Annotated in this window: 85 protein-coding genes and 2 tRNA genes (1 of these 87 running past the window's edge); 14 read left to right on the forward strand and 73 right to left on the reverse strand. The window is 49.7% G+C overall.

Features of this window, described 5'->3' with window-relative positions; translation table 11 throughout:
• Positions 1 to 253, forward strand: a 253-nt coding sequence (locus tag I8J30_RS26185; RefSeq protein ID WP_210663189.1) for a hypothetical protein, incomplete at its 5' end; no start/stop codon positions are given.
• A 101-nt stretch (positions 254 to 354) separates the two neighbouring features.
• Here the strand turns inward: I8J30_RS26185 and I8J30_RS26190 are convergent.
• From I8J30_RS26190 to I8J30_RS26205, 4 genes are all read right to left on the reverse strand, one after another.
• Positions 355 to 1,797, reverse strand: coding sequence for a nicotinate phosphoribosyltransferase (locus I8J30_RS26190; protein ID WP_210663191.1), 1,443 nt, complete (start codon positions 1,795 to 1,797; stop codon positions 355 to 357).
• Positions 1,798 to 1,803: 6 nt separating this feature from the next.
• Positions 1,804 to 2,640 (reverse strand): ammonia-dependent NAD(+) synthetase, encoded by an 837-nt coding sequence (gene nadE, locus I8J30_RS26195; protein WP_210663193.1) that lies wholly within the window; start codon positions 2,638 to 2,640, stop codon positions 1,804 to 1,806.
• A gap of 74 nt (positions 2,641 to 2,714) precedes the next feature.
• Entirely contained in the window at positions 2,715 to 3,269 is a 555-nt protein-coding gene (locus I8J30_RS26200; protein WP_210663355.1) for a cysteine hydrolase family protein, read from the reverse strand.
• Positions 3,270 to 3,346: 77 nt separating this feature from the next.
• Positions 3,347 to 4,135 (reverse strand): NUDIX domain-containing protein, encoded by a 789-nt coding sequence (locus I8J30_RS26205; protein WP_240548391.1) that lies wholly within the window; start codon positions 4,133 to 4,135, stop codon positions 3,347 to 3,349.
• A 226-nt stretch (positions 4,136 to 4,361) separates the two neighbouring features.
• On the opposite strand from I8J30_RS26205, the gene uraA reads away from it, so the two are divergent.
• Positions 4,362 to 5,633 (forward strand): uracil permease, encoded by a 1,272-nt coding sequence (gene uraA, locus I8J30_RS26210; RefSeq protein ID WP_240548392.1) that lies wholly within the window; start codon positions 4,362 to 4,364, stop codon positions 5,631 to 5,633.
• 76 nt (positions 5,634 to 5,709) lie between these two features.
• On the opposite strand, the gene I8J30_RS26215 is transcribed toward uraA, so the two are convergent.
• The 12 genes from I8J30_RS26215 to I8J30_RS33805 form a co-directional block, all read right to left on the reverse strand.
• Positions 5,710 to 6,522, reverse strand: coding sequence for an enoyl-CoA hydratase-related protein (locus I8J30_RS26215; RefSeq protein ID WP_210663359.1), 813 nt, complete (start codon positions 6,520 to 6,522; stop codon positions 5,710 to 5,712).
• A 40-nt stretch (positions 6,523 to 6,562) separates the two neighbouring features.
• Complete coding sequence (locus I8J30_RS26220) at positions 6,563 to 8,107, reverse strand: acyl-CoA carboxylase subunit beta (protein ID WP_210663196.1); 1,545 nt, start codon at positions 8,105 to 8,107, stop codon at positions 6,563 to 6,565.
• Positions 8,108 to 8,142: 35 nt separating this feature from the next.
• On the reverse strand, positions 8,143 to 9,285 hold the full coding sequence (locus I8J30_RS26225; protein WP_210663198.1) for an acyl-CoA dehydrogenase: 1,143 nt from the start codon (positions 9,283 to 9,285) through the stop codon (positions 8,143 to 8,145).
• Between the two features lie 21 nt (positions 9,286 to 9,306).
• The gene (locus I8J30_RS26230) at positions 9,307 to 9,687 is read right to left on the reverse strand and encodes an AtuA-related protein (RefSeq protein ID WP_240548393.1); all 381 of its coding nucleotides are present in this window, start codon (positions 9,685 to 9,687) and stop codon (positions 9,307 to 9,309) included.
• Positions 9,688 to 9,692: 5 nt separating this feature from the next.
• Positions 9,693 to 11,060, reverse strand: a complete 1,368-nt coding sequence (locus I8J30_RS26235; protein WP_210663200.1) for an acyclic terpene utilization AtuA family protein — start codon at positions 11,058 to 11,060, stop codon at positions 9,693 to 9,695.
• A 144-nt stretch (positions 11,061 to 11,204) separates the two neighbouring features.
• Entirely contained in the window at positions 11,205 to 15,392 is a 4,188-nt protein-coding gene (locus I8J30_RS26240; protein ID WP_210663201.1) for a choice-of-anchor I family protein, read from the reverse strand.
• 185 nt (positions 15,393 to 15,577) lie between these two features.
• A complete protein-coding gene (locus I8J30_RS26245; protein WP_091223987.1) occupies positions 15,578 to 15,862 on the reverse strand; it encodes a hypothetical protein in 285 nt (94 codons plus the stop codon).
• Between the two features lie 229 nt (positions 15,863 to 16,091).
• Complete coding sequence (locus I8J30_RS26250) at positions 16,092 to 16,523, reverse strand: SRPBCC family protein (protein ID WP_210663203.1); 432 nt, start codon at positions 16,521 to 16,523, stop codon at positions 16,092 to 16,094.
• 84 nt (positions 16,524 to 16,607) lie between these two features.
• Positions 16,608 to 17,597 (reverse strand): LysM peptidoglycan-binding domain-containing protein, encoded by a 990-nt coding sequence (locus tag I8J30_RS26255; protein WP_210663205.1) that lies wholly within the window; start codon positions 17,595 to 17,597, stop codon positions 16,608 to 16,610.
• A gap of 284 nt (positions 17,598 to 17,881) precedes the next feature.
• Positions 17,882 to 19,036 (reverse strand): dienelactone hydrolase family protein, encoded by a 1,155-nt coding sequence (locus I8J30_RS26260; RefSeq protein WP_210663207.1) that lies wholly within the window; start codon positions 19,034 to 19,036, stop codon positions 17,882 to 17,884.
• 20 nt (positions 19,037 to 19,056) lie between these two features.
• Positions 19,057 to 20,229, reverse strand: a complete 1,173-nt coding sequence (locus I8J30_RS26265; protein WP_210663209.1) for an MFS transporter — start codon at positions 20,227 to 20,229, stop codon at positions 19,057 to 19,059.
• Positions 20,230 to 20,746: 517 nt separating this feature from the next.
• The gene (locus I8J30_RS33805) at positions 20,747 to 21,754 is read right to left on the reverse strand and encodes a globin-coupled sensor protein (RefSeq protein WP_338044953.1); all 1,008 of its coding nucleotides are present in this window, start codon (positions 21,752 to 21,754) and stop codon (positions 20,747 to 20,749) included.
• Positions 21,755 to 21,986: 232 nt separating this feature from the next.
• Here I8J30_RS33805 and I8J30_RS26275 point away from each other — a divergent pair, with 232 nt between their 5' ends.
• Together I8J30_RS26275 and I8J30_RS26280 are read left to right on the forward strand one after the other, a co-directional pair.
• A complete protein-coding gene (locus I8J30_RS26275; protein ID WP_210663211.1) occupies positions 21,987 to 22,640 on the forward strand; it encodes a response regulator in 654 nt (217 codons plus the stop codon).
• Positions 22,633 to 23,742, forward strand: coding sequence for a PAS domain-containing sensor histidine kinase (locus I8J30_RS26280; protein ID WP_210663212.1), 1,110 nt, complete (start codon positions 22,633 to 22,635; stop codon positions 23,740 to 23,742). Before I8J30_RS26275 ends, I8J30_RS26280 begins: the two co-directional genes overlap by 8 nt.
• 57 nt (positions 23,743 to 23,799) lie before the next feature.
• Here I8J30_RS26280 and I8J30_RS33320 read toward each other — a convergent pair whose 3' ends face one another.
• The 5 genes from I8J30_RS33320 to I8J30_RS26305 form a co-directional block, all read right to left on the reverse strand.
• Complete coding sequence (locus I8J30_RS33320; RefSeq protein ID WP_240548394.1) at positions 23,800 to 24,339, reverse strand: YkvA family protein; 540 nt, start codon at positions 24,337 to 24,339, stop codon at positions 23,800 to 23,802.
• A gap of 97 nt (positions 24,340 to 24,436) precedes the next feature.
• The gene (locus I8J30_RS26290; protein WP_210663214.1) at positions 24,437 to 25,663 is read right to left on the reverse strand and encodes an RtcB family protein; all 1,227 of its coding nucleotides are present in this window, start codon (positions 25,661 to 25,663) and stop codon (positions 24,437 to 24,439) included.
• Between the two features lie 24 nt (positions 25,664 to 25,687).
• Entirely contained in the window at positions 25,688 to 26,470 is a 783-nt protein-coding gene (locus I8J30_RS26295; RefSeq protein ID WP_210663216.1) for a nucleotidyltransferase domain-containing protein, read from the reverse strand.
• A gap of 19 nt (positions 26,471 to 26,489) precedes the next feature.
• Positions 26,490 to 26,611, reverse strand: a tRNA-OTHER gene (locus tag I8J30_RS26300).
• A 10-nt stretch (positions 26,612 to 26,621) separates the two neighbouring features.
• Positions 26,622 to 26,695 (reverse strand) — tRNA-Gln (locus I8J30_RS26305).
• Between the two features lie 557 nt (positions 26,696 to 27,252).
• On the opposite strand from I8J30_RS26305, the gene I8J30_RS26310 reads away from it, so the two are divergent.
• The gene (locus I8J30_RS26310; protein WP_210663218.1) at positions 27,253 to 28,575 is read left to right on the forward strand and encodes a helix-turn-helix transcriptional regulator; all 1,323 of its coding nucleotides are present in this window, start codon (positions 27,253 to 27,255) and stop codon (positions 28,573 to 28,575) included.
• Positions 28,550 to 29,368 carry a WYL domain-containing protein gene (locus I8J30_RS26315; RefSeq protein ID WP_210663220.1) on the forward strand — a complete coding sequence of 273 codons (819 nt, stop codon included), beginning with the start codon at positions 28,550 to 28,552 and terminating at the stop codon, positions 29,366 to 29,368. The genes I8J30_RS26310 and I8J30_RS26315 overlap by 26 nt, the downstream gene beginning before the upstream one ends.
• Positions 29,369 to 29,409: 41 nt before the next feature.
• On the opposite strand, the gene I8J30_RS26320 is transcribed toward I8J30_RS26315, so the two are convergent.
• Complete coding sequence (locus I8J30_RS26320) at positions 29,410 to 30,186, reverse strand: DODA-type extradiol aromatic ring-opening family dioxygenase (protein ID WP_210663221.1); 777 nt, start codon at positions 30,184 to 30,186, stop codon at positions 29,410 to 29,412.
• A 31-nt stretch (positions 30,187 to 30,217) separates the two neighbouring features.
• Positions 30,218 to 30,862: an alpha/beta hydrolase gene (locus I8J30_RS26325; protein ID WP_210663223.1), complete on the reverse strand. Its 645-nt coding sequence runs from the start codon at positions 30,860 to 30,862 to the stop codon at positions 30,218 to 30,220.
• Positions 30,863 to 31,019: 157 nt separating this feature from the next.
• On the opposite strand from I8J30_RS26325, the gene I8J30_RS26330 reads away from it, so the two are divergent.
• Positions 31,020 to 31,583: a helix-turn-helix domain-containing protein gene (locus tag I8J30_RS26330; protein ID WP_210663225.1), complete on the forward strand. Its 564-nt coding sequence runs from the start codon at positions 31,020 to 31,022 to the stop codon at positions 31,581 to 31,583.
• A gap of 58 nt (positions 31,584 to 31,641) precedes the next feature.
• Here I8J30_RS26330 and I8J30_RS26335 read toward each other — a convergent pair whose 3' ends face one another.
• From I8J30_RS26335 to I8J30_RS26345, 3 genes are read right to left on the reverse strand one after another with little or no spacing between them, the layout of a single operon-like run.
• Positions 31,642 to 32,781 (reverse strand): toxic anion resistance protein, encoded by a 1,140-nt coding sequence (locus tag I8J30_RS26335; RefSeq protein WP_210663227.1) that lies wholly within the window; start codon positions 32,779 to 32,781, stop codon positions 31,642 to 31,644.
• Between the two features lie 23 nt (positions 32,782 to 32,804).
• A complete protein-coding gene (locus I8J30_RS26340) occupies positions 32,805 to 34,493 on the reverse strand; it encodes a VWA domain-containing protein (RefSeq protein ID WP_210663229.1) in 1,689 nt (562 codons plus the stop codon).
• Positions 34,494 to 34,504: 11 nt separating this feature from the next.
• Positions 34,505 to 35,242, reverse strand: coding sequence for a hypothetical protein (locus I8J30_RS26345; RefSeq protein WP_210663231.1), 738 nt, complete (start codon positions 35,240 to 35,242; stop codon positions 34,505 to 34,507).
• 378 nt (positions 35,243 to 35,620) lie between these two features.
• On the opposite strand from I8J30_RS26345, the gene I8J30_RS26350 reads away from it, so the two are divergent.
• From I8J30_RS26350 to I8J30_RS26360, 3 genes are all read left to right on the forward strand, one after another.
• Positions 35,621 to 37,426 carry an ABC transporter ATP-binding protein gene (locus tag I8J30_RS26350; RefSeq protein ID WP_240548395.1) on the forward strand — a complete coding sequence of 602 codons (1,806 nt, stop codon included), beginning with the start codon at positions 35,621 to 35,623 and terminating at the stop codon, positions 37,424 to 37,426.
• On the forward strand, positions 37,413 to 39,188 hold the full coding sequence (locus I8J30_RS26355; protein WP_210663233.1) for an ABC transporter ATP-binding protein: 1,776 nt from the start codon (positions 37,413 to 37,415) through the stop codon (positions 39,186 to 39,188). Before I8J30_RS26350 ends, I8J30_RS26355 begins: the two co-directional genes overlap by 14 nt.
• Positions 39,189 to 39,378: 190 nt before the next feature.
• Positions 39,379 to 40,161: an S-layer homology domain-containing protein gene (locus I8J30_RS26360; protein ID WP_210663235.1), complete on the forward strand. Its 783-nt coding sequence runs from the start codon at positions 39,379 to 39,381 to the stop codon at positions 40,159 to 40,161.
• Positions 40,162 to 40,217: 56 nt separating this feature from the next.
• On the opposite strand, the gene I8J30_RS26365 is transcribed toward I8J30_RS26360, so the two are convergent.
• From I8J30_RS26365 to I8J30_RS26435, 15 genes are all read right to left on the reverse strand, one after another.
• On the reverse strand, positions 40,218 to 47,753 hold the full coding sequence (locus I8J30_RS26365) for an immunoglobulin-like domain-containing protein (protein ID WP_210663237.1): 7,536 nt from the start codon (positions 47,751 to 47,753) through the stop codon (positions 40,218 to 40,220).
• 292 nt (positions 47,754 to 48,045) lie between these two features.
• The gene (locus I8J30_RS26370) at positions 48,046 to 49,443 is read right to left on the reverse strand and encodes an MFS transporter (protein WP_210663239.1); all 1,398 of its coding nucleotides are present in this window, start codon (positions 49,441 to 49,443) and stop codon (positions 48,046 to 48,048) included.
• A 171-nt stretch (positions 49,444 to 49,614) separates the two neighbouring features.
• Complete coding sequence (locus I8J30_RS26375; RefSeq protein WP_210663241.1) at positions 49,615 to 50,355, reverse strand: glycerophosphodiester phosphodiesterase; 741 nt, start codon at positions 50,353 to 50,355, stop codon at positions 49,615 to 49,617.
• Positions 50,356 to 50,385: 30 nt separating this feature from the next.
• Positions 50,386 to 51,216, reverse strand: a complete 831-nt coding sequence (locus tag I8J30_RS26380) for a carbohydrate ABC transporter permease (RefSeq protein WP_338044958.1) — start codon at positions 51,214 to 51,216, stop codon at positions 50,386 to 50,388.
• A gap of 108 nt (positions 51,217 to 51,324) precedes the next feature.
• Positions 51,325 to 52,197 carry a carbohydrate ABC transporter permease gene (locus I8J30_RS26385; RefSeq protein WP_210663243.1) on the reverse strand — a complete coding sequence of 291 codons (873 nt, stop codon included), beginning with the start codon at positions 52,195 to 52,197 and terminating at the stop codon, positions 51,325 to 51,327.
• A 1-nt stretch (position 52,198) separates the two neighbouring features.
• Complete coding sequence (locus tag I8J30_RS26390) at positions 52,199 to 53,275, reverse strand: ABC transporter ATP-binding protein (protein ID WP_210663246.1); 1,077 nt, start codon at positions 53,273 to 53,275, stop codon at positions 52,199 to 52,201.
• Complete coding sequence (locus I8J30_RS26395) at positions 53,229 to 54,146, reverse strand: HAD family hydrolase (protein ID WP_210663248.1); 918 nt, start codon at positions 54,144 to 54,146, stop codon at positions 53,229 to 53,231. The genes I8J30_RS26390 and I8J30_RS26395 overlap by 47 nt, the downstream gene beginning before the upstream one ends.
• 100 nt (positions 54,147 to 54,246) lie before the next feature.
• The gene (locus I8J30_RS26400) at positions 54,247 to 55,608 is read right to left on the reverse strand and encodes an ABC transporter substrate-binding protein (protein WP_210663249.1); all 1,362 of its coding nucleotides are present in this window, start codon (positions 55,606 to 55,608) and stop codon (positions 54,247 to 54,249) included.
• Between the two features lie 209 nt (positions 55,609 to 55,817).
• Positions 55,818 to 56,447 carry a glycerol-3-phosphate responsive antiterminator gene (locus I8J30_RS26405; RefSeq protein ID WP_210663251.1) on the reverse strand — a complete coding sequence of 210 codons (630 nt, stop codon included), beginning with the start codon at positions 56,445 to 56,447 and terminating at the stop codon, positions 55,818 to 55,820.
• Positions 56,447 to 57,295 (reverse strand): metallophosphoesterase family protein, encoded by an 849-nt coding sequence (locus tag I8J30_RS26410; protein WP_210663253.1) that lies wholly within the window; start codon positions 57,293 to 57,295, stop codon positions 56,447 to 56,449. Before I8J30_RS26410 ends, I8J30_RS26405 begins: the two co-directional genes overlap by 1 nt.
• Positions 57,296 to 57,429: 134 nt before the next feature.
• Positions 57,430 to 58,446, reverse strand: a complete 1,017-nt coding sequence (locus I8J30_RS26415) for a glycoside hydrolase family 172 protein (protein WP_210663255.1) — start codon at positions 58,444 to 58,446, stop codon at positions 57,430 to 57,432.
• Between the two features lie 67 nt (positions 58,447 to 58,513).
• Positions 58,514 to 59,077 carry a GNAT family N-acetyltransferase gene (locus tag I8J30_RS26420; RefSeq protein ID WP_210663256.1) on the reverse strand — a complete coding sequence of 188 codons (564 nt, stop codon included), beginning with the start codon at positions 59,075 to 59,077 and terminating at the stop codon, positions 58,514 to 58,516.
• 258 nt (positions 59,078 to 59,335) lie between these two features.
• Positions 59,336 to 66,823, reverse strand: a complete 7,488-nt coding sequence (locus tag I8J30_RS26425; RefSeq protein WP_210663258.1) for an immunoglobulin-like domain-containing protein — start codon at positions 66,821 to 66,823, stop codon at positions 59,336 to 59,338.
• 553 nt (positions 66,824 to 67,376) lie between these two features.
• Entirely contained in the window at positions 67,377 to 67,658 is a 282-nt protein-coding gene (locus I8J30_RS26430) for a hypothetical protein (RefSeq protein ID WP_210663260.1), read from the reverse strand.
• A 295-nt stretch (positions 67,659 to 67,953) separates the two neighbouring features.
• Positions 67,954 to 68,397 (reverse strand): zinc-ribbon domain-containing protein, encoded by a 444-nt coding sequence (locus I8J30_RS26435; protein WP_210663262.1) that lies wholly within the window; start codon positions 68,395 to 68,397, stop codon positions 67,954 to 67,956.
• Positions 68,398 to 68,625: 228 nt separating this feature from the next.
• On the opposite strand from I8J30_RS26435, the gene I8J30_RS26440 reads away from it, so the two are divergent.
• Together I8J30_RS26440 and dcm are read left to right on the forward strand one after the other, a co-directional pair.
• On the forward strand, positions 68,626 to 69,069 hold the full coding sequence (locus I8J30_RS26440) for a very short patch repair endonuclease (protein WP_210663264.1): 444 nt from the start codon (positions 68,626 to 68,628) through the stop codon (positions 69,067 to 69,069).
• Positions 69,066 to 70,244 carry a DNA (cytosine-5-)-methyltransferase gene (dcm, locus tag I8J30_RS26445; protein WP_210663266.1) on the forward strand — a complete coding sequence of 393 codons (1,179 nt, stop codon included), beginning with the start codon at positions 69,066 to 69,068 and terminating at the stop codon, positions 70,242 to 70,244. Before I8J30_RS26440 ends, dcm begins: the two co-directional genes overlap by 4 nt.
• Before the next feature lie 54 nt (positions 70,245 to 70,298).
• Here dcm and I8J30_RS26450 read toward each other — a convergent pair whose 3' ends face one another.
• The 13 genes from I8J30_RS26450 to I8J30_RS26510 all read right to left on the reverse strand — a co-directional run bounded on the left by I8J30_RS26450 (position 70,299) and on the right by I8J30_RS26510 (position 91,523).
• Positions 70,299 to 71,375: an HpaII family restriction endonuclease gene (locus I8J30_RS26450; RefSeq protein ID WP_210663268.1), complete on the reverse strand. Its 1,077-nt coding sequence runs from the start codon at positions 71,373 to 71,375 to the stop codon at positions 70,299 to 70,301.
• 41 nt (positions 71,376 to 71,416) lie between these two features.
• A complete protein-coding gene (locus I8J30_RS26455) occupies positions 71,417 to 72,169 on the reverse strand; it encodes a hypothetical protein (protein WP_210663270.1) in 753 nt (250 codons plus the stop codon).
• 54 nt (positions 72,170 to 72,223) lie between these two features.
• Positions 72,224 to 73,441: an HpaII family restriction endonuclease gene (locus tag I8J30_RS26460; protein WP_210663272.1), complete on the reverse strand. Its 1,218-nt coding sequence runs from the start codon at positions 73,439 to 73,441 to the stop codon at positions 72,224 to 72,226.
• 91 nt (positions 73,442 to 73,532) lie between these two features.
• Positions 73,533 to 74,456: a PD-(D/E)XK motif protein gene (locus I8J30_RS26465; RefSeq protein ID WP_210663273.1), complete on the reverse strand. Its 924-nt coding sequence runs from the start codon at positions 74,454 to 74,456 to the stop codon at positions 73,533 to 73,535.
• 13 nt (positions 74,457 to 74,469) lie between these two features.
• The gene (locus tag I8J30_RS26470) at positions 74,470 to 75,840 is read right to left on the reverse strand and encodes a DNA cytosine methyltransferase (protein ID WP_240548396.1); all 1,371 of its coding nucleotides are present in this window, start codon (positions 75,838 to 75,840) and stop codon (positions 74,470 to 74,472) included.
• Positions 75,833 to 76,516, reverse strand: a complete 684-nt coding sequence (locus I8J30_RS26475; RefSeq protein ID WP_210663277.1) for a DUF6339 family protein — start codon at positions 76,514 to 76,516, stop codon at positions 75,833 to 75,835. Before I8J30_RS26475 ends, I8J30_RS26470 begins: the two co-directional genes overlap by 8 nt.
• 12 nt (positions 76,517 to 76,528) lie before the next feature.
• On the reverse strand, positions 76,529 to 77,473 hold the full coding sequence (locus tag I8J30_RS26480) for a hypothetical protein (protein ID WP_210663280.1): 945 nt from the start codon (positions 77,471 to 77,473) through the stop codon (positions 76,529 to 76,531).
• Entirely contained in the window at positions 77,470 to 79,584 is a 2,115-nt protein-coding gene (locus I8J30_RS26485; protein WP_210663282.1) for a hypothetical protein, read from the reverse strand. Before I8J30_RS26485 ends, I8J30_RS26480 begins: the two co-directional genes overlap by 4 nt.
• The gene (locus I8J30_RS34105) at positions 79,581 to 82,382 is read right to left on the reverse strand and encodes a Z1 domain-containing protein (protein ID WP_210663284.1); all 2,802 of its coding nucleotides are present in this window, start codon (positions 82,380 to 82,382) and stop codon (positions 79,581 to 79,583) included. Before I8J30_RS34105 ends, I8J30_RS26485 begins: the two co-directional genes overlap by 4 nt.
• A gap of 137 nt (positions 82,383 to 82,519) precedes the next feature.
• Entirely contained in the window at positions 82,520 to 85,741 is a 3,222-nt protein-coding gene (locus tag I8J30_RS26495) for a UvrD-helicase domain-containing protein (RefSeq protein ID WP_210663285.1), read from the reverse strand.
• Entirely contained in the window at positions 85,734 to 88,454 is a 2,721-nt protein-coding gene (locus I8J30_RS26500) for a PD-(D/E)XK nuclease family protein (protein ID WP_210663287.1), read from the reverse strand. The genes I8J30_RS26495 and I8J30_RS26500 overlap by 8 nt, the downstream gene beginning before the upstream one ends.
• Before the next feature lie 374 nt (positions 88,455 to 88,828).
• Positions 88,829 to 90,070, reverse strand: coding sequence for a vWA domain-containing protein (locus tag I8J30_RS26505; RefSeq protein WP_210663289.1), 1,242 nt, complete (start codon positions 90,068 to 90,070; stop codon positions 88,829 to 88,831).
• A gap of 499 nt (positions 90,071 to 90,569) precedes the next feature.
• A complete protein-coding gene (locus tag I8J30_RS26510) occupies positions 90,570 to 91,523 on the reverse strand; it encodes a helix-turn-helix transcriptional regulator (protein ID WP_210663291.1) in 954 nt (317 codons plus the stop codon).
• A gap of 271 nt (positions 91,524 to 91,794) precedes the next feature.
• Here I8J30_RS26510 and I8J30_RS26515 point away from each other — a divergent pair, with 271 nt between their 5' ends.
• A complete protein-coding gene (locus tag I8J30_RS26515) occupies positions 91,795 to 92,457 on the forward strand; it encodes a 3'-5' exonuclease (protein WP_210663293.1) in 663 nt (220 codons plus the stop codon).
• Between the two features lie 220 nt (positions 92,458 to 92,677).
• On the opposite strand, the gene I8J30_RS34110 is transcribed toward I8J30_RS26515, so the two are convergent.
• From I8J30_RS34110 to I8J30_RS26545, 5 genes are all read right to left on the reverse strand, one after another.
• The gene (locus I8J30_RS34110) at positions 92,678 to 93,610 is read right to left on the reverse strand and encodes an HD domain-containing protein (RefSeq protein ID WP_210663295.1); all 933 of its coding nucleotides are present in this window, start codon (positions 93,608 to 93,610) and stop codon (positions 92,678 to 92,680) included.
• A gap of 470 nt (positions 93,611 to 94,080) precedes the next feature.
• Positions 94,081 to 95,562 (reverse strand): 23S rRNA (uracil(1939)-C(5))-methyltransferase RlmD, encoded by a 1,482-nt coding sequence (gene rlmD / locus I8J30_RS26525; protein ID WP_210663297.1) that lies wholly within the window; start codon positions 95,560 to 95,562, stop codon positions 94,081 to 94,083.
• 73 nt (positions 95,563 to 95,635) lie between these two features.
• Positions 95,636 to 96,550, reverse strand: a complete 915-nt coding sequence (locus I8J30_RS26530; protein ID WP_091224066.1) for a diacylglycerol kinase — start codon at positions 96,548 to 96,550, stop codon at positions 95,636 to 95,638.
• Positions 96,551 to 96,736: 186 nt separating this feature from the next.
• Positions 96,737 to 97,675: a sirohydrochlorin chelatase gene (locus I8J30_RS26535; RefSeq protein ID WP_240548397.1), complete on the reverse strand. Its 939-nt coding sequence runs from the start codon at positions 97,673 to 97,675 to the stop codon at positions 96,737 to 96,739.
• A 4-nt stretch (positions 97,676 to 97,679) separates the two neighbouring features.
• The gene (locus tag I8J30_RS26545) at positions 97,680 to 97,970 is read right to left on the reverse strand and encodes a YerC/YecD family TrpR-related protein (RefSeq protein WP_090978952.1); all 291 of its coding nucleotides are present in this window, start codon (positions 97,968 to 97,970) and stop codon (positions 97,680 to 97,682) included.
• A 236-nt stretch (positions 97,971 to 98,206) separates the two neighbouring features.
• Between I8J30_RS26545 and I8J30_RS26550 the strand changes: the two genes are divergently transcribed.
• Positions 98,207 to 98,839 (forward strand): hypothetical protein, encoded by a 633-nt coding sequence (locus I8J30_RS26550; RefSeq protein ID WP_210663299.1) that lies wholly within the window; start codon positions 98,207 to 98,209, stop codon positions 98,837 to 98,839.
• Between the two features lie 90 nt (positions 98,840 to 98,929).
• On the opposite strand, the gene I8J30_RS26555 is transcribed toward I8J30_RS26550, so the two are convergent.
• The 14 genes from I8J30_RS26555 to purF all read right to left on the reverse strand — a co-directional run.
• Positions 98,930 to 99,928 (reverse strand): inorganic phosphate transporter, encoded by a 999-nt coding sequence (locus I8J30_RS26555; RefSeq protein WP_091224070.1) that lies wholly within the window; start codon positions 99,926 to 99,928, stop codon positions 98,930 to 98,932.
• A gap of 18 nt (positions 99,929 to 99,946) precedes the next feature.
• The gene (locus I8J30_RS26560) at positions 99,947 to 100,561 is read right to left on the reverse strand and encodes a DUF47 domain-containing protein (protein ID WP_091224071.1); all 615 of its coding nucleotides are present in this window, start codon (positions 100,559 to 100,561) and stop codon (positions 99,947 to 99,949) included.
• A 264-nt stretch (positions 100,562 to 100,825) separates the two neighbouring features.
• A complete protein-coding gene (locus I8J30_RS26565; protein ID WP_210663301.1) occupies positions 100,826 to 101,620 on the reverse strand; it encodes a class I SAM-dependent methyltransferase in 795 nt (264 codons plus the stop codon).
• 37 nt (positions 101,621 to 101,657) lie between these two features.
• Positions 101,658 to 102,764 carry a DUF3048 domain-containing protein gene (locus I8J30_RS26570; protein ID WP_240548398.1) on the reverse strand — a complete coding sequence of 369 codons (1,107 nt, stop codon included), beginning with the start codon at positions 102,762 to 102,764 and terminating at the stop codon, positions 101,658 to 101,660.
• Positions 102,765 to 103,503: 739 nt separating this feature from the next.
• Positions 103,504 to 105,072: a sensor histidine kinase gene (locus I8J30_RS26575; RefSeq protein WP_210663303.1), complete on the reverse strand. Its 1,569-nt coding sequence runs from the start codon at positions 105,070 to 105,072 to the stop codon at positions 103,504 to 103,506.
• Positions 105,069 to 105,881 (reverse strand): response regulator transcription factor, encoded by an 813-nt coding sequence (locus tag I8J30_RS26580; protein ID WP_210663305.1) that lies wholly within the window; start codon positions 105,879 to 105,881, stop codon positions 105,069 to 105,071. The genes I8J30_RS26575 and I8J30_RS26580 overlap by 4 nt, the downstream gene beginning before the upstream one ends.
• A gap of 27 nt (positions 105,882 to 105,908) precedes the next feature.
• Complete coding sequence (locus I8J30_RS26585; protein ID WP_210663307.1) at positions 105,909 to 107,300, reverse strand: hypothetical protein; 1,392 nt, start codon at positions 107,298 to 107,300, stop codon at positions 105,909 to 105,911.
• Positions 107,301 to 107,322: 22 nt separating this feature from the next.
• Complete coding sequence (locus I8J30_RS26590) at positions 107,323 to 108,285, reverse strand: polysaccharide deacetylase family protein (RefSeq protein WP_210663310.1); 963 nt, start codon at positions 108,283 to 108,285, stop codon at positions 107,323 to 107,325.
• Positions 108,286 to 108,712: 427 nt separating this feature from the next.
• The gene (locus I8J30_RS26595; RefSeq protein ID WP_338044955.1) at positions 108,713 to 109,126 is read right to left on the reverse strand and encodes a sugar-binding domain-containing protein; all 414 of its coding nucleotides are present in this window, start codon (positions 109,124 to 109,126) and stop codon (positions 108,713 to 108,715) included.
• A gap of 159 nt (positions 109,127 to 109,285) precedes the next feature.
• On the reverse strand, positions 109,286 to 110,554 hold the full coding sequence (purD, locus tag I8J30_RS26600) for a phosphoribosylamine--glycine ligase (RefSeq protein ID WP_210663312.1): 1,269 nt from the start codon (positions 110,552 to 110,554) through the stop codon (positions 109,286 to 109,288).
• Positions 110,555 to 110,585: 31 nt separating this feature from the next.
• Positions 110,586 to 112,133 carry a bifunctional phosphoribosylaminoimidazolecarboxamide formyltransferase/IMP cyclohydrolase gene (gene purH / locus I8J30_RS26605; protein WP_210663313.1) on the reverse strand — a complete coding sequence of 516 codons (1,548 nt, stop codon included), beginning with the start codon at positions 112,131 to 112,133 and terminating at the stop codon, positions 110,586 to 110,588.
• 526 nt (positions 112,134 to 112,659) lie between these two features.
• The gene (purN, locus tag I8J30_RS26610) at positions 112,660 to 113,271 is read right to left on the reverse strand and encodes a phosphoribosylglycinamide formyltransferase (protein WP_210663315.1); all 612 of its coding nucleotides are present in this window, start codon (positions 113,269 to 113,271) and stop codon (positions 112,660 to 112,662) included.
• Positions 113,271 to 114,314, reverse strand: a complete 1,044-nt coding sequence (gene purM / locus I8J30_RS26615; RefSeq protein ID WP_210663317.1) for a phosphoribosylformylglycinamidine cyclo-ligase — start codon at positions 114,312 to 114,314, stop codon at positions 113,271 to 113,273. The genes purN and purM overlap by 1 nt, the downstream gene beginning before the upstream one ends.
• Before the next feature lie 110 nt (positions 114,315 to 114,424).
• Positions 114,425 to 115,343, reverse strand: the 3' portion of a protein-coding gene (purF, locus tag I8J30_RS26620; protein ID WP_091224083.1) for an amidophosphoribosyltransferase. The gene runs 560 nt beyond the window's last position; only the last 919 of its 1,479 coding nucleotides appear in the window; the start codon falls outside the window, past its right edge; the stop codon is at positions 114,425 to 114,427.

The following is a 115,343-nucleotide window of genomic DNA, read 5'->3' on the forward strand; positions in this document are numbered from 1 at the left end:
CGAAGGCTTGGCCATTTTTAAGAATTCGCTTGGTAGCTCATTCAAAAAACTAGCTTTGCGAAACGTTCGTTTCGCGATTTATGACCATTTGACTGGTCGCTCATTGTTCAGTTTTCAAAGAACAAATTTCATGTTCTGGTTTGTTGACCCAGAATCAGATGATAACATATTTCGAAACATGATTGCAAGCTTTATTTTCAACTTGTTTTCGTTTCGAGCACCGCGTCCCTGTATCTCTCAGCGGCGGAATTAGAATATATCATGGTTCGACATCATATGGCAAGTCTTTTTTCGAAATTATTATAAAAGCCATAATCCGAAGGCGCATGATGCGCCTTCGGGCCTGCTGTAAGACTATCTATAACGCTGGATAAGATCAAGTTTCAGCTGCCAAGCTTCGACACTAATATTCACGCGATACATCTCCGGATTCAGCTTGCGAAGGTACTGCGGCCAGAATAACTTTAGCTGTTCCTCATGATAATTCCGAACTCCCTCTAGGGTCGGCATTGCATACACAAGCTCCCCGGCCTTGAATATCGGCCTCAACAGAGGCACCGCATCGTAATCTTCAATGACTTTATGAATATAAGGATGAAGGGGATCAAACAGCTTAATCGCCTCTCCCCGCTTCACGGCTTCTTCATGCCGAAGTGCGATATAATCGCCGTCAGCCATCCCGGTACCTCGATTAATAATGCGGTAGACCTCTTTGATCCCAGGGGTGCTTACTTTCTCGGGATTCCCTGAGATTTTGATAACGGGCACATACGTACCATCGCAACCCTCACGAGCAACGAGCTTATAAACGCCGCCCAGCGAAGGCTGGTCACCTGCCGTTATCAGCTGCGTGCCAACACCCCAGACATCGATACGCGCCCCTTGCGCCTTAAGGTTGAAAATAATATTCTCGTCCAAATCATTCGATGCGATGATCTGAACATAAGGGAATCCCGCTTCATCGAGCATATGTCTCGCACGCTGCGATAGATATGCGAGGTCGCCGCTGTCGAGGCGAATCGCGTTCATCCGTTTCCCCTGCTGCTCGAGCATGCGGGCGATTTGAATGGCATTCGGTACGCCGCTCTTAAGCGTATCGTAGGTATCTACCAGCAGCGTTACATGATCCGGAAGCACTTCCGCATATTTGCGAAAGGCTTCCTCTTCGGTCTCGTGCCCCTGAACCCAAGCGTGCGCATGCGTACCTTTGGTAGGGATACGAAACAACATCCCCGCTCTTAAGTTCGAGGTAGCATGGAAGCCGGCAACATAAGCAGCCCTCGCTCCCCAGATCGAAGCATCCGCTTCCTGTGCGCGTCTTGTGCCAAACTCCAGCAGGCCGTCCCCACCGGCAACCTGCTTAATCCGCGAAGCTTTGGTAGCGATCAACGTCTGAAAATTAACGAAGTTGAGCATGGCCGTTTCGATTAGCTGCGCCTCGAACACTCTGGCTTCGACGCGAATCAGAGGCTCATTCGGGAAAACGATCGTTCCCTCCGGAACGGCGTCCAAGTCTCCCGTGAACCGAAATGCACGAAGCTCCTGCAGAAACGTTTCCTCGTAGTTCTCTTCCTGCTCCCTCAAATACGCAATCTCATCATCGCCGAATTGCAGACCTTTAATATAATGGATGACCCGCTCGAGCCCGGCAGCAACCGCATAGCCGTTGCCGAACGGAAGCTTGCGGAAAAACAGTTCAAATACCGCCTTATCATTTAAGGTGCCGTTCATCCAGTGCGCGTACATCATATTAATCTGATATTTATCCGTATGGAGCGTCAGATTGTCGTAATTCATAGAACCTCATTCCTTCCACCAGTCATCATAAACCGTCACGGGACCGCGGCGTTTATGCTCCGTTAGTTTGTAACGCGCTTCGATTTTGTCGCTTAACTCGATCGGCAATGTTTTACCCTCTAAATAGTCGTCTAGCTGCTCGTAGGTCATGCCTAATGCAACTTCATCCGGAATTCCCGGCTTCAAATCCTCTAAATCCGCAGTCGGTTTCTTCGTATATAAGTGAACCGGACAGTTCAATGCTTCTAATAATGCTCTTCCTTGACGCTTATTCAAGCCATAGATTGGCGCCATATCGCAGGCTCCGTCACCATGCTTCGTGTAAAAACCCGTTATCGCTTCGGCAGCATGATCCGTACCCAGCACGAGCAGCCCATAATGCGCCGCCAAATCGTATTGCGCCTTCATCCGCTCCCGCGCTTTTACATTCCCTTTATGAAAATCACCCAGCTTATCTCCGGTTGCCGCTTCAAACTGCTCTACGGCCGCATCGACCGCCGGTTTAATATTGACGACACTCGTACGAGTCGGCCCGATAAATCGGAGCGCGTCCTGGCAATCGTCTTCGTCTTTCTGCACACCATACGGCAATCGGACTGCTAGGAAGGTAGCTTGGTTCTTGCTGGTTGGATCTGCATTATATTCGTCCACGGCCAGCTGTGCGAGTTTGCCTGCCAATGTGGAATCTTGACCGCCCGATATGCCAAGAACATATCCTTTAGCCCCTGTATGCTGAAGATAAGCTTTCATAAAACCGACCCTGCGCCGGATTTCTTCCCCCGCATCAATCGTCGGCTTCACCTGCAAGTGTTCGATAATTTCTTGCTGCTGCTTGTTCACCATAATTCAATCTCTCCTTTATAGAGTCGTGTGATTGTGCCAATTTGTGGGTGATGGAGTGATTTATGATTGGGTCATTAGGTGATTGGCTGATCGCCCGCCACTACTTCTGCACCGAGTGAATGCTTGAAATGCCCCAGCGCCCACTCATGCCCCTGCTCATTAAAGGTTGCCACGCCATCGGCATGAACGACAATTTGATAGCCTCTATTGTAAGCATCTACCGCCGTATGCAGCACGCAGATGTCCGTACAGACGCCAACCAGATGAAGCTCCGTAATCCCTCTCGCCCGCAGCTGCAATTCCAGGTCCGTTCCGCAAAAGGCACTGTATCTCGTTTTGTCCATCCAATAGATACGGTCCTTCTCCGTCTCATAAACCTCTCGCAGTTTGCCGTAGAGCTCCCGTCCTGCCGTGCCTCGAATGTTGTGCGGAGGAAACAGCTTGTGCTCGGGATGAAGCGTATCGTGCTCGTCGTGCAAATCTACGGCCATCACAACAAAGTCCCCTTGTTCTGCAAACTGCTTCGTTATCGCTGCGATGCGGCTCTCAATCTCAATTGCGGGCTGACCAACCGGTAGACGACCGTTCACAAAATCAACCGTGAAATCAATGACAACCAATGCTTTCATCATATCCACCTTCCTTATTTGAATTCATGGAATCAAATCATGTCATTGTGACAATATCAACCTTGTAAAAAGAATGCCTAGCTGTATATAGACAACTGAGGCACATAATCAGTGAAGCGATAAAGCTGAGCTGCCCGCTGGGAGTAGCGATTCGACATCTTCAGCTCACCGCGTGAATCCCGGATTTCCTCAATAATGCCTTTGCGGCTTTGCGTCGAAGTAATCTTGCGGATAAAGTTGTGTTCCACGAAGTCCGGCACGACCGCCTCAATAACTTGGTACAGCTCGCCGATCGTAAACTCCTCAGGCAGAAACTCTCTGGCAATGGCCGTTGTGAGCATGCTGCGGCGAATATGACCCAGTGCATCCTGCAAAATCTGCTTATGGTCGAATGCCAGCTCCATCTCCAGTGCCTCCTGCACCGAAAACAACCGGACATCCGCAGCATCATCGGCAGCTCTGCGATGCTCAAGCTCCCCTTCGTGCACGAGCGCGCAGAAGGCGTGCGAGATCATCCATCCACGCGGATCCCGCCCGGGCTCGCTGTAGGCATTGAAATATTCGATATGAACATTGTCGACGCCGGTTTCTTCTTGCAGCTCCCGCTTCGCGCTCTCGAGAATCGTCTCGGTTTCTTTCGAGAAGCCTCCGGGCAGAGCCCACTGCCCTGCGAAAGGCCAGCTCTTGCGTTGAATGAGCAAGACCTCCAATTGGCGGGTCGGGAGAGACTTCTTCGCCGTATTGCGATGTGTCGAAGTAATCGTGAATATCACAATGTCCGCAGGCGCACCGTCCGGTGTGCGATAGTTACGCGGGGAATAAGTCAGCTCTTCGGGCTCATTAGCCTCATCAATAGGTTGGGTCAAGGTGCATCACCTGCTTTTGTTAATCTTTATATTGTCATTATGACATTATTAAAGTATTTGTCAAGCGGTTTGTTGTAAATGTTTCCTTGCGGAAGCCCGTTTATTCGTTACACATGGAGACTGAGCCGCTTCTGACTCTGCATGCAATTCCTCAATTGGGCCAATTATGATACTATTACGTTTGGCAAAAATCATCATATTCGCTAACATCAGGAGGCCATCGCCGTTGTCGAAGATCATTCAAGTCCATGAACGGCCGTCACTCGCGGCCAGCATTCCGCTTAGCTTGCAGCATTTATTCGCCATGTTTGGCTCCACCGTGCTCGTCCCGATTTTATTCAAAGTAGATCCCGCAACGATTCTGCTTATGAACGGTATTGGTACCCTGCTCTATCTCATCCTTACGAAATTCAAAATCCCGGCTTATCTGGGATCAAGCTTCGCTTTCCTCTCGCCGGTATTCGTGGTGCTGCAATCAGAAGGAGGATATTCCGCGGCGCTCGGGGGCTTCATCGCGGTTGGCCTCATCTTCATGCTTGTTTCCTTCATCATTAAACTGGCCGGCACACGCTGGATCGATGTCGTATTCCCGCCGGCAGCGATGGGCGCGATTGTTGCCGTTATCGGCCTCGAGCTTGTGCCGACCGCAGCACAGATGGCCGGCCTCATTGCCAAGCCGGGCTCGCCGGCAGATTGGTCGCCTGATGCGGCTACTATTACGGTATCCCTCGTCACGCTATGTATTGGCGTTGTCGGTTCCGTGCTGTTCCGCGGATTCATGAAGGTTATTCCGATTCTGATCTCCGTTATCGTCGGGTATGCCCTCGCTACAATCCTTGGGCTGGTGAAAGTAAAAGCGACGCTCGACGCCGCCGCTTGGTTCAAAGCTCCAACGTTCTACTCGCCGACGTTCGACTGGGCCAGCATCGCGATCATCGCGCCGGCGGCCCTCGTCGTCATCGCCGAGCATATCGGCCATTTGATCGTAACGGGCAACATTGTCGAGAAGGATTTAACGAAGGATCCCGGCCTCAGCCGATCGCTGCTTGGCAATGGCGTATCAACGGTTCTGTCCGGCTTCGTCGGCTCTACACCGAATACGACCTACGGCGAGAATATCGGCGTAATGGCCATCAGCCGTGTATATTCGGCATGGGTTGTCGGCGGCGCGGCCATTATCGCGATCGTTCTTTCTTTCATCGGCAAGCTGTCCTCCTTGATCCAAACCGTACCCGAGGCCGTCATGGGCGGCGTGTCGCTGCTGCTCTTCGGCGTTATCGCAGCTTCCGGGATTCGCATGCTGGTTGAAACCAAGGTCGATTACTCCAAACCTGCCAACTTAATGTTAACTACCATCGTGCTGGTCATCGGACTTAGCGGTGCTGCGCTGAAATGGGGTAATTTTGAGCTCAAAGGAATGGCGCTCGCAACGGTTTCCTCCATAGTGCTCAGCTTGTTCTTGAAGATCATTGAAGTCTATAAGCTGGCTGAAGAGTAGAAGCCTGCCTAATCAAAGAAGAGGGCGTCCATGCGGACGTCCTCTTCTTCACTCCTGTCCGACGGTAAAGCAGGAGCTATTCGCCCGTGAACTGCGGCGGCCGTTTCGCGCGGAAGGCTTCGAGCGCTTCCAGCCGGTCCCTGGTAGGAATAAGCGCTTCATAGGCGGAGGTTTCGAGGGCAAGGCCTGACGGGAGGTCCAGGTCCAGCCCTTGGTCAATGGCCCGCTTCGCTTGGTACACGGCGAGCGGGGCATTGGCAAGGAGTTCTTCCGCGGTCGCCGCGCATCGCGATTGCAGTTGTTCTTCGTTCTCCGCGACGTCGGTCAGCAGACCGAGCTTGTGCGCTTGTTCGGCTGTGATCCGCCGCGCCGTGAGAATCAGCTCTTTGGCTTTGGCCGGGCCGATCAGCCGCGGCAATCGCTGCGTGCCCCCGGCGCCGGGGATGATGCCGAGGCTAACCTCGGTCAGCCCCAGCCTTGCACTGCTAATGGCGTAGCGGAAATCGCAGCATAACGCCAGCTCCAGTCCGCCGCCGAAGGCGAGGCCGTTGATCTTGGCGATCGTCGGCTGCGGCAATCGTTCCAGCGCGGCGAACACGGCTTTGCTGCGGATGATTCGCTGCCGAATCTGCAGCGGATCTGTCAGCATGCTTCGCTCCTTCAGATCCGCGCCGGCGCAGAAGGCACGCCCCTCGCCTTCGAGGATGACGACGCGGACTGTCCGGGTTTCGGAGGCGATGTGATGCAGCTGCTCCTCAAGAGCGATAAGCATCGCTTCGTTAATCGCATTCAGGCTCTCCGGGCGATTGAGCCGTATCGTGCCGATATGCCCTCGTTGCTCCCATAGAACAGGCGGCTGAGGCTGAGGCTCCGGTGATTCCGTAGTCATGGCGATGCCGTCCTCCCTTCTCCTCCTTCTTCCTCTCCCGCTAGACCGGATAAACCGGATGCTTCCGCTCTGTGAAGGTGACGGTTTTTGAACCGTACACCTCAAAACGTTTGATCAGCTCTCTGCGCAAGGAATGGGCCGGAACGATGCCGTCGATGACCATATCCGATGCCAGCTGGTAGAGATCAATATCCTGGCGGTATTCTTCGCGTTTGGCCGCAATGAATTCGGAGCGCTGCGGCTCTTGCAGCTCCGCAATCTTGTTCGCGTACACGGCGTTGACCGCGGCTTCCGGTCCCATGACCGCGATTTGAGCCGAGGGCAGCGCCAGGCAGCAATCGGGTTCAAAGGCCGGACCGGCCATGGCGTAAAGGCCGGCACCGTAAGCTTTGCGCACGATGACGGATATTTTCGGCACCGTCGCTTCGGACACGGCGGCGATCATTTTGGCACCATGCCGAATGATGCCCGCTTGCTCTACCGCCGTGCCGACCATGAAGCCGGGCACATCGGCGAGAAACAGCAGCGGAATGTGGAACGCGTCACATAAGCTGATGAATTTGGCGGCTTTGTCCGCCGAGTCGTGGAACAGGATGCCGCCCTTGGTCTTCGGCTGATTCGCGATAATGCCAACCGGTTTGCCGGCTATCCGAGCGAAGCCCGTGATGAGCTCCCTCGCGAAGAGGCGTTTGATTTCGAAGAACGAATGCTCATCAATGAGGCCGTCGATGAGCGGATACATATCGAATGGGGTATATTGGTTATCCGGAATAATCGAGTCGAGCGGAACTCTCAGATCGGCAGGGGGACGTGGTTCTTTGGTTGGCGGTTTTTCCGTGAAATTAGGCGGGAAATAGGCTAGGTATTGTCTCGTCAGCGCGATCGCTTCTCCCTCGCTCTTCGCGAGCACATCTCCGCAGCCCGAAACCGAGCAGTGCATGCGGGCTCCGCCGAGCTGCTCTAACGAAGCTTTCTCCCCCGTCACCATCTCCACGATGCGCGGGGAACCGAGGTACATGGAGGCATTGCCCTCGACCATGATGACGATATCGCAGAAGGCCGGGATATAGGCGCCGCCTGCCGCCGATGGCCCAAACAAGAGACATACCTGCGGGATTTTGCCCGACAGCTTCACCTCATTGTAGAAGATGCGCCCTGCGCCTCGCCGCCCCGGATACATGAGCGCTTGATCGGTTATCCGAGCCCCCGCCGAATCGACAAGATAGAGCAGCGGAACTCGCAGCTTATCCGCCGTCTCCTGCATCCGAATGATTTTCTCCACGGTCCGCGCTCCCCAGGACCCTGCCTTCACCGTGGAATCATTGGCGATGACGCATACGGTTGCACCGTGAATCTTGCCAATGGCGGTGACGACGCCGTCAGCCGGCAGCCCTGCTTCGTTGCAGCTGGCGAACAAAGCATCCTCGAGCTCGAAGTCCGGATCAAACAGCAGCTTCAAGCGATCGCGCACGAAGAGTTTGCCTTGCTCCGCATTCTTCGCGTGATATTTGGCGGCGCCGCCCTTCTTGATCTCCTCGATCTGCTCCTGCAGCCGGTCATTCGCCGATTCGTGTTCAGATTCCATAGTTCTCGGTACTCCCCTCTGCTGCTGACTCTGTCCTAATAACAGCCGATTTGGGCTGCAATGACCAGACGCTGAATTTCCGAGGTTCCTTCACCGATTTCAAGCAGCTTGGCATCGCGCATATAACGCTCTACCTCGTATTCTTTCATATAGCCATAGCCGCCGTGAATCTGGACCGCTTGATCGCATACCTTCATGCACATCTCGGTCGCAAAAAGCTTCGCCATCGCCGCTTCTTTCTTGAACGGCCTCCCCTGATCCTTCAACCACGCCGCCTTATAGACCATCGTGCGGGCGAGCTCGATGTTCATCGCCATATCGGCCAGCTTGAACTGAATCGCCTGAAACGCGCTGAGCGTTCGGCCGAATTGCTTGCGCTGCTTCGCATAACGCAGCGATTTGTCGTAGGCGCCTTGGGCGATGCCGACCCCCATGGCGCCAATGCCAATTCGGCCGCCGTCGAGAACGGCGAGAAACTGCTTGAAGCCGTTCCCTTCCTTGCCGAGCAAATTCTCCTGCGGCACCGCTACGTCTTCGAGCACGAGCTCGGTCGTGTTGGAGGCGTGAAGCCCCATTTTCTCGTAGCTGCAGTGGGTGGTGAATCCGGGCGCATCCGTCGGAACGATAAACGCGCTGATGCCGCTCGTTCCCTTGGACTTATCGGTGACCGCGGTAAGGGCGAGATTGCGCGCATAGCTGGCATTGGTGATGAAGCATTTGGAGCCGCTGATGCTCCACTGATCCCCGGTTCGCACTGCAGTCGTGCGGGTTCCGCCCGCATCCGATCCGGCATCCGGTTCGGTCAGTCCAAAGGCGCCGAGATACTCGCCCCTGCAAAGCGGCGTTAAGAAAGCCGCTTTCTGCTCTTCCGTGCCGAACAGTGCGAGCGGCGCTCCCCCGAGCGACACATGCGCAGAGTACGTAATGCCGGTTGACGCGCATACTCGGCTGAGCTCTTCGACTACGATCGCGAAGCTGATCGTATCTGCTCCGCCTCCGCCGTATTGCTCCGGAAAAGGAAGGCCCATCAAGCCGAGTTTGGCAAGCTTCCCGAAGACTTCCGCCGGAAACGTGCCGGTGCGATCCCGATCAACCGCCCCCGGCGCTACCTCCGCATCCGCAAAATCATGAATCAAATCCCGAATCATCGCCTGCTCTTCCGTTACGTCGAAGTTCATCGCAAGCACCCCCTCTTCTGCTTAAGTCGTGGTGGCGGGCGGCACAGGTGTTATGGGTGGTTCACCTTCATCATCATCGTCGTCCATTTCAATTTCCAGCCGCAACAAATTAGCCGCATAACACTTGCCGAGGTTATCCATCCGAAGCGTGGCGGAGCCGCCTCCGCCCAGCGCGGCGCGGCAAACATAATTCATAGCCAGCAGGTTAGGCACTACGTAACGTACGACTTCCCCTTCGATCATGCCGGTAAAATGCGCCTTGATCCGATCCGTCGTCAGCTCCCGCTTCAACAATTCGAACACAGCCGCATCTTGCGCGAAGACGGCAATGTTGATCGTATTTCCCTTGTCGCCGGATCGTGCCTGCACAAGATGACGAAGCTGCTTGCGTATACGCGCCACGATAGCTACACCTCCACAACCGTCACTTGCACGCCCTGCTCGATGAGTGCCCGCTGAACGAGACAAGACCACATGCCGAGCAGCTCTCGCGGCTTCATCACGCCAAGGAATGCGCCCATCGCAGGAGGACCGCTCAGCATAAGCGGCGGAACGAGCCGGCCCAGTTTGGCCGCATCGTCCCGGCTCTTCGTCCGCATCGCTACACGCACATAAACTTCGTTCAGCTCTTCCTGCTGTGGCAGCTTAGCCAGCGGTCCATGCAAAGAGTTGTAGCCGAGGTAATCCGTCCGAATTTCATCATAGCGCAGACCAAGCCGTTCGATATGGCTGCGTACAATTCGATCCCCGGTCTGGGCTTTGGCGAGAGCATCCGGCCACGAATACCCCCAGATGGCCTGCCCGAGCCAGCCGTCGGCGTAGCCCATCACGACTTTAAGCGTATCGGGTCGTTCGGAACCGCGCGCACCCGAAACCTCGACCCTGTTCGGGCCAGCGTCAACCAGCGCAACCCCCATCAGATCCAGCACAACATCGGGCGTGACATACGCCGCCGGATCGTGGATTTCATACAGCAGCTGTTCCTTCACCGTATCGACGGAGACAAGCCCACCGGTCCCCTCGGTCTTGGTTAGCGTGAACGTTAAGTCCTCGCGAACTTCCGCAATAGGAAAACCAATCTGCTCCAGCTCCGTTACCGCCTGCCAGTCCCCGCTGAAATTGCCGCCCGACGCTTGCCCGGAGCATTCCAGAAGATGACCCATCAACACCCCTTGCGCCAGACGATCCCACTCATCCGGCCCGATAGTGAATTCATGAATTAACGGCGCCAGGAATAAAGCCGAGTCGGTCGTTCGGCCTGTAATAATGACGTCCGCCTCTTGCCGAAGCGCATTCACAATCGGTTCGGCGCCTAAGTAGGCGTTGGCGAAGACGATACGTTCTTGGATAGTGCTTATATCCCGGCCATCCTCCATATGGGAGAGCGCCGCTCCTTGCCGCATGAATTCGGGCAGCTGCGAGCGCACGTCGTCCCCGGTCACAACGGCTATCTTTAGCCCTGTCAGGCCCAGTTCACTCGCGATTCGCTCGGTTTCCCGCATCGCCCCAAGCGGATTCATGCCTCCCGCATTCGTGATGATGCGGATGCCTTGCGCTTGCGCTATCGGAAGCAGTTCTTTCATCGTACGGCCAATATCGGCGGCATAACCTCCGGCCGGATCACGCTGCCGGTCTTTCTGAAGGATGGCAAGCGTAAGCTCGGCGAGGCTGTCAAAGCAGATATACTGCACCTTCCCTCGCTTAGCCGTCTCGATAGCGGGCCATACCGAATCGCCATAGAATCCCTGTCCCGCTCCAATCCGTATTGTTTTCATGCGAACCTCCTTTCGATAATCGCAATCGATCGCGAGGTATCTTCCTTCTTCATTCTATGGCGGGCAAAAGGGGGCTAGACATATAAACAAATACCCCGAGCACTGGCAGCAAGCCATCTCGGGGTATTTGTCATGCCGATCGTATTAATGATTCATGAATCCTTGGAACAAAATGCCGATCATCTTCGCCGTCTCTTCGCGCGTAGCAAACTGCTGCGGATCGAAGCTGCTTCCTGCACCGGCGGATGCTCTGCCGTTAATGATACCTGCTTGCTGAACAGCCGCAACGGCTTCTCTCGCATAGCTCGAGATACTCGCCTCGTCTGTGAACGTGACGCTCGGCACTGTTTTCGGAAGCGTGTAATGCAAGGTTGCGGCAAGACGCGCAATTATCGCCACCATTTGCTCCCTTGTAATCGGAGCACTCGGATTAAATACGCCTTCGGCTGCACCGCTTGTAATTCCGGTTGCCGCTGCCCATTGCACGGACTGTGCATAATAAGCATCTGCACTTACATCGCTAAACTTACTTCCTTCATACGTCGTCAGGTCGACCCCTGCAACGCGGGCCAGAATCAGCGTAAAATCAGCTCTTGTCACTTGCTTCTTAGGAGCAAAGCTTCCGCCGCCTACACCTTCCATGATCGCCCTTGCAGACAAGTAAGTGATTTGGTCCTTCGCAAAGCTGGATGCCGTATCGGTATACTTCACATGGTTGCTGGCGATCGCATACGTCGAGAAATGGGCAACGGAGAAGACCAGTTGTCCTGTTGCCTTGTCATACTTGGCATTAGGCAGCAGCTCGAGTTTGCCATTATCCGCGATATAGTAAGCGATGATGGCATTGGCATCTTCGCCTGCGCCTAACACATAGGGAATACGGATATTGACGATGCCGCCCGCAAAATCAGATACCTTCTTCCCATCCGCCACTACATTAAAATCATACACGGGATGCGAGCCAATCGCTTCCGCGATCGCGGCTTGATTATCCTTCGTACGGGCAGCCAGTTCCTCTGCCGAAACCTTCGCAACGGATACCGTTACCTCACCTGCGCTTGCAGCATTCGCTACCGTGGTCATTGCTTTCTTATCCAGCTGCACCTGTCCGATTCCCGATTGAATTACAAGCGCATCTGCGCCGCTGCCGGAAATCTTATCCATCGCCGCTGCCGAGAAGGTCACGGCCGTCTCCTTGGCACTCGCATCCGCTACGGCTTTGATCGCAATGATATCTTTCGCGCCTGCCGAATTGGAAGCCGCCAGCTTGGACAAGACTTCTTCGACTTGTTTATCCGTTACGGCCGCCGTCGCTTTGCCCGTAGCATCAGTGACTGCTTTCACTTCCGTCGTCACTTTAGTTCCATCCACAACAGGTCCAGTGGCAGGCGGCGCGGTTGGGCCCGTAACCGGACTGGTTGGAGGCGCATCCGCACTCGCAACCGTAACTGCCGCTTCCGCTACGCCGTAACCGTCTGCGCTTAGTGCCGTTATGACAGCCGTTCCCGCTTTAAGAGGCGAAACTTTACCGGCTGCATCTACCGCAGCCACGGTTGCATCCGACGATGACCAAGTTACCGTCGCGGCACCATTTTCAGCATGGGGGACTACTGTAGCTGTCAACTGCGAAGTCGAACCGCCAACCTTAAGCGCCAATTCTTTCGCATTCAATGTCACTTTGTCCACATTCAGCTGATACACCGTAATCATACCGCCTACTTCATGAGCGACCAGAAGAAGCGGCATTCCGCTTGGACTTGCCGTTGCGGGGATAAACTCCAGACCTTCCGGACCGATGTCGCCTTGCAGATCCGACGTTCCAAAGTTGCGTGTATTCGTATAATTGACAAAAGCAGGCGTCTGCGGGTTCGTCACATCGTACGTCATGATACCGCCCACGCGCTCAAGGCCGATGAAAGCCAATGCCTTGCTGCCCACTTTGCCGACTTTCACATACTCCGGTTCCGGACCTTTCTTCGTGCTTCGTTTATCAAAAGCAACCTCCTTATGATCGGAGTTGAAATAGGCCGGAAGACGTTGTGCTGTAATTTTCTCAAAATCATTCTTGCTATCAAAGACAGGTTCTAAGCTGTCCGCATTCCAAATCGAGAAGGAACGAGCGCCATATAAGTAAACGCCGTCCGGTCCCATATCGCTTGGTACCTCTACGCTGTCATAGGCTGTTTTGCCGCCTACCGTTTTGCCAGCTAAGAAAGTAGCTGCTTCCGAAGTAGGCGTCAATCCGCCTTTCACAAGGCCGCCGATCGTAGAGATATTGGTTCTGCCCGGCCATTCCGTCGCATCCCCCTCGTTCGCCGTGAACAAATACGTTTCTCCGTCCACGGTGTACGTATCGATGCCATCCGGCATGAACATGCCTTTGAACGGCACGTTCTCGAACTTAATCTTGCTGTCCTTCACCAAATCGAGGGAGTTCTCGGCCAGATTCAAATCCTTATAGCCAAGTCCGGTAACCGCCGTTACCGTTCCGCTGGCAACATCGATCGTCGCAATCGCGTTATTCTCTTGCAAAGATACATAGGCTGTTTTCTCGTCATCAGACAATGCGATGTATTCCGGCTCCAAATCATACTTAGCCGCTTCTTTCGATGCAGCCGGACCGGTAATGAGACCCGCCTCGTTTGCAGTGCCGCGAAGATGAACCAGATCATCGATGACGCTGACATCGTCGAATTTCACGTGTTTCGTCACGTTGTTCACGCGATCGACGATTGTCACGCTGCCTTCCGGATCAGCGCCGGCTAAACGCGGCTCGGCTTCATCCGCTGTTAATACATAACGGCCGTCATGCGTAACTTTGATCATATCCGGTTGTACGCCTGCCTCGTAGGAGGTGACATATTTGCCGTTGTAATCAAATACAAGAATCGCTCCGTTGTTCGTATACGTCTTCTCTTGAATGGCAGCGTAAACCAAATCATTCTTCAGGTCGATATCCACACTCGTAAAATCACCGTATTCGAAGTCGGGCAAGTTCTGTTGAACAACCTCTTCGATATTGATCGAGGTCGCGTCCGCTTCCGGTTTTCCCGTGTTATCCAAGGATACGATATCCAGTGTCGCGGGATCGCTGGATCCGTTGACGGAATAGAACTTATGATTCTCCGGGTTATACTTCACGATCTCCGCAACGCCGCCGTCCCCGTTAGGCGCACCGGCAATAAAGGAGCCCACTCTCGTCATCGTCAGCGAATCCGGAATCGGCTGATTGACAAGAAGCACATAAGTTTTGGTTGTTGTTTGAGGTATCGTGGCACTGTCTGTAACCGTAACTTCCACATTGTTACTTGCAGGCGCATCGGATGCCAGGGTTCCGGAAATGATCCCTGTAGCCGCATCAATCGTGAGACCAGCAGGCAGTCCTGTTGCGCTGAAGTGATGAGGAGCTTTCCCGCCTGTCACACTAATAGTAGCCGTGTATGCTTTCGTTGCTGTTCCATCAGCAAGTTCAGTAGTGGAAACGATAAGAGGTGTCGGAGCGACTCCCCACTCGCCATCATTGCTGCTGCGAGGGCCATACGTAGTTAGCTCTGCTTGTCCCGCAGTCATGGAACCGAAGATAATTTGCACAAAGTCGCTCTTGTTATTGTCGGAGTCCGCAAAATTCACACGTCTTAGCGACATGTTCTTGGAAGTGCCGCCTGTAGTGCCCACGACTCCGGTACCTACTGCTGGCCCTGTAGGGAATTCCGTCTCAAACCCGCTAATCGTACTCCCATTGTCGTTACTGCCTGTACCCAGCATATCCACATAACCTGTTGGTTTATTGACAAACGGATTCACGGAAACATCTTTATCCAGCAAATCTTGATTGCTCATCAAGACGAGCTTCATCCCTTTGTTCTGGAGCGTACGAGAGAAATTCTGATCGAAATCCCCGTCCGCAATTACCACCTTGTTAACAGAAGCGGTGGTTGCATTCGCACGAATCAAATACGAAGAGTGTGCATGGATCGTCCCTGTCAGATCCAGCTTCTCCCAAACACCTGTTGCACCTGTAGTGGTGTTCGTAGTTTCACCGCGATCGGCATATTGTAAGGACCAGCCGCTGAGATCCACATTAGTATTTGTAGGGTTATAAAGCTCGATGAAGCCATGGCTTACCGCTGCTCCGCTTGAAGCTCCTCCGCCATAATACTGATTGATGATTACATGCGGAACCTGGACGCTGTACCCCCCGTTTGCATCGTACGGCGTTCCTTGAATAACAGCTGGATCGGCAGAAGCAGGCAATACTCCGGCCAGCATACTTGCGGCAAGCTCAGTTGAAAGCAGAAGTGCCAATAGCTGTTTATTTCTCTTCTTCAACATGTCTTCACTCCTATTAAGGGATTGTCCTAGAAATTATAGGGGAGAAATGTGAAGCATCTATTAATGCGAAATGGATGTTTTGTAAATGACAGGTAAAAAAAATAACCCCGCCAACTCAGGAACATGCCTGAATTACGCGTGGTTATTCACTTTCTTACGTTTATTCAATTGGAAAAAACGCATCCCTATTTCGCGGATTCTTTGGTCGCCTTATCCAGCATATCGTTCCAATTCGCAAATTGGGTCTCTCTGGCTACATGACGATCAAACAGCTCATCGGGAATATTACGAATGTCCTCGTGGTTTTCCACTTGGAAATTCCCCTTCTCCAGAAACTCCGCGAAGCTCTTCATGCCGGAATACTTCCCCATGAAGGAATCGTTGAACAATCGGTCAAACGACAGATGATCCGGATCTTCCTGAATCGTCTTCTGTCCTTGCAGTTCCTTTAGCAATTCATCAAATGGCATTGGCTTATGCTTTCTCAGACGCTCACCCCTAAAAATATTTTTATCACTAGTATAACCATGACGGCACTGATTTCTTCCTGTTTATTCAAGCTCAGTATATGTGAAAGTCAGACACGGCACACCGCTACTCTACCCAGTATACAAAAGGTACCCCTAGTTTGAACACCTTTTTTCAAAGTGTCCTGTCTACGGGTACCTATTCGAAGCGATTTGACAAGTTCTAAAATGACTATTCTTCGTTAACCGATTCTGCGTATTTCTTAAAGTTATCCATGATCGCCTGCCAGCCGGCTTGCTGCATTTCAGCGGCATTCATGGTTTCCGTCTCGAACGTTTCGATGACTTTCGTCCCGTTATCTTGGCTGATGAAGGCAATCGAAACTTCTCTGCCATCGCCTAATGTATAAGCAATCGCCTCGTTGACCCGCACCTCGTCATAAACGCCGCCAAATTCGAATTCGAAGCTGCCGTCCTTCGCGGCCATCTTGGAAGTGAAGGATCCGCCAACCCGTAAATCATTCTCGGAGAATGGCGTGTGCCAGTCATCGGAGGCGTTGTTCCATTGGGTGATATGCGCCGGCTCGGTCCAGTATTTCCAAACTTTCTCAACGGGTAAATTCACGACTGTTTGCACGGTTAATTTCTCAGCACCTGTTCCCATTTCCAAGACCGCCTCTACTCGTAAAGTAACTGCTAACAAGCACATTTTACCAGAACATTCATTCTTACTCAACGGCTTGCCTAACTACGCGTGAATCTTCACTTTCGTGCCTGTCGGAACGGTTCCGAACAACCATTCTACATCCTTATTCAGCATCCGGATGCAGCCTGCGCTGGCATTCGTTCCGATCGAAGAAGGGGCATTCGTACCATGAATGCCGTATTTCGTTCCTTGCGTATTCGGCACGCTCAGCCCAAGCCAGCGGCTGCCCAGCGGGTTCTTCGGATCGCCGCCCGGGATTTCTTTGGCCATGTACCATGGATTCTTGATCTTCGTAATAATCTCGAAGCTCCCGGTCGGCGTTGACCCCTTCTTCCCGCTTGCGATGTCGAAGGTCTTCTCAACCGCTCCGCCCGCAATCACATATAACTTGTTGCGTGTGATGTCGATCTCAATGGAGACTGGCTTCGTGGAAGCGGAAGCAGAGGCCGGCGGAGTCACCGCCGTCGTCCCCTGCGGTGCTGCGACAGTCGCACATTCCTCGATCGAGTAGAACGGATTCGGAATTTGCACCACTTGTCCTGCCTTGATTGAGGCGGAAGTCGATTCGATGCCGTTCACCTTGGCGATCATTTGCTGATAATCCTGCACTTTGAAATATTTGGCCGATAAGCTATACAACGTATCGCCTTTATGCACCGTGTATTTCAGTTCGCCTGCCGGCAGCGGCACGCGCAGCGCCATCTCTGCCTTCAAATTCGCTTCCGTGATGTGATTGTACGCCATCAACGCGTTTATGTAGTAGACGCGGTTGAAATAATGATTCGTAATCGCATACAGGGTATCGCCTTGTTTGACTGTGTATTGATCCAGCACCAGCGGGTTCGACAGCTTGAGCGCCGTCCCTGCTTTCAAGCTTACCTTTGGATCCAGCCCGTTCGTTCTTGCCACCTGCTCATAATCGCCTGTCAGATAAAACTTCTTGGCAATGCCGTATAACGTATCGCCGGGTTTTATGTTGTACGAAACGCTGCTAAAGGATTCTGTTTCTGTGTAACCCTGCGCGTTCGTCATGACGGGAAAGCTTGTACATAAGACCACCAACAACACTATACTTAAGACCCACTTCGATTGCCTACTCAACGATGATCACACCTTCTGCCGGAATAAATTGCGGCTCAGATGATTCGTCATCATTCGTCAGGAATCCTTTTTATTTCATGTCGATTTTAGAAAAATAATCCAATCGTAGGAGACCGGGGGAAAAGCCCGGCCGAAGCGGGTTCTTGAGGACCAAACCCTTCTTCTATTTGCCCGGGTTTCGAAGAGGGATAAAGTCCCAGCTGTATTGGGATGCTTTAGCGCGCCGTATTGCCGTCATTGAAGAGCCATTGATCCAGCCACCGGAATGCATCCTCTTGCATCTGATTATCGAATTTATGAGGCCCGGGGTAGAACAGACCGCGATACCGATCACCGGCCCCCATTTTCTCATAAATCGCCTTTAGCTTCCGGTCGCTCTCTTCTTGTCCTTCGATCGTCCATAGGGGATCGTCGATATCGTATTGCACCATTACGGCATGGGGTCCGCTTAGTGAAAGGATGTCCGGCATATCCAGATAGGAGGATAAGTGCGGAACATGCATCATCCATGTGTGCCGCTGAATGCGATGGGCCACGACCTCACGGTTGGTAGACATGAAACCCACGCACACTGCGCATTTGATTCTATCATCCAAACCCGCCAGGTAAATCGTTCTCAAGCCGCCCCCGGATAATCCGCCGCAGCCGATTCGATCGCCGTCCACCTCGGGTCGCGTCAACAAATAATCGACGGCCCTCCTATCCTCATAGGCCATGATCCCCGTCCAGGTGGTGCCAGCCAGAAATAACGTTTTGGCCACCATGGATTCATACTCGCCCGCAAACCGATTGTAGGCCTCAATATAAGCTCTGGAGCCCGGCGCTTCACGCAGCACGGGCAGCACATATTCTTCCGGAACGCTCTCCACGTCCGTCTTTCGCGATCCCCATAAGAAAACATCCGGCACAAAAACCACATAGCCCCGCTTAGCCAGCTTGGTTGCCCATGAACTGCCTTCATAAGCGGCCTGCTTGAACTCCCTCATGATTTCCGGCTCATCGTCCAGCTCCACCAGCTTCTCTTTGCCGAAGTACTTGAACCCTCCATGATCATGAAGAGCCACGACAGCCGGCAGCTTCCCTGTCCGTTCAGACGGATATAGGAGAATGCCTTCCGTTCTTGGGCCAAACGGCTGGTCGTAGCTCACATGCTCCACAACCAGACCGTCCTTCACATACGAGCGATCTACTCTTGCTTGCATGGGACACGGATCAGCCTGATAGGACAACAGCTCCATCACCTTCGCCCTTGTCGTCGATCGCCAGCTGTCGATGTCAGCCCCCTCATAGGCTAGAAAAGAAAGCGGAAACGAACATTTCTCGATGGCATTCATGGCTAGAGGCAAATAATTGCCGAATAGACTCTTCATGTCGAATTCTCCCCTCCAATTTAAACAGCTTTGATTCGATTAAAGATTCGCAGCAGCGGGACGGCTAACAACAATGAGGCAACTCCGGCCAAGATGAAGGGCATCGAAATCATCCCCGTAGCCAAATACCCTGCTATGGAGATTGTTCCTCCACCTTTGAGTGCGACCTCTCTGGAGACTAAGCATTGGGACAAGCTGTGCGTTTGCTTGCTTTCCTTGACGAAATTCGCGAATATCGGAATGGTGAAGAACGGCACCAGAAACCCGCCTGCCGCGGACAAGGTAAACACGCTAATCGGCGCCATCGCATAAGGCCTTACGATCCAAATGGCTGCATAAGCAAGCAGCGGCAGAAGTGCCGGCAGCAGCCATTTGCGGACATCCGTCAATTTGCCGATCACTAGGTTTGCGCCAAGTACGCCAAATTGAATAAACACGGCAACAAAACCAACATCGATGAAAGCGGCGGAGACGGTGTACACATACAGCGACCAGAAGATATCGGCCGTATCGCTGAAGCCTGACAATACGGATGAAACCAAATAAATCCGGATGGCAGCAAATGGAGACTGAGGCTGTTGCGCTGATGACTCGGCAACGGGGGCGATCAAGGGAGCCTCGACGATAGAGGACATGGCCTTGGCCTCGTTACCAGTGCTCAAGTATGAAACAAGCAGCACGACGATCGACGCCACGAAGAAGGTAATCGCAATCGTCGATACGGCTTCGATGCCGAAATAAGTCAGCACGATGCCGCTTATGCCGGGTCCGATGATTTTGCCCGCAACAGATGCGGCGCGGAAACGGCCCGTAGCTTTCCCCACTGCTTTGCCGGCCGATGAGGCGAACAAATAGTTCAAGGGAACCCAGTAGAACGCATTGGCGCAGGCCGTCGATGCGATCAAACCGTACAAGAGCAGGCTCCCATGTCCCGCAACTAATAGATACTGTGTAGCCAGTACGGGAATGAGCCGGAGCAGAATAAACACAACCGGCTTTGCCGTCATATAACGGCCTAAAGTCATATTGAGGAGAGACTGCAAGACATAATAGCCGCCTAAGTAGGCCGCTGCATAACCGATCGAGCCCAGCTCTTTGTAAATTAAGATAGGGATAAATACTTTGAGCAGGCTGTCGGCAAGCTCGTTCATGACTCTATGGACCAGTAGGATCTTCGGGTTAACGGTTCTCAAGTTTCTCTCTCCGATGCACGTACTTTCTATCTATACGGTTATTATAAGGAACCTTATTCCGGTTTGATAGATCATACACGCAATAAAAAAGGCAGCACAGGGTTTATCCCTGTGCCACCGGTATGGTTTGAACTATTGGGCGATTTCGGTGCTGAACCTTCGCCTTCCTCATTCGGCGAGACCTTAACGAACCGTAGTGGCGTCACGTCGCCGATTTTCCGGTCTTCGAGATTCTAACGAACCGTAGAGGTCTTATTGGGCCGAATATCCGGTCTCCGAAATTCTAACGAACCGTGGAGGTCTTATTTCGGGAAAATCGGCTCCAAAACACCTCTAAACCGTCAAATAGCGTCCCTACGATTCGTTAGAAATTTGTTGGGGCTATTTGGGGACAAATAAGACCCGTACGATTCGTTAGAATTTTAACGGCGCTCATCTATAGCCCCGTGCGGTTGTTAGCGCATTCGGCAGCTCGCACAGCGAAACTAGCGTAAGCGTACATTCGTGCATCCACGCACTAAGCATTGTTCAACGCATCCAGCTCGGCCGTGACACTCTCAATCATCGTGACGAAAGCTGCCAGCTCCTGAGAGCTCGCGGCTTGGTCGCGCGCGATTTTGACCGTTTCATCGCTGCCGCTCTGCACCTCGCCTAATATCCTGCCAATAATGGACAGCTTCTCTTGAATCGTCTTCAACGACTCCTTCGAGTGGCTGGCCAGCTTCCGGATCTCGTTCGCAACCACCTCGAAACCTCGCCCGCTGTCGCCCGCGCGTGCCGCTTCGATCGCAGCGTTCAAGCCGAGCAGATGGGTTTGATCGGATATTTCCCGAATCATGGCCCCCATGAGGTGAATTTCTTTCACTTCGGCTTGCAGCACCTCCACGTTTCGGTGCGCCTTCTCTTGAAGCGTTGCGGTAAACGAAGCGGATGCGGCCACCGATTGGGTGCTGCTCCCCAGCTCGACCATCATCGAAGCCAACTCCTGTACGGCCGAGCTGATTTTCCGAAGCATCTGCTGTCTGTCATCGGCCATCCGCTGGATGATCGCCTTCTCGTCCATTTCATAGGCTTCCAAGACGAGCTGCGAGTCGAAATTAAACATTTTGCTGAGCGCGAAAATAATCGCCGTCCACTGTTCCGGAGCAGCCGCTTGCAAGTGTTTCGTCGCAATATCGAGATACAGCATGTAGGTGCCGAGGTACCAGGTCGTCGTTAATCCGATCCGGGAATGCACATTGCCGATAAACAGACGCCGCTTGATGAACTCTTCATCGATTCGGCCTTCCGTCATCGATTGAAAATACCAAATTTGCGTCCCCTTCAACCGGTCGACTGTGCTGTGTTTGTTAATAATCTCGACCAACTCGGGCTGTGTGAGCACACGATCATATAATTCGTCCACGACGGATTTCGTAATTTGCTTGAAAATGCCGGCTTGCGATTGCAGCAATTGAAGATCGTCTTCCGATATGCCTATGTAATCGATTTGTTTCCTTCGTTCGGGGCTAACCTTGATCATCATGATCTCTCCTCGTTGTTGGGAAAAATCCCCTTCGCATGTAGCTCCCATTAGTTTAACGATTGGCGGCACGATCGTATATCAGGACATTCCCTGATAAACCGTGTTGAAAACCCTGATTTTTTTTAGGATGCCGCTCCGAGGCTTCCTTCATTTTTGGACGGCAACTTGGTAAGATGAGAGGATTGAGGTTGAGTCTAGTTCATAGAGTCAAAGCCAGAGGGAGGAACCTCTTATGATTCGTATAGTCATCGTAGACGATCATGTCGTTGTGCGGTCGGGATTGCGATCGCTGCTGGATAGCAAGCATGACATGTGCATTGTCGGTGATGCGGCAGACGGGGACGAAGCCATTCGTCTCGCACGGGAGCTGAAGCCGGATGTGGTGTTAATGGACCTTAGCATGCCTCACGGCAAAGATGGCATGACCGCAACGCGTGAGTTGAAGGCGCTGCTGCCGGAAACCTATGTCCTTATTCTTACGATGCATGACGATGGCGAATATTTATTCCGAGCGATTCATGCCGGAGCATCCGGTTATATTTTGAAAAGCGCTCCTTACGAGGAGTTAATTACCGCAATACAGTCGATTGCCCAAGGGAACGCCTACTTATATCCGACCGCTACGAAACGACTCATGAATGAGTATTTGGAGAAGCTGCGGCAGGGTGAACATACAGGGAGCTATGCCTCGTTGTCCGACCGTGAGCAAGAGGTGTTGGTCGGGATCGCCAAGGGCTACTCCAACAAAGAGCTCGCCGAACAGCTTATGATCAGCGTCAAAACCATTGAGACGCACAAAAGCAACCTGATGGACAAGCTTGGGATGCGCACGCGGCCGGACTTGGTTCGCTATGCCGTGGAGAGAGGACTGTTGAGCTATGAATAGCAGCCAGTCTTATCCGGAGGTCATCGGGCAAAAGGTCCATTCTCTTCTGGCGCGCCTCGACGATCACATTACCGAGCCTGCGTTCCGTGAAGATTTGCATCAAATGCTGAAGCAGCTGACGGACGTGAAGCTCGCACTCGATGAATCGTCGATCGTGGTCGTTACCGATCACCGCGGGATTATTCAATATGTGAACGATAAGTTCTGCGAAATTTCCCAATATACGCGCGACGAACTGATCGGAAAGGATCACCGCATTATTAACTCGGGGTTCCATGGCAAAGTCTTCTTCGAGGATCTGTGGCGGACCATTCAATCCGGCCGGGTATGGCGGGGAGAGATTCGGAATCGGGCGAAGGACGGCAGTATTTATTGGGTGAACACGACCATCATGCCTTTTCTCGATAACGAGGGGCATCCCTATCAATATTTGGCCATTCGCAACGAGGTTACGCAGCTGAAGAAGGCGGAAGAGGAGCTTCAGGAAATGATGAAGCGCGTCATGCACATTCAGGAGACGGAGCGGCAGCGTTTCTCGCGGGAGCTGCACGACGGCATTGGGCAAAGCTTGTTCGGGCTTGTTATTCAATTGGACCGGCTGATTGGGGAGCAACGAATCGATCAGTCCGAGCTGTCGACAATTCGGCAGTCAGTATCGGCGATTATCGAGGAAGTGCGAAGCCTCGCGTGGGATTTGCGCCCTTCCGTGCTCGATGACTTAGGCGTCATTCCCGCGCTGCGTACGTACATCGATAATTACAAGCAGCACTACGATATCCGCGTTCAATTCGCATGCACGCTGCGCACTCGGCTGGACCCTCGCATCGAGACCGCTCTGTATCGCATTGTTCAGGAAGCGCTGACTAACGTAGCCAAATATGCTGCGGTGTCCGAAGCTGTGGTGGATGTGTCGGAGACGGAGGAGCAGGTTTTCATTCGAATCCTGGATCGCGGGAAAGGTTTTGTTCCGAATTTGAACCGGCAGGGCGTTGGACTCTTCAGCATGGAAGAGCGCGCTCGCGGTATCGGCGGCCAGCTTGAAGTGGTATCCGCCCCGGGGGAAGGGACTGCGATTAGTTTGATGGTGCCGAAGAGGGTGTAGGTAGTTGGGCTAACGGAATAGAAGTAAGCCCTCTCCTTGTGGAGAGGGCATTCTTCTTTATTCCGCGAAAAACTGCGCGGCCTTCGCCCGATGCTCTTCCGTGATATGAATGGTTATCGCCTTATAGGCTATAAATACCGCTGTCCCATCATCCGCAAAACCTGCGACGGGAATAAAGTCAGGGATCACGTCAATCGGAAGAATGAAGTATGCAAGAGCGCTTATCGCCGTTACTTTCGCAGCAGTCGGTGTAGCCGGGTCCATCGCACAATAGTACATCGATACGGCTTCGTGGGAGAAAGGCACTTTTGCCGCATATTTCTTCACTTTGGACCAGAAGCCCTTGTTCACATAGTTCACTTGCTCTTCATGATTGCCAATTCTGGAAATATACTTGTCTGTTTCGACTTCCTCGATGACAACACCGGATGGAGCTGCCTCGACCGCTGCTGCAATCTCATCATCGGAGAAGGCAGCGGGAATCACATCCTCGTCGACCAGCTGTTCCTTGCAGGAGTCACAAAGAGCAGCTTTCACTTTCAATGCATCTACCTGATTCTTGCGACCGCAATTCGAGCACTCAACGATCATTTGCATGGTAGCCCCTCCTTGTGAAAGGTGATTTAGGATTTGGCAGTCGTACAACCATTGCCGGGTAACAATCCCTATTACCCCTTTGCGTTTATACGTAACCTTAATCCTTATAAGGATCGAATTCATCCGCTCCTGCCATGCAAACGCCGATCGGCTTCAGCACGTGGAGTACGTCAATGGTCTCCGAATGTGCGTCTAGTACCTCTTGGAGGTTGCGATAGGCAAACGGACTCTCATCCGTACCGGCTCCGCGAAGTTCAACGCCATACTCGCGTACGGCTTGCATCATTTGCGCCGTGGAAATTTGGCCGCCGGAGCGCGTGCGCGTTTTCCAGTTCATTTTGCCGGCGGCTTGCGTTCGGCTCATAATCCGTCCCGCTCCGTGAACGGTGCTGTAGAAGGAATCGCGATTCTCCTCCGTATCCTTTCCTTGCACAATGACCGATATATCGCCCATACTGCCACCGATGAACCCCATTTGCCCCGGTGCCGATGGCGTTGCCCCTTTACGTACGACAATCGAATCCTTCCCATTATGGGACTCAAGCCATGCGTAGTTATGATGATTATGCACCGCGAAATCCGCCTGAGCTCCGACAACCGCCAGTACTTGATCGATTATGTAATCGCGACCGGCATAAGCATATCTGCCCGCGATCTTCATCGCTCGGAAGTACATATCGCCAAGCTCGCTGTCGATGTCGAGCAGCACGGGAGGCTGATCCATTTTCTCTCCCGGTGCATTCGCCAGAAACGCACGACCAGCGGCCAAATTGATAAATCCGCTTGCCGTCTTGTGACCGAACCCCCGGCTGCCAAAATGGTTGGCAATCCACAGCCTTCCCGTTCCTTGCTCCTCGAACAAATCCACAAAGTGATTCCCGCTTCCGACCGTTCCCAGCTGATCGCGAGCAAGCGCCTTTAACTTGTCATGCTCCTGCCGGCCAAGGGTTGCATATACGCTCCAATCCGGATCATCGAACAACTCATGATCGACTTTCTCGCTGTTGACGCGTCCAACTCCGAAAGAGATCTTCTTTGCGATTTGATCCATGATCTTGGACAACGCTGGCTTGATATCCGCGGCCATAAGGTTGGTTCGAACCGCTTTGTTGCCGCATGCAATGTCGTAGCCGACGCCCGAAGGCGAGATCTGTCCGTCATACACGACTACCCCGCCAATTGGTTGACTATACCCTTTATGATGATCAGCCATCAATAATGCTTGAACGACATTCCCATGCTCCGCGCAGGTTTTCGCTTGCGACATCGCCCCCGGATCAGGGTTTCCCCATACTCTTACGCCATCTATAGTTTGATAAGCCATCGTTAACAACTCTCCCATTCATTATCATTGCCAAGCTTCTTGTAAGGTTGAGCGAAATAAGGCATCCAGTTGCTCGCCTAATTGGCTCTCTTCTTTTGTTAACACGACTGCTGTCTGTTCGAAATGCTGCAGCCGTTCCTCCAAATACGCATTAATGGCATGTAACCGAGGCTCGTAGACTAATTCTTCGCCTGCTTTCTTGCGATACAGTAATTGTTGAATGGTCTCCCACAGCTCTCCGTCTCTCGGTACCAGATGTTCCGCCAGCACTTCAAATTCCATTGGCGGCATTTCGCCATATCGCTCGATCCACTCGCAAGCGAGTACAGGACGCAATACATAGAAGTACTTCTTGATCCGAACCCGTTCTCCTTGCAAATACATCCGATAGTTGCCGCGGGCCATGTTTAGATAGTGATACATGCAGGACTTTGGCGAAAAGGCAAGCGGTGATAGTTGGCGGAGTTGCTCGGCCAAGCTAAGTTTCTCTGCGTATTGAATTGGGGACTGTAGCCACTCTAACAACGGCGGGTTCGACTTCCGATACAGGTTCAACGCTTTGCGTATATCCCAACCGCTGATGTCGAGCATATCGCTGATCGGTCGTTCGATGACATCTCGCTTATCGAAGATGGACAAGTACCATTCCGGTCGCCGAATATAGATGAACCGAACATCGTAATCGCTATCCTGCGAAGGAAACCCCCATGCCCTGCTTCCCGATTCGCAGGCGTACAAGATGATGACCTGTTCCTCTTGCTCCAAGCGAGCCAATTCATTCTTGATGATGCTATGTATATGTTCCATTGTTCGTTCCTCCGTTTGTTGGCGTGGACGGGACTCGGACCCGCATATCCGGACGTGAAAGGTGTGACAACCGACCGTGATGAATTTCACTGGGTAGCGGTTGCACTGTACCCGTGTGTTTTTCCATTTCACCACCACGCCGCGTGATGGTTGGATGCCCGGGCAGGATTCGAACCTGCGGTCGATGATTCAAAGTCATCTGCCTTGCCGCTTGGCTACCGGGCAATGTTTGTGGAGGCCATGGCCTCCACTGCTTTCTTACTCATGGTGAGGTTTATTGCGTTATGTACTTTGCAGGGATCCCATGAAAAAAAGACCCCTGTTGCTTAAGATCCTTTCCTACAGCACATTCAGCCATAGAAAAAGACCGCTCGGCCTCAAGCAGTCTTTATAAGTTCGCGTATGTAATCCATCCTTAACGGAGTCAGGCCGTAGATAACAACCGACAACCCGATAAGGATTTGCGCTTATAAAGAATGCCCCTATGAAATGGAATGACAAAGTCATGCGAATCCATGTTTTCCTGCTCCCGTTCAATCGACTGTTCCAAGCTCGTTAGCGAATTTACCCCATAGCGATTATTCATCTCTCGCATGCTTCAACATTCCTTTCTGTATGTAGTGAACTTAAGCACTCGGCTTCTTAGATCTGATTTTCGCCGATAAAGCCGTTCGCGAACAGGGCGGAAGTATGGCGACGGATAAAAATTTTCCATATCCCCCAACTTTCGTCCTTGATACAATATAGAGCATAAGTTACCTATACAGGCTGGAGGGAAGCGAGTGGCTAGGGAGAGCTTCGATAAAGAGATTCAATTCCTGCGCATGCTGGCGCTCGCCGGCGGCGCTTATAACAGGCAGCAGTTCGCCAACCGGCTCGGTATCTCCGTACATACCTATGACAAGACGCTTCGCAGCCTCAAAGAGATGCTCGGCACGCTCAAACAAGGGTTGTCGCAAGAGCAGGGATCCGTCTTATCCGATGGATTCCACTACAACTATTACGAATCCGCTGACCCTCTCCTTCTGTTCTTATTTCGCGCGAAATCGCTGAAAGAAACGGAGAGCATCCGGCTTGCGCTGCTGTTAAATGCGCTACAATCCCGAGAGCTAACCGCGAAGGACCTGCAGGATCATTGCAGCGAGCAGATGCCCGCCGACTACCCGATTCCGGATGAGAAAACAATTCGAGGGGATCTCAAGTACTTGGAAGAGGTCGGCGTCATCATCCGCCTGCACGGAGGTCGCCCTTACCGCTATAAAGCGGCCAACGATCTGATTGACCACTTATCCGACGATGAGCTCCTGGATCTGTTCGATTACGTCGATGTCATCGCGAATACGCAGGTCCCTTCCGTTCAAGGCTTCCTGCTACGGGCTACCTTGAAGAAGGCACTCCATAAAAGAGGTTTCGAACCGGACACCGGGGAAACGCATCGCTACAAATACCATTATCATTCTCGGATTTTGGATGAAGCGCATTTATATACGATTTTCAAAGCCATTCAACAACGGAAGAAGCTTCAGTTTCTCTACCTGTCGCCGAAGAAAGGAAAGAGCTACGCGTCTCAAAACTCCAATCCCCTCTTCGAACGAGAAACCGAAGGCACGCTGCAAACGGCACTGCCGCTGCGCGTCGTCTACGATCACCAATACGGCAGATGGTACTTAATCTGTCATGGGCAACGAGGCATAATGAAATTCCGAATGGAAGGTTTAACGCAGCTGGAGGAAGGCGAGGCCGTCACGGAAGAAGAATTCGACCAACGATTACATATTGTCTTGGAGCAGATGAAATACAGCTGGGTAACGGACACCCTGCGTACATTGAAGGTTGTAGCCCGCTTCTATAATCCCGAACGATCCGGCGCTAATTTCGTCCGCGAACGTGTCGAGGCACAGGGACAATGGGGAACGATTAGGGAGGAAACGGACTCTACCTTCCTCTTCGAAATTACGGTGAACGGCATTTACGAAATCAAACCATGGCTGCGAAGCTTCGGATCAAGCTGCGAGGTGTTGGAGCCGGCATGGCTAAGGAAGGAATTCATCGCGGAGTGGAAGGAGATTCAGGGTTACTATGAACCTGTTCGAGAAAATCTTTAATTATCAGATCATGTCCCGCCTTGATGAAGCCGGTTCCTTTGCACTGACCTCCCAAGAACGGACTTGGCTCAAAATGATGCTGGAGCACGCCGCTTCGGCGGATGCATTTACACCGGATACCCGAAACAAACTGAACCAGCTGCTGCATACTGAGGCTTCAACGGAAATACGGGCTATTATTATGGAGAAAGCCAAAAGCAAAGAACGCCAGGTCTATCATCCGCTGCTCCGCGCACTTCGGCGTATTCTAATGGTCAACCAAGGCATTCGAATCACCTATCGCATCAAGCACGGCGGGGTAAAGGCGAATCAAAGCGGCTTTCCTTATAAACTCGAGTACAACATGGTCAAGCGGGAATGGTATTTATTGTGGTATAGCACCCGAGGCCGCTCGCTCATGTCCACTAAGCTTCACAATATCGTTGATGTCGAAGGCATTGAACTTTCTTTAGAGCGAGTTGCGGAGTTAAAGGGATTCCTGCAACAATTATTGGAAACACGTAAACAACAGGCCATCATCCAAGTTGTCCCGCAGTATAATGAAGAGCTTTCACGCATCTTATATGCGTTCTCCTGCTTTGAGAAGTCCGTGTCCTATGACGAAACGGCCGCTCAATACCGCATTCATGTTTCCTACCTCGCCGACGAGAGCGAGTTTCTGCTATCCAAAATCCGTTTCCTCGGCTTGCGCGTAAGGGTGAGCGAAGGGGAGCATCTGAAGGCCAGAATGAGAGAATCAGCTTCCAGAGCGCTGAATCGCTATGGCATTCCCGCTTCGGAATCTTCATCATGAAAAAGACCTCTGCCATGTCTCATGCGCAGAGGTCTTTTGCTTTATTTGAATTCCCAGCAGTTCAAGCTTAACGTGCCCAGCTGATAGCTGCGATGCAGCAGCTTCGCTTGCCTGCTGCTGTCGCCGGCTCCCATCGCAAGAAGCAGCGGAATGAAATGCTCATTCGTCGGAACCGCTTCTTTGGCGTTCGGTGCGAGCTGTTCATACTGGAACAACGCTTCCAGGTCCCACTTTTCCAGCTTCTCTTGAATCCACTTGTCGAAAGCGAGTGCCCATTCTTCCGGCGTATTGCCTCCGCGCCAATTCAACCTGCGCAGATTGTGAACGATCCCGCCGCTGCCAAGGATCAGAATATCTTGCTCCCGCAACGCGGACAGTGCTTTCCCGATCTGATATTGCTGCTCATTCGTCAGATGCCTGTTGACGGACAAAGCAATGACCGGAATATCGGCGGCGGGATACATCAGCTTCAGCACCGCCCATGCCCCGTGATCCAGCCCTCTCTCCGAATCCATGACGCTAGGGATACCGTTCTTCGCGAATAGCTGCCCAATCTCCTCGCTGATCGCAAGGTCGCCTTGTGCAGGATAAGTCATCCGGTATAGTTCATCTTGAAAACCGGAAAAATCATAGATAGTGGAGTACGTATCCACGGTGCTTACGGATTGCGTTCTATTCTCCCAGTGTGCGGAGAAAAGCACGATCGCTCTTGGTTTGGATGGCAGCGTAGAGGCGAACTGCTTCAGAAAGTCTGTATAGTCATGCTGTTCCAGTACAAGCGACGGTGCTCCATGAGCAATAAAATATGATGGCAACATAATGGTTGTTTCACTCCTTTAGTCGTTTCGTTTAACGCCTAGCATCCGCTTGAAGCCAGCTGACGAAATCCCTTTGATTCTCTTCCGATACGCCATGATCCGTAGGATAGATCTTGAATGCGAAGTTCGGCGTTCGTTGCTGAAAATACGCCGCGTTGTCCTTCCCAATCTGCACCGGGAATACGGAATCGAACTCGCCGTGCGAGATGAATACGGATACCTGATCTATAGACTGCAGCGCGTACTCCGTCTTCACGAATGCCGGAACATAGCCGTTCAAGGCTACGATTCCTTTCAATTGCTCCCCCATCGTTAGCGCAAGCGTCATGGACAATATCGCGCCTTGGCTAAAGCCGAGCAAGTATCGCCCCGCAGCGTCAATCGGATACTTCTCCGTCGCATAATGGATGAACGCCTCCAGCTGACGAACCGCCCGGTCGAAGCTTTCGCGAATTGGATTGCCCAACCCCTTCAGCTCATAGTATTGATAACCCGCTCCTAATCGAAGATCTCCGCGAATGTTGACGATGATGAATTCATCAGCCAATGGGGCAACCAGCCCCCGCATGTTCTGTTCATTGGAGCCCTTCCCGTGAAGGGTAAAGATCGCCGGGTATTTCTTGCTCGGATCGCTATGAGACGGAAGATGGATATCATATTCATAAGCCAAGTTCACTGCAATCAACCTCCTAATCACATTCGCTTTAATATTAGTAATACAGAATTAAATTTTATATCGCTAATATAACTCTGCCCCACTGGTATGTCAATCATTTTATTGTTAATATGTAATTAACATTTGTATTACTAATATTTATAGGCAGGTGATTCTGATGGACATCGGCTCCACCATTCGCGCAATACGCAAACGCAAAAACATCACGATCGCCCAAATCTGTGAAGAAACCGGTTTATCGCAAGGTTTCATGAGCCAAGTCGAGACGAATAAAACATCGCCTTCGATATCGACATTGGATAACATCGCCGCGGCGCTGAACGTACCTTTGACTTATTTGCTCATGAAGAAGGACGAACGGATGACGATCGTCCGTAAAGACGACCGCAACGTGACGACAAGCGGCGTCGAGAAGCTAAAGGTAGAGCATCTCAGTTCGACCCGAGGGATGAGAATGATGCTTGTGGAGCTTCCGCCCGGCGCTTCTACGGGAGCAACCCCTCATGCCCATAAAGGTGAGGAGTCTCATCTCGTGATCCAAGGCAAAATTATAGCCGAGCAAGGCGAAGATTCCGCCGTTCTGGAAGCAGGCGACTCTTTCAGCTGGAACGCCTCCACTCCCCATAGAGTAACCAATGTCAGCGAAGGTATCAGCATCGTCCTCATCTCGGTGTACACCGGGGCGGAAGATGATCCGGAACAGGAATTTTATAGCCTATAAACACAAGAGGCCCTCCCTCCGGTCGCGTGTCCGACCTTCAGGATAGCCTCTTCTGCTTCTAAATCCCCAGCTTCTGCCCCTTCTCCAGCCTCTGAATCTGCTTCTCGCCCTCATCCGCCAGATCGCGGAATTGACCGATCGTTTCACGCATCTTGGGGAGCGCTTCTTTCTTATACGTGCTGATTGAATCCAGTGCAGCAAGCACATCCGTAAACGCTTGTTTCAGCGTGTCTACCGAGATGCTCGCATTAAGCGCCTGCTTATGAATCTCTGCTCCTTGCTCCTTCAGCATGCGCGAAGTACCGGCGATTAGCTCGTTTGTCGTTTGGTTCAACAGTTCGATTTTCTTTAATACAATCTTCTGATTATACAGGGCGCTGGCCACCGTAACGGAAATGCGCAGTGCCGAGATGGTCACGTTCTTCGCCCGGTCAACGCCGCGAATAAGCTCCTTGTTGTTGCGGATGACGACTTCGATCGCCATGATTCCCTGCTGATTGACGACCAGCATCTGCTGCAGATCCATAACGCGCTGGCGCAAAGGGAACAAAACTTCCTCCGTGATAAAACGAATCTTATCGGGATCTTCATTGCGAGCAGTCGCCTCGGCGATCTGCGTCGCGATGGATTCATCCATCAGCATGCCAAGCTGGATCTCCTTCTGCAGCTTCTTCGTCAATTCGCGAAGCGTCTGCTGCTCGATCTCCAGCGTCGTGTTGTCGTTCTTTAGCGTCAATTTTCCCTTATCCAAGGAGACGACGATGTCGGCGATCACCGCATCGGCTTTCTGATATTTGAGGAAGTAGGCGCGTAACGGATTAAACAATTTGCCCAACAATCCTGTCTTGGCAAAATCCACGACGCTCGGATCCAAGTCCTTCAACTGCGTATGAAGCTCGGATAAGCCTTTGGCTACTTGACCGCCGTCATCGCCCGTCTTCGAGAGATTGCCGACTGAGACTTGCAGAAGCGTATTCTTATCTGAGGATGATTTCATCGTACTGAGGCCGAAAGCGTCGATCGATTGGAGAATCTCTTTACGTTTCTCGAGCGACTCCGTGTCTAACGCCATGATCGTGGATACGTTGTTATCCGCAATCTCCTTGAGTTTGGCGATCTCTTCGGGAACCGGTTTGATCTCTTGTTCGATGACCTGCTTGATTTGCTCCGGGCTGGCGACTTCCATCGAGAATGACATAGGATACCTCCTTAGGTTTGGGCTTACATTTGAACGTTGAGAAGGTTGCCGATCTTGTACACGACGTCGTCCGTATCCGCGTTGATGCTTGCCGCTTCGTTAATGCTCGATATGCTTTGAAGCGCTTTGATGTTGGCATTGTAGCCGATGGTGTAGATCGGGACTTTGTAAATTTCGACCAGCTCTTTGATATCGTTGAGCGAGTGGCCTTCGTTCGTCTCCCCATCGCTTAGGACGAAAATAACCGGTTTCATATTCGGATCGACGAGCAGCTGGTCTTGCAGCATCTTAAGCGCGACGATGATGCCGTCGAAGGTGGCCGTCCCTCCGCCGGATTGCAGATTGTTCACCGCCCCCACGAACAACGATTGCTGAATCGCGTCATATTTGCCGATCGGCACATCGATGGATACGTCGCTGGAAAACGAAACGAGTCCGATGCTGTTATCTCGGCCGAGATATTTCTGTCCTTTGAGCAGCGATTCTTTCAGGCGGACCAGCGGCTCGCCGTCCATACTTCCGGAGATGTCGGTTACGAAGACGGCCGCGATCGGTTTGCTTCCGTTCTTCTTCTCTTTCCACAGCTTCTGAGCGGAAGTCAGCGTCGCGCCGTCCATGACGGCCAGTTCGGATTTGTACTCTTCAAGCTGGTTAAATCCTTTGTCCTTCGCCATTTGCTGATAGTTATCTTGGGTCACAAACTCCGCGAATTTGGTAATGATGTCGATTTTCTCTTGCGGCAGATCCCCTAAGGCAAATAACGGACTGTCATGTCGAACCCCGAACGGAGTGAATACATATCCGCTCTTCAATTCCGGCGCATTAACGAAAGTCTGATACTCAAGCACGAAACCATCCAGCATGCCCGACTTGGCCGCATCTCTCATCTGTAAGGTAGTAGAAGCGATGAACGGCACGTTCGCTTGAAACTTCTCGAACCCTTGCACCGCTTTGTCGCTCAAGCTATCGGAATTATCGAATGTATGTAGTGCGGTGACGAGAAAGTTGAGTCCGGTCGAGCTGGCAAAAGGATCGGTATACCCCATCGAAAACTCATTGTTCGCGATCGCTTCGGTAACGGTTTTGACGTTGACCGATCCGTATTTGTCGACCAATGCATCGTACTTGGCCTTGGCAATGACGATGCCCGGAACATTGCCGACAAGGCGCGGGGCAATAAGCTGCGTCTTGACTCCGCTGGCTTCGGCCATTTTGCCCCATAATTCATTGGAAGGGGTGAACGCATCCGGAACATATTTGCCGGTCTTGATATAATCGGTCGCCGTCCCGGAGGCGATGTTTCTTATCTTCACAGATGCGGGCTTTCCATCCACCTCGATGCCGGCATTGTTGAATTCCGCAGCCACTTCGGTTAGCCAGCCGTCAACGCCGGTTCCCGATTTCTCCGTGGAGGAGAAGATTTCAACGAATTGATCGGTCGTGCTGTTCACCGTAATCGGGAACTTCGAGATGTCCGGAAGTGAAGCGGCTACGTCGATGGGATCCAGATCGATCTGCCCTTTCACCGGCTCCGCGGTCGTAACGGAAATATCTTCGTACAAGTTGCTTAGCTGCTTACCGGCGTTCTCGGAAGTGACTTCCGCTTTGGACTTGCCTAAGTTCGAGGTCAAATTGATGCCGTAGTACACGAGGACGAATACGAGACCTAAGATCAAAATCGATATCACCAAAAACTTGCTCTGTTTGGACATAACCGCACCTCTCACTGTTTGTAATATTTAGTCTGCTTGATCAACGAGTCGATCTCCTGCATGCAAGGCATCTGATCGATTTCACTCGGCTCGAAGCTGTCCAAGCGCGAAATTTCAAGCAGCAGTTTATCCAGCTTGATCAACATCTCTTCGTTCGACTCCAACGATTGCTTAACGAATGTCAGCTGCTCGTTAACGATTCCCGATCTTACTTGGAGAAGCTCAGGAGAAATTCTGGAGGGCTTACGGCCTCCTCCGGCATTCTCCAGCTCCGATTCGTCGAACACATGCAGCCGGTTCAAGATGCTCCTCACGTTCAGGTAAAATAACTTCTCAACCTCCCGTGTCACCGAAGCGAATTTCTTGTAGCTAAGCTCATTCGGATCGAATCGCTGCCCGAGAACGTTCAGCAGCGTGTCCTGTCTCTTATTCATCCGCTCCATCTGCTCCAGGGCGTAAGCCATATCCTCCTGCAGCACCTTCACTCGTCGATACCTCATTAGTGCCTCCTCGAAGTCTTCTCTTGTTTGAAGCTGCTTGGGAGAGATCGACTCCTGCTGCTTAAACAGCAGCGTGAAGCTTCCATATAGAAGTGTCAGTCCGCTGGCAAGAAGCAATGTGACACCGAGAGCCGACTCGAATGGACGCTCCCCAATCTCAATCCCCATCAAGCCGGGCGAGAATACCGCAATATTCAAAGCCGCGATGACCACGATCATTCCCAGCAGCTTCACGAATTTAGTCCCCATCGACCATGCTCCTCCATCCAGTTTCATTCCAATGTACGCGGCTTGATCGCAACATATTTCCGTTTCCTTAATCTGGATTACGAAAGATCAGACGCGTAGTTTCAACATCGCTTTTTTTACCCAATTGGACAAGAAGCTGCGAGTCTTGACATTTTATTGTAATTCGACATTTTCTTCCATCATCCTTGGCGATTACTTAAAATTTTCCATAAGATTCGAACGTGCGGACGCTTGGACCATGACGCTCAATCTGCCAGAGAGTCCCAAATAAAATTTATTTTTTAGCTTGATTTCCAACTTTTTGTGTTATAATTTCCATAGTTTTTTGACCGGAGACCAGCCCTGTATGAAGTGAAGGCGATATTCGGAACCTGCAAAATGCAGAAACTTACAGAAGTCGGTGATCACATGTTTCAATTCAAGTGGCTTTGGCACAATCTGATAGGCGATCGCACGCGTTATATTTTCGCGCTATGCCTATCGGTGGTGGGTTCCTCGCTCACCATTATCAATCCGTACATCGGACAGCGCATTGTCGATCTCTTCATCGCCGGCGATGACGCAGCACGTTATCTGACAGACGAACGAGCGCTGCTGATCGGCCTTTGTTTGGGCATGATCGGCTTTTCTTTGCTTCGCACGAGTCTGGCCTACTGTACGACCTTGCTTTATGAACGAGCTTCGCAGAACATGCTTTACCGGATCCGGATCTACCTGTATAACAAAATCCAGGGCCAAGACATGAGGTACTACGATCGCAATCGTACCGGGGATCTCATGACCAAGATGACGGGCGACCTCGAAATGGTCCGTCACTCCTTGGCGTGGATCGTGAAAACCATCATCGAATCGCTGACGGTATTCATTGCGGCAGTGGCGTATTTCTTCTATATCGACGCAGAGCTGACGTGGTGGCTGCTCATTCTGTCGCCTCCGATCGGCATCGTGGCCTTCATATTCGCCAGACGCGTACGTCCGATGTATGTGGATCTGCGGGAGCGCCTATCGCAGCTGAACACGACGACGCAGGAAAATATCGCGGGGAATCGCGTGGTCAAAGCATTTGCGCGCGAGGAGTTCGAAATCAACAAATTCACGGAGAAAAGCGTGAACTACTCCAAGGCCAATAAGAAAGCCGCCTTGGTCTGGCTGGACTATTTCCCCTACTTGGAGATCTTCTCTCAGGGATTCAGCGTCATTCTGATGCTGGCGGGAGGTCTGTTCGTCATGAACGAGCGGATTACGTTCGGGGAATTCTCGGCTTTCTCCGCGCTCGTCTGGGGACTTTCCAACCCGATGCGCAGCATTGGTATCATCATCAACGATATTCAGCGTTTCTTCGCGAGCCTTACCAAAATCATCGAGGTCTACTACGCGCATCCGGAAATCGTCAACGAGCACAATGCCACGGTTAAGCGGCGTTACAACGGACGCATTCAGTTTGAGCATGTGAGCTTCAAGTATGATAGCGTGACGGTGCTGGAAGACATCAACTTCACGATCGAGCCCGGCGAGACGATTGCCATTATGGGCGCGACGGGGTCGGGCAAAACGACGCTCATTAACCTCATCCCGCGCTTCTATGACATTACGAGAGGCCGCGTCTTGGTAGACGGCAAGGATGTGCGCAAGCTGGAGCTTGATGAGCTGCGCGGCAATATCGGGATCGCGACGCAGGACGTGCTGCTGTTCTCCGACACGATTGACGGCAACATTGCCTACAACAATCCCGATATGCCGGAAGAGGACGTCCATAAGTTTGCCGAGCTTGCCGCTGCGCAGGATTTCATACGCAAAATGCCGGAAGGCTACAATACCGTCGTCGGCGAACGCGGCGTCGGTCTGTCAGGCGGGCAGAAGCAGCGTATCGCCCTGGCTCGGGCATTAGCCGTGCAGCCTCCGATCCTCATTCTCGACGACACCACGTCTGCGGTCGACTTAGAGACGGAAGAGCATATCCAGAAGAGTTTGCGCGAGCTGGACTTCCCTTGTACGAAGATCATCATCGCTCAGCGGGTATCCACAACGGCGCAGGCTGACCGCATTCTTATTTTGGACAATGGACGGGTTATTGAAGAAGGCACTCACGCCGAGCTTCTAGCTAAGCGTGGTTACTATTACGACGTATTCATGCTGCAAATCGAAGGCATCGGAAGGGGGGCGGTCGCACATGGCCAGAAATAAGTTCGATATGGATGAGAATTTGGAATCACCGTTTAATATCCGGCATTTCCGTCGTGCGCTGGTCTACATCAGAAGGCAGCAGAAGCCGATGATCATCGCGTTCATCCTGAGCGCCCTGTCAGCCGGTATCGCGCTCTCCGCGCCTCTCATCATGCAGCATGTCGTCGACGTTACGATTCCCGCTAAGGACGGTCAAGCGCTTGTCGGTTGGTCGCTGCTTACGCTGGCTACCATCGTCGTCAGCGTCATCTTGGCCACGATCCGCTCGCGTATGATGACGAGCGTCGGGCAGGATATCATTTTCGATATCCGGACGGATTTGTTCAAGCATTTGCAGGAGCTGCCGTTCCAATATTATGACGACCGCCCGCAAGGCAAGATTCTCATAAGGGTCGTCAACTACGTCAACTCCGTATCGGACGTGCTGTCCAACGGGATTATCAACTTAATCCTTGAGATCATGAACCTGCTCTTCATCGCTATCTTTATGTTCGCTGTTGACGTGAAGCTGTCTTTTGTCATTCTGGGCGGTCTGCCCGTCTTCCTAGGCATTATCATGCTGATCAAGACCAAGCAGCGCCGGGCATGGCAGTCGGTGTCTAACAAAAGCTCCAACCTGAACGCTTACTTGCAGGAGAGCATCAGCGGTATTCGCGTAACGCAAATCTTCACCCGAGAACAGCATAATGAAGGCATCTTCACCCGCTTGTCCACCAACTACCGCAGTGCGTGGATGAGAACGATGTATCTCAACTTTCTGGTCCCGTTCTCGGTCGATAACCTGGCGACGACGGTCACGACTGCGATCTACTTCGTAGGTTTGCTGGCACTCGGACCGGAAGAGGTGACGTTCGGCGTCATACTCGCGATGAGCAGCTACGCATCGCGCTTCTGGCAGCCGATCCTGAACATCTCGAACTTGTACAACAGCTTTATTAACTCGGTCGCCTACTTGGAGCGTATCTTCGAGACGCTTGATGAGCCGGTGACCGTCAGCGACGTGAAGGATGCGAAGGAATTGCCGCCTATCCGAGGCCATGTGACTTTCGACGATGTCACCTTCGCCTACGATCCGGGGCATAACATCCTGCAGAACCTTTCGTTCGATGTCAAAGCCGGTGAAAGCATCGCGCTCGTCGGTCCGACAGGCGCAGGCAAAACAACGGTGGTCAACCTGATTTCGCGTTTCTACAACATCACCGGCGGACAAATTCGCATTGACGGTCATGATATCTCCCAGATCAAGCTCAAATCGCTGCGCAGTCAAATGGGGATCATGCTGCAGGACAGCTTCATCTTCTCCGGCACGATCTTGGATAACATCCGCTACGGCAGGCTCGACGCTACCGAGGAAGAGGTTATCGCGGCCGCTAAGGCGGTCTGCGCGGATGAATTCATCCGCGAGTTCGAGAAAGGCTACTTGACCGAGGTCAACGAGCGCGGCTCGAAGCTCTCGCAAGGTCAGCGCCAGCTTATCTCCTTCGCGCGCACGCTGCTTGCGAACCCGCGCATTCTCATCCTCGATGAGGCGACTTCGTCCATCGATGCGCAGACCGAGCGTCTGGTGCAGATGGGCTTGAATGAATTGCTGAAGGGACGCACGTCGTTCATTATCGCGCATCGTCTCTCGACGGTTAAGAACTGCGACCGCATCATGTACGTCGCCGACAAAGGCATCGCCGAAAGCGGATCGCACGACGAGCTGCTCGCGCGGCGCGGCCGGTATTATAAGCTGTATTCGGCTCAGAAGATGGAGGCTTGAGTTTGTTGGCCTAGGGTAGATAAGGCAAACCCCCGATCTCGATGTGAGATCGGGGGTTTGTACTGTTGAGGCTCTTCAGGATTGTTGCATGATGTGCAACAATTTCGGATTTTATCGTCTGAAGGTTAATCGAATTCAATTGGAACAGCGAGACAGTCACTTCTCTCATACATAATTAAGGAGACTATCTATGAAAAAAACAATGATCGCACTACTTCTAATAACTGCTATACTTTCCGCCACTCCGGCAAACGCTGAAAGCAAGTTTACTGATGTTGACGCGACGAAATATGCGTGGGCTACCGGATCCATTGACTTCATGGTTGCCAGCGGCGTCGTGAAGGGCTATCCCGATGGTACCTTCAAGCCAGACAAGCCGGTGACCAAAGCAGAGTTTGCCCACATGTATCACTTGCTCTTCCCGAGCGTGGATAATGGGTCAGACAAAGCCCTTAAGTTCAACGACGCAAAGAAGCATTGGGCTGCATTAGATATTGCCGCACTTTTTAATGGGGATGACAGTTGGCTGTTCGCCGATTACGATGGCAATATATTACCGGATAAGCAGCTTACACGTTGGGACGTTGCCATGCTGACTGCTTTTCTGACGACACAACTAAATGCCTCCGTAGACGCTGCCGGTAATTACATCACCTGTGACGAAATCTTCAGTACGATATCCTCTACCTTCAAAGATGTCCCCGTAAAACGGATGACAAAGAACGATAGCTTGGAAGACAGTTTGAACTTCTACGCCCCTGTTATTTTTTACGACGATAACTTCGACGGAACCTTGATCTATGATGGGGACGGCGCTCAATTAAAAGCCGAGGCGATCTATTCGATTATCAAAGCTAATGTTATGGCGGGCGCTGATGGATACTTCAGACCGAAAGCCAAAGTTACGCGTGCCGAGGCTGTCACGATTCTGAATCGGGTGAACACAATCCTGCAAGGCGGGGAAAATAGATAGAACAGAGGGGCGAGCCTATGTAGGCTCGCCCCTCTGTCAGTTATATAACCCACTGCTTACTTGTTCATCTGTGCCAACAAGTTGAGCAGAACCGTTACAGCCTCTGCTCTAGTAGCATGGTCGCGAGGGACGAATTGGTTATCGCCTTTGCCCTGCACAATGCCTGCTTGTTTCACAAACGCAACGCCGGCTTTAGCCCACTCCGGAATATCCTTGTCGTCGGCGAAATCGGTTGCCGCAACCTCTTTGATTGGCGTCCCCGTCGCTATTGCGATCATTGCCGCCATTTCCGCTCTCGTTATCTCTTCATTCGGACGGAAGCTGCCATCTGCATAACCTTTAATAATACCCGCTTGCACCGCCTGAGCGACTGCTTGCTTCGCCCATGTTCCGATCTTCGCCGTATCCGTAAAGGTCAGTTGTGCTCCTTCTCCTTGCGGCTTCAGCACATTCATCAGCATAACCGCAAATTCGGCGCGCGTGACGGTTTTGCCAGGCTTAAATGTACCGTCCTGGTATCCCTTAACGATTCCGCTGCTTGCCGCTTTCTTAATGTTAGGTTCAGCCCAATGTCCGGTGATGTCGCTAAAATGAATGGTTGGCGTTGGATTTTCCACAAATACCGCATATTTCGTAAAGTGATTGACCTCTACGGAGATGTGATTCGCGTTTATTTGGACACCGCCGACTTTTACCCATTCCTTCTTCACTTCGTCATAATAGAAGACCGCTACTTTCCCCTCGCCGCTCAATTTGGTCGGATTAAAAGCAAACGTCAACGTGATGGACTTACTGAAGTTCTCCGAGAAATTTTTCAGAATCTCGAAGACCGGACTGGCTATAACATCTTCATCCGAAACTAGATTTTCAGTGTTCAACACTTTGTCTATCGTTAGTTTCAGATCATTTGTTGTAGAACCGGCCGGAATAGAGATTGTAACCGCATCTTCAAAGCTAACCTTGCCCGATTGACCTGCCGGAAGCGCTAGTGTACCGTCCGTCGAGGTTACCGGGTTGTCGCTTGGTGTTGATGGTGTTGTTGGCGTACCGGTAGATGCCGCTGTTACCGTGATGAGCGTAGCTGCGCTCACGTTGCTCGCTGCATCCGTTGCCGTAACCTCAAGCTGCGTAGCTGCCGGTAGCGCAGCTGTCAGCGTAATAGAGAATGTGCCTCCTGTTGCTACTGCAGATCCCAGCGTCGTTCCGCCCGCTTTTACCGTTACGGTCGAACCCGCTTCCGCAGTACCTGTGATGACGAGGTCATCGCTGTCCACTGCACTCACTGTCGGTGCCGCTGGAGGTGTTACGTCCGGCGGTGTTACTACTGTTGCCTCTGTTACCGTAATGAGCGTTGCCGGGCTCACATTGCTTGCTGCATCCGTTGCCGTTACTTCAAGCTCCGTAGCTGTTGGTAGTGCAGCTGTTAGCGTAATAGAGAATGTGCCTCCGATTGCTACTGCCGATCCCAACGTCGTTCCGCCTGCTTTTACCGTTACGGTCGAACCCGCTTCCGCTGTACCTGTGATGACAAGGTCATCGCTGTCCACTGCGTTCACTGTCGGCGCTGCCGGCGGTGTTACGTCCGGCGGTGTTACAACAGTTGCCTCTGTTACCGTAATGAGCGTTGCCGGGCTTACATTGCTTGCTGCATCCGTTGCCGTTACCTCAAGCTCCGTAGCTGTTGGTAGAGCAGATGTTAGCGTAATAGAGAATGTGCCTCCGATTGCTATTGCCGATCCCAACGTCGTTCCGCCTGCTTTTACCGTTACGGTCGAACCCGCTTCCGCTGTACCCGTGATGACGAGGTCATCGCTGTCCACTGCATTCACTGTCGGCGCTGCCGGCGGCGTTACGTCCGGCGGTATTACTTCGTCTAGCTGGATTACTGATAGCGTGAACGTCTTCGTCTCGATTGCCGCATTCTTCTTGATTGTCGCAGTCAACGTTACTGGTGCATCGCCTGATCCGTATGCCGGACGCGTTACTGTTCCTGTTGCTGCATCAATTGCTGCGTTATCGGACGACCAGGTTACTGTCACTCCGTTCAGTCCAGTTGCTGGCAGCGTTACTGCTTGCGTTACGCTTGTAGCGGAATCACTGCCACCGTAAGTAATGGCTAGCAAGGATTTCGCTGCGCTTACTGCTTGCTCATCGGTCTGTGCCAGCTGCGGCACAGTCAGCGTGAACGTCTTCGTCTCGATTGCCGCATTCTTCTTGATTGTCGCAGTCAACGTTACGGTTGCATCGCCCGATCCGTATGCCGGACGAGTTACCGCACCTGTCGCTGCATCAATTGCTGCGTTATCGGACGACCAGGTTACTGTCGCTCCGTTCAGCCCTGTTGCCGGCAGCGTTACTGATTGCGTTACGCTTGTAGCGGAATCACTACCGCCGTAAGTGATGGCTAGCAAGGATTTCGCTGCGCTTACTGCTTGCGCATCCGTTTGTGCCAGCTCTTTTACTGTTAACGTGAATGTTTTCGTCTCGCTCGCTGCATTCTTCTTGATTGTCGCAGTCAACGTTACGGTTGCATCGCCTGATCCGTACGCCGGACGCGTTACTGCACCTGTCGCTGCATTAATTACGGTATCGTCGGACGACCACGTTACTGTCGTTCCGTTTAGTCCTGTCGCTGGCAATGTTACTGTTTGCGTTACGCTTGTAGCAGAATCACTGGCACCATAACCCACTTCTAATGCCAACTTATCCGCGCTTACTGCTTCTTCATCTGTCTGTGCCAGCTTCGTTACAGTCAGCGTGAACGTCTTCGTCTCACTTGCTGCATTTTTCTTGATTGTCGCAGTCAACGTTACCGTCGCATCGCCCGATGCGTACGCCGGACGCGTTACTGCACCTGTCGCTGCATTAATTACGGTATCGTCGGACGACCACGTTACTGTCGTTCCGTTTAGTCCTGTCGCTGGCAATGTTACTGCTTGCGTTACGCTTGTAGCGGAATCACTTCCATCGTAACCAACTTCTAATGCCAACTTATCTGCACTTACTGCTTCTGCATCTGTCTGTGCCAGCTTCGTTACGGTCAACGTAAACGTCTTGGTCTCGCTTGCTGCATTTTTCTTGATTGTCGCAGTCAACGTTACGGTTGCATCTCCCGATGCGTATGCTGGACGCGTAACTGCACCTGTTGAAGCATTAATTGCTACATCATCGGACGACCATGTTACTGTCGTTCCGCTTAGCCCTGTTGTTGGCAGTGTTATTGCTTGCGTTACGCTTGCAGCTGTATCACTGCCATCGTAACCAACTTCTAATGTCAACTTATCTGCGCTTACCGCTTCTGCATCTGTCTGTGCCAGCTTCGTTACAGTCAGCGTAAACGTCTTCGTCTCACTTACTGCATTCTTCTTGATCGTCGCAGTCAACGTTACGGTTGCATCACCCGATCCGTAAGCTGGACGCGTAACTGCACCTGTTGAAGCATTAATTGCCTCGTCATCGGACGACCATGTTACCGTCACTCCGTTCAGACCTGTTGCCGGTAGCGTCACCGCTTGCGTTACGCTTGCAGCTGTATCACTGCCGCCATAACCAACTTCGAGATCCGCTTTCGTTGCGTCAACCGCCTGCGCATCTGTCTGTGCCAGCTCCAACACGGTCAGCGTAAACGTCTTCGTCTCGCTTACTGCATTCTTCTTGATCGTCGCGGTCAACGTCACCGTCGCATCGCCCGATCCGTATGCCGGACGAGTTACAATACCTGTTGCTGCATCAATTGCTACATTATCGGACGACCATGTAACTGTCGTTCCGTTTAGCCCAGTTGCCGGCAATGTTACTGCTTGCGTTACGCTTGTAGCGGTATCACCGCCACCATAACCAACTTCTAATGCCAACTTATCCGCGCTTACTGCTTCTTCATCTGTCTGTGCCAGCTTCGTTACAGTCAGCGTAAACGTCTTCGTCTCGCTTGCTGCATTCTTCTTGATCGTCGCGGTCAACGTCACCGTCACATCGCCCGTTGCAAATGCTGGACGCGTTACCGCTCCTGTCGTTGCATCAACAGAAGTATCATCGGATGACCAGGTTATCGTCACTCCGTTTAGCCCTGTTCCTGGCAACGTCACTGCTTGCGTCACGCTTGCAGCTGTGTCACTGCCATTGTAACCAACTACCAATGCCGTCTTAGCCGCGCTTACCGCTTGTTCATCCGTCTGTGCCAGCTCCAACACGGTCAGCGTAAACGTCTTCGTCTCGCTTACTGCATTCTTCTTGATCGTCGCGGTCAACGTCACCGTCGCATCGCCCGATCCGTATGCCGGACGCGTTACAGCACCTGTTGCAGCATCAATTGCTGTATCATCGGACGACCAGGATACTGTCGTTCCGCTAAGCCCTGTTGCCGTCAACGTCACTGCCTCCGTTACGCTTGCAGACGTATCAGTACCACCGTAACCAACTTCTAGCGCCGACTTCGCCTCGCTTACCGCTTCTGCATCTGTCTGTGCCATCTTCTGCACGGTCAATATGAACGTTTTCGTCTGGCTGACTCCGCCTCTGGCGATCGTCGCAGTCAACGTTACCGTTGCATCGCCCGCTCCATATATCGGACGCGTTACTACACCTGTCGCTCCGATAACTGATGCATCACTAGACGACCATGTAACTGTCGTACCAAGCAACCCTGCCGTTGGCAGCGTTACCGATTGCGTTACGCTTGCAGCGGAATCACCGCCGCCGTACCCAACTTCCAAAACCGTCGTTGCTGCGTCTACCGCTTGCGCATCCGTTGGCGCTTGCTCCAGTACGGTCAGCTCGAACGTTTTCGTCTGGCTTATGCCGCCTATGCTAATCGTTGCGGTTAAAGTCACCGTTGCATCGCCCGCTCCGTATGCGGGACGCGTTACCACGCCTGTCGTCCCAATAGTTGCCGGTACGCTGGAAGACCACGAAACGGTGGTTCCATTCATTCCTGTTGTCGGCAACGTTACCGACTGCGTTACGCTTGCGGCGGAATCGCTGCCGCCGTATGTGATGGCAAGTGCCGCATTCGCTGCGCTGATGGTATCTTTCGTTACGCTGACAGTCAGCGCATCGGAAACATTCCCCACAGGATCCGTAACAACAATCGCAATGTTGTTGGCTCCCTCTGTTAGCTTCGTGAGATCAATCGGAAGCGTCGCTTTACCGCCCGCAGCCAAGACGCTTACTCCCGTCTGTAGGACGTTCGCGCCGCCAACTTTCGCCGTTACTGCGGCTCCTGTCTCCGCATTCACGGCGATGTTGAAGTTAGCGGTCTGAGTAGTCCCTGCTTTATCAGCCGTGCCATCTTCCGTTGCGGTTATTGGTGCCGTTGTATCCTTCGTTACCCTAACCGATAATTCTTGGGAGTTGATGTTGCCTGAAGGATCCTGTAAAACAATTACAATTGCGTTATCGCCCTCCGACAAACTATCGATCTCAATCGGAAGCGTCGCTTTCCCACTGCTTACCGTAACTTCGGAACCCGTTTGCAAAACGTTAACGCCGCCAACTTTCGCTGTGGCCTTTGTCCCGTTTTGGGCCGTTACGATGATCGTAAAGTCCGCTCTCTGAGTTGTTCCTTCTTTATTAGCCGTTCCATCCTCTGCCGGTGCCTTATAAATAGTTACTGCGCCGGATGCCGCCGATTGGGCACCATCCTTATAATTTACGGTATCCCCGATCGCTTTCACTTTGACCGTATAATTACCCGCTCCTGCAGCAAGCATGGCGGCTAAGAAATTCGTGTTTGTGCTGCCAGCGGCCACCGAGACTGCGCTGCCCCAGACAGATCCGTTACGGTACAGTTGCGCTTCATAGCTAACCGCCCCAGCCACACTGCCCCACGATGCATTGCCATTCGGATTAAGCTGTACACCCGTAACCTGCGCCAGCGAAGACGCCGTGTTAACCACGTTGACGGCTACTCTCTTGAATGGTCCGTTGCTTACGTGCAAGGCGATTGTCTGCCAACCTAGAGGCAGTTTGGCCAAAAATGACTTTTTAACCGTCACCGTAGTTCCTGATACGCTATAATCGGTTCCTTCTACCAATGCGCTGCTATAATTGCTGACGCTGATATTTCGCAAGGTGCCGGTTAACGTGATCGGAACGTCCGTTTGATTGGAGCTCTTCTTATCAAAAGTAAAGACGATCGGAGCTGCTTGAACGTTTTGCCAATTGCTTCCTGTATAATCGGATTGAAGAAGGACTCCAGAATCGCCGGCAGCATAAAATCCACTGCCATCGAAGGCAACGAACCTTAGCGCATTATAGTCGACGGAATCGCTCCTCTCCAGCGTCCAGCTTGTACTGCCGTTTGCCAGTTTATAAACGGATCCAATCTCGTCGACCGCCACGAATACGGCGTTTGCAAAAGCGACCGAAGTTAAACCGTATTCCGAAACTGCAGGAGCGTTTACGTTCCAAGTGGTACCGTTAGTTGATGTGAGCACCGTTCCCGGGGAGTCGCTCACCACAACATATTTACCCAGCCCGGTGGCAATCGAAGTCAAGGCAGGAACACGCAGCGGCAACGTGACAGGCGTCCAATTCACAAAATCGGCGGACGTTTTAATAAACCCGTCGTTGCCATGTTTGCCGACGGCTATGTATTCCGTACCGTTGTAGAGAACGCTGGACACCACGCCGCCGTAGGCGTAATTCCAAGCGGTCCCGTTGGTCGACACCACGATGCCGTCATTGCCGAGCTGCATGTAGACTCCGTTCGCGTAGAAGCCATTTTGCGCGGTCATTGTAGTGGTTTGAACCCCTTGCTTAGAGAAACTCACGCCGTTTGCTTTGTCGGACGTAAACACCGCTCCATACGATGTCCCGTCATAGCCGAACAAATAATACTTGCTGCCGTCATAGAGGCCGCCGAAAACTTGACCGGCTATGCTGGCCGCTGTCCAGGTATATCCGTCAGTAGATGTATAACTCGCCCCCAACGCATCGTTTGCATAGAATCGGTTATTAAGACCGAGAACGGAATTGATAAAGAAAGTACTCGGAAGCTTCGTGTGCGTCCAACCGGTTCCATTCGTCGAAGTATGTACATAGCCGCCGGAATCGCCGATGACGATTGCCGTTCCGTTGAACGCGATGGAAGTAAGATCTTTGCTCGTCCCTACAGATGCCGATGTCCACGTAACGCCATCGGACGACGTGAGCAGGGTTCCTGCTTTGGTAACGGCAAAGAATTTATTGATTCCGGTAACGTAAGCGACTCTCGCAATCGTGTTCGTGACGGTAGAGTCTCGCTGCGTCCACACCGCACCGTTCGCCGACGTCATGATCGTGCCGTCGTAGCCGACTGCGACGAAGACGTTATCGCCGAAAGCAACGCCTGTATAGGTGACGTCAAGCCTCGTTTTATCTGCGGCGATTTGCCAATCAAGCCCGTTCGCAGACGTTAAGATTTTGCCGTAATAGCCTACCGCAACATAGACTCCGTTCCCGTAAGCAGCGCCGGTTATGGGCTCGTTCGGAATGGCGCTCGTCAGAGCACCGGAGGATGCGGCGGACACGAAACTCTTTTGCTGAAAAAACACGCCAAAAACCAGCATAAAACAGATGAACATGATGACGAATTTGGATACTTTCCCTCTCACTATGACACCCCTATTAACGATTAATTTGAACCGATCCCTAATCATTGTGGTTCATTACATCCGAGTTTCCACCCTTGCACGTGCGACTCCCCATCACGACCTTCCATTTCGCCTACTATATCAAGCATCTCTATAAACGCAGACCAAGAGACACGCTCGCTTTACGCCAGTGTAACTACTTCCCTATTATATCTTATATCGCTAACTTACTAGTCCTATTTTGTCGAATAAAAACAAACTTTCTATAAACGATCTGCGCAAATAAAAACCTCCCCAAACGGGGAGGTTTTGCCTACGAAAGCTCCATTTGCCGATTCTTCGAAAACTCCGATAGCTCCAATTCCTTCTTCTTGTTTATAGGGGATAACAACAGCGGGATGATACCCAGAAGGATGCATGCGCACGGCAGTACGCCCGCACCGATCTGGATGCCCAGCAAAGCATTGGCGCTCTGCACGTCAGAGCCTGCCTGAAAACCGAAATAGCTGATGATGCCCATGAAGAGCGACGCTTGGATGCCGGACATCGGGATCGTCAGAAGCGCGTCCAATCCGGTGTACATGCCCGCTTTTCGCAGACCGGTGCGCTGTTCGTCCTCGTCGATAATCGCACCGAGCATGGGGCTCATCGCAATGCTAACGGCTTGGGTGAATACATACATGAGGATATAGGCCGCAATGGCTTGATAGTAATTCTGGACAAACGCCAGCAGCAGAAACCCGCACGCACTCGGAATCAACGCCAATAGCATGGCATTTTTCATCCCCCGCTTCTTGATAAACTTGCCCAGAAACGGTGCCGCCGCAAACAAGGAAAGTCCCATCAGCACATCCATAAGGGTCGCCTGTATGCCTTTCAGCTCCAGCACGTAATCCGACATGTACAGAAAGGGAGTAAAGTAGAAGGCGCTTGGGCCGCCGACCAGAATTTGGACGAGAACGAAGGTGACGAACGCTCGCGATTTCACAGCCTCTCTCACATTGTCGAAGACATCGCCGAAGATGCCTTTTCGTCCTGCGATCTGGACATTCTCCTTTACATACATCTCCTCCGCGTCCTTCAACGGCTTGAGCGCGACCAAATAGAGAATGGAGTTTAGCGCCAGAACGGCGCAGAACAGAATGGTCGTCAAGGTCTTGTCGCTATTGCCAACCAGAAGCAAGGTCGGGATCACCGTACCCAGAAAACCCCCGATGTTCGCGATATAGCTGGTGAATACGGACACATCCACTCGCTCCTCGCTCGTCTTGGCAGCAAGCAGCTTATAGTTGGCGTGCGCAATACTGAAGGTAGTCATGGACGTATCGTATATGAAAAGCAAGATTAGCATAAAGGCGAAAATAACCCACTGATCCCATGAGGGCTGAGCGAAAATCATCGCAAAGGACGCGACCAGCGTAACAGGCGCGCTTAGCCGCATTACATAGACATATTTGCCTCTTTGAGGATTGTACTTCAATCGATCCAACCACACGCCTATAGCCGGGTCATTGATCGCATTCCATATCCCGAAGATCGCATACAGAATCCCGATAAACTTCGGATTCAAACCGACAATGTCCGTATAGTATTTCAGAAACGCGTTGTGAATCAGGACGTTGCTCAAATTGCCCGGCATCGTGGGGAAGGAGATCATGAACTTCTGCCATCCCGTCAGCCTGCGTGAGATTTTGTCTTCGATTGCACTCATCGAATGCCTCCTATATCGATCTCGAACAAGCTTTGCTAGACAGTATTATATAGGCGAAAACCATTTATTGAAAGCGTTTTCTTATGGGTGCTTCCGCGGCGCGACGCTAGCGGAAACGCAAGAAAGACACGGAATAACAATTCCGTGTCTTTTCTTATGTCCTTAAAGTCACTATGCCTGCACGCCTTCTCCACGCACAATTTGCAGCACGCGATGCGGATAATTCGTCGTAATCCGGATATTCGGATACGCCTCGATAATTCGCGCCAGAACCTCCGAATCATCTACCGTCCAGACACCCAGATCCATCCCGAGCGCCGTCATCTCGTCCACGAGTTCTTGCGTTACGAATCCATAATGCACCGACAAGCCCGTCGCGCCCGTGTAACGAAGCTGCTCCTCAAGCAGCGTCGGCTTGCCAAGATAGATCAAAGCCGTCGCGATCGACGGGTCGATCTCATGTGCCCGCTTCATCGAGTCATGATTGAAGGAGGAGAGCACGACGTCCTCCTGCATGCCGTGCCGCTGAATGAGCGAGATGACCCGCTCCTCGATGCCCTCATATTCGTTGGCCAGCATCTTCAGCTCGACGTGCAGTTTGCAGCAGCCTTTGGCAAGCAGCAGCACTTCCTCAAGCGTCGGGATCCGCTGTCCCGCAAAAGCAGCATCAAACTTGCTCCCCGCATCCAACTGCCGCAGCTCTTCCAGCGTATAAGCTTTTACCGGTCCGGTTCCGCTTGTAGTCCGGTCCAGCGTATGATCGTGAATGACAACGGGGACGCCGTCCTTCGATAAATGCACGTCAAGCTCGATCATCGGAATCGCCGGCTCGCTCAGAGCCAGCTCGAATGCCGCCATCGTGTTCTCCGGTGCCTCTCCCGAACATCCGCGGTGTGCCACAATTCTTACCATCGTCTCTTCATCCTTTCCATCATGCCTGGTTTATTTGACGCCGTTATACACGAAAGCCTTAATGATCTGACGCTGCGACAAGAAGAATACGATGAGGATCGGCACGACTAGAATCACGTTACCGGCCATCAGAATATTCCACGTCGCAACGCCTTCCACTTCACGGATCTTAGCGATACCGAGCGGCAGCGTTCTGGCTGTTTCGTTGGTGGTCATGACAAGCGGCCAGAAATAGTCGTTCCAATGCGCAATGAAGCTGAACAGGGCAAAAGTGACCAGCACCGGCTTCACGAGCGGTACCATGATCTGTACGATGACCTTCCATTCGGCTGCCTGATCCAATCTTGCCGCTTCGATCAGCTCATCCGAGATTTGCATGAACGCCTGCCGCAGCAGGAAGATGCCGAAGGCGCTGGACGCGAAGGGCAGGATCAAGCCAAGATGCGTATTGAGCAGCTTGAATGCGCTCAGCTCCAGGTATACGGGCAGGAAGATCAGCTGGGCCGGAATCATCAGCGTCACCATGACGATCCCGAACAGGAAGCCCGAACCGACGAACTTGTATCTGGCAAAAGCATACGCGGCCGGAATAATCGTCAGCATCTGCAGAATCAGAATGCCGACCGCGATGATGACGCTATTCATGAAGTAATTGAGGAACGGTCCCGTGTTCCATGCATCCGAGTAATTCTTCCAGACCGGATCAAGCGGAATCCACTGCGGCGGGAATACCATCGTCTCGGACAACGTCTTCAGCGACGTGGAGAGCATCCAGATGAACGGCATGGCAAAAATCAGCACCAGCGCCAGCAAGGCAATCGTATTCAGTCCACGCAGAACAGCGGATATCGCTCGTCTGATCGTTGCTTCGCGGGTACGCGTATGACGCAACCGGCTGCTTGCTGCAGCAGTCCCGATAGATGGGCCGCTGATCGTATTGTCTACGGCTTTCAAGAGCTTCACCTCTTCTTAACGGTAATGAACGCGCTTCGACAGCAGTTTGAAATAGATAATCGTAAGAATCCCGATGATGATCAGCAAGATGACGCCAGCCGCGGATGCATAGCCGATCTTGAAGAACCGGAATCCGTTCTCGTAGATGTAATAGACCAGCGTATTGGTGGAGTTGATCGGGCCGCCTTGCGTCATGATGGCGATGGTCTCGAACACCTGGAACGAACCGATCATGTTGATGATCACCAAGAAGAATATCGATGGCGACAGCATGGGCAGAATCAGCTTCCTGAAGGTCGTCCAAGGCTTGGAGCGATCCAACGAGGCCGCTTCATAGATATCCGGCGGGATGCTCTGCAGCCCCGCGATGAATACCAACGCGTTATAGCCGAGCCCCTTCCATACGGCCACGATGACAAGGGAAACGAGCGATGTGCTCGGATGGGACAACCACGCCAGCTTGCCGAAACCTACGAGCCCGATCACCCAGTTGAGCAGCCCGTACTCGGGGTCCATCAGCCAGCTCCACAGCAGCGATATCGACACAAGCGAGATAATATGCGGACTGAAGATCGCGCCTTGGACGAAGCCGTGAAAGAAGCTTTTTCGATTCAGCCACAGGGCAAGAAGCAGTGCAATTCCGGTCGTTAACGTTACCGTCAGCAGCGTATAGATCGTCGTGTTCGTCAGCACCTGGCGGAAATCCGGCTCTGCCAGCAGGTCTTTGAAGTTCTGAAGGCCAACGAAGGTCTTGGTCGGGCTGACAAAATTCCAATCGAACATGCTCAAGTAGATCATGTAGAAGATCGGATAGATGAAGAACAAGGAGAATACGATTATCGCCGGAGCGACCATGCTATACGGACGCAGTCTTTCCCATACGGTCATGTCATCTTCCTCCAGCCGTCGCCAAATGTTTCGCGCTTGCTCTGGCCTCCACGCCGCGCAGTCTCTCTCCATTCAGCCCGAAATAATAGAGCTGCTCATATGGAATCGTGACCTTCACGTGCGCGGCCGTCTCGAGCGGCGCAAGGAAGGTTTTGACGAAGAAGATGCCGCTTCGGGATTGGATCTGATAGATATTCTCCGCCCCAAGACTCTCGCGGGTTAGAATCTCGCCGATAAGGTCGTAGCCTTCAACCGCATCGCTCGCGCCAATCAGCGCCTGCTCCGGGCGGAAGCCAACACGGCCCACTGTTGCAGAGGATTGAATCTCCAGCTCTTGAAAATCCCGTACATCCATCATGTTCATAGCCGGCGTTCCGATGAACTCCGCGGTGAATTGGTTAGCCGGGTTGTGATAGAGCTTCATCGGCGTATCCGCCTGCTGAATAACCCCTTTGTTCATGACGACGATCTCATCGCCCATCGACATCGCTTCTACCTGATCATGCGTAACGTAGACGAACGTCGTGCCAAGACGCTTATGCAGCTGAATCAGCTCCGTTCTCATCTGGTTGCGCAGCTTCGCGTCCAGATTGGACAAGGGCTCATCGAGGATGAACACCTTCGGCTGCTTCACCATTGCACGAGCGAGCGCCACCCTTTGGCGTTGACCGCCGGACAAGTTCTGGGGTTTCTTGTTCAGATGCGGGGCTAAGCCGACAATCTCGGAAATGTCCGAGATCAGCTTCTCGCGCTCGCCTTTGGCAATGCCTCTATTCTTAAGGCCAAATTCGATATTGCCGCGTACAGTCATCGTCGGATACAGCGCATAATTCTGAAAAACCATCGCCACATCCCGCAGCCCCGGCGGCGTATCGTTCACGCATTTATCGTCAATCCAGATCTCACCGCTCGTCAGCTTCTCAAGCCCCGCTACCATGCGCAGCATCGTGGATTTGCCGCAGCCCGAAGGCCCGACCAGAACGGTGAACGATCCATCCTTGATGGTCAGGTTCAAATTTTCAATAACGGTCTCATCCTTGAATTTCTTGCATATGTGCTTCAGCTCGATCTTCGCCATCCGCCATGTTCCTCCTTGTGATGGATTCTTGAATCGTACGCATAAGCTGCTCCAGTTCCTCCAACCGATGAAGCCGTAAATCCCAAACCTCTGGGTCGCTGCTCGGATAAGGAGAGATATAACAAGTTCTGCCGCCCAGCTGCTTCACCGGATGCAGATCGTTCCACGGGTTATCCCCGATCGATAACATTTCATGCGCCTGATAGCCCTGCTCAAGAAGCGCCTTGACGTAGGAATGAAGGCCGATAGGCTTATTGGCATCGAATACAACATCGTCGAACATATAACGGATCCCCATGTAGCTCGTGAACTCAATGCCGGATTCGTGATGGGTGTTGGTCATGAGTACTTTTTTCTCCACGGCCGTTAGCTCTTCGATGGCTCGGAACAAGTCGGTGTGGCAAATGAACGGATAGGCAGCTTCTTCGACCATCTCCTTGCGGACCCGATCGAACGCAGCTTTCAGATTTTGCTCCGGAAGCTTATATCTATGGTTGAGAGCCGTAGCAATTCCCCATGGGTCGCCGATCGGAATCAGATGCGGCGCTTGGGCAGACACCGTTCCGTAGCCATGCGCTTGCTCATCGACCACTTTCGTTCCCTCCCAGGTATGACCCTGAATGAAGAACGCGCCGTCTCGAACCAACCACAAATCATCCAGCCTATGATAAAACTGTCCGAATCGGATCTCATGCTCGCCTGCCCGAATAGCTCTCCCTAAGCCAATCGCCGCCTCCGTTTCCCCTTCATGCGCCGTTCCCTCCAGCAGGTAACGGATATACCGATCCAGGTAAGTGTCTTCTTGGTAGAGCGTCCCGTCCATATCGAAAATAACCACTTTGATCGCAGACAACCACTTCTCGCTTTGCATCGGCGCAAGCTCCCCTGCTCTTAGGATGACAAGGAGAAGACGCTTGCGAGCGCAAGGCTCCTCCTTGGTTTGGACTAGCTATGAGGTGATGGGTGCAAGATTATTTGCCGAGCAGCTTATTGGCTTTCTCCGCCGCTTGATCCATCGCTTCTTGCGGCGTTACCTTCGGATCAAGAATGGCTTTCTCGATGGCTTCTCTGATGACCTTCGCTACTTCCGGATACGCATTCTCCATTGGGCGCGGTCTAGCGAATTGCAGTTGGTCTACGGCTACTTTGAATTGCGGGAACTCGATAAAATGCTGCTTCAGCTCATCGCTCTCTACGGCAGACATACGAGTCGGCAAGTAACCGACATGCTTATGCTGGTAGATCGTGTTTTCCTTCGACGTCATCCATTTCAAGAACTCCCAAGCCGCTTGCTTCTCTTCATCGCTGCTCTTCGACGTAATAACCAGCTGACAGCCGCCTGTCGGAACGCCGTAGCTGACATTGGAAGGCATGAACGCCGTATCCATCTCGAAGCCGCCTTGCTTAGCCAGTTCCAGACTTCCCGTTACGCCGGCCGTCGAAGCAAATTTGAATGCGGACAATTGGTTGGACCAGTCTTTGTCAGCCGTTGCTCCCGCTTCGTCGCCCATCGGGATCTTGATCAGCCCTTCACCGACCAGCTTCTTCCAGAACTCTACCGGCGCTACGCCTTCAGGCGAGTTGAATGCAGCCGTCTTGCCGTCTTCGCTGAGCATTTTGCCGCCGCTCTGAGCAACGAGGCCTTCATAGAACCAGATATCCGCAGGCACGGTCATGCCGAGCTTGCCTTTCTCCTTCAACACTTTGGAGTATTGCTCCAGCTCATCCCATGTCTTCGGACCGGCCGGGTCGAGTCCGGCGTCCTTCAGCATTGTAACGTTCTTATATAGAATCGGCGTGCTGCGCATGAACGGAAGGCCGTACAGCTTGCCGTCCACGTAGGCATTGCCCATCAGACCCGGGTTGAAATCATCCAGCTTCAGCTGATCCTTGTCCTTCTCTGCATAAGCGGTCAGATCTTCCAGCATGCCGGAGTGAGCGAATACACCCGTAGAGGAAATTTCAAGATCCGTTACCGCAGGCGCGTCTCCGGCTGCGAAGGCTGCTTGTACTTTAGCGTGAAGATCGTCGTAAGTCCCTTGGTGTTCCGCTATGACTTCGTATTTGTCCTGCGACTCGTTGAAGGTTTGAACCATGTGCTGCTTCGCTTCTTCGATCTTGTCGCCGTACGCATACCAATATTTGATGACGATCTTCTCAGCTGCAGGTGCTTCTGCTGCCGTGTCTGTCGCCCCGGCTGTCGTGTTGGTTGCATTTGCGTTTGTTGCCTTGTTGTTGCCCGTGTTCGAGTTCGTTTCGCTCGCTCCGCACGCCGACAGCACACCTGTTGTCATCAGCATTGCAAGTGTCACAGTAGTAAGCTTCTTAACCATCGTCCAATCCTCCACCTTTTCTCTACTTGATTTTTGTATAATCGGGGGTGCAACAAAAGAAACCTTAATCCTGCCGAAGGCTAAATGCCCTCAAGCGGATAAGGTTTCTCCATTACTCCAACCGATCGCTATTTACTTTTCATAATGAATGATACAGGGGTTTCGTTAACGCCAGGTTATCCGATTGCAAAGATTATATGGATTTTCGATTATTGAATGATAGGCGTAGAGGCAATGGAATTCCATAAAGCCGGTTTAGATGTCGAGATCGCTGCTGCTCCGTGTCTCAAACACGCCTCTGCCTGCTCCGGCTCGTACAGTAGGCCGCCGGTGATGATCGGAAGCGAAGTGAACGCCCTCACCTTGTCGAACATATCCGGGATACGCGCAGGCATGACCTCAATAATATCCGGCTCGCTCAGCAGGAGGCTCTTGGCGATATTGTCCAAGCCTTCGCTATCGACGAGGAAGAAGCGCTGAATGGTGAGCAGCCCCATCTTCTTCGCGGTTTTCACCACATTGGTCTTCGTCGAAATAATGCCCGTCGGCTTGATGACCTTCGCCAGGTAATCGAGACCGTAATTGTCCGTGCTGAGGCCTCCGATCTTCTCCAGATGCAGGAAGACCGGGAGCTGGTGTTCCTTGAACACATCCACATACCCTTTGATAACGCCGATGTGCCCCGTTAACAGGAAAACTCCGCTCAATTGATTGCGTAAGGACAGGGCGGTCTCGATATGCCTCGGGTCCTTAATGGAAGCGATCAATCTGTGCGTGGCAAGTCGGTCCAAAAAAGACGCATGGTACAAGGCTGTGTTCTTCGTTCTTGTCGTCTCCATTATTGGGACTGCTCCGCCGTTGCTGTCACGGTGGCTAAGGGAATGTTGTGCTGACGGTCTGTGTCTAGTCCGCGAGCATTCGGATTGTGGCCGTAATGCGAGATATGTTGGTAAAGTATCGCTGCATGCTCCTCTAAATACATGACGTCTATGGTCGAGATCCGGATTTGTTCATCTTCGAGCTCCACAACTCGGAAGCCCGGTTGATCCAAAGCTGCGGACAACTGCACGAACGTCCAATTGTTCTGCGCCACGATCGAGTTCACATGCGTATGCCCGTTGAAATAAACGCCTGTCCCTTGTTTCCGATTTAGGATACGCCACATGTCGATGCTGGGATGAATGGAGCCTTTGTCCATCTCTGATCTGGTCGTCGTCTGATACACAGGGTGATGGCCGAAGACGAGCAGCGGCTTCGTGCCGGACTTCTCCACACAATACTCCAGCCACTGCAGCTGCTCTTCATCCATCCAGCCGCTCCAATCCGCGGTGTTCATCTCTCTGGCCGTATCCAGAAACACCAGCGTTGCTGCATCCGTATCGATGGCGTGATAACGCTCCTGCCCCGTGATCTCGAGCACTTGCTCGCGCGTCTGCGAGTAGAGGTCATGGTTGCCCAGCACATGAACGAAATTCCGCTTCTCGTGCCACAGCAGATCGTACACTTCTTGCAGCTCCACGGCCGAGCCGAAATTCGTCAGGTCTCCAAGCGATATATGCAAATCCGCATCCGTATTCAGAAATTGCTCCAGCAGCGTCTGGTAGAAAGCCGTCCTAGCCTCCGGCAGCCCCGGAATCGTCATATCGATTTCGTGGTAATGCAAGTCACCCATCAGCAATAGTTTCATAAGTTCTCTCCTCCTGGAATCATCCAATTTTAGAACGCTCTCCCTTATGGTATAGAGGGAGTATTGATTTTCGATTAATTGGAGGAGGTGTTTTTGTAAAGGTTATTGGGTTCTAAGCGAGGAAAATCCCAGGCTTAAGGATAAGATTGATGATCCGTGTCGCGCCGTCTGTACATACTCATCAACTTGTCGACGGGAAGCTTTTCGGGAAGCGGTGCAGCCCTATCCTGATACCAGTAGGCGGTCGAAGAGTACCAATAGGGCTTCAGGTGCTTCGCCTCCCATGGGTTCACGAACGAGATGCTGAGATTTTTGTCGAACGCAATGGCGTCATGTTCGTGAAACCGATACATGCTGATCATCGAACGCAGCGTGTCTTTCAGCGGCACGCCGTGCAGCTCACCGTTGAATTCACCATCCCTGAAGTACCAGCCGCCATTGAAATAATCTTCCAGTCCGGTGCCAACGATCGTCGGGTGCTCGCGGTCTTCCGTATCGATGAACATATATTCCGGCGCTTCCAAGTAAGACAAGTAGTTGAGATCCTCTCCCTGCATGGACAGGCAGCATCCGATGTAATGGCCGCGTCCTTGAATGTCTACCAGAGGAAGCGGGTCCGTACCCCCAAGACGGGCCGTCCGGAAGAGGCAATGGAACCGCCCGGAGTCCTTCGGCAGTTCGTCGTATTCCTCGTAGTTGGCGTTAAAGAAAACATCAAGCGGGACGCTCTCATGCAAGTTCTCAAGCTCAATGCGCACTTGATTATAGGGCATCAGGAAGTAGGAATAGAATCCTCCGCTCGACATTCCGATATACCGTGAGACGAAGTGTCGGAATTCGCAATGGCCGATGCCAAAGAAATCGCCGATCGGACATTCAACGGACGGTTCAGACTCCCCGTCCCAATAGATACGGATGATGAGCTTCTTCAACGTAGATGTATCATTCTCGGCTTGCGTGTCCCAATGTCGCCAGAACCATCCGGGAAAGGTTAACCACATCCGGCTGATCATGCCTGGTTTGTCACTCTTTACAATCGTGCGCGGAGGCTCGCCGGGCATGATTCTCACCGTCTTGCTCTTGGTGGCGGGATCGAAGGTCGTGAATTGTCGGGTTGTCGCTTTCCTAATCTCGTATAAAGCGGGGAACATATTCATCTCTCCTTTGTTGTTAGCAATTTTGGCAACGCTTCCATGTTGCGCCGTTTAGTCGTTGTTGCTATTCTATATCTCCGCCTCGGTACGCTTTCTCATGATACTTGGTGATGAATTTGAACAGCGATCGGCCGTCATCCTCCGGCTTAAACGCAGGCTCCAGCGGCAAATACATCGCCTGATACGTCTCAGGTACCCAGATGTAAGGATGCACATAACTCGTGAGCTGAAAGCCTGTCCTCAGCCAGAATTTGATCCGCTCCGCATTCTCCTCCGTTCGCTCCGCTTCGACCTCGATAACGACCGCGCGGCACGATTCCGACGACTTCGCCCATTCGCTAATCGCTTCTACGCAATGTCGACCTAGACCGCCGCCTCGTCGGCTTGCCCGCACGGCGAGATAATCGATCACGAGCACATGCGCTCCACGGTCAGTCGCTGTCAGTGCCATAGCGACGACTTCCCCCGCTTCCATCCATGTATGCAACTCGCTTAGCTTGCGCTGAAACATGCGGCGGATTACGCCTTCGCTCTTCCCTCTATGCTCGGGGAAGGCTTCCCGGTACACCGGCTCTACCTTGCGCCACAGACTCTCGTTCCAGTTTGAAGTGACTTGATAGTTTATCATTGTGACCTCACAGGTGCTCGCATAAATTCTGAATGAAATGCTCGTGCTGATCGATGACTTTCTTATCATTCTTCTCACCTGGTCCTGAAGATGCTTCGATATGAAACATTAGATGTGCTCCTTTACTAGGTCAAACGATGACATGCAAAGATATACCATTAATTGTATATCAGTAGGAAGTGATGTTCAAATCATCCTGTTGCAACGGGTGGAATAATAAAAATGCAGCCCCAACATGATGGGGCTGCTTCGTTTTAATCAAATCTGGTTCGGTTTTGGAGACACGATATAGATTTCTCGGATTTGCGTGTTTCCTTTTGTGTCCACATAGACTTTATATTGGCCTACTTCGTACGTCCCTTTCGCGTTGTTTTGGATAGAGAACGTTTTTTTGATGTCAATAAACGAACCGTCGGAATACTTTTCTCTAACCATGATAGTCAAGTTATTTCTATTACCGTTGAGTTTTTCTACGTAAGCCGTTGGCGTCGCTTCGATAACCGTGGCGGGAGGCGAAAGTAACGCCATTAGCTCTGCCTTAACTTGGCCGTCTGCCAGAATAGTGACAAAGTTGAGAGCTAAAGCGATATCGGCAGCAGATCCAGACTCGAGCGCCTTTGATACGGCAGCCTCTGCCGATGTTTCAAGCATTTCATTGTATCCGCCTGCGCTTAACAGATATAAAGCTGTAAATAAATCCGAACTCTTTAATTGCCCGCTTTCAACTTCAAATGTGCCTCTGGTGCTGTCAGATTCATTCGGGCCGTCAGATTCATTGAGCATTACCGCTACTCCGATTCTTCCGTTAGCGAGTAGCGATGCAGGATTATTATGAACGGTATTAAACGGAATTTTAAGACTGTAAATCGTCTGTTTAGTTGCTTCATCTCTCGTAATCTCTGCCGCAATATCCGTGATCGGAGCAGTCGGTGCATTGGCGCCTGCAGGACGAGTCCAAGCCCATTTGATGACTTCGTTGTCATTGGTGAGCGTGAATCCCAATTCATTCCGCGTCGTACTGTTGGTTGCAGGATTGCGTAAATCAATGCCTAACTGCAAATTGTCCTCTCTCCATATATTTCCTCCAGACTGACTATTGAAGTGTACGTCATCTGTAACGACAATGTATGCATATAAATTGCTGTCATCCCATGCGAAATGCGATTCTACGCCAAGGTCTTGCGGACCATCCCACGTTCCCGCAGTTACATAATCTTTTGTGTTCATTACGTATGCCGGAGTTGCGGCACTTCTGGCCGGATTTTCCGCGCCGGCGGAGCTTACCTTTTCAGCGTAAGCTGCGTCTAGTTTTGCCGTATATTTGTATGTCTTTCCATCTTCAAGTTGAAGCTCGAATGTGATCAGACCTGCAACATAATACGGTAAATCTACGGTTACGGATTCGCCTGCCGCAAGCGCGTTAAATGGGATTGGAGTGAACTCTTCAGCATAAGCCGCCGGGGAACCAATTGTCAGTGTCCCTGGTGCAGAGATTTTTCCTCCGACATTATACTTAAAGGTAAATTGTTGCTCAGCTCCGTTACTGGTAAGGCTAAACACAAACGGTTCCGCTAATAGATCCGAGCCGTAAATGCCATATGGATTGTCGACCGGCGTGCTGTTTCTCAAACCGGATGCGTAATAGTTGTTGCTAAGTTCGATGGATGTGCCGCCCGTGCGCAGCATGGCATACACATTATTATTCTGACCGTTCTTAGACGGTTGGAAGTAAGAGGAGTATACATTCGCTTGACCGCCGTAGACGTCTATACCCGGGTTGTTAGCCGGCAGCTGAGTAAAGTTTCCTTGCTGGATACGAACGATACCGTTATTGACTACCGCACCCGCTACGCTTGGGCTTCCCCAGAACGCGCTGTTGTACAGAACAAGTTCAGCGTCGGGGTGGATTTTGGCGGTATTCGGTACATCGCCCATTCGGATATACGCTCTGTTTGGCTCCGTTGCGATGTTCGTATTCACCAATTCCGAGTTGATCGCGATGATTTGGGTGTGTTCGTCCGCGTCTTCCACATACAAGGAGTATGCGCATCCGTCCGAGCCATGGCCGATCATCGTCAATTTTCCCGGGTATGCGAATTGGCCGTTCCCCAAGTCTCTCTTCAGGAAGTGGACGCCGTATACCGAACCATAAACGAAATTGTTGAAAATCGTCTCGTCTTCCACATCGGAGAATTTGAGCGCACTGAGGTATCTTTGTACGAATCCGTACACGTCGCCTGAAGGTGCCGTATAGCCTTGACCTCCCGGAAGTCTCAAAGCGTAATGCGGATTGAGTTGCATATTTCTGATAAATCCGCCTTCCCCGCCTCCGCCGACCCAGATGCCTGCTCTTAAGAGCGTGCCGCCTAAATAATCGACATAGTGACCGTCGGTTTTATAGGAAGCAAGGTCGATGCCTTTATCCCCGATTGGAATCGTTAAATTGATTGCATATACGCCTGCACCTTGCCCCTGTACCAAGAACGGCGTTTTTAGCGTTTGATTAGGATCGTCGAGGTTGACGCTGGTTAGATTCGCTTGCGTAAGGTTAAGTCCTCTGATACCTGCGTTTGCCTGAAGTTGAATGAGAGAGCTTCCATTTTCCCCTTGGGCACCGCCGGTGTAAGTCGTAAAGATCGCCGTACCGCCGCCTTGCGTATGGTGCTGTACGTCCCATGTTCCTCTGAGTTCAACGCCTTCGGGAATGATTACAGGATTATCCAGTCTATATCTTCCGCCTGGTAAATATACAGTGCCACCGCCATGATTAGCTTTAATATAGGTAAGAGCGTCTTGCAATTCTGCAGCTATATCCACGGTCGGTACGTTGCTTGTTAACGAGCGCGGCAAGTCCAGTCTGAGCACTGCGCTTGATGTCGGTCTAGGGTGTACATCAATATCTGTTTTTACGTCCTTCGGAATCGGTTCAAACAGATAATCGATGTCATTCACGATCTGTACCGTGGTGTCATTACCGCCACCCGAAACGTCAAGTTTAAGGTTATCGATGTGAGCGGCAAGGTTAGCGCTCTCGATGTTAAGGTTATAACCGGAATTTACCGATTTAAAGGTTCCGAAGTTTGTTCCGAGATTTGCATGTTTGTCTGCTTGTTTGAAGTTGCTCTGACTGACTAATGCATTGCCTCGATTGAGGAAGTTCAGCGCGAAATTGTCATATTCGTCGAACGTGCAATCCTCAAACGATATAACTCCGCCTCTGGCGTTACTTACAATCGGACCTTTAAATGCAACTCCGTTGAACTGAACAGATGTGTTGAAACGTTCGTTAACATATGCTGCAGTGTCGCCGACAAATTCCGAATTCGAGATCAGCAGACCGAAACCGTTAGCATTGTCAATATAGATGCCCGTTTGACTGTCTTCGATCTTTAAGCCGTAGAACTGCGCGTTCGGAGATTCGTCGCCGCCAGGTTCTCTTCCGATCCACATCCCCGTCTTATACCCGGCAACATGTAAACCAGACACATATTCCCAGTCGGAACGATGCATCATAAATCCGGTAGCGTTGGCTCTTGTGTACGCTTTCGCAGCCGAAAGAGTCGGAGCGCCGCTAAGCCCTGATTTCGCCCAATAGCTCGGGTCAATGTTAACGTTCTCGATCCGTCCGATATCTGTGCAGGTGTGAACCACGATGCCCTTGTAGAGAGCCGTCAACTTGCTGTTCAGAACATAATGCATTTCGCTAGGCAGCGAGATGAATCCTCCCCAAGCGTTGACAAGAGTAACGTTATCCAGCGTCACGCTGTTACCGGTTTTCTGATAGAACGTCCACGGATACGGAATTCCATGAATGGTCTCGAATTCCCCTGTCTTCTGACCGTTTTCGTCCCTCTTCTCAACAACGGTTGCAGCAGTAATATCCTGCTCGGGATACCATACGGAGAGGTTAGTTACACCTGTGCCTTGTTCCATGTCTATAAATCTATCGGACACATTAGCTACTTTTTTGCCGCCTGTCTGATTCTCCCTCTCGTCAGAGTCAACATACGTGTCATAATTGGCGGAATTTTTGCCGGCATATACCGCGAGAATGGTTCCGTCGATTTTACCATCGTAATTGTCCTCATCGGGGTTATCCCATTCCCCGCGGAGCTGTACGCCAGCCCGCAATTTTAAAACCTGTTTATATTCGTATGTTGTATTGCCGGTCGTGCTTTTTACGCTTATGGTGCCGGTAGATTCCGTACGGAACGCATAAGTTCCAGCCGGTATATAGACTACGCCGCCGCCGTCATTATAAGCCGCGTCAATCGCCGCTTGGAAAGCCTCTCTGTTGTCTGGATTAACGATGCCTTCATTTTGTGCCATCTCATCGGTTATTGCACCGAAAGCAAGTACGTTGTAGTCAGAGATCGCCCAATCTTTCGCATCGTGTACCTGAGTAATTGCCGTTCTCATGTATTTTGCGTAATCATGTCTATTCGGAACTGTCAGTACGAATGCTTTAGTCTTGCTTACAGGATCGGATACCGGACCTCTTGTAACCGTCGCTGTAATCGTTACTACACCGCCGTCGTCCGGACGGTTTGTCGGGATCATGCCTGCAGCGGTTATGAGGTTAGCAGCGGATGTCGCCCAGGCAATATCCGTCATATTCTCACCCATTGACGGAAGAACCAAGTTCGTCGTCACATTAGCCTCAGAAGCATTCACGCCTTTGATTGCATCCCATGTCAGCTTGTTCAACATATGATCTACTGCATCCTCGTCGGTTCCTGCACCTGTTCCGCGAACGACGATAGTAAATGTTTTGACAACCACTGCCGCACCTTTGCTTATGGTCGCCGTGAGGGTTACGGCTGCATTGGCTTCTTGACGAGCTACTGCGCCGGTGTTGCTGTTTATAACCGTGTTATTGGAAGATGTCCACGAAATGTTCGTTCTCGCCGAACCCGTCGTAGTAAGAGTCAAACTTGTTTCAACCAGATCCTGTCTGGTGTTCATGCCCTTGATGACGTCCCAAATCAGCGCGTCCGAAGCAAGTTGTACCGCTTCTTCATCCGTTGGAGGAATTTCGGTTATTCGTATGCTCTGAATGATGGCTCCAGGTGTAGCGAAACGGAGGTGCGCGCCTTGATTTTGTGCACCTATCGCAAAATTAGCTCCGTTAAGCACAACTTTTGAAGTTACCCAAGTATTGCCGCTTCCTGTCGCCGGAATGCTCGCAGATCTATACGCATCAAATCCGGAGAAACTGCCAGGATATATCGTGTTGTAATGTAACGAAATACCGCCGGTTGCGCTCGGTCTCCAGTATGTGACCGTTAACTCGACCTTGTTTACTTGTGCAAGTCGAGGGTCACTTACAATGACGTACATAAAGTCGCCAACCTTCGCAGCGCCTACACCGCTTTGTGGTGCGACCACCACCGGGACACTGTCTCCTTCGAGGCTGATGCCTATGCCGTTGCCTTGTAGTTTGTTGCCGGATTGAACAAAGGTGTTGGGATTGTTCAAATCAATGAACACTTCAGCAAGCTCATTAGCCGTACTGGATACTGTCAAATTAAAAGGTACATGAACAGGTGTTGCGCTACCTTTGCTTATTGTCGCAGTAAGGGTTACTGCTTTGTCTGCGACAGGGTCGCGAGTTACCGCGCCAGTTAAGGTATTTATGACACCTGCCGGTGCAGCCGACCATGCTATAGCCGTATCGTTCGTACCCGTTGTCGGCAGAGACAACCCGGTTCTTACTTCGGATTGAATCGCGTTCGCATTCCTGATCGTGTCCCATGTCAGATGATTTGCCGCGTTTGTTATGGCTTGCGTGTCGTCAAGATGCTCCACTTTCACTCTCGTATGCGTTCCTGCGAAAGGATATTGCGTATTTTGAGCCGTGCGTGCGAATGTATAATAGGTGTTGCCCGTTGGTTTTGTAAATGTCGCCGTATACACGCCTGCATTGAGCGTACCCGTCGTCCAATCGCCGACTGCAGGAGCGTTACCGGAGGTGTTGATCGCGAACTGAACAGCCTGACCGTTTGAAGGCGCTGTTGCCGATAACGTTACGTTGTCGGTTGTTTCAACAGCTGTCGGAATCGGTCTCGGCGAATCCACGGTATTCTGGAAACGCGGGTTCTTGATATAGATGTCGCCTTGGGGCACGGCAGACCATTGCATTTGCAATCTTCCTGCTTGTACCGTGTCCAAATTAACGGGATTGAAACCATTAGGAGAATTTGCTGCCGATAATTTCGCATATACCGTCATCCATTCATTGACATGTCCGCTTCTGATCTCGTTCACATTAAGGTTAAGACGCGAATTGGTGTCAACACTGTTACCGCCAGCCGCTACGGCAATCCAGTTATTCCCGTTAAGATTCAAAAGGTCTGTATGCGTAACATACATATCAAAAACAAAATATTGATCTGCATAACCTAATAAATTCTGATTGCCGCTGCTACTAACAAAGCGGGCATCCCAAATCCGTTCAGCTCCCGCGCCAATCCTGCCAGCTCCCAGCTTGAACGCGTTGTTTCCGTCCGGCGCAGTCGTGTTCGTCCCCTCATTCGTATTCGGAAAAAACGTCGCAGCTTGAGCATTTACCGCCGCCGGTACGGCTGTCACCGTCAAAGTAAACGTTTGCGTAGCACTTGCAGCACCCTTGGTTATGGTCGCCGTGAGTACTACGGTTTTATCTACTTCTCTATTCCATAAACGATTTACACTGCCGGTGTTGCTTATTGCTGCATTGTCCGAAGACCATGCTACGTTAGTTGTTCCTATTGCCGTCGGAAGATTAAGTTGCGATTTGACATCGTTATTCGAAGTATTACTACCTTTTATCGTATCCCATGTCAGAGACGCCGCTGCTTCATTTACCAATGTTTGTTCGTTAATTGATGTTACGGTAATTCTTGAAGATGCGCCGATGAAGTTGTAGCTGCTATCTGCTTTCGAGCGCGCGAATACATAGTAGGTATCTGCTGAAGGCAATGTGTCAAATTGATACGTATAAACACCACCGTTATTCATTCCATCCACCCAACCGGTTGCAGGAGCGTTTCCATTATCGCTTATTGCGAATTCCACAGCTTGCCCGCTAGCCGGTGCGTTCGCTGTTACCGTTTTTGATGCTACGTCAAGCGCGGGGACCGTTGATTGTGAAACCGGGACTCCTAACGTACTCTTCTGGAAACGCGGGTTTTTCATGAAAACGCTGGTATTAGGGACGCTCGTACCCCATTGCAAATGCATCGCCAATCTGTTTACTTGGTTTAGCCAGGCATCATCGAAAGCCCCGGCTACGGCACTTGACGACGATAGCTTCGTATAGACTGTCGCCCATGTGCCCACTGCTGCAGCTGTAACCCCGCTTAAATTAAGCTGGAGACGAGAATTGGTGTTAAAGTCATTATTTTGATCGCTTACGATGACAAGCCAGTTATTTCCTTGCATATTCTTGAAGCCTTCATTAGGAACGTACATCTCGAAAACGAAGTAGCCGTCTCTATAAGCCGATACATCCGGATGTGACGTCACGCTTGGCGTGAAGAGGTTATCCCATGGCCCCCCGTTCTTTGAGGTTCCGGTATTTAAGCTCCACGCGGTCTGGCCGTCCGGTGCAATGGTTTCTGTCGCCGCATTCCCATCTGCGCCTGCATTTACAGTCAACAGATTTACGGCATCTCCCCATGCCGCGCTGACTGTCGTAGGAATAGAAAACCAATTTAATAGCATCGCTGTCATAAGGAAATAGACTAAAATTCGTCTTTTTATCATTCTTAAACGTCCCTCCATATCTAACCTATTTATGAACGTATAGTATTGATTACTGGGTCTAGCAATCGTTGTAATCCAACACTTTCCCGCTTCTATGCTCGCTGCCGCATCACCTCTCCTATTATCGCTATGTCTGGTAAAAGTGGATCCGCCCACAATCGATCAGGTGTTAACGTCTTCACGGGCAAAAAAATAACAGCATTCAAAAAGCGATAAGCGTACGTGCAGAAACGTAATCTTACATCTTTTTAAATCCTGTGATTATTTGCAGAATGATACTCTGCCTATTGTGGGCTAGTCTTATCATACGACTGATGGAATGGAGTTCCTATAAGGTAATCTTCTCCTTTACGAGGGTATTATTGTCTTGATGAGAACTGGGCTTATGTTAAGAAATGGATACTTAGTGAGGGGGTTTTAGGGGCGATGTTTGTAATGCATCTCGTCGAATCGGTTGGGAGATTGGTATAACAAAAGCCCAGGCGTTGAATACGCCTGGGCTTCTGGGGATTGGTAAAATTAAAATATCTCGTATATTTAAATTCCCCAAATCTCAGCTATGGCTAAAGTCATCTGTGATCAAGTTCTTTCTTCTCGTTTTACGATTCGCTCTAGCTTGTACATGCTCATAGGTCGTATGGAATGTGTATTCCCCGTAAGGTGTATCATCATCTAATCCAGCATTAATAATGTCATAAATTTGATTCTTTCTACAATCTTTTAATTCACTCCATGTGGAAAGAAATCTAAAGCATTCCTGAATACTAGCAAAATCTCTATGAGGAAGGCCATTCCTTTTTAAATAAACAGGAATCCAGTTCCGATTTAATGACATCTAACCACACTCCATTTTTAGTAATTCAGTACATTTTCACAACCACTTAGGCGGCAGTAAAACTACTCAGTTTCTAAAATTGCCTCAACTTTGCTTGCCAAATCAACTTGCTCACGATAGAGCCAGACCTTCACACGCCCATGTCGTCGATGCTAACGCAAACGGCGAATTCGACCGTGAATTTTACATACAGCTTTTCTTCAGTACCTGCTCTCGCTGGAATTTTCGTAATTTCAGCCCCTACTTAACTGATAAGTATATTTTGAGAACAGACTAACGATATGGATTGAAACCCTCACTTGACTTGCTTAATTTTCTTTTTATTTTTACAAAATGGGCACCCCGAGCCACTACTTCTATGATCAATTCTTGTTTCCCATTCATGTCCGTGTTGACATTCCCACCACACTCTTTTGTATGACTTAGGAAGAACATCTCTAGGTGTTAGATTAAAATTCTTGGTTTTATGCCATTCTAAAGCAAGCTGAGGATTTACTGTCTGTAAGCAAGTCTCAGGTGTCGCCTTTTTCCCACTACAATAAGGACACTTGTCACCTAGATATCTACGCTGAACTATTGCTTCCCATTCATGTCCGTTAGAACATAACCACCAAACCTTCTTATTAGATTGTGGCGTCAAATCAGATGGGGACAAATCATAGTTCTTGGCAAAGTTCCACTCACCTACGAAAGGCTTATTTATATCTGACAACTTCTTTGGTTTTGTTTTTTCATTCATATCTGTTAACCTCAATCATCTTTTCAATAATAAAATTCTTCAGCAAAACTATAACAAATAAAAGTTTGAATTATCAATAAACTCGTCTCCCATATAGCACCAGTCTAGATAAGAATAACATGCATGGAAACCCTGATTTGAAGATGTTATATTAATTGTAATATAAACTCCAACGTAGTTTGAATAAGAACATACATTCGTGTATAATTAAGGTATTCAGGAGTCACTATGATAAAAACTTCAGAGCAAATAAGTTACAATATGAAACAAGTTAAACACAAAGATTCTAAAATTGAACTCCTGCTAAGAAAAGAATTATGGAGACGAGGGTTACGATATAGGAAAAACATTTCCGGTATTATCGGTAAACCTGATATAGCATTTCCCGGGTTAAAGATCGCCATTTTCTGTGACAGTGAATTTTGGCATGGTTACAATTGGGGGGATGACAAAAAAAAAGAATTCAAATCCAATGCCGAGTTTTGGATTAAGAAAATTGAAGGCAACATGCAAAGAGATATTATTGTTAATAATACACTTGCCGAACTAGGCTGGACTGTGATTAGATTTTGGGGTAAAGAAATTAAACAAAATTTCAAACAGTGTGCCGATATTATAGAACAGACAGTTATAAGGGTAAGATCTGCAATGACAAAGGAGAAGAATATATGACTTATAAAACAATTGATTTGTTCGCCGGAATCGGCGGAATAAGAAAGGGCTTTGAGCTTGTCGGTTCCTTTGAAAATGTACTTTCCGCTGAAATTGATAAATACGCTCAAATCACATACAAAAAACTCTTCAATGAACCTGATGATCATATTTTCTATGATGTTACAAGCCCTGAATACTTAACAAAAATCAGAGAGCTTGAAGAATTCGATGTATTATTAGGAGGATTTCCGTGTCAAGCATTTAGTATTGCAGGAAAAAAAGAAGGATTTAAAGATAAAATACGTGGTACACTTTTTTTCAATATTGTCGAGACTATAGAAGCAAAGAGACCAAAAGCATTTCTGTTAGAAAATGTTGAAGGGCTGCTGCGCCACAAAAAAGGACAAACCTTTCAAACAATTATTGAAACATTAACATTTGCTCTAAATTATAAAATTATTGGTGTATCAATAAATGACAATGGAGAACCTTCTTTTAACCCCAAAGATTTTCTGCTGAATTCAAAACATTTCGGAGTCCCACAAAATCGTCCAAGAGTTTATATCATGGGATTTGATAATGAACGATATGGGGCATTCTATGACTCTCTCCCGGTTACAGAATTACCCAAAACAAACAACTCCATACAGACCACATTAAGTGAAATTTTGGAACCCAGCGTTACAGAAGAGTATTATCTAGCCAGTGGATACTTCGATACATTACAAAAACACAGAGACAGACATAAAGGTAAAGGTAACGGATATGGTTATATCATTATCAATGATGGTACCGGTCCACATGTATCTAATGCTTTACTTGCTACCGGGGGATCAGGGAAAGAACGAAATCTAATACGCCAACACAATCCCGAACATAGCGGAAAGATTGTAAAAGGGAAGAAGTCAGCTATAAATACAGACGGAATACGAATGATGACAGAATGGGAATGGGGAAAATTGCAAGGTTTTATCGGTGATGACACTTTCACCAAAGAGGACTTCCCTCCTACGATGAGCAGAGCTCAGCTCTATAAACAGTTTGGAAATTCCGTGACAATTCCTGTAATTAAAGAATTAGCAAAAACTCTGAAAGAAAACTTGAACTACTTGGAATCAGAATATCAGAAGGCATTGCAAATTCCACCTAATATATCTGAACAACAAGTAGCTGCTGCTTATACCAACAATTAAAATATCCCCTCAGTATTCATCCGATACTGAGGGGATATTTCTTATTTATCCTAGTTAATTAAATCTTACCTGCAGGTTAAGCTTAATGTATGCATCGTCATTCTCTTTATAAATTGTTCCAAATCCATGTCGTGAACTGCTTGCTGTATCAAATCTGGTGTTATTTATTAAATATTGTTGAAATTCATTTCGATTGTAAATATGATAACAAACAACCTCGCCATCTTCTTTAACAATTATGTAACCACCTGTTGCGTCATACTTGCCATTCCAAACCGTTGATGGAGTCATTCCCAATGCAATGTCAGTTAAGAAGTTTTGAATTTTATATTTATAAAACAGATGGCTGTATTCTGTATTAAAATCACACGGATTTTCTCTCTCTATTATTGCGGTTAACTTATTTAACAGTATCCCCTCACCGCCATAATAATGCACTAGCATCCTGCCTAAAATATCCGGTAGTTTACTATCAATTAGTTGAAGATTTAGTTCAAACACACTGTTTTCCATACCATAATAGGATAAGTTACAGCCTGCATCATAAATCGCTTTTAGTCTATCCTTAATTTTTGATCTAGAATCTATGTTATTGATTGCAGATATTTGTGAGTCTGACAAAGACGAATCAATCTTAAATATAAAGTTAGTTGTTTTCCCTGCATTCAACAAAGTCGAAGCACTGCCTAACTTTGATTTAATACTAAATCCTAGTGTAGGTTGATGTCCTGTGATATAGTCATGAACCACTACTTTGATATCACTTTTATCAGATGACTTCGCTTTCAGATTCGTAACACCAATGGAATTAAGAAAGCTTTCTACCTCAGCTACATTAAATGTTCCTTCATGCTTTTTAATCTGATTTATCAGTTGTTTGGATTGCTGTGCATATTCATAGTCTGAAGATTCACGAACAACATTATTATTAATTTTATCTACAACTCGAATTTCCCTGTCTCTTACGTACTCAAATTCCCCTCGTGTATCTTGGCGAATAACTTTCAATACAGGATAGAAATTATCCTCAATTTTGTTCAAGTTCTCATCAGCTGCGTACAACTTCCCTTCAGAAAGCAGCTTCAAAAAAACATATATTTCGCTCCATTCACCTTTGTTGCCTGAGTACATTTCAGAATCACCTCTTAGTTCTGGTCTATTGTCTCACACATCTAAACACCTGACCTAATATGCAGCGCACCACTTTCCTTAAAATTAACTTCTCTAGTCCATTTAACTATGCTCTCATTATTCTTGAAATTTTTAGGCATACCTTTGACTCTTATACTGAAGATTAATTTATTCCAAAAATTATTCAATGCAGTATTCCTATCCAATACTCTCCAAGTCATAGCATCTAACGGATCTCTATAATCCAGTATATAATCAGCTGGAAAATTAGATTTATATTTACCGGTACCCTCAAATAAAAAATAATTTAATACAGGCTCCAACAATTTTCTCTCACCAACAAATGGCGATTTATCGTTTTTGTTGTGAATATCTTCACTAATTTCTTTATTTATCCTTAATTCCCAGTAATTATTTATTAATTTATCTATGTGCAAGATATCTACACCCGTAAGTTTACAAATCCTCTCAAAACCAGGTCTTGTAGTATGATTCACCAAAGCTGGAGGAGCTGATGCCAAAGATTTGACTGAGTATCCCTTACCGTTAATATAAACATCACTCTTTGATCTGGATGGCGCTTTTATAACTCCTATTTTGTTACATAACTTAAATAACTGATCATTTTTATATTCTCTTAGCTTATTTAAATTGAAATTAGGGGGCAGTGATTTATATTCACCATTAAGCCCCACGCTACTTATTGAACTTATAGGACCAGTACTCGAATTATTATCTCTTATATGAATAAGAACTAATTTAATAATAAGCTCACTTCGTTCACCTTTGTTCATGTATACCCCCTGGTATTTTATCGCTAACACTTTGAGAACTACTTTTCTGAGAGATTATCTAACTGAAGAATTTTTTATAAAGCGTATTTGCAAATTAAGATTTATATAAAGTTCACTATCTTTTCTATAAACAAAGCCAAAACCATGTTTAAATCTAGAACCTTGATCCAAATAAGTATTTTCAACCAGATAATCTTGAAATTCATTCCTATTATAAATATGGTAACAGACTAATTCACCATCAGCTTTTACAATAATATATCCACCATTTGCATCATATGTACCTTTCCATACCTTACCAGGCATTAACCCCAGGGAAGTATCAATTAGAAAGTTTTTTATTTTATAGCTATACATAGGATGTTTATTTTTCAAGTTATAATTCAATGGATTTTTCTTCTCTAAGTACATAAAAATCTCAGTCATCTTCTTTCCACACTGTTTCGAAACGATATAATATAATATTTCAGAGAACAGAAATGGAAAGCTACTATCAAATAATTCTAAGTTACTATTAAAAATTTCATTTTCAGGTTTGATAAATTTCAATTTAAATCCCCTACATTCCAAATCTCTAATAAGATCACTGGTATTTCGCAGGCTGTCAAATGGCTCATATCCATATTTTTCTCTGTCCGCAATACTCTCCTTTGATACTTGACCTTTTTTCCTTAATTTTTTCGTTTTTTCATGATCAATGTTTATTTCTTTAATTTCACTATCTGTTAATGACAAATCACCTTCTAGTTTATATATAAAATTGGTGGTATTACCGGCATTAAGAAGTGTCGCAGCAGAACCAAGTTTTGATTTGATACTAAACCCTAACTCAGGTGAATGTCCCGTGACTTCATCGTGAACTACAATAGTGATATCTCTTTTATGTGTTGATTGTTCTGCTTTCCTTGTCACGTTGATGGACTTCAGAAAATTATCTATCTCAGTGCTTACAGGGAAAGTTGTTGACTTCGCTTTTTTAATTTCATCAAAAAGTTTCAGAGATTTATCTTTGAATTCTTGAATCGGTATAGAAATGCCAACCCAATTCTCATCAAGAATAATAATATTGTCACTCGCATCATAAGTGTTATTGTCGTATTCATATTTAAACTTAGCTTTTTTTTCATACCTTAATATATTAATTAACGGATAATATAGATGTGGAATTGCATTTAAGTCAGCATCCGCAGCACGCAAAATGCCATCAGCTAGTAACTTCAATAGAGCATATGTTTCACTCCACTCACCTTTATTATATTTTTGTATGGTCATATTGAGTCTCCCCATTAAACTTCATGTTCATAATAACCACCTTACTCTAATTATAGATTAATTAAATGAATATCGATAAAGTAATATGATGCTATAGTACCCAGTTTTCATAGCTTATACCAATTAAGTCAATCTTATAATTAATTTCTCTAATAGCCTCGGGTATTTTAGAATCCACAAATGAATTTGCAGTAATTGAAGGAAAGGAATTGTCTATACTATATTTCCTAATCTCTAGAAGCTTATACTTCTCATTTCTAGCACTACAACCTTCCTCTAGGTCATACTTTTCTAATCCAAGATTAAGTTGTTTTTTGTCGATCCCTCTGGATGCTAGTCTTTCTACAACATCAGATACGGATATGCCAATTTCAGATTGCTCAAATCTGCAGAAAATTAATTTCAACTCTGTCCCAGCAGTTTGTTGCAATTGCAATTGAAATTGGCTATTAATTGTTACAGTAGCGCCGTATCGAACAATAGTTGACTTAACTTCATAGCTGCCTGTCTCTGTCTCAATATCATGTGTCGATTGGGTTAACGCTGACCATATAGGGGTCTTTCCTTCAATGATTAACTGTTCAAAAGCTAACATTTCCCCCAAAATACTGTATACAGACTTTTCCTGCACCGAATTACCAAGTAACATTTTCCACTTCCCCCACCATTCGGTGGGATTAGCAATTAGTCGTTCTCTTTCAAATCCGTTTATTCCTGGATCAATAAATTGAGCACAAACCGATGAAAATTCTAACCTCAAAGATTCTGCAGTAGAAGTTAATAGCAATAGAGGAATTTCCTTATCGCCTATAGTAATATTCTGCGACCAAAGTTTTACATTTGAAAACTTTTCGGATATTAGTAAATTTGGATCGAGTAGAGGTATACCAACGCCATACCAGCCATCATGTTTCAACACCCACGCTGGAAAATTATCTTCGAGTGAAGTTATCTTCATGGCTCTATCGTTTTTCACTTCCGCGAAGTATTTTCGTATTTCCGATAATACATCCATCTGTATTCCGCCTTTATTCATCATAATTCAAGAGATTTTTTCTCATTGCAAGTGCTATAGCTTTCGACAGTAAAGGCGGAACAGCATTTCCAATTTGCTTAAAAGCATCTCCCATGTTGCACTGAAATAAAAATCCATCCGGGAATGACTGCAATCTCGCCGCCTCTCTCACAGAAATCCCTCTTGGCTCCCACGGATGTAGATGACTGTAAGTATCTGTACTTAAATGTGCTACTAATGTATGTGCAGGTTTATCCGGCGGCATTTTTTTCCACTTCGTATGGAATTTCTCTCTATCATAGGGAGGAACAATACTTTGTCGTAGATTTTCGTATATACCGACATCAAGATTTCTATCAACTGATTCTGCTCTACAAACTTCATCCAGCATCTCCTCCGCGATGATAGAAGCGTCTCTATAATCATCCCCTGGTCTCATTCTCTCGAAGATGGGAAAGTCTCTTTCAGTCCTTCTATAACCGTGACCGGTTACAGACTTCTGTCCTCTGCCAAACCAATTTCTCATTAAACGCTGATAATCAGTACTTGCCTCGCTGTTATAAAATAACTGAATATTAGGTTTATACAGGTGATATTTACTTTTCGCTGTAGGAAACAGAGAAGGTAGATCGGAAACAGCATCTCTGACTGTTACCCAATTAGGGAGATTTGAATCAGCTATATTTGGTATCCTAAAACTCTTACTTTCAAATATTTTCTTTCGCCTCAACTGACCTTGTACAGCTTTACTATCTTGGGAACTATGAGTAGGTGTAGGTAGATTGAGTGTTTGGGTAGTAACGTTTTTTTTCACGGCAAACACAAATATCCGCTCTCTCACCTGTGGGACTCCGAAATCGGCAGCATTCAGAATTGTCCAGCAAGCTTGATAATTGTTTTCTTCTAAGATATCGCATACATGCTGCGGTACATTTAATCCACCATAATCAACAGCTTCAGGTACATTTTCCATTACAATTGCCCTAGCATCCAGCTCCAATGCAAATCTTAAAAAATCTTGAAACAAAAATCCTCTGCTGTCATTTGTATGTTTTCTATCTTCACCTAGTGATTTTAACTTAGCTCTTCCAATCTGCGAATATGCTTGACATGGTGGGCCTCCAATTACAATACAGCCGGATTCACCAATATCTTTTTTGAATAATTCAGGATTTAGTTCAGTAATATCCCCCCAATGATGCTTTGCATCAAGACCATCTCTCCAGTATAAATTGTAAGATGCGGTATTAATCGCCGCTTTCATAATTTCAACACCATGCAGAATTTTATAGCCCGCGGATTTAAAACCAAAAGCCAATCCACCACATCCTGAAAACAAATCAATAACTACAGGCAACTCATTTTTTACGTTCTCACTAACCAAAATACTCAAACAACTCCTTAACATACTGCCGCTCTCCACCACTAAACAAAGACGGCTCAATAACTTTAGCGCGAGCTGTATTTAGTTTCATTGCGCGCTTAAAGATTTTCTGATTTCTTTTCTGCTTATCCACCGCAATAAAGCTGTAATAGCTCATGATTTCCCGACAGAGTTCTACTCGGTAACCGGATGATCCTGATCTTTCAACCAATTGTGAAATCTCATCTGAAGTATTGTTTTCTAATACTTTAAATGTTTTCTCTGTGTCACCTTGCCAAGAAAGATATATGTACCACCAAAGAATCTTTAACCATATCCTCCAATTCTTCTTCCAAAATCGATCGGGGTTATTCCCCCATCTTAAAGCAACAATATCCGGGATTACTTTGATAGATAAATATCTCCAAATCCCATCATTTGAAGCAAGTCTGGGATTCATTTTAAACTCCTTAGTGAGCACTTCGTATAATTTAATGCCAAATAATAAATCGAATTCGTAGCCGGCCGATTGAATTTTAGTTCTATCTAAATTCAAATCAAATGCTGCTGATTTAAGCGCGTTTTGCAAACTGCTTCTAACAGCTGAATAATCATTATCGAACTGATCTGATTGTTGTTCAAACCACGTTTTCATCTGGACTTCTGCTTCTGCCTTACTTAACGTTTTCCATTTCATAATTATCCCCTCTTATATTCTGGAGTCAAAATCTCTTCTGATTGAAAGTGCCAAATCTTCAGGAGAATATGGATTCCAATTAAAAGTATTTAGAAAATAATTGATTGCCTCAGCTACGCTGCCACTTTCAAAATTCTGTCCTGAAACAATCTCATTCCAGAATTCACTCTCTTTAACCTTTTGTATGATAATTTGCAGGGCACTGGCAATAATATCAATAAGAAGTGGCGACTCCTTAAATCCATCCTCTAATTTAAGTAAGCTATAATTCGGATGAGCTTTATTTATGCAAATTCTTACATTCTCCTCTTCAAATCTATCTCCCATTGGATCTGTCCAATCGCATTTCACCCACCAAAGAGGCTGCGATTTTTCTTCGACTTCTACGATTGGAAAGACAGATCCATTCCCATCAATAATAATATGACATATATCTAATGAACCTAATGTAATACCGGTGCTATTAGCCAGATGCCTTTCAGTATCTTTACGCAAACCGGGTTCCTTCAAAAAAAGAATAGTTTCAAACCCCATACTTCCTTTTAATTGACCGGGAGGAAACACAGTTTCAAAATCAAAAACAATTCCACCACTGTTCTTTCTGATTCCTCCAATAACTTTGACGCCTCTTTGATTGGATGTTTTTGATGCCCACATCAAGGCTATCCCGATCTCTGCATCTTCAGCCACAATCCCGTTTACTCCAAATAAAAAGACTGGATTATTTATGGTATATGTTCTTTTAATACTGAGATCATGTATGTCAGGCGTCCACTCGCTTCTTTCATCAGAAATTTGTATGTTATCTAACCTTGCTTGAGTATCATACGAACTAGAAGTAAGTGGATGCTCTAGCCCATTAATATGATATTTAAATTCATAGTTCCCGGCTTCGAAGCCGATCTTCACCATTAACTCATCGGATAGAACAGGAAATAAATTCAATGCAGTACTCATTCCATTTCACCTTCACCTTGCACCAGAATTATCCCAGCTTGGATCTTATCATCCTTACCAGAAAATATAGCTGAGCCATTCATTTTTATGCCACTCTTATCTCGAACCTTAATACGAGCACCGAAAGGTGTCCCAAATCGTGCAGTTTTCAAGGTCGTCAGCTGTATATTTTGACACAAGTCATTATCTTTTTGTTCATCAATATAAAACTCTTCCGGTTGTGTTGACTGTGTCTTTCTGCCGATTTGTATCCGATTGATACTAATCCGTTCCATTATCATTGGAAATTGTCCTCCAATAACCTCCTCACTTTCCCAATTTACAGCTTCGATTCCACCAAGCTCTGAAAGAACTTGAAGCTGAATTTCAAAAACATCATTTTTATTGCCACAGTTGAGTTCAAAATCGACTTTGATCAGTCCATTTTCAAATTTAGGTTGTTCTAGAGATAATTGTCCATGCCCCTTTTGTTTACCACCCGCCCCACCGACCGCCGTGTTTTTGTTCCCGGTAGCTTTAGAACCGAAGTTTTCCGGTGGAAGCAGAATTTGTGCAAGGGCTTTACCCAGTCCGATGTTTCTCTTTGACTGATTCTCAGATTCTTTTACTGAATATTTAGCTGAAATATACTTACGTACTTGTCTTTGCACCTTAGAAACGATTAATGGATTAAATGGACCGATATTCCAATCAGTCCATGATGTATGATCTGCTTTTTCACTTTTGCGAATATACTCTTCAACCGTCATTGTTTCCGGTAAATCCTTTAGTGTGTTTGTGGAGTTAGCTACAAAGAGACCAAGTATAAACTCATCCTTAGCTGTTTTAGGAACCCCTTCGGTCCAAGCACCTGAAGCCTCATATCCTACGATCATGCCTGGTTTTCGCACATACATTACAATAGGAGGATTATATTCCATTTCAACATCAAATTTATTGGCTTGAATAAACGGACTCAGATGATTATCCGGATAACCCATCAATAATTGTTCTCTTGATAGTTTAACAAAGGAGATGTAACCGGCACCGGTATCTCCGTTAAATATATTACGCAAACCGACTTTTTCAACACTCACATCAGCATCTTGTAGAAAGTCGTTGCCTTCCTGCACTTTTCTAGTAAGTGGTGTGCGATTATACAAGGCCTGTGCAGCTTTAAACAGTGGCAACATATTTTCCTTCTTAATTTCCTGTTTACCGACAATAGCACGCAGCCATTTCCCATATTGAAATTTTTCATTTGCAAGTCGTGGGCCATACCATCTTTGCAAAGCTACCTGCAAATAATGATGGACGGATTTTGTCCACCAAGGTTTTGGAACAGTCTCATCTTTCTCCGTTATGCCACCGGAAGGAAGTATTCCTTCCAGTAAGGATTCTTCATTAATATATGGTATTATAATTGTAGTTCCGGTTTCGTTATCACGGTATGGCTCTGCGTTAAATATGCGTAGTATTTCAGCAATCTCTTGCTCGTTTGTCAGAGGCATTGTACTCGTCTCATCCGCCTCCTGCCCCCACCAGGCAATCCCTCTTTTAGGTTTTCCGTCGTTAAAATTGATGAGTGCATCTTCTTTTCTCTCATCCTCAACAAGGCAGGCAGCCAATCTGGAGGAATATCCTCCATATTCATCGATAATTCTGCTATAATAAAAAACCAGTCCAATCCCCATTCTAAAATAAACGGTTTTTCCAAGTCCCCAAGAGCCTCCTGCACCTTCTTTTTGCTGAGGCATACTAATCTCGTAAATCAATTTCAGGAGATTACCAAACTGATTATCAATTACATCATTATAATGCAATGGACCCGTTAGCCCGGTTGTGTTAGAGTCTTTAATTTCCAACAGCTGATATTTGTTATCAGGAAACTTTTGATTTAAGTTTTCTTGAATACCTTCTAAAACCTGATTAAGCTCCGACGAATTGAAATCCCTTATTTGAAAGGAAATATCTACAGGCTCGGATCCCATTGAAGTTGCTGCGTCCAAACTGTTTTGAACACTTTCTCTTATTAATAAATCTAAAAGGGGCATATCATTATTCTGTATTAATCTTAACAGGGAGCTCCCTCTTTCAGACATTCTTGCATGTTGTGCAACCTCTATTCTCATTCTTCTTCTCTCCAAACTTCATTCACCTTACGGTTTAATTTAATAGTCAGTGCTTGGGACTTTACTCCTCGTGATTTTCCGCCTGGAATTACTATACACAATCCAATAATGTCTTCAACAGCATTTAAATTTACCCTATTACTGGAATTGTTTTCTCGAGCAGTCGAGTCTTTTGAAATACGATAAATTATTAATTGAGGTGTCCTACCGAGGCCTGCTTCAGACCTAATTTGCTCTATATCAATTGTGGATTTGGAGATTGCCAACTTCTCTCTTGTTTCTTTAGACAACATGTCAATCTGCACATCTGCCAGCAAATCTTTCGGATCCCTTAATACACCGATATTTATTACGCTGTCATCAACCCCCATTTTTCTGGAACGATTAACTTTCCCGACGGAGCCATTTGCGATTTTCCACTGCCATTCTTCATTTTCGGAATTCCCTAAACCGGCAACTATAATATTCCAAGCTTGAAGCTTTTCGTGAATACTGACATTCTTAACCCAGTCAGCAAACATCTCCAGTGCCGGTTTTTTAAAAGTTCTTGAATTTTGATTAAATTCAAATGGTTGTAACAATTTATCGTATATCTTGGAAAATTCTACACCTTCCCATATAAATGAAGAATTTTTTTTAAACTTATAACGCCCTAAACTATCAATAAAAGTTTCTGTAATATCAATGTTTTTCTTTAATTTCTGTGCATCATTATCAAATAGGAATGTTTCGCTGCTGGTACCGGTAAAATCCATTTCTATTTCTTTTGCACTCTGCATTCTGTTTTTAGCCGTAATCCTAAGCCAGGAAGCTTTGGGGGTATTTTTCACTCGCGGACCATATTCCTTGGGGTCTACTGCCGCTATCATGTAGCGCACCAAATCCTGCCTTAACTCCATTTCGAGAGCGGCTAAAAACTTGAATTTATCTATAGTGTCCTGCGTCATCCAAATTCGAGGCAATAACTCATATCCTCTCCGGTATCCAAACCATCTGCCCATTTGCATGAGAGAGTCAGCTTGACAAGTGGAACGTAGGAAATAGGTACTGACTAAGCCCTCAATGGTTAATCCCCTTGACAGAGTACTACCCCCGACAATGATGAAAACAGGCGCCGGTTTCGGCTGCACTTTCTCCGGATCCGGATAGGCAAGACGAACGAACATACCCTCTTCAGTTATACCGTTGTTAGCACAATTATCTACACACAAATGAATTCCTGCATGATACTGAAACTCACTATCTTCACCTAAGGGGATGTGGGTGATCTCCTCAAGTAATACTTCAATATGCGAAACAATTTCCGTAAATTCGGGATAATCGTTCAGCTCTTCATTCGTCCTTCCGTATTCGGGATACGTTTCTCGGAATGAATCAATTGTCAATATATCTCTTTCCGTCATCCAAATCGATTTGCATTTACTAATCAGAATATTTCGATCAATTGTGGATATCCAACTTCTGATCGCATCAGAAACTTGTTTATGATGTTGTTGTTTTTGGCTGGTGTGGACGAGCATACTGATTGGTTTTGAATGACCCCAAACCCGCATTGCTGACGCCGAGCACAGAAACCAACAAATTGAATCCTGCATACTTTTCGGTATAGTATCAGAGTCTCCATTATGTAAGCACTGTAACTCTTCGTATTCTTCCTCACTTATATCATGAACTATGTTGAGACCGTCACAGTCATCCGTTCCTTCAATACCAAAAATTTGTCTGGGACCGAAGTATTCATTGGAAGGCTGAAGACTTCTAATGAAATTACTTGGATAGAGCGATTCAGGCGCAGACTCATTTAAAAAATTCGCGTAAGGTGTTGCTGTGTAACTGATGTAATTCATCGATTTGACTTTGGTATTACAAGAATCTCCCTTGAAGGTGTTACCCTCTACTAAATTAACAATAAGTTTATTAATTTGTTTCCTTTCACTTGTGTTAATATCCGCCGTGTTCACACTGGCTTGATCTGCCTCATCATCAATTACAATTACTTTCATTTGCTTATGTTTGTGTGGATCATACTGCATCCATTCGATTAAATTCTTTAGTCGACCGGAATTTTTTAAGCAGACTGTAAAGTACCGCATATTTGAACTGTCTTCCAACCTCAAATTTTGAGCTTTTTGTCCTAAAGGACTTCTTTTGGAGAGATGCTCCAGACCCAACCAATTTAAATTGCCATCTCGATTTAAGTCCCTAAATAACCTGCTCTGCGTCTGTTTCCTTAAATTCTCAATAGTTCCGGACAATACTACAAATAAGTTCCATCCCCAGTCGGCAGCCATTGCCATTAGTGCAGCCATATTTGCGGTTTTTCCGGATTGCACATGCCCTATTACAAGACCTTTTATCGGCCCTGTTTCCATAGTATTGATATTGAGGCGTTTTAAAACTCCTAAAGTTGCTTGTTCTATTTCATCTACGGATTCTTTCTTGAAACCTGAATCTATCAAGTGACATCTATACAATTGCCAAGAAGACCTTTCTCCCGTTGGTAGCGATACATCAGTATCAAGTCGATCATCAACTAATACAGCTTTTCTGTCTTTTATTTCAACTGATAGACTTTTAATTTCAGCTTCTATTTCCGAGTCTACTAGTTCATACCATACTTCCTTATTCAAAGTATTTGGCCAAAAATTTGTAGATGTTTGTTGTTTTAAAAACTCATTAATACCTGCTTCGTTTGGCCGTAAAGCACATCTTATTGCTTCCCATTCATGTCCTAATTCCCTTGCTTCACCTATCCATTTTCTGCAACGATCATACACCGGCAAGTTTATATTAATCACGAGCATCCCCCTGGCCATGATTTTATAGTTCATTCTTCACTTCTTACAGGACTATTTTACCAATTTCTATACGCTTAAGCTAAAGGAAAAAATTTCTTTTTTAGTATTTTATACATTAAATATACTTATTGTGGACGTTAGATTCTTACATACTCATTCCCATGCAAAAACCACAATCCCGCTTCCTTCACCTGAATTCCAAACGCCCGCAATAATTCATCCGCATAAGCCTTAACTTGTGGTCTATAAAAATCCACAAAAGCACCCAGTTGACCATCTTCATAGACGTCTGTTTTAAAATCAACGATGACCCAGCCATCTTCCTCTTCGAACAAGTAATCAATAACTCCCTTAAGAAGAGTATGTACTGTCGACTCATCCCCTGCCACCTTCTCCATTCGTGTTCGGAAAGGCAGTTCATGGATCCTCCGCTTAGCAGCCAATCCCCTCTTCCAAATCTTATGCTGCCTAACATCCTCTAGCATCGACATAACATCTACAATTAGTGACTCTACCAGTCCTTCTTCAGCTGCAATGGCTCTTATATCTATCCCAAGTTCCTCTGGCGTTCTACCAGCACCAAGAAGCTCAATGCAGCGATGAACGGTACTTCCAAATGCCATTCCCCGCCCTGCTAGCGGACGCGGCGGCTGAACACCGGCACTTTTGGCGATCTCAGTAACGGATGCAACTCGGTACGATGGAACCGCAAGAGCTTCGCGTTGTTGCCGACCACTCCTGGCATCCTCTAATTCATCGTGCCTCACATCATATACAGGCGATGTAATCTCGCGTACCTGTACATCTTCGATCTCCTTCGCATCCCGGAGACTGCTCTCAAACGCACTCCAAGGATCTACCGCCGGCCGATCAGGGTACCTGCTTATGACAAGAAGCTGTTTCGCACGAGTAGCAGCTACATAAAGTAGCCGTTCCTTCTCTGCATTCATATACAAACGCTCTCGCTCCGCTAGCTCAATCCAGCCCGGAGGATGAGCAATAACATCGTTCTGATATCCTGTTTTGCGTGTAATGTTAAAGTAGCCCTTAACAGATTCACCGGAGCGATTAATATGCTCAGAAGCATCGTGATCCGATTCACCGCAAGGACAAGCGAGGAAAACGACGTGGGCTTCCAGTCCCTTGGCCTTATGCAAATTCATAATTCGAACAGCCTCGTGTTGGCCTGCGTATAAATCTTCAGCTTCTACTGAAGCTTCTTCAGCAATATGTACTACATACGCGCAAAGCTCCGGCCAACTTGCAGTGGCCATTTCTTCTCGTTGCAGAAGGTAAAGTAATTTAATCAACGTGCCGGCCCGATTCGAGCCACTTTTCCCCATTGCAGCAAGCGGAATTAATCCCAAATCATCGATGATAAACATAAGCGCCGACAATGCTGACATCGATCTCATCTTCCGCAAATAAACAGACAGTTGTTCCAATGCTTCATATACCGGCATGGCTGTCTCTGATACAGCAGAACGATCCGGAAGAAAAGTATACGATACCGGGAAACCTTCCATTTTATAATGGAACAGAGCATTATCACTCACACCGAAGAACAACCCCCGCAGCACAGCGAGAAGGGCGATTCGATCATCCGAATCATTCAGACTCTTGGCAAGGGCAGCTAAACTAATAATTTCCTCATATAGCGTCGAGCTACCCGCCGTTACTGCAGGTATGCCGTAGCCTTCCAGCTTCTGTGCATATAAGTGTAGAAACTCCCTGCGCTTATGCAGAATGAGAAAATCTCCCGGAACCGCGGGTCTTAAACCAATCTCACCAGATCGATCTCTTTCTTGAATCTTCAAATTCCCCGCACAAGCCCAAGCGATATATCGGGTAACCCAATCCGCATCCGCATCAGCGATAACAGCTTTACCACCTTGCAGCTTCGGGACCGTTAATGTTTGTATACCGTACTGTGCACCAAGGTTACTTTTCGGATTAGTTAACTTAGTTTCCATTTGGACAAAAGCTGCCTGATGCTCGGATTCTGTCCGTGGGAATCGAGAATTGAAATCATAGTTAACAAACTGACCAATAGCATGCACAGATCGAAAGTTTGAACTCAGCTGCAATACTTCACCATGGGCTGCTATCTTATTTTTCACCGCATTATAGGTAGAGATATCTGCTCTGCGGAACCGGTAAATAGACTGTTTCGGATCCCCTACTACGAACAATGAGCCGGGCTTCGGAGTCACGTTACGCCAGTTCGACTCCGTCGGATTATCGCCTGTGAGCAGAAACATGAGCTCTGCCTGAATCGGGTCTGTATCCTGAAATTCATCCACAAATAATCTGGTGTAACGATTAGTGAAGAATGATCGCACTTCCTTATGTTCACGAAGAAGCGATGTCGCACGCATCAATAAATCCTGGAAGTCCAGCAATCCCAGCTCATTGCGTCTACGGGCGCAATATTGAATTGCCGGCATGACAAACGTAATTACTTGTGGATACAGATGCTCACGCCATGCTCGCAGAAAGGGATTTAGGACTCGGAATTGCCACTCTTGAAAGGCCACCTTAAACTGCTTCGCCATATCTTTATCCGTCCAGCGATTTAAGGTTGCAGCCACTTCTCGTTCAAATAGAAGCCCCAGATTCAGAATGCGGATGTCATCTTTTACCCCGTACAATTGGATCATCCTTCTGCCGTTCCGAATCATCTGCTGAAGTCTATCCCAGCCTTTCTCCGGCTTTAAGATTGGCAGATAGGCGAAAGCTTCATCTATCATCGGAGGCAAGGAGAGACGAATAAGATCAAAATCCGGTCGTAGCATAACTTGTAATTCGATGTGAACATCGGTATACAAAGAGACTCGGTTATAAACATGCTTGAGGTCCTCTACTGAGACCTGCAGCGACTCCAGAGTTTGTATTTCCTGCTCCTGCCCGGATTCGTTTAGCTGTAGTAAATACTCATCCCAACAAAGGTCCCGGAATGCCAATGCCTCCTGCTCCTCTATCTCTTGAAACATAGGATCAAGCTTCGCCTCTATAGGACGTTCGCGCAGGAGCCTGCCGCAGAAGGAATGAATCGTACCAATATAGCAGCGGTCAATGGTCTTCAGCGCTTGGCGAAGGTTTACGACCGCTATTTCATTAGTCACTGTACTTAGCTTCTTCTCAAGCTCCAATCGAAACCGATTCTTAAGTTCATCTGCCGCTTTACGTGTAAACGTAATTGCTGCAATCTGATCGGCAGTGGCTTTTCCGTTCTCGATAAGGGCGATCATCCTGCCTACAAGTGAAGTTGTCTTACCGGACCCGGCACCAGCTTCAACTAGGAATGTTGTGTCCAAATCCTGTACAATGCGATCCCTTGCCACTTGATCACTATGCATAATTAGCTGCCCCCCTGACCTCAATCAAGGCCGTTTCATTACTGCAAACCTCTCGATAATCACACCATTTGCAATTGCTCACTTCAGTAGTAGGAACAAATACGCCGGATTCAATATTATGAAGCATGCTGCTCAGCAGCTTAGATAATTCCGCTCGTCTGTCCTGGATTCGGGACACTTCCTCGCCTTTCCCCCGTTCAGTGGGAAAATAATAGGCCGACTCCACGACCTGCGCATTCACATCAATGCCTTTGGTTCTTAACCATTGTTCAACAGCCACAGCATACAGAGCGTGCTGCAACTGCGTGCCTTGAGCGAAGTAGTCGTTCTCATCGTATTTGCTCGGTCTTCCCGTCTTGTAATCAAAAATCTTATAATGATGTGGGCGGATTTCATCTACCCGATCCACGAACCCCTTCAGTCGAATTACGAGTCCATTCTCTAACTCTACCGTCAGCGGTCCGCCTTCTTCTTCCAGCTCCAGCTCAAAATACCGCGGTTTGGTCATCCGCTCCAGCTCGACTTTATAAAACACTTCGACATCCTTCCGGATAGCCTCAGATTCCTTATGAAAAATATGCAGGCTCGGCGGCGGCACCATAACCTGATACTCCTGAATAGTTTCCTTCGTTATTTTCATTAATAGCGTGCGATCATGACGAGGTTCACCACTGTCCGTCAGCGAGATCGCTTCTTTTAAATAAAGATAAAAGATGCGGTGCAGCAAACTTCCCCGATCCGCAGGTCCCAACCATTGTGAACGGTCGAATACGGCCGTATCCTTTTCACGAATTTTCAGTATGGATGAGTAGAAGAATCTCCGCGGGCACTCTGCATACCGTTCCAGTTGTGTCACGCTCAAATAAGCTTCCGAATTTCCTCTATACTGAATGGTAAACGTGCTCATATCCAGTATTCCATCTTGACCGGAACCATTCCCGCCCAGCGTCGAATCGTGGTATGCCTTGGATGCAAACCGATACGAATGAAGCAGCGAAGATGTACCATTGCTTAGTCTGCCACCCTCAGTTAGCCGGCCCAACCAGCGGTCCGAACTATCCAACTCATGAGAAGACCCGTCACCTTGACCAGGTAAATAACCAACGGGTTTGCCTAAATAACTTTTCATAGCCGTGAAATCCATTAACTGATTTCCCGAAACTTCGCGGCAAACCTGAAGCAGTTCAAACGCTGCATGCTCTTCTTTCTGATCAAATGGATCATAAGAACAGAAACTAAACGTGACATGACTGCTAATATGACCTAAGCGGCTATTTCTTTCCAGTACTCTCTCTTCAGCTCGTTCTACCGAAGTCAATAAGCGCCCCATGTTTGCCCGCTCCATATCAAACAGTGCCGGATCCTGCCTCGTCTGGACCGACCATGCAGACTCATTCATTCCAATCATAAAAGTATGCGCCCGACCGGAATCTCCTCCATCCTGCAAGGAAGATATGTAGATATGTCCGCTTCTGGGACTGTTACTGCGAATGTTTATGCCCGTTACAATTTCCTTTACATAACGAATGGCACTCTCACTGCTTACTGTCTGCGGATTAACAGCGGCCAAGCAATCCGCTTGTTCACGTAATACCGCGAGCACCGCAGCATCCTCCACGCTAACAGGTGCTGTACAACGATCCAGAAATTGAATCAACCCTCTAAGTACGATAAGCGGTTTCCAGTTCTCTTCTTCCGGCAGGGCAGTAAACAAATCGCTAAAAATAGCATTCAACTCTCTTAGAGCAGCATTATCTGCGCCTGTTCCATCTTCTCCTTCTACTGACTGCAAAACCGCATATCGCGCTCTCCCCCAGCCAATACCGCTTTGTTCCAGACAGCGAATGATCGCGATCGATGAAACCGAGCTCTCGTCCTGCCAAAATGATATAAAACCATGCCTAAGCGCATTCAGCATGCAGTCCACATCATAGTTACGAGCCAGCCACTCCAGATAAGCAAGCGCAGCTTTGCCCACTTGTGTGAACGTAGCAGATAACCCTTTCGAGAATGTACAGGGTATGTCTAAAGACTGCGATATGTTATGCACGACCGTGTTATATAGGTTGTAATCAGAGAGGATTACTTCAACGTTATCAAATGGTATCTCGTGACTGCATACCCTTCGCAGCACTTCACGAACTTCAGCCATACTGCCTGCTGCTTGAAATATTTCAGGTTTCGTACTCAATTGTATGTAGAGCGATTCCGGGAATCGTGATTCTTCTTGAATAACATGCAAACGCGGCCCTGCAACTCGATCCAGCATCTCTCGTTCTATATAGGAGTGCGCTGCTCCGGCATCTCTAGTAATAATTAATTCATCTTCAACACCACTGCTTACAGGCAAATAGGAAAGCAGCCCGGCAAAATCGGTGAACTTGCCATCTTTTAACCGGTTCTCATATGCAGATAGAAGCTCCAGCATATACAAACCTTTTTGCTTACTTTCAAACTGTTCGACAGTTAATTCAGATGACCGAAGATCAGCCTCTCTAAGCTCCTGAATGGCATCATGAAAACTCTGCACGATACCAGACGTTATCATTTCCACGGGAAGGTATTCCGAATAATGCTGCGCAATCTCCAGCATCAAATTATTAATAAGCCAGAAGGTTTGATCACCACTCAGTAATGTAATCTCCTGCTTTACTAACTCCTGCTTCGATCGTTTCGTAATTAAAGATTTAATCGTTTCAATTTCTGTATTCATAATCGGACCATGTTCCCTGCAGATCCGATTCAACCATTGTTCGCCTTGCTCATACCGATCAACCAGGATGATTTTCCGACAAAAGAGATTCTCCTTACAGATCTTATATATATTTGTCATCCAAGATTGATTCATATGACTTACACCGCCTTAGCTGCTATTAGTTCCTAAGTTACCTCTATCCGTCTAAAAGACCACTTAAATAATTTCGCGATCATCTATCATTCTCCTTGTTATCCCCATTTCTTCCGTTAAATCCATCTTACGCACCGTTAACGACATAATGATGACAGCGAATATATGTTCGAAGCTGTAAATAAAAGAAATGAAGCACACTCCAAGATATGGAATATGCTTCTTCTATTACTGTTTGATTAACGACGCTTCATTTGGCGGTATTTTTGCTCATGCAGTTCTTTACGAGTACGGCTCGAATAAGTAAAATTTTCAAGACGGTTGTATAACTTCTCAGATTCTTCCGCTAAGATCGGAGCACCTAGCTGCACGGACATAGCCAGCATTTGATCAGCCTGTTGTTTCAGCATCTCCTGACCACCCTGCATATTCCCGCTGTCGAAAGCCTCCATTGCAGCTTCAATTACTCTGGCTGATTGGGTCAGTTGAACCCGCTTCTGTACATCAACATTACCGGGAAGATTCAACAGCTGAAGATTATTCGTAAACTCCGCATGAACTTCGCAGCTATATGAGCAAGCCGCTGCTCCTTCCGATACATCGACGTATTCCCAGTTTAACAGCAGCACCGGATGCATACCTTGCGTATGTGGATCAAGGCTCAGTTCCACTAGAATCGACTTCACTTCCTCATGATAAAGATCGCCGACAAGTACGGTATACTCACCTAGGTATTGCTCGAATTTATGACCATAAATACCTGTAATTCGAGTCGAGTCAGTTGTCTGCAGCGTCAGCTTCATATTTTGAGATACTACGTTAAGCAAGCCTTGAAGCTCTTGTTCGAAGATAGAGGGGATATGATCCGGCTTATCAATGTAGTAGAAGTTCCCGCCGCCATGCTCTGCGATCGCCTCCATTAGCTCCTCATCGAAGCCATCACCTACTCCCATTGCTGTAATGCCAACACCTAAGGAACGGTATTCTGCTGCTATAGCAGCCAGCTTGTCCCTCTTAGTGATACCTTGGTTTGCATGCCCATCAGACAGGAGAATGACACGGTTTACAATGCCTTCCTGTGCGCTTTTCCGGACATACTGCGCTCCTTCGATCAATCCGCCGCTTAAATTCGTACTGCCGCCGGTCTGGATAGATTCGATCTTCTTTTTCATTACTTCTTTATGCATAACCTTCGATGGGGCAAATACAGTGTGTACTTCATCGTCAAACGCTACCAGACTAAGTCGATCCCCGCCATCCATCTGGTCAGTAACAAATTGGCAAGCCTTCTTGCTGAATGTGAGCGGCTCGCCGTCCATAGATCCACTTCGATCAAGTACAAGAGATAGATTAATCGGTGCCCGATTCGTCTGAGAAGGTGCGTTACCCTTCGCTTCTATAAGTAGATATACTTTCTCTGCTCCGCCAACCGGTAGATACGAACTGCTCCATGCATGGTTAAATAATACTGTTTGTTTCACTAAGAGTTCCTCCAGTTAATATCAGAATTAGTAGGCAAACTTTCTTGTAAACCGATTGTTCCTAAATGATTCTTGCCTTGAAAATGAGTTGAAACTAATAAATTCAAGGATACCAAGGCAAGTAATTAACGTAACTTCCTGCTTTCTTGCATCCATTTCATAGCGCCAATAAGCTTGATGGAGGTAAATAACCGGTTTGCCTTTCCATTCAAGAAAACAAAAGATTACGTTTCGCTTCACTTCTAAGTTGCTTTTGAAAGCATTTGAAGTCCAGTTCAAGTACATTTCCCCATTCGCGGAAACGATCAAAGGCATGATTGGTCAAATGCAGCTTCATCTCACTCATTCCCCCACTTAAATATTTTCGCTAATCCATCTCATGCATAATCCCGATGTCTTACGTCTACATTATGCAACTCGGTTACGACAACATAGGCGTCAGCGAATGTTTGTTCGATTTTAGAAAAAGGAGACCTATATTAGGTCTCCTCGTAAAATACTATTTGTTATACATCTCTACCCACTCATTGAGTTGATTCTTTAACGAATCCCTCACTGACTTTGGCTCCAGGATTTCCGCAGCAGGTCCGTATTGAAGAATCCATCTCATGAATTCTTTCTCGTTATTTACCGTTACTTCAAATGTCATACTGCCATCTTTATTATCTTTCATACGCGGGTGCACGAACAATTCTTCTTCCTTAATGTAGCGCGCAACTTCCGCACTAAACCGGACTTTAAAGGTGATATTCTTGTCTCCCTGCTCTATGGACCAGGTGTTCTTCAAATACTTCTTGATATTGAAATCACCTTTGTCGAATTCCTGGGTAGTAAGCTCTGCTTTCAAGAACCGACTAATGCGGAACGTGCGAATATCCTGCTTCAAATGACAATAGCCAATTAAGTAGAATCGTTGATCGCGTGGCACAAGGTAGTATGGATCGATCTTACGAACTGTTGTCTCGTTACGCGATTGAGTATGGTATTCCGTATGTATGGTTCGCTGCACTAGAATTGCCTGTATGATGGGCTGTAACAGATTAGGGCTGTCTTTACGATATGCAGGCGTACCCATTTGAATAATACCTGTAATATCTTCGATGATACTATTCTGGCGGGATTTCTCCTTAAGATGCGTTCCCATAACCTTATCATAGGCGGTATCAAAACCAGGCGGCAGCTTATCCTTGTCCAGTACAGAAGGAAGTAAAGAGAAGACAAGCGCCTCCTGCTCAGTAAAGTTTAACGGATATAGGAAGAATTTCCCCATAAAGCGGTAACCTGTGCCTCTGCCCTCTCTTTGAACCGGAGCAATCAGATCAAGAATATCCATATCTCTATAAATTGTACGAATATTCACTTCACATTTGAAAGCAAGATCCTTCGCAGATATGCCGGGGTTTGCCTGAATGGCATTAATAATATTAAAGATGCGGATGACTTTGTCGATCATATATGTTCTCCTCGAAACCGATTTACAAATCTCGAGGAGATATATTCGACATGATTCAACTGTATCCTCCAAATATTTTCTACTCTTTACAATAATTCCTTACGAAGCATTCCTGAATTTCTTCTTACAAACGAACATCATTTTAAGCTCCAATCGTTGGAAGAAATTAGCTATAACGCAAGCTTTATAAATCAAACATCTGTTCGAGACACCCAGCTGTCAATTGGCTTCGTTATACTGACTCCATAACCCATGAATGGAGACTTTATAAATGAAGTATATTGTATACGACCTCGAATTTACCGTTTCTCGCACGCAGAAATATCTATCCGAAATCATAGAAATTGGAGCCATTGAGCTTCGTGTCCTTGAGGGGCGGCTTGTAATGACTGACCTCTTCCACACTCACGTGAAACCGACAACCCGTCCGTATCTTTCGAAACTGACTACGGAGTTTACCGGAATCACGCAAGAGCAAGTTAGCCATGCTCCGAGATTCAATGAGGCAGCATGGGCATTTTATGAGTGGTTAGGTGCTGAAGAGTACTTTCTGTGTTCATGGGGACCCGATGATAAGTATCAAATGATTAAGCACTGTCATCATCATAGTATCGATCTAAACTTACTACAGAATTATAATGACATACAGTTGCAGTTTACTTGCCTCCAGGAAACCGACATAAATCAGCGCCTCGGACTAGTGAAATCCCTAGCACTCCTAGACATTCCATTCTTCGGTAAACAGCATAACGCCCTGGACGATGCTTTCAATACGGCCAAATTGTTCGTGAAGGTGTTTCCGAAACTGACTTTTCAGAAAAACAGAGTAACTGAGGAGTTTATGTTTACAAATCAAATCGTCTATTCATCCGGACAAAAAGAAGAAAACCGGCCGTTTGGCCAGCTCGCTTCGCTGCTTGGGATGGTTACATGACGCCCCTTTGTGCATTTTTTATCGCCAATTCATCCGAAGTCGTAGCGTGTAAGAAACGAACTTCAATAATACTCCCCTAATGATATGGAAGAGAACGTGAATGATTAAGAATACGAGTGTACTTTCTGGCTACTGATAACCTGGTGCCTTTCCTCATACTCTCTAAGTTCATTCAAGTGATTATCTTCAATAATTGAAGTATGCCATGATGTACATACTATTATAAAATTCCGCGCTTCATACCACGCTTGAAATGATGCAAAACCTCAGAAGGATACATGTTTAATGCACTCATAAGTACAGTGCAGAAGCCTACAAGAATAGCGGGGCCTTCACTGTTAAATTCAAACTCAATGCCCCTTTCTTGTAAATAAGTTATCAGCCTATCAAAATCGTCTTGATATTCCGGATATAGCGGATAAGCTCTTTCGTGGATATGCTGTACAAGATCCCATGCACCTAGCTTCACAAACTTCGGCTGCCGCTCTTCAATATCAGAGATGTTGCCATACGCAGTTTCAAAAGCCAGATCAATAAATTTCCGGCTCTTTCGAAGCTTACTCCATTCTGGTTGCGCCAATGGGACTCCGAAAACTTGCTCTATCTCATCTTGCAATCCGTCTAAGAGCGGGAATCGCGATACGTACCCAAGACTTTCAACTAGCCCAGTATAATACCATTGCTGGCTCTCACGTCCCCGTTTGAATCGCTTCCAGATGTCTTCGCCATAATGCTCCAAATCGCGTCTGATCGAGCGTATATTGTTCAGCTTATCTGCGCAAGACACCTGTCGAATGGCCAAATTGGACGTTTTCAGAGCCTCCAGCGTATGCTGTTTTCTCTCCTCCCAAGTGGCTCCTTTGTCGGGTTCAGAGCAGCCCTGAACAGTTTCAAGAACAACGGGGCCGAACATCCCACGCAATTGTTCATCGGTCGTCTCGGTATCCTCAAGCGTATCATGCAGGATCCCGGCTGCTACGACTTCTTCCTTACAACCTGCCTTTAACAAAATCATTCCTACCGCATACGGATGACTTATATATGGAATTTCTGTTCCTTTGCGGGTCTGATTTCGATGTGCATATGCGGCAAATTCAATCGCCTTTTCAATGAGCGAATGACAACTTAATCCATGATCTTCAATATCGGCCATTCTAACTAACTCCTCTCTGCATCAAATCATTGCCTCAATGAATTCTTATCCGGTAGCTTAAGTACTGATTCCTTATTCCATTCGTCGTGCTTTAATGAATAAACCTGCATTCTATACTTCTTCATATAGTTTGTCTCCGTACAAAATCAAATTCACCTTACCGTTTATAGGCATAATAACTCTTCTATTCCCTTATGATTTTCAAACCCATTTCCCCTCTCGGTTGAAGTCTACTTAGATTATAAAACTTTTTACAGACATATCATTGTCACGAAACATACGTTCTTAATTTAATTTACCAATCGCTTCACTGGTATAAAAGATGTCATTTATATAAACCACCTTTTCATCTAAAGCCCCCTAATGACAAAAACAAAGACGCCTGGGAATTCACTGACGTCTTCGTTTCATTTTGGTTAATTTCTATCTGATTTTCACATCAACTTTACACAGTAAATTTGAAGATTAAATTACGCTTTACTCTCCCTCACCAACAAAGCCACCGATTCTACGTGAACGGTATGCGGGAACATATCCACCGGCTGCACCTCAACCGTCCGGTACCCGCCATCCTCCAGCACGCGCAAGTCGCGTGCCAATGTCGACGGATTACAAGACACATACACCACCCGCTCGGGCCGCATCGCCAGAATCGTCTCCAATAACGCTTCGTCACACCCTTTACGTGGTGGATCGACGACGATTACATCGGGTACAATGCCTTCCTTACGCCAGCGCGGGATCACGACCTCAGCTGGGCCAGCCTCGAACGAGGCGTTCTCAATCCCGTTCAGCTTCGCATTCCGCTCCGCATCCGCAATCGCCTCCGGCACAATTTCGACGCCGTAAACATGACCAGCTTGACGCGCCAAGAATAGCGAAATCGTACCGATACCGCAATAGGCATCGATAACCCGCTCTTTCCCCGTCAGCGCGGCATACTCAACCGCTTTGCGGTACAACTCAACCGTTTGTACCGGATTTACCTGATAAAACGACCTAGCCGAGATGGCAAAACGAATGCCATCGAGCTCGTCATAGATAACCTCACTGCCCCATAGCACGCGGGTCTCATCGCCGAAGATGACGTTTGTATCTCGCTTGTTCACGTTCTGCACGATACTCTTCACGTTAGGCACGGCTTCGCGGATCATCTTGATCCAGCTGTCCACTTGAGGGATGTGCCCCCCGTTAGTAATCAGCACGATCATCGCCTCGCCAGACACGAATCCAACGCGCGTCATAACATGACGCAGCAATCCGCGGCCTGTCTCTTCGTTATAGGCCGAAATACCAAGCTCGCGGCCGATCGCCTTCACGCGCGCCACAATATCATCATTGTGCGAATGCTGAATCATGCACTCGTCCATATCAATGATGCGGTGACTGCCACGCGTGTAGAAACCGCCGATTAGGCGCTCTTCTGAGAATAGCCCGTCACCATCGCCACCCATAGCCACAGCGGCCATACCCATCGGCACGGATGCTTTATTCCGATAGCGCCATGGCTCGTCCATCCCAACAGTGGGATGGACAATCACCGCAGCCGCCTCACCGCCGACTAGGCCTTCACTCGCGCCGTCTGCCCCAGCAACCCGCAGCTTCCCAATCCGCTCCAGATTGTCCACCACATGCTGCCGTTTCCACGCGAGCTGCCCCTCGTAACTCAGATGCTGCAGCTGGCAGCCGCCGCACTGCTTATAGATCGGGCAAGGCGCGTCCACCCGGTCCGCGCTCTTAACCAGTAACTCCTGCAGTTTCGCGTAGCCGTACGTCTTCTTCACCTTCAGCACCTTCGCGCGGACGCGTTCGCCGGGAAGGGCTCCCTGTATAAAAAGGGTAAAGCCGTCTGCACGGCCTACCCCTTCGCCTTCATGCGTCAAGCCGACAATGTCGACGACGACTTCATCATTTTTGCTTACTGTCGGTACTTTAACCTTGTTGTTGCTCATTGTTCTTAACCCGCTCCGTTTTCCTCAGTCAGTTGTCTCGCCTAGCCTTATCCATCTATCTGCTTCGTTCCGTTTATTTATAAGTAGAATTGCCCGCTTCATCTACGATAATGTTCAAATGCGACGGCAGCACCGTGAACGTACATGGCAGCGTGCCGCCATACTCGCCGTCCAGGTTCAGCTGCACATAATCCGGTGTTGTAACGATCAGCTCGCGCGTCTGAAAATGCACCACATGCGGATCATGCAAATGCTCGCCGCGCAGCGCCAGGGACGCTAGCCGAATGAACTCGCCGAGGTTGCATTTCTTCAGCACGACCACGTCGAACAGGCCATCGCTGAGGCTCGCCTCCGGTGCCAGCTTCTCGAAGCCGCCGACCGAATTGCTATTACAAATGAGGAACATCATGATCTCCTCATGGATCTCGCCGATCTCCTTCGCCTGGAGCCGCAGCTCCGTTGGCCGAAGGCGGGTCATTTTCTCAAGACCCTTCATATAATAGGCCAGTTGCCCGATCATCGTCTTCAGCTTGCTCGGCACTTCATAGGTCAGCTCCGTCAAGGAACCCCCGCCTGCAATGTTGATAAAATAACGCTGATTCGCCCGTCCCAGATCGATCGGCTTCGTGTACTGCTGAATGATGAGATCGCACGCGTACTCCCAGTGCTTCGGAATGCCAAGCGCACGGGCAAAATCATTCGTTGTCCCGAGCGGCAGAATCCCGAGCGGCGGTCGTACATCCTTCTCCGCCAAGCCGTTGATCACTTCATACAGCGTCCCGTCGCCGCCGGCCGCGATGATCATGTCGAAGCCGCGGTCCGCCGCTTCGGATGCCGCGATCGTCGCATCGCCTTCGCTCACGGTGGCGTGGCAGCTCGTCTCGATGCCGCCGCGCTCAAGCCGCTGCAGGATATCCGGCAGCCGCTTCTTAATTTCCTCCCGACCCGATGTCGGGTTATAGATCAATCTCGCCCTCTTAATCGTCACCTAGTCCACCTCCGGCACATTCACTCCGGACCGTGTACGGCAGCGCCTTCCGCGCACCCGTAAACACGGCAACCGGCAAGCATCCTGCTGCCCGTATCTTCTCGCGTTCTCTACCCTCTACTATACACCTAAATGACGAACTTCCCAAACGCGCCTCGCCAGTTATTACCAGCGACGAGCGACAAGTCATCTCGCACCATTCAGCTCACTCAGCCAGCTCTCGATCTGACGCTCCATCCAGCGCACGATGTACGGATTCGGCAGCAGCGCGCGGCCATTGTACCGGTAGTCCAGCCCTTCAAGCCGACCCGGAATGACCGTTCTTGTAAAATAACCCTCGCTCAGAAAGAGAGGCACAACGAGGAACGAGTCGCCGGGGTACCGCCGCTGCAGCGCGCGCAGCTTGCAGGCTGCCTGGTTCGGTAGCAGCATCGCAATGTCTGCGCCGCCAAACCCGCCAAGCTCGCGGACACGCGCCGCGAGCTGCCGCATCCCATCCCGCCAGCGGCGGTGGAAGACCGGCTCGCGCGAACCATGCGCGACGAGCAGCAATCGCTCCCGCGCGGGCACCGATGACAGCTCCGCGATATTACCGAGCAGCAGCTCGGCAATATCCGCATCGTCGTCGATCGGCAGGCCGAAGCGGACGCTCATGCCCGCGCCAACCCGAAACGGCGCCAGCTCGCCCCGGCGCCTTGCCGACACCGGCGCAACGCCGAACGCCTGTGCAATGTCGTCCACATGCGTACTGCCGGACGACACAAAAAGCGGAAGGACGTAGAGCTCCGTCACGCCTTCCGCTTCTAGCTGATCTATGCCGTCTTGGATCAGACGTCCTTCTACAATCTCCAGAAAAGCCGAGACAACCGGCACATCGGCGCCATTAGGGTTACTATGAGTCTGCTCGGTAGCATCACTGCTATCATCGCGATTAGCGCCAACATCTCTGCTCTCAACGCTCTCACCGCGACCAGCGCCAGCATCTCTGCTCTCAACGCGACTAGCGCTCAATCCAGCGCCACCCTCTCGCCCAACTACAACCGCCGCTACCGCTTCATCCACAAGCTTCACCCAGCCCGCCTCGCGCGAGCCGTGACTAATAACCAACACGCCAGGCTTCCGCATGACGTTAGCGTCCTGCGCGCTCCAGCGCCATCTTGTACCCATCGTTGCCGTAGTTCAGGCACCGCTTCACGCGCGAAATCGTCGCCGTGCTTGCGCCGGTTTCTGCTTCAATCTGATTATATGTCGCACCCTTGCCAAGCATGCGTGCCACTTCAAGCCGCTGGGACAGCGACTGGATCTCGTTTACCGTACACAAATCGTCAAAGAACACATAGCATTCTTCCACCGTCTCCAGCGTAAGAATTGCTTCAAACAGCTGGTCGAACGTCTTGTCATTCAGCTTCTTCAATTGCATCGTCCGCACACTCCTACTTGAACTAGTAAGTTAATTGTATTCGTTTCTCTACCATTATTCAAGCGTCACCGTTGTAGCGCTTCACAGAACAGAAGGACATGTCGGCCCACAATGATCACCGAGTGTTACCCCGCACCTGCGGAAATTTATTACGAAAATACGGGCATTCGTCCAGTCCGTATGTTTGCCTATCCCATAGACTACTATATAAAAAGCCAAAAAAGGTTGTGATCTGCGTGAAATACCGCTACGATCCACCCGCCGGCAGCTATGAGCAGCAGAGCCAGAGCGGCGGGCAAGGTCAAGGCCTGCATCATGGGCGGCAGCAAAGTCCTTTTCCCGGAATATCGGATCCATTTCAAGGCTTAAACACTAACAAAAGCGTCGGGTTAGGGAAAACCCCGGTCCCGTTCTCATCCTCCGAGTTCTCTACCGGAGTCCCATCGATTACCATTCAACCGGCGGCCGGCCAGCAAATTATACCTCTTCCGGAGTCCGACGGCAATCTCCCCGCGATGATCGAAGCAGGGAAGATCGACATCAAACCGGATGCCAAGGCTGACGCCAAGTCCGGCTTCAACCTCGCCACGAGTCTCAATGACCTCAAAGGCGTAGTCGACCGTTTAGGCGGCATCGACGGTATTGTGACCACGATGGGCAAGGTTCAGAAAGTGGTCGGCAGCATCACCCAGATGGCGCCGCTGATCAAGGTACTCGCTTCCTCCTTCGGGAAGAAGGGAGCTTCGGTAACCAGCACCGACGACGATGATGACGCACCGCCGAAGCGCCGCAAGAAGAAGCGCCGGCGGACCGGAAGCAAATCCGGTGTAACGCCCGGCGGCCCGCGCCGCAGACGCCCTCGTCGATAACCGGCCGCACCAGCGAAAAAAAGGCTGAACCTCTCGACCAAGCGCACCTTAAGTGCCGCTTGCGAGACGTTCAGCCTTTTTACATACGTGTTAGATAAACAAAGCGATAATCTGGTACAGCACGGCCGCGAGAATCATCGTAATCGGAATCGTGATGATCCATGAGATGATGATCCGTCCGGCCAAATCCCATTTGACGGCGGAGAAGCGTTTCGCGCTGCCCACCCCGAGAATGGAAGAGGTAATTACATGCGTCGTACTTACCGGCAGATGCGTCATCGTTGCCGTTAGGATAACGGTTGCCGATGTGATATCCGCCGCGAAGCCGTTGATCGGCTCGATTTTGAAAATTTTCGTACCCATCGTCTTGATGATCTTCCAGCCGCCGATCGAAGTACCGAGCGCCATAGCCGTCGCTGCGGAAATCTTAACCCAGAGCGGAATATGATCGGTATTATCTTGGATGCCCGCTGTGACGAGCGCGAACGTGATGATCCCCATCGCCTTCTGCGCATCGTTCGTCCCGTGGGTGAACGATTGGAATGCCGCCGTCAGAATCTGACTCGAGCGGAACACTTTATTGACGTGATGGGGATTGGATTTTGCAAAAATCTGCTTCAATATCCACATCACGATAAAGCCCCCGGCGAATGCAATGAGCGGCGATAGAATAAGTGCCTTTAAGATATCGATAAATCCGCTGCCATTAATCGCGTCCAATCCGGCAGAGCTGACAACCGCGCCGGTCAATGACCCGATTAAAGCATGTGAAGACGAGGAAGGGATACCGAACCACCACGTAACCAGGTTCCATGCAATGGCCCCGATCAGCGTCGCGACTACAACCTGCACGCCATGGTCAAGCGTAGCCGGATTCGCGATTTTGCCCCCGATCGTCTTCGCCACGCCCGTAAACATAATCGCCCCGATAAAGTTCATCAGAGACGCAAGAATAATCGCCATCCGCGGTGACAATGCACGTGTCGACACTGTCGTCGCGATTGCGTTAGCTGTATCGTGAAAACCGTTAATAAAATCAAAGGCCAATGCTAGAAATATAACGATGCCAACCCAAATGTAAATGTCCATGCCTGCTCGTCCCGCTCCTTAGCTGTTGCGCATAATGATGGTTTCGAGTGTGTTTGCGACATCCTCACAATAGTCGGTCGTTTGCTCCAGACGCTCATAAACCTCTTTGCGCTTGATCAGCTCAATCGGATCCTTCACGTTCGCGAACAAGCTCTTCACGCTGATGCGAAGCAGATCATCGGCTTGGTTCTCAAGCTCGTTGATATGGATAGCAGGCTCGCGCATCGCAAGCAGCTTCTTCTCGGAGAGGAGGTAGATCGCTTTCTTGATTTGCTGCGCGCAGCGAAGGATGTTCTCTGCGAAGAGCGTGACATACTCGTCCGGCTCCGTAATGTTGTACATTTCGAAACGGGAAGCGCAAGCTTCGATGCCGTCAAGCACATCGTCAAGCGACGTCGTCAGCTTCAAAATATCTTCACGCTCGATTGGCGTAATAAACGTTTTGTTCAGTTCAGTCAGAATCGTATGTACATGACGGTCGCATTTGCTCTCATACTCTTTCATCGTTTTGGCAAACTGTCCGGCATCTTTGATTTTAGAAACGTTCTGCTCAAAGTAGAGCACGCCTTCCAGAATCGTATCCGCCATCGCTTCCAGTGTCGTAAAGAACACATCGTTCTTTTTCTTAAACATAACTATCCCCTTCGCTGTCGCGCTAATTTGGTTGCCGGTAAATTTCTACAATCTCCATATGAAACCGACAATATCTTAACACAGTTTACAACCCAATTGTTAAGGGATTGTAAAGGTTTTATGACTAATTATCAAAAATCGTTCATTATTTTCATTTGAGGCTGCCTTGCCCTTCTATTGTTTTCCGGCACATCCGATTTTAACCGCCTCCGGCGCAAAAAAAAAGAAACCGGATCTGCTCCGGCTTCTCCTGCTTATCGCGATTTACAGCTTCTCGGCTGCGATGGTGAAGGTCTTCGGAATGCCTTTGTCGAACACGTCCGACGAGGCGTTCGGCAGCTCTTCCAGCAGCTTGATGCACAATCCCCCGGAAGCAACCGCCGTTACGATCTCCCCGAGCGTCCAGTTGCGCAGCAGCACTTTGGGTACTTCCGATGCCCCTTCTTGATCCTCCGACATAAACTTGGAGAATGCGACTTCCTTCTCCTCCAGCTCCGTGCTGAAATAATCGCCGTCCACCTTGTGTTTGCGAATGTTCGCCGTTGTGCCGCGCGAGGAGATCAGCTTCGTGGAGACGGGATGGAAATCCTGCAGCACGAGCGTCCCTCCTTGGCGAAGCAACCCGCGGACAACCTCAAACAACGGGAGTAGGTCCAGAAAATAATGCAGAATCCCAAACTCCATATACACGATGTCGTAGCTTCCGTTCAGCACCGAATCAGGCAGCTTCAGCACATCAGCCACGATATAGGTGAGCGGAACCCCTGCCGCAGCGGCTAGTTCCGTGGCATAACGTTCATTCTCCGCGGAGAAATCGATGACGGTTGCTTCTGCGCCAAGCAGCGCAAGCGCCACGGCTTTGTTGCCGTTCGAGCCAAGCAGATTCACGATCCGCTTCCCGCTCACATTTCCCATATGCTCAAGTGCCGAACCGACGCGCTTCTCGGGTGCCGATTTGATTTTGTCCGCCGCCTCGGCCGGCGTGCCGAAACGCTTCAGCCACGCCCCGTATGCGCCGGTGTTCCAGGACTGTTCATTTTGCTTCGTAGTCGATTCCAAGCTCTGTTCCTCCACGTTACGCTGTCTAATCTATTCATTATATGCCGAGCTTCACATGCCCCGCAAACGTCGGCGTCATCGGAACGATGTGGTAGAAGGTATGTCCGGGTACGAACGGCAGCTCCTGTCCGTCCTTCATCAGGCGAATGACGCCGTCGCTGCTGCGCTCCCACGTGCAGTCGACTTCCTTGCCCTTCTGAATCAGCATCGCCGGACCGCCGCTCTCCAGATCAATCTCAAGCCGGCCATAGTCGTCGTAAGTCTTATGTTTCGCGCCGATGACCACGAGATTCGTAGCCGTCAGCTGGTTGTTCGTCGTGAGATCGGTATGCGGTTTGCCGTTAACCGAGCGTTCATAGAGGCCAGTCGTCTCGTTGTAACGGTAGGACAGCTTGTAATCCTTCAGCAGAAAATGAATCTCGACCGTCGTTGCCGCCGCTCCCGCCGATGTTGCTCCTTGCTCGGACCAGGTGAACGTCGGGATCTCTACGGTTTCCGCATATTTCTTCTTCGCGGCTCCGGCACGCAGCTTCTCTAGATTGGAGTACAGATTGTGCGGCGGTTTGCGGAACGATTCGCGGTAGAAATAAGCGCCGGCGTTGGAGATTTCGTCTAAGTAATCTTTGTCATGATGCTGCAGGATGTCGTAGCCATCTGTGCTCGCGCCTGCATGAGCCAATACGGAATGGTAAGCTTCGCCGATACGAATGAGGTAAGGGCGGTTGCTGCGAATCGGACCGATCGGATTCGTCGAGGTGTCGCTTTGGTAGACGGCTACAAGCCTTGTAATGCCGCCTTCGGCAAGCACTTCCCAGACGACATCGGCGTTCGGCAATCCCGACTGAGGACGCGCCGCGGCGAAGTTGTTCACCATGACGGCGATCGGACGCTGCGTAGGTTCGCTATCCAGCGGCAAGCCGGTGAGCGGTGCAATATATTGAGGCGGATCCACGGCGGGCGGGTCAACCGGCGCCGTCTCTGCAGGCGCTTCCGCTGGCTCCGTCGGCGTTTCGGCAACCGGTGGCGTATCGTTGACGTTAAGCTTCTTCTCGTTGCAGCCCGTGAGCACCATACTTGCCACTAGCAGCATTACTGCGCCAAGCACGAGCGTAAAGCGAAAGGATGACCGTTTAGCATGCTTCATCTGCGAGCCCACCTTTTGGAAGAGTTGAGTTGGATATTTCTTATTAAACCACAAGAGCGGTGGCATTGTCTTCCACTGTTGTCGGGAATGAACTTTCTTATTGCTATTTCCCCATTAGAATCTCGACGCTCGGAAATCAGGGCGAAATATCTCCCCTACGATTAGTAAGCGCAAGCTGGACGCGGCGGGGCGCCATTCGTTAGATTATCGCAGTTGGACGCGGCGTGGTGCGAGGTGGGGGGAGCGTTATCTGGTGCGAGATGCGCAATTTGAGTTGCGTGATCGCTCTAACGAACCACACAGGTCTTATTTGCCCGAAAACGGCTCCAAAAATAGGCTAACGAATCGTACAGGCCTTATTTGACCACAAGTGTGTATTTGGGAGCCGATTTTCCCACAATAAGCCCCCTACGATTCGTTAGAATCTCGAAACCCCTAATTTCGGTGAAATAAGCCCTCTACGATTCGTTAGAATTTCGCATTGCACAAAGCAGCGCTGCCTCGCTGGGCAGAAACGCATAACTCGCCTAATATCTGGCACACTAACTTTATCTCGCTTCACCCGAGGGGGCTGTGTATGCCAGCTTTTATCGACTGGATCACCGCACATTGGTTCTCCAGCCTTGTCATCCTGTTGGCGATTATCGCGATTGCCTATGTAACCAAGAATCACAAGTCGCTGTTCTATAAAGAATAAATGCAAGCTCCAAAATAACCCGGTCGGCTGCTGCCGATCGGGTTATTTTGGGTTTGCCGCTTCCGGCGGCTGTTGGGGTTGCTGTTGTTGCTGTTGCTGCTGTTGCTGTTGCTGTTGCTGCTGTTGCTGTTGGTTCTGCTGTTGTTGCTGCTGTTGCTGTTGGTTCTGCTGTTGTTGCTGCAGTTGCTGTTGGTTCTGCTGTTGTTGGTTCTGCTGTTGCTGCGTACCGATCAGCGGTAATGCAATCGTCACCGTTGTTCCTTCGCCAACCGTACTCTCCAGACGGAAGCTCCCGCCATGCAGCTCGACGATTTCTTTGCAGATGGCCAGGCCGAGCCCGCTTCCGGAGCGCTGGCTAGTCCCTTTGTAGAACTTCTCGGTCACATGGGGCAAATCCTCGGGCGAAATGCCGCTTCCCGTATCTTGAATGCGGATTCGGGCCATCCCGTCGTCTTGATCCGCCGTTACCGTAATGGTCCCGTTTCGCGGCGTAAATTTCAGCGCATTGTCGAGTACATTGATGAACACTTGCTTGAGCCGATTGGCATCCACTTCCGCAACGAGCGGCTTGTCCCCGCTTGTTCCCGTTATCTTGATCGACTCCCGCTGCCCGCGCGCTTCGAACTGGCGGAGCGTTTCTTCGATCGTCTTCCGGATGTCGAGCGCCTCGGGATGGAGCACGATGCTCTTGGCATAGAGCTTCGAGAAGTCGAGCAAGTCCTCGACGAGTCCGGCCAACCTTTCCGTCTCCCGATCGATGATCTTCAGCCCCAGATTCAGCTCTTCTACATCGCTCGGATCGCCGGAGGCCAGCGTCTCGCTCCAGCCTTTAATCGAGGTGAGCGGTGTCCGCAGCTCGTGGGAGATCGAGGAGATGAAGTCCTCCTTCAGCTTCTCTCGCCGCGTCAGCTCGGAGGCCATCGTGTTCAGCGTTTCCGCAAGCCGGCCGATCTCGTCCCGATCATGAGGCGCGGCGCGGCGGGTCCAATCGCCTTCGGCCATCTTCTCGGCGACTCGCGTTAGATTGCGAATCGGTTTGGCGATTCGGTTCGCGATCAACACGCTCGTCGTAAAGAAGAGCAGCACGACAACCGTACCGACAAGAAGCGTAATCCACAGCACATTGCGGACGGTTGTGTCCACTTCCTTGAGCGAGGCGGTATAGCGAAACATCGCCACCACGCGCTGGCCTTGCTTGACCGGCAGCGTAACCGCCGCGATCCGCTCGTTCGTCAGCGGGTCCGTGCCGCGCCAGACCCCTTTGCCGCCGTAGATCGCCCGCCTGACATCGGGCGTTTCCGCAAGCTTGCCATCGCCGCCAAGTCCGTTGCTGTCGACGACGATAACGCCGGAGCCGGTAAGCAGCTGGAGATGGGCCGTGCCTTCGGACATGTTTTGCAGCATGTATCTGGCTTTCTCTCTCATCGGCTCATACGCGATCATCCGATTATGTAGGGCCGCCTCCGTCTCTGCACGCTGCAGGACAGAGCCGACCGCGCTGCTGTAATAGTAGTTCCAGACGAGTGTCACGAACATCGAACCGAGCATCACGACTACGAGCACGATCAGGATGCCATAGCTCCATACGATGCGTGTGCGCAGGCTTCTCATTGCTCGTCGCTCCGTTTCCAGCGGTAGCCATACCCCCACAGCGTCTCGATATGCTGCGGATCGGACGGCTGGATCTCGATCTTCTGGCGGATGCGGCGAATGTTCACGTCGACGATCTTCAGATCGCCGACGTAGTGGCGTCCCCATACCGCGTTCAGGATATCATCGCGGCTAAGCCCTTCGCCTTCCCGCTCCATCAGCAGCTTCACAAGCGTCCATTCCGTCGGCGTCAGCACGATCTCGACGCCATCCTTCCACAGCCGGCGCTCCGCCGAAGACAGGCGGAACAGCCCCGAACTCAGCTCGCCGGGACGCTGCGGCACCTGCTGCTGCGCCGAGACGCCGAAGCCTTGCGCTTGCGGCGGTTGCGTTTGCGCCGGGGGCAATGCTCCTGCCTCGGCAGCGGAAGCTCCTACAGCCCCGTCCGGCTCTTCGCCAAGCGGCTGCATGCGCCGCTTAAGCGCGTTCAGCCGGGCGACAAGCTCGCCCGGGCTGAACGGCTTCTGCACGTAATCATCCGCGCCCAGCTCCAAGCCGCGGATCTTGTCTTCCTCCTGCGACTTCGCCGTCAGCATAATGATGCCCATGCGGGGAAACTGCTGTCTCAGCTGCTCGCACACTTCAAACCCGCTAATGCCGGGCAGCATCAGATCCAGCAGGGCCACATCGAAAGGCGGGGAAGCCGCCTGCGCAAGCGCCAAAGCGGTTTCCCCATCCTCGGCCTCCGTCACTTCCATGCCGCCTCGTTTTAAATTAATGCGGACAAACCCGCGAATCGCTTCTTCATCCTCAACAATCAATATTTTCAAAGCAGCCGTCCCCCTCTTTACTCAGACCTATTCTTCCGGCAACAGCTTGAAGAGCTTGCGCATCGTCGCCTCGTCCGGCGGGAAGATGCCGCTTGGCTTCGCTCCATCTTCCTTAATAAGCGGAGCATGCCATATCGCTACATAAACAAGCCCGCTTCCGCTGCCAAGCTGCTCGAAGCGGCTCCCTTCCTCTTGCAGCTGTTGTTCCTTCTCGTTCCACTCCGCAATCGGGATCACGCGCAGCGACAAAATCTCCTCGCGCCGATTCGTTTCCTCCTCGAAGCGGTCAAGCGCAACATCGTCGCTGTTTCCATCCGTTAGTCTTCGGAATGTGTACTGACTCCAATCCATCGGCAGCGTCAGCGCATAGGACCGATTCGTATCCACATATTGTTCGCCAACGACGTCAAACCCATCGACACCGTTCCACTGCTTATATTGCTGAATCCAGAGCAGGTCACTATAAGCGACCCCTTCAGATTGACCGGGCGCTTCCCGAAGCTCGATCACGTCCAGAATCCCATCCCCGTTGCCATCGTCGCTTAGCTGCATGGTCGCATTGATCTGCACATTCTCGTCGCCGGCTTGTTTAGGCGGATAGATCGGAATCAGCTTGCCTGCTTTCCAGGCATACATGGTCGTCATGGAAGAGTTCGCGCCAATCGCGGCATCTGCGAGCACGCCATATTGATCCTTTGCGATTTTGCCAAGCTTCACCTGCAAATATTCGTTTACCGAGCCGTCGAGCGGGGCGGAAGCCATCTTCGTCGCACGATCCCCCGCAAAATGATAGATCCCAATCGAGGCCGTCAGCTTCTGACGCTGCAGCTGAATTAAAGCAATCTCGTCGTGTCCGTCGCCTTCCGCATCCCCGAGTCCAAACGTATCGTAAGGCAGCTCCGCAATCGGCTTGGGTGCTACGATTCCGCTGGTCGAAGGCACATGATACAGGGTCAAAATATGCTGCGGCTCCCCGTATTGATTCCACCCGATCAGCACCTCAGGTTCCCCGTCCCGGTCCAAATCCACCGTGCGCAGGACATCGATCCCGTAGCTGGATGTTTCGGCGAACGAAAACCACTGCTGCCAGCCGATATCCGCGCTGCGCTTCAGCACCATCACGTGCTCCGTACCGCTCTCATCCGAATAGATGACAAAAGCCTCCTGCTTCCCATCGCCGTCCGCATCCATTTTGACCACGGCCGAATTCGACCGCTCTTGCATGGCCAGCGACAGCTTGGCTCTCGCCGGGAGATGATCGCGAATGGCAGCAGCCAGCTCGGCGTTCTCCGGCGTTGACCTTGGATTAAGCAGCAGATCAGCCGGCGTGGCGCTGTACTGACAGCCCGTTACCGCCAAGAAGCAGAGCAAGGTGCCAACCAGAACAGCGGTATGTTTCATCCATTGCGATATGTTCATCCCTCGTGCTCCTTCCGCACTGTCAGCCTTGCTTCGTCTTGGCATGATTGCTATGTGCTTTGGCAGCCAGCAGCTCACTCACGGTAACGAAGGTATAGCCTTTGTTTTGCAGATCCTTAATGATGAGCGGCAGAAGTTCTACCGTATTGCTGACATGTTTGCTTCCGAAAGAATGCATCAAAATAATGCCGCCGGGATGCGTGTTCTTATTCACGTTAGCCCGCATTTCCGCAACCGAGCTGCCCGCCCAATCGCGCGTATCGACCGTCCAGCCGATCAGCTCGCGTCCGTTATCTTTTACAATCTGCTTCAATAACGGCGAGGTAGCACCATACGGCGCTCTGACCAAGCGGGGCACATATCCGATCTGTTTATTAATTAATTCGTCCGTCCATTTAATTTGATTCAAAATAGGGTTGCTGTCAAGCTTTGACAAATCCTTATGCGCATAGCTGTGATTGCCGATCTCGCTGCCCTCATCGCGAATGCGTCTCATGACTTTGCCGTACCTTTTCACTTGGGTTCCTACCGTAAAGAAAGTGGCATGTATCTTCTTGGCTTTCAAAATATCGAGTATAGCCGGCGTGTGATGACCGTCCGGCCCGTCGTCAAAGGTTAAGGCAACCAGCTTCGCGCCTTGTGGCGAAAGAAAATCCGTGTTCTGCTCGGTCGGTTGATCCAGCATAACGGGCGGCTCAATCGTTATAGCAGGCGGCTGCGGATGCAGCAGCGCAACGGTTTGGCCTGGCGGTGATCCGGCGTGATTGTCGTCCGCATGGGATCCGGACCCCGAATTGCCTTTGCCGCTGCCGTCGTTTGTTCCCGTGTCGCTGTTACTTTGCCCCGGAGGAAGCGATGGATGAGCGGCTCCCGCCAATTCATCCTTGCTCAGTCCGCAGCTGGTCGACAATAGGCCTATCATTAGCGTAACCACAATCAATGAGGCTAATCTTCTCCGATGTCGCAATTCTCGCAGCTGTCGCATCCTACCAATCCTCTCGCACTTCTTCTACTACCTATGCTAGTAGATTTAGGCGACTTAGTAGTTACAAACAAGTAACACGCCACATGCCAAACTATGGACCTCCTCCAAAACTCTGGTAGGTTGCAAATATGCAAAAAGACCGCCTCAAAAGCGCACGCAGCTTTTGAGGCGGTCTTTTCTGTTTGCTCGAGCGCCGGTGTCGCTCGCATCGCTCCATGTGCGGTACTGGTTACCGCTCTTTCGCACGATTCCGATGATCCCGCTCCATTTGCGGTATCTGTTACCGCACTTAGGCGCAAAAACGGCAAGGTTACCCTCAGAGTAACCTTGCCGTTGCCGTTTTGTTAACTGATTCTAAACATGTGTTGCTCACAGAGCCACTCTTACCATCCGCCGTCTCTGCACCAATCCAGCAAATGTGTTGCCCTCACAGCGACTCTTCCGCGCGTCCTTCATCGCCATAACGAACGATATCCGTAATATCGTAAAAGAAAGGAACGCTGCCGCTCGGATGCGTGCCGACAAAATGACCGTTCACCCATACGCTGCTGTGCCGCATAACGCCATCAAACTCGATGATGATCTTCTTGCCCTCATCGGCGGCCGGAATTTCGACCATTTTGCGGTAACAGCCGACGCCGGATTTTTTGTAGCCGCGCTCCAGCGGTCCGTCCTTCGAGAACTCCTCTTCCACGAGCCAATCATGGGGCAGGTTAACCGACTCCCACTCACCCGGGGCTACCGAGACGCCGGATTTCTTATCCGTAAATGCGATCTGCTGCCACCGGCTTTCCTCACCTTTCTCGCAATCCGTTAGGCTGCCGGCTCCGCCCGCTTTCACCGCAAGAATAGATGCCTGACATAGCCGCCAATAAAACCATTCACTTCAAATCATACCTGAATTTGTGAAGGAATGGTGTGCGAAATCATCCGTGAAAACGAAAAAAAAAGAGTTGTCCGGTGATGGACAACTCTTTGCTAGATGTTGCTTTGTTGCTCACTATTTCAGCGCTTTCGCCGCAATATCGGTCCGGCAGTGCATGCCGTCAAAATGAATCGCAGCCGCCGCTTCGTACGCCTTCGCGCGCGCTTCCGCGATATCGCCGCCACGGCCGACGATGCCGAGCACGCGTCCGCCGTTCGTGACGATCTCGCCTTCGGCAGACAGTGCCGTTCCGGCGTGGAACACGAGCGCGCCTTGCGCTATTGCAGCATCCAGGCCTGAGATCGGAAGGCCCTTCGGATAGGCTGCCGGGTAACCTTCGGATGCGGCAATGACGCATACCGCAGCTTCGTCGCTCCACTCGATCTCAAGCTGGTCGAGACGTCCGTTCAGCGAAGCGAGCACGATATCGAGCAGGTCGGTCTTAAGGCGAGGCAGGACAACTTGCGTTTCCGGATCGCCCATCCGTGCGTTGAACTCAATCGTCTTAGGGCCGTCCTTCGTAATCATTAACCCTGCGAACAGGACGCCGCGGAACGGACGACCTTCGCTGACCATTGCCCGAGCCGTCGGCTTGATGATGTTCTCGATGGACTCTTCCACGATAGCCGGATCGATATGCGGCAGCGGAGAATACGTGCCCATACCGCCTGTATTTGGTCCTTTGTCGTTGTCGTAGACAGGCTTGTGATCTTGAGCCGGCACCATTGCGCGCACCGTTTCGCCATCCACAAATGCCAGAATCGACATCTCTTGTCCGGACAGGAATTCTTCAATCACGACGCGTCCGCCGGATTCGCCGAACACTTTGCCCACCATCATGCCGTGGAGCGCTTCTTCGGCTTCTTCCAACGTTGCCGCGACCGTTACGCCTTTACCTGCCGCGAGGCCGTCAGCCTTTACCACGATCGGCAGCTCTTGCTCACGCAAGTAAGCCAGTGCCGTCTCGTAATCGGTGAACGTCTCGTATTTCGCTGTCGGAATCTCGTACTTCTTCAGCAAATTCTTCATGAAGATTTTGCTGCCTTCGATTTCAGCCGCATTCTTGCGAGGTCCGTATACCGGAATATTGCGCGCTTCGAAAGCGTCGACGATCCCGTCCGCAAGCGGATCATCCGGTCCTACGAAGACCAGATCCACCGCGTTATCGCATGCAAACTGAATGAGCTCGTCAAACCGGTTAACCGGAATTGGCGCGCATTCTGCCAGCTCCGCAATACCTGCGTTGCCCGGCGCACAGAAAATCTTGCTTACTTTATCGCTCTTATTCAGCGCCCAGACGATCGCGTGCTCACGCCCGCCGCCGCCGATGACCATAATCCGCAAAGGAAACCCCTCCTTTTATGCCAAGCCTGTACTAGTGTTTAAAATGACGAACGCCTGTCAGCACCATCGCAATGTTATGCGCATTCGCTACTGCGATCGATTCCTCATCCTTGATCGAACCGCCCGGTTGAATAACCGCTGTAATGCCGGCTTTCGCAGCCAGCTCCAGCGTGTCGCCCATCGGGAAGAACGCGTCGGAAGCAAGAACGGCGCCTTGTGCTTTGTCGCCTGCTTGCTCGATCGCGATGCGTGCTGCGCCGACGCGGTTCATTTGACCGGCGCCTACGCCTACCGTCATGTCGTCCGATGCCAGAAGGATCGCGTTCGATTTCACATGCTTCACGACTTTCCAACCGAATAGCAGCTGCTTCAGCTCTTCTTCTGTTGGCTTGCGGTTCGTCACGACTTGGATGTCCGCTTCCGTTAGGCTGTGAACGTCGCTCTCTTGCACGAGCATGCCGCCGTCTACGCTTGTTACGAGCCATTCCGGCTTGCGCTCGCTGGCCGCTTGGATTTCGCCGAGCTTCATCAGGCGGATGTTCTTCTTCTTCGTCAGCACTTCAAGCGCCTCAGGCGTGAAGTCCGGGGCAATAACGATCTCCAGGAAAATCTCGCTCAGCAGTTTAGCGGTCTCCACGCCGATTGTACGGTTAGCCGCCACAATGCCGCCGAAGATCGAAGTTGGATCTGCTGCGTATGCTTTCTGGTACGCTTCGTGGATGTCGCTGCCGATGCCCACGCCGCAAGGGTTCATATGTTTGACCGCTACGACAGCCGGTTCGTTGAATTCTTTTACAATGGCAAGCGCCGCGTTAGCGTCGTTGATATTGTTGTAGGAGAGCTCTTTGCCGTGCAGCTGCTCAGCCGTCGTGATGTTGCCCGCGGATGCCAGCGGCTTGCGATAGAACGCCGCTTTCTGATGCGGGTTCTCGCCATAACGCAGATCCTGCACTTTCTCGTAAGTCACCGTGTAGCTCTCCGGAAGCGGATTGCCTTGCAGCTTCGAGAGGTAGTCCGAGATAAGCGCATCGTAAGCGCCGGTGTGGCGGAACACTTTCGCTGCGAGGCTCTTACGAGTCTCAAGCATCGTGTCGCCTTGCGCTTTCACTTCTTCGAGCACGGTTTGGTAGTCTGCCGCGTCTACGACAACGGTTACGAAAGCGTGGTTCTTCGCTGCCGAACGAAGCATGGTCGGACCGCCGATGTCGATGTTCTCGATCGCATCCTCGTAGGATACATCCGGTTTAGCAATCGTGGCTGCAAAAGGATACAGGTTCACGACAACCAGGTCGATGTAGTCGAGGCCAAGCTCTTGCATCGCTTTCTGATGCTCTTCGTCATCGCGAACAGCAAGCAGGCCGCTGTGTACGGCAGGGTGCAGCGTTTTTACGCGACCGTCCAAAATCTCGGGAAAGCCCGTTACATCGGAAATCCCGATAACCGGAACGCCTTCCTTCTCCAGCAGGCTCGCCGTACCGCCCGTCGAAATAATTTGCACGCCCAGTCCAGCCAATGCCCGCGAAAACTCCACAATCCCCGTCTTATCCGATACGCTAATAAGTGCTCTGCGAATGGTCAAAATAGAACCTCCTAAAAGTTTTTGCGCCGCTCCGATGGAGCACGCCTATTGTAAGCAAACCCTTGCTTCGTAAGCTAAACGCCAGCTTCGAAAGCATAAACCCTTGCGCGCAGCTCCGTCGGAGCACGCACCTTGCAGCAAAAACTTGCATCTATATGTTGAAACTTACTCACGCTTTGATATGGTCCGCTCAAGCGTTGCTCTGAGTGCTGCTCTTGGGCTTGATTCGTCGTGTATGCGGTAACTAGTACCCTTCTTAACTCAACCACACTAGTTTTCCGCCAATGTAGCTCTCCAGATGATCTACATCCGCACAACCACACCACTTTTCCGCCAATGTAGCTACCCAGATGATCTACATCCGCTCAACCACACCAGTTTCCCACCCATGTAGCTACCCAGATGATCTACATCCGCTCAGCCACACCAGTTTCCCAACCATGTAGCTCTCCAGATGATCTACATCCGCACAACCACACCACTTTTCCGCCAATGTAGCTACCGAGATGACCTTTACCAACTCGATCTACTTCACGCTCACGTGCCGGCCGTCGATCGCGACCGCCCCGGCGGCGATGCGCGAGACGACCCATGGGAGCAGCGCCTGCTCCGCTGCGTGGATCCGCGGCGCGAGCGTCTCCAGCGTGTCGCCGTCCGCGACCTCGACTGTGCGCTGCGCGATGATCGGGCCGCTGTCCAGGCCGCCGTCCACGTAGTGAACGGTGACCCCCGTCACCTTCACGCCGTAGGCCAGCGCCTGGCCAATCCCGTTCACGCCCGGAAAAGCGGGCAGCAGCGACGGATGCACGTTGATCATCCGCCCGAAGAACGGCTCAACGAGCACCGGCGTCAGAATCCGCATATAGCCGGCCAGTACGATTAGCTCGATCCCGCGTCTCTTCAGCTCCGCCAGAATCTCCGTTTCGTACGCTTCACGCGAAGCGTACTCCTTCGGCCGAAACGCAAAAACATCAACGCCGGCCTCACGCGCACGCGCAACGACAGGCGCCTCCGGCTTATCACAAACAAGAAGCTCGAGGCTTGCGCCATCGAGCCTTTGGTTTTTTGCCGCATCCACGAGCGCCCCGAAGTTCGAGCCGAAGCCCGAAGCAAACACGGCGACGCGCATTCCGGCCATTAAACGTCAGCTCCCGTAAAGGTGACTACACGGCTGCCTTCCGTTACTTTACCGATGATGTAGGCATCTTCGCCAAGCTCGCGCGCAATGCGCAGCGCGTCTTCGGCTTGTTCGGCAGGAACGACAACGACCATACCCACGCCCATGTTGAAGGTCGTGAACATATCGCGGTTTGTGATCGAGCCTTTCTCTTGCATCAGCCCGAAGATCGGTTGAATCGGCCATGATCCGTAAGCAATCTCTACGTTCACGCCTTCAGGCAGAACGCGCGGAATGTTCTCAATGAATCCGCCGCCTGTAATATGGGCCATCCCTTTAACTTGTACCTGTTTGATCAGCTCGAGAACGGATTTCACATAAATCCGAGTCGGCTCGATGATCACTTCGCCAAGCGTTTTGCCGCCAAGCTCAGGCAATGCATCGCCAAGACCGTAACCGGCTGTCTCAAGCAGCAACCGACGAACGAGGGAGAAGCCGTTGCTGTGGATACCGCTCGAAGCGAGGCCAAGCACGACATCGCCAGGTGCGATCGTTTTGCCGTCGATGATGTTTTTCTTGTCTACGATGCCGACTGTAAAACCAGCGATATCGTACTCGTCGCCTTGGTACATACCAGGCATTTCAGCCGTTTCGCCGCCGATCAGAGCGCAGCCGGACTGCACGCAGCCGTCGGAAATCCCTTTAACGATCGCTTCGATCTTCGCAGGCTCTACTTTGCCGCAAGCCAGGTAATCAAGGAAGAACAGCGGCTCCGCGCCTTGAACGATAATGTCGTTCACGCACATCGCAACCGCATCAATACCGATCGTGTCATGCTTGTCCATCGCAAAAGCAACCTTCAGCTTCGTACCGACACCATCCGTACCCGAAACCAATACCGGCTCCTCGTACTTATCTTTATTAAGGCCAAACAGACCGCCGAAGCCGCCAAGATCCGTCAATACTTCCGGACGGAACGTCTTCTTCACGTGTTTCTTCATCCGTTCGACTGCTTCATTACCAGCCGCGATATCAACACCGGCCTCTTTATAAGCTTCTGCCACGATAGTCACTCCTTAGAATTATTTCATCAAACCTTAGGTGATCAAGGTTTGTCTTTCGGATCATACCCCAAGGTGAAAAAGCGGCCGCAGGCAGCTGCCTTCACCTTACTCTAACAGCTGCAGCTTTTCTCCGAAGTCGGATCCACCGGTGTCGGGTAATCATTATCGAAGCAAGCCAAGCACATCCCGCGATTGTATTCCCCGTCGTTACCGCCGACAGCTTCAATAAAGCCTTCATGGCTTAGGAAATATAAAGAATCCGCATTGATCGCCTGACGAATTTCTTCAACCGTCTTCTGCGAAGCAATCAATTCCTTGCGGTCAGGCGTGTCGATGCCGTAGTAGCAAGGGTTCTTGAACGGAGGCGAAGTAATGCACACATGAACCTCAGTCGCGCCTGCTTCGCGAAGCAGGTTGACGATGCGAAGGCTCGTCGTACCGCGCACGATCGAATCATCGATCATGACAACGCGCTTGCCTTCCACCACTTTGCGAACCGCGGACAGCTTCATTTTGACGCCTTTTTCACGAAGCTCTTGGGAAGGTTGAATGAACGTACGGCCCGTGTACTTGTTCTTGATCAAACCGAGCTCATACGGAATGCCCGTTTGCTCCGCATACCCGATAGCTGCCGAAATACTGGAATCCGGTACGCCCGTTACCAGATCGGCATCGAAGAACGCTTCGAGTGCCAGCTTCTGCCCCATGCGCTTACGCGCCGAGTGCAGGTTGATTCCGTTAATATCGCTATCCGGTCTTGCAAAATAAATATATTCCATCGCACACGTCGCGCGGCGCTCCAGCTTCTCGAAACGATCCTCACGCAGACCGTTCTTATCCAGCACAAGCAGCTCGCCCGGCTGCACGTCGCGTACATATTCAGCGCCGCAAGTTTCAAGCGCGCAGGTCTCCGAAGCGAATACATAACCGCCGTCCAGCTTACCCATGACGAGTGGACGAAGGCCATGGCCGTCAGAGGCAACAAGCAGCTTGTCATTCGTCATAATGAGAAAAGCAAAACCGCCAATA

The sequence above is a fragment of the Paenibacillus lignilyticus genome (assembly GCF_017942085.1).
Taxonomy (GTDB): Bacteria; Bacillota; Bacilli; order Paenibacillales; family Paenibacillaceae; genus Paenibacillus_Z; species Paenibacillus_Z lignilyticus.

Excerpts from the sequence above, each read along its gene's own strand:
- I8J30_RS26315 (WP_210663220.1), top strand. The coding sequence starts at position 28,550 with ATGAACCTGTTCGAGAAAATCTTTAATTATCAGATCATGTCCCGCCTT.
- I8J30_RS26425 (WP_210663258.1), bottom strand. The coding sequence starts at position 66,823 with ATGATAAAAAGACGAATTTTAGTCTATTTCCTTATGACAGCGATGCTA.
- I8J30_RS26575 (WP_210663303.1), bottom strand. The coding sequence starts at position 105,072 with ATGAGAAGCCTGCGCACACGCATCGTATGGAGCTATGGCATCCTGATC.
- I8J30_RS26345 (WP_210663231.1), bottom strand. The coding sequence starts at position 35,242 with ATGGGGACTAAATTCGTGAAGCTGCTGGGAATGATCGTGGTCATCGCG.
- I8J30_RS26290 (WP_210663214.1), bottom strand. The coding sequence starts at position 25,663 with ATGGCTTATCAAACTATAGATGGCGTAAGAGTATGGGGAAACCCTGAT.
- I8J30_RS26240 (WP_210663201.1), bottom strand. The coding sequence starts at position 15,392 with ATGTTGAAGAAGAGAAATAAACAGCTATTGGCACTTCTGCTTTCAACT.
- I8J30_RS26455 (WP_210663270.1), bottom strand. The coding sequence starts at position 72,169 with ATGAACAAAGGTGAACGAAGTGAGCTTATTATTAAATTAGTTCTTATT.
- I8J30_RS26545 (WP_090978952.1), bottom strand. The coding sequence starts at position 97,970 with ATGCAATTGAAGAAGCTGAATGACAAGACGTTCGACCAGCTGTTTGAA.
- I8J30_RS26495 (WP_210663285.1), bottom strand. The coding sequence starts at position 85,741 with ATGCATAGTGATCAAGTGGCAAGGGATCGCATTGTACAGGATTTGGAC.
- I8J30_RS26200 (WP_210663355.1), bottom strand. The coding sequence starts at position 3,269 with ATGAAAGCATTGGTTGTCATTGATTTCACGGTTGATTTTGTGAACGGT.
- I8J30_RS26385 (WP_210663243.1), bottom strand. The coding sequence starts at position 52,197 with ATGACCGTATGGGAAAGACTGCGTCCGTATAGCATGGTCGCTCCGGCG.
- I8J30_RS26480 (WP_210663280.1), bottom strand. The coding sequence starts at position 77,473 with ATGAGTACTGCATTGAATTTATTTCCTGTTCTATCCGATGAGTTAATG.
- I8J30_RS26350 (WP_240548395.1), top strand. The coding sequence starts at position 35,621 with ATGCAGAAACTTACAGAAGTCGGTGATCACATGTTTCAATTCAAGTGG.
- nadE (WP_210663193.1), bottom strand. The coding sequence starts at position 2,640 with ATGGTGAACAAGCAGCAGCAAGAAATTATCGAACACTTGCAGGTGAAG.
- I8J30_RS26415 (WP_210663255.1), bottom strand. The coding sequence starts at position 58,446 with ATGTTCCCCGCTTTATACGAGATTAGGAAAGCGACAACCCGACAATTC.
- I8J30_RS26215 (WP_210663359.1), bottom strand. The coding sequence starts at position 6,522 with ATGACTACGGAATCACCGGAGCCTCAGCCTCAGCCGCCTGTTCTATGG.
- I8J30_RS26220 (WP_210663196.1), bottom strand. The coding sequence starts at position 8,107 with ATGGAATCTGAACACGAATCGGCGAATGACCGGCTGCAGGAGCAGATC.
- I8J30_RS26485 (WP_210663282.1), bottom strand. The coding sequence starts at position 79,584 with ATGAGAATAGAGGTTGCACAACATGCAAGAATGTCTGAAAGAGGGAGC.
- dcm (WP_210663266.1), top strand. The coding sequence starts at position 69,066 with ATGACTTATAAAACAATTGATTTGTTCGCCGGAATCGGCGGAATAAGA.
- I8J30_RS26585 (WP_210663307.1), bottom strand. The coding sequence starts at position 107,300 with ATGAACATATCGCAATGGATGAAACATACCGCTGTTCTGGTTGGCACC.
- I8J30_RS26255 (WP_210663205.1), bottom strand. The coding sequence starts at position 17,597 with ATGACGAACGCGCAGGGTTACACAGAAACAGAATCCTTTAGCAGCGTT.
- I8J30_RS26280 (WP_210663212.1), top strand. The coding sequence starts at position 22,633 with ATGAATAGCAGCCAGTCTTATCCGGAGGTCATCGGGCAAAAGGTCCAT.
- I8J30_RS26465 (WP_210663273.1), bottom strand. The coding sequence starts at position 74,456 with ATGGATGTATTATCGGAAATACGAAAATACTTCGCGGAAGTGAAAAAC.
- I8J30_RS26245 (WP_091223987.1), bottom strand. The coding sequence starts at position 15,862 with ATGCCATTTGATGAATTGCTAAAGGAACTGCAAGGACAGAAGACGATT.
- I8J30_RS26335 (WP_210663227.1), bottom strand. The coding sequence starts at position 32,781 with ATGTCATTCTCGATGGAAGTCGCCAGCCCGGAGCAAATCAAGCAGGTC.
- I8J30_RS33320 (WP_240548394.1), bottom strand. The coding sequence starts at position 24,339 with ATGCAAATGATCGTTGAGTGCTCGAATTGCGGTCGCAAGAATCAGGTA.
- I8J30_RS26475 (WP_210663277.1), bottom strand. The coding sequence starts at position 76,516 with ATGAAATGGAAAACGTTAAGTAAGGCAGAAGCAGAAGTCCAGATGAAA.
- I8J30_RS26355 (WP_210663233.1), top strand. The coding sequence starts at position 37,413 with ATGGCCAGAAATAAGTTCGATATGGATGAGAATTTGGAATCACCGTTT.
- I8J30_RS26320 (WP_210663221.1), bottom strand. The coding sequence starts at position 30,186 with ATGTTGCCATCATATTTTATTGCTCATGGAGCACCGTCGCTTGTACTG.
- I8J30_RS26570 (WP_240548398.1), bottom strand. The coding sequence starts at position 102,764 with ATGAAGCATGCTAAACGGTCATCCTTTCGCTTTACGCTCGTGCTTGGC.
- I8J30_RS26400 (WP_210663249.1), bottom strand. The coding sequence starts at position 55,608 with ATGGTTAAGAAGCTTACTACTGTGACACTTGCAATGCTGATGACAACA.
- I8J30_RS26510 (WP_210663291.1), bottom strand. The coding sequence starts at position 91,523 with ATGATCGACAAAGTCATCCGCATCTTTAATATTATTAATGCCATTCAG.
- I8J30_RS26395 (WP_210663248.1), bottom strand. The coding sequence starts at position 54,146 with ATGCAAAGCGAGAAGTGGTTGTCTGCGATCAAAGTGGTTATTTTCGAT.
- I8J30_RS26235 (WP_210663200.1), bottom strand. The coding sequence starts at position 11,060 with ATGAAAACAATACGGATTGGAGCGGGACAGGGATTCTATGGCGATTCG.
- I8J30_RS26590 (WP_210663310.1), bottom strand. The coding sequence starts at position 108,285 with ATGCGACAGCTGCGAGAATTGCGACATCGGAGAAGATTAGCCTCATTG.
- I8J30_RS26190 (WP_210663191.1), bottom strand. The coding sequence starts at position 1,797 with ATGAATTACGACAATCTGACGCTCCATACGGATAAATATCAGATTAAT.
- I8J30_RS26555 (WP_091224070.1), bottom strand. The coding sequence starts at position 99,928 with ATGGACATTTACATTTGGGTTGGCATCGTTATATTTCTAGCATTGGCC.
- I8J30_RS26535 (WP_240548397.1), bottom strand. The coding sequence starts at position 97,675 with ATGCGGAAGCCTGGCGTGTTGGTTATTAGTCACGGCTCGCGCGAGGCG.
- I8J30_RS26500 (WP_210663287.1), bottom strand. The coding sequence starts at position 88,454 with ATGAATACAGAAATTGAAACGATTAAATCTTTAATTACGAAACGATCG.
- I8J30_RS26260 (WP_210663207.1), bottom strand. The coding sequence starts at position 19,036 with ATGAAGAGTCTATTCGGCAATTATTTGCCTCTAGCCATGAATGCCATC.
- I8J30_RS26375 (WP_210663241.1), bottom strand. The coding sequence starts at position 50,355 with ATGGTAAGAATTGTGGCACACCGCGGATGTTCGGGAGAGGCACCGGAG.
- I8J30_RS26560 (WP_091224071.1), bottom strand. The coding sequence starts at position 100,561 with ATGTTTAAGAAAAAGAACGATGTGTTCTTTACGACACTGGAAGCGATG.
- I8J30_RS26440 (WP_210663264.1), top strand. The coding sequence starts at position 68,626 with ATGATAAAAACTTCAGAGCAAATAAGTTACAATATGAAACAAGTTAAA.
- rlmD (WP_210663297.1), bottom strand. The coding sequence starts at position 95,562 with ATGAGCAACAACAAGGTTAAAGTACCGACAGTAAGCAAAAATGATGAA.
- I8J30_RS34110 (WP_210663295.1), bottom strand. The coding sequence starts at position 93,610 with ATGGCCGATATTGAAGATCATGGATTAAGTTGTCATTCGCTCATTGAA.
- I8J30_RS26340 (WP_210663229.1), bottom strand. The coding sequence starts at position 34,493 with ATGTCCAAACAGAGCAAGTTTTTGGTGATATCGATTTTGATCTTAGGT.
- I8J30_RS26330 (WP_210663225.1), top strand. The coding sequence starts at position 31,020 with ATGGACATCGGCTCCACCATTCGCGCAATACGCAAACGCAAAAACATC.
- I8J30_RS26460 (WP_210663272.1), bottom strand. The coding sequence starts at position 73,441 with ATGACCATACAAAAATATAATAAAGGTGAGTGGAGTGAAACATATGCT.
- I8J30_RS26225 (WP_210663198.1), bottom strand. The coding sequence starts at position 9,285 with ATGAACTTCGACGTAACGGAAGAGCAGGCGATGATTCGGGATTTGATT.
- I8J30_RS26515 (WP_210663293.1), top strand. The coding sequence starts at position 91,795 with ATGAAGTATATTGTATACGACCTCGAATTTACCGTTTCTCGCACGCAG.
- I8J30_RS26295 (WP_210663216.1), bottom strand. The coding sequence starts at position 26,470 with ATGGAACATATACATAGCATCATCAAGAATGAATTGGCTCGCTTGGAG.
- I8J30_RS26390 (WP_210663246.1), bottom strand. The coding sequence starts at position 53,275 with ATGGCGAAGATCGAGCTGAAGCACATATGCAAGAAATTCAAGGATGAG.
- I8J30_RS33805 (WP_338044953.1), bottom strand. The coding sequence starts at position 21,754 with ATGATGATCAAGGTTAGCCCCGAACGAAGGAAACAAATCGATTACATA.
- I8J30_RS26275 (WP_210663211.1), top strand. The coding sequence starts at position 21,987 with ATGATTCGTATAGTCATCGTAGACGATCATGTCGTTGTGCGGTCGGGA.
- I8J30_RS26250 (WP_210663203.1), bottom strand. The coding sequence starts at position 16,523 with ATGGGAACAGGTGCTGAGAAATTAACCGTGCAAACAGTCGTGAATTTA.
- I8J30_RS26435 (WP_210663262.1), bottom strand. The coding sequence starts at position 68,397 with ATGAATGAAAAAACAAAACCAAAGAAGTTGTCAGATATAAATAAGCCT.
- purN (WP_210663315.1), bottom strand. The coding sequence starts at position 113,271 with ATGGCCGGAATGCGCGTCGCCGTGTTTGCTTCGGGCTTCGGCTCGAAC.
- I8J30_RS26420 (WP_210663256.1), bottom strand. The coding sequence starts at position 59,077 with ATGATAAACTATCAAGTCACTTCAAACTGGAACGAGAGTCTGTGGCGC.
- I8J30_RS26450 (WP_210663268.1), bottom strand. The coding sequence starts at position 71,375 with ATGTACTCAGGCAACAAAGGTGAATGGAGCGAAATATATGTTTTTTTG.
- I8J30_RS26410 (WP_210663253.1), bottom strand. The coding sequence starts at position 57,295 with ATGAAACTATTGCTGATGGGTGACTTGCATTACCACGAAATCGATATG.
- I8J30_RS26370 (WP_210663239.1), bottom strand. The coding sequence starts at position 49,443 with ATGAGTGCAATCGAAGACAAAATCTCACGCAGGCTGACGGGATGGCAG.
- I8J30_RS26405 (WP_210663251.1), bottom strand. The coding sequence starts at position 56,447 with ATGGAGACGACAAGAACGAAGAACACAGCCTTGTACCATGCGTCTTTT.
- I8J30_RS26430 (WP_210663260.1), bottom strand. The coding sequence starts at position 67,658 with ATGTCATTAAATCGGAACTGGATTCCTGTTTATTTAAAAAGGAATGGC.
- I8J30_RS26360 (WP_210663235.1), top strand. The coding sequence starts at position 39,379 with ATGAAAAAAACAATGATCGCACTACTTCTAATAACTGCTATACTTTCC.